Source organism: Kribbella sp. NPDC048837 (assembly GCF_055586945.1).
Map to the genome: position 1 here is coordinate 55,327 of NZ_JBVJHF010000010.1, position 111,984 is coordinate 167,310.

Genomic DNA, 111,984 nt, shown 5'->3' on the forward strand with positions numbered 1-111,984 from the left:
AAGTGATCGGCCTTGACACGTAGGTGTCAGCGCGGTTCCTTCGGCCAGTCCCTCCCGCATCGCCCCGATAGCTGCCCGCCGACGAACTAGGCAGCACTCGACAGGGTGTCGATCGTTGATGGCGAGTTCTGCGGTCTCCGACCGGCACCCTGTTGGCACGTGCGCGCCAAGCCAAGGGACGCGCCCAGAACGTAGCGGAGCGGAATGGCGGGCAGGCGTCCCGCCCTGTGGTGGCGGCGCGCTTTCGGGCCCTGGAGGGGCCTGTCTTGAAGACGTAGTCGGGCCGGTCTGGTGACGGTCATGAATGGTTGCCCAGTCGTCGCCGCACCACACGCCGCCGCAGGGTGGGCGAAGCCACCACCTCGTAACCAGCCTCGAGGAAGACCTGCACCAGCCCGACCGACGCCTCGTCCCAGATCACGGTCTTGCCCGGCGGCGGCTCGATCGGGTACCCCTCCAGGACGCGGGCGCCGACCTGCTCGCCGTACTCAACGGTGGCGGCGGCGAGCTCGTAGGTCAGCCCCGACTGACGCCGGCCCTTGCGCACGACGAAGCACGTGACTGACCAGACGCCCTCAAGCTCGGGGTCCATCCGCATCCACGCCTGCTTCCGGCTCCACAGCCTCGGGTAGTTCTCCCGCGGCTCGACCGCGACCCAGCCGGCCGCCTCGCCGTCGAGGTACCCGATCAGCCCCGACGTCGGTCCGGTGGTGGTACCGCAGGCGGTCTGCTCCAGCAGCGCGGCATCCCTCTGCTCCTGGGTCGTGTCCCGCCAGATCCAGCCGGGCACCTTCAGCGCTTGGCAACGGCACTTGTGGGCTCCGCCCGTGGCGAAGACCGCCTCGACGTCCTCTGTCGATGCTTGATTGGCCGGGAGCCACATGAAATCGGGCATGCAGCCATCATGCTCTTCGCTGGGCATGCCATCGTCGAAGACCGCGGTCCACCACCGGCACGCGAACGAACGGGCGGAGGGTCTGGGAGAGACGGTCGTCGTGCCAGCAGGTCCACGCCTTCACTATCTGCGGCAGATGACGGCGTTCGATCTACGCTTCCCGCGCAGGGAAGGCTTCCATCAGAGCGACCGCAAGCCAGTGGCCGCGGAGCCGAGCCATGTGGAGAGCAGAGCCCACCCCGCCGCCTACAGGCGATGCAAATGGATCTGCGCCTCGGGCGAGGAGATACGCCGTGACGTCGACGTGAAGCGCGCCGCCGGTCTGGGCGTGACCATCAATTTCTACGTCGACCGCGTGCTGGAGCAACGTCAGCCCGCCATCGATCTCTTCGACGTCGACACCGCCATCGAGCAGCTCCCGCAGCCGCGGCAGGTCCTCGTTCTCGACGGCAAGATGCGCAGGTGTCATCGCCCTTCCTCTGGTTGGCGCCGAAGTGGTATCTGCCTAACACACTTGGACGACGTTCGCCGCGGTACTCGCGGCCTGGTCGGACGCCTCCGTCCCGACCGCGGCCTGTGCGTGCGTTCGGGCCTCAGTCCGGAGGATGATCTGCATCGCCCAGCCATGCGGCACGGTTTGGCGGCAGGTTGTCTACCACGGTCGTGATCGCCAGATCGAGGTCGGTCGTATGGACAAGCTCGGGCGCCGGTTCATCAGTCACAGCCCACAATGCTTGGACAATGTACTCGTCCGGCCAGGCCGCGATGCAGGGTGAATCGAGGGTGAACGGGTAGTAGGAGCACCTGCTGAAGCACAGGCGGTTATGGCTGGTGAACGGAAACAGCGCGCGTAGCTCCGGACTAACGAACGCGGACTCGATGACCGGGCGTAGTGCGTCACCGACCCAACTGTCGTCTCCGCCCCATAGAGAGCGCAGGGCAGTCCATTCAGCCAGCAGGGCCTCCTCCAACGCCTCGTTCACGGCGAACAGTGTCGCAGAAGTCATGCAATCACGGCACGAACATCGGCATGGTCGTGCTTCACTCTCGGCGGCAGATCCGGACGTTTGCGGGCCGCATGGTGTTGTACTTGGACCACACAGTTGGCGGCGATGGGCAGTCGAGCGAGGTGCGTGTTGGTCGACGCGAAGAAGCGCGGGTATCCGCGGGTCATGCATGGCTGGTCGAATGCGCCATCGGAGGTGTCCGCAGAAGACTGGGTGAGCCAGCTCGATGCAGCTCAAACACTAGGCGTGACGGTGCTGTCCGTCGGATGGCTCATCGCTCGTGAACACCTCGACCCGGCAGATGGACCAAAGGGCCGCGGGGTCACTCGATCATCGCTTCATCGGGAGGTCGCGCGGCGCGAGGACGCTAGATGGCGGGACAGCCCTGCGCGCTGGGCCAAGAACGTCGTTCGGTGGGTCTGATCCATGCGCGACTCCTGCGAGCGCCTCAACGAATGGAGATCTCTTGCCCGTGCCGACCAACGACGCTGATGCCGCCCCTCCGTCTCTCACGGAGTCTGAGTCCAATTACGTCGCGTTGCTTCGTGCTCAGATGAAGCGGCACGGGTGGATCCCATCGACGGCGCCTGATGATTGGTATGCCGGCATGGATGTCGAGTCCGCGGATGGACGGTGTTTGGCTTGGGTGGATCTCAGCGCGGACAACTGCGTGATGCTGACGGTAGGGGCCTACTACAACGGTGTGGTGACGACGGTCGGCAGCCTCGACAGCCAGTTGTTCGACCTGCAACGCGACGACCCGCGACTCCCTCCATCCACCTTCGGCGGCACGATCTCAGAGCAAGCGGTACGCGTTGCCAACTGGTTCGACAAGCTGCTTGGCCGACCAATTCTCCGGCGCGACTGGTCCGCGACCGCACGAGAGTACGCGTTCGCAGATGACGGAACATTGCTCGTGATCTCGGGCTCACGTCTGGATCGATCTGGCCCACCGATTCGGGAGACCGTGGTCCGCACCATCGACAGCTAGGAAGCCGGGCGGACACCGGCACGACCGCACCTTCCTATTTGCGGAAGATCCGTGTGTTGGGGGCTGGGTGACGCTGGGCTCACTCGTAGCCCATGACGGCGGCGATCGGCTCGAGCTCAGCCAAGAGCCGCTCGAAGATCCCAAGCGGTCCCCGCGCCTCCAGGGGTACGTGAGGTGCGTACTCCAGCAGGTTTCGCAGCGAGAGCACGTCGGCTCGCGAGAACTCCACCACTGCGAGGTCCTTCGATGCAGCCGAGACATTCACGCCGTTCAGCGTGGCACCAACGTCGCGCTCGTTGGCAATCCTGGACGTGACTATTCGCGGCAATTGCGGTCAGTTTGGGGTACATATGAGGCGGCGCAATGCCTGGCGGCTCCGGGTCGTGCCGAGCCCATCCTGTGCGACAAGAGGGACGATGGATTCATGGCGGCCAGGGATTTGGTGTTCGCGGCGGGGGATCGAGTCCGGACTTCGGGGCGGTTCGTAGCCGGTCCGGACGGTGATTGGCTGGACCTGGCCCGCGTCATCACTCCGATCTCCAGACCGCCGGGCTGGAAGTCGGATCGGTCGATCCGGCTGATCTGGGCCGACGCCGAGACGGTACCTATCGATTGGGGAGCGAACCGACGCCCGGGCTATCTGTCGGTGGTCGGGACCTGGCGCGACGAGAGCATCGAGGTCGCGGAACAGTCGTCGGAGCTCCCTGCCCGGGAGCGGTTTGCGGTTTGGAGGGACCCACCGTGCCCGCCGCCACCCGGTGGCTGGCGACGCGACGCGCTGCCGTGGGACCCGGATTTCGGCGACCTGAGATCGTCCGAGGTGATCGTTCACCCGGTGGTCTTCCGTCCCTCCGCCGACCAGGAAGTCCTCGTCATCGCCGCCACCGACGTCGACGCGGCGACCCGGCAGTTGTCCAAGTACCTGCCAGATCAGCTCTGCGTGGTGCCCAGCCGGTTCACCCGCGCTCAACTCGACGAAGTCCGCGACGCCCTGCGGGCCCATGGGCGGGAGTGGCGTCTGGAATCGTCCGGCACCAGCTCGGACGCGCAAGCTCAACCATTCATCACGGCCCAGCTGTTCCGGGTCACCGCCGAGATGGCCGAATGGGCCGGCAGCCTGCCCGAGGGACTGCTCCGCCTTAGCCCGTCGATCAGCCCGGCCTGACCACCCTTTCCGGCACCCGGCACGAGATGCGCCCTAAGTGCATGAGCAGCACCCATCATCGGCAGTTCCGTGCTTCACGGACCGCAGCAGATGAGTGCATTGATCAAGTCTCGAGGCGGCGATCGAACCGCACGGGCGGCGTGGCGATGAGCACTCCTTGGATCACGTCCTCGAGGGTGTCACCGAGCCGTCCGTATTCATGGTCGAACCCGCCCCAGAAACCTCCGGCTTCATCGACCAACATAGTCATGTGCGAGTGGCCACCGACCGGCACCAGGCGCAAGCCAAGTTCACCGGAGTAGGCCAGGCACCAAGCAACATCCGACTCGGCTGCGGCTCTTGTGCCGCTGATCCACAGGCTCCTGTCGCCTGAGGCCGAGACCACAACGAGATCCGCGTACTCGGTGAGAACCTCCGCGACAGCGCGTAGGGCCGGGTGTCCGGCCTGTTCCAGCGCTCTCAGATCGCCGGAGACGTCCACCCGCCGCCCCGGGTGCCAGCCTGCGGCCGCCAGTCGATCGCTCGCGCCGGTCATTTCATCTCCGGAGCCACGATCGCGATCCTGCCACGGATCGTCTCCCAACGGTGGCCATCCGGGTCCTGTCCGCTCATCGGCCGAGCGGACTGCGGCTACTCAGTGCGACGTCTGGGACGAGCGCGAGAATCGTCGCGGACGGCTTGCACATCCTCAGGATGTCCGCACTCCGAGTGCGGTGAGGAGGGTCCAGACTGTGTCTTCGACGAAGACGTCGCGGCGGCCCAGGAGCTCCCTGATGCGCTCGACGGGTTCAACGGCCAAGCCAGATTCCAATGCCCAGTCGCGGAGCGCGGCAGCGGCAATTGTCGCCGTTGAGCTGTGGTCCCGGAGCATCGCGCACACACGGTTGAACTCAAGTTCGGACTGCCGTCAACAACTTCTTCTCGAGTGGTGTATCGGCACAAGTTGTGGCCCGTGCTACCGAGAGGCCGAGGCGCATGAAGAAGGCCGGTCTCCCGAGTGGGAAACCGGCCTCTGACCTGCGGTGGAGCTTAGGGGATTCGAACCCCTGACCTCTTCCATGCCATGGGCGGGGGTCGCTCTGCTGGCTCACGCGGGATGGCGCTCATTCCCCTACCTACCAGGCGTTCTAGCCTTCCTGGTTGTTGCGAGTTGGACCCGCTTCCAGACCGTTGTTACGTGTGGTTCACTCCCAAAATCCTCCCACTGCCGTACGCGGTCCGGTGGCCTGCCGACGCCTCTCCTCCCGATGCACGTTGTGGCTCGGGTCAGGGTCTGGATCGGTGGCCTCGCCGGACCTGATCATCAGTCTGGCAGCGATCGTAAGAGTCGCGGGCGAGTTATCCACAGGTCATCATCTAGTCCGATGTCCTGAGACATCACACAGGTCATCATCTAGACCCACTGCTCCAATCGAACATATGTTCTATAGTTCTCGCCATGGGGAGCAATCGACGGTACCCTCGCGAGAGGTCCGCCGGACTCAGCTATGCGGCACTGTTGGGTTCTGCGCAGCGGGCACGAGCGCGGACCATGGCCGGGTCTGATCTTGGAGTGGCGTCGAACCAACTCTGGCGACTGGGCTGCACGGGTGGTGTACGTGCCGGATCACCGGGTTGCTCGCTCAGTCGAGGCGTGGTTCGCAGCTGGCAATCTTCGACCGACCGGGGCGTGGCCGAGCGAATCTGTTCAGGCTGCAGCGGGGCGAGGCAGTGAGAATCACTAGCAGTCGTGCCAAACTCGATCATCTGGGCGGGATCGGTCGGCGTTCGGGAGGGGAAATGCTCGCTAGCTTGTTGCCTGGTCTGCGAGATGTTCGGACACCGTTGGCGGTTGGGTATCTGTGGTTTCTGGCAGCATGGCTTATCTTTGCTCAGGATCTTCCGTACAATACATCGTCTCCTGGTTCATTTGTCGCGGGATTGGCCAGCCTCCAGGGCCTGATCGGCGACGGTGCAATCATCGCAGCCCTTTCTTTCTCCGCATTTCTTATCGGATCCGTAGTTTCATTTAGCTTCGACTTCCGGCCACTTCGCAGACTGGAGGATGAGCTAGGCGACCGCAAAGATACGACGGAGATAGAGCTGAGCGAGTTCGTTGAGATTGAGCTTTCCAAGATTGAAAGCGCCCCGACCATTCGCCCTGAGGCACGATTCAAGACGTTAATAGAAACCGACGATCTGCGGGCACGACTCCTGGTTGCGAATCAGGAGATGTATGGCGAGTATGATCGACTGGAAGCCGAAGGCACCTTCAGGGTGAATATTGCGATACCGTTGGTCGCATTGGCCGGCGCATGTTTGGTTCGACCTTTCGATACTTTGATCGTGACCTTGGCGTTCGCCCTCAGCGTGGCCACCGTTGCAACCTTACTGTTCTATCAAGGACTCAAAAAGCATCGCCTCTCTAGCAATGTTCTCGCCCGGGCCGTGCTTGCTGGAGTTATTGAGCATCCGTTAATTGCGAGAGCACGAGTGGTTGAAACAGAAAAGCTTGAAGCCGAGCACAGGAAGAAGAGGGACGTCTCGCGCTCCGCGGAGCGTCGTGAAAACCTCCGTGAGATTATTGCCAACCTAACGGCCGCGCACAAGCTGAAACGTCAAGCCGAAGTTGCACTTACCCGTCAAGACCTCTCTCCGGAGGTTCTCCTAGAACGTCAGAAAGAGTCATCCCGCATGACATACGAAATCGAAAAACGGGAGCGGGAACTACTGCTGTTCTTTGACGAAGAATGACGCTTACGTGTCAAAGAGCACGGGCAGACCTTCCGCATCGCCCCGATAGCTGCCGACCTTAGGTTCGGTGCGGTGCGGGTCAAGGGTCGTAGATCCCGGAGGGACGCCGTAGGCGCCCTTGACGCGTGCCGTGGCGGACCGCCCCTTCCATGATTGCTAGCGGGGCGATGCGGGAACCCCACGCTCACACGGGGCCGCATGGGCAACCGCGGCAGATGGGTGGCCGGCCGTTTCGGCGAGTACGCAAACGACAGGGTGTCGATCGTTGATGGCGGGTTCTGCTGTCTTCGGCCCGGCACCCTGTTGGCACGTGCGCGCCATGCCAAGGGACGCGCCCAGAACGTAGCGAAGCGGAGTGGCGGGCAGGCGGCCCCGCCCTGTGGTGGCGGCGCGCTTTCGGGCCCTAGGGGGCCCGTCTTGAAGACGTAGAGAAACTTGAAGACGTAGAGAAACTTGTCAGACGTCGTCAAGCACGGTGTGCACCTGATCTGGCGTGATCACTGGCATGCTGGAAGGTCTTGAAGGAAGGAGGCGTATGCCCGGCATCTTCATCTCAGGTGGCATGGATCTGAGGGTCTCCAACATCCGGATTCCGCTGGATGGGTCCGACCCTCCCCCACTCACCTTCAAGGTCCGTTTGGACACCTGGCAACACTGGATGCTCGCGGCCTGCGATAACACCAAGCTCGCTTGCGCCGAGGAGAGCTCCCTGAGAACACTCTGCGCTCAAGAGCCACCGGCGCAGGACAGGGATGAGCGTAAAGGGCTTGCGCTTGAAGCCGAGTACCGCGCTGCGATGGTTGCCATTGGCGCTTGCGCGTTCGCCGTCGACGCCTTCTACGCCACGATTGTTGAGCGGTTTGGGAAGCACCCAGACGCGCAGGTCTGGAAGGTGAATCGAACATCCAGGCATGCTCAGATTGCTGCTACATTCCACTATCACCTGAAGATAAAGAACTCTGGCATGCCGGACGTAAGGCTGTTCATCAAGGAGCTATTCAAGTTCCGGGACATGGCTGTACATCCTCCCGTGGAATTCAAAGACCCCATCTACCGTGCCGACGTTGACGCAGGTGTTGAACCCCGATTCGTCACCTATTCAGCGGAGCACGCCAGGAAGGCTCTGGGTCTGACGGTCGAACTCATGACTGCCCTCGTGGACAAGGCAGAAGTAGTGGCGTCGGGCGACAACGTGCCGTGGGTCGATTTCGCGAAGGGACGCATTGACATTGTGCGTGCAACTGCGAGGAGCATTGACGGTGTCAAGTTCCCAGATCGCGATCAGTGACGGACGCTCACCGTACCTAGACGCTCAGCGTCCCGGGATCGGCAAACGGTAAGACAGCACATACCGCTCTGACGATACGACAATATCCGCCGTCTCGACCGGCTGATCGCGTTCATAGTAGGTGCGTTCGATAACGAGCACTGGCACTCCTACTGGCACTACCAGGGTCTCAGCCTCGTAGGGACGGGCCGCACGGCCCGTAACGTCCTCTCCGACATGGGTGATGTGCACTCCGATGCTGTCCATCCTGGGGATTACGCCTCTGATCGAGCCACCCTCTGGGTTCTCGATCGGTGTGCCACCCGTGAGCGCCAGAGGCTCGAAAGACGTGGAGAGCATGACCGGTTCGCCGTCAGCCAGGAACCGATAGCTAGTACGCATCACAGGATCGCCTTGCTCGATGTTGAGTCGATCAGCGATGGCCTTCGATGCAGTAGTTCGACGGCTCTGAAAATCCCACTCTGGGACCTGGCCGCCGGCCGATGCAGCAGCCGCGAAGGGTGACGAAGTTGGGCGCTCAGAGTAGAGACTCCCTAACACTCGACGCTTCGGAGGCTGTAGTGCGCGAACGAACGAACCACGCCCCTGCTGCTTGACGATCAGGCCTTCAGAACGCAGCACATCTAGTGCCTGCCGGACCACAATTCGAGAGACGCCGTAGTCGGCCATCAAACCTGGCTCGCTCGGCAGTTGGTCTCCAACCTGGAGAGTCATCCCCGCGACGGTCGCGCAGCACCCGTGCGTGTTCGTCACCTTCACCGCACCCTCCTTCGGACCAGTGCACTCCCCCGCAAGCATCGGGGCCGCGACGGGCAACTCCGCAACCAGACCTGCCGCCCCCCGCCGCAAACCCGACCCGTGCCCGCACGGTGTGGACCTGCGCTGCCACCAAACCCACCACGACGGCGAGAAGATCCTCGGCACCCCGTTCTGCCTGGACTGCTACGACCACGACCACCAAGTCGTCTGGAACGCCCTGTCGGGTCAGTTGTGGCGACGCACCATGGACCGCGCCAAAGACACCCTCCGCAGATGGGCCAGCAAGCACGGCGTCACGGTCAAGCTGTCCTACGGCAAGGTCGCCGAAATGCAGGCCAGAGGAGTCGCCCACTTCCACGCCCTGATGCGGCTCGACGGATGCGATCCCCTCGAGCCCCACCAGGTCGCCGTCCCGCACCTCACCGCGGACCTCGCCCTGCTGGCCGCAGCGATCCGCCGCGCCGTCGAGACCACCCGGTTCCGGTCCCTGCCCCACCCCGACCAGCCAGGCGGCTGGGAGATCTCCTGGGGCCAGCAACTCGACCTTCGCCCCGTCCGGCAAGCCGTCGATGGCGTGATCACCGAAACCGCCGTCGCCGGGTACCTGGCCAAGTACGCCACCAAGGCCGCCGAGGCGACCGGGCACTCATCAGCACGCCTCACCAACGCGACCGTCAACCGGTACGCCACCCGCCACACCCATGCCGGCCGATTGGTCGACGCCTGCTGGCGACTCGGACGCCCCGGCTCCGACCTCGACCCCGAAGAAGCCGCCAAGAACTCCGGACGCCTGTCCTACCGCCGCCTCCAGCGCTGGGCACACATGCTCGGCTTCGGCGGCCACTTCTCCACCAAGTCACGCCAGTACTCCACCACCCTCAAAGCGCTGCGAGAGGCGCGGGCGAACTGGCGACGCGAACGACACCGCACCGCCGAACACACCGCCGACACCGAAACCACCCTCATCGTCGGCAACTTCACCTACGCAGGCACCGGCTGGCGAACCATCGGCGACGCACTCCTCGCCACCACCGCCGCCGCCAAAGCCCGCGAGCATCGGCGGCTGCTGAAAGACGTGCTCGATGAGGTGCCAAGGGACGAGTGACACGTAACTGTCAACGAAAGGAGGTTCAGGTGACAGCACAGGAGGACGCGGGGTTGTCCGATTCGATGCGAGTGCTCGCCGATGCAATAGCTCGACTCGGGGTCAAGGCGACTGTCGGCGTCGATGAGTTGTTGACGGTCGATGACCTGGCTGTCGTTCTCAAGATTCCGGCACGAACGATCAAGGATCAGCTCGCTGCCGGTTTGTTGCCTCATCACCGTTTCGGGAAGCACTACCGATTCGATGCCGAGGACGTGAAAGAGATCCTGCACATGACGGCGAAGAAGCCGGTCAATCGACCGACGAGATCGCGGTCTGCACGAGTCGCATAGGAGACCGGCAATGGCGTTCGCAGAGAGGCGCGGCAAGTGGTGGCGAGGCCGCTACCGCAGACCCGATGACACCTACGGCTCGACCTCAGGCTTCAGCACCAAGCGGGCCGCACTGCAAGCTGCGGCCGACGAGGAGTCACGCATCCGCCACAACACTTGGATTGACCCGCGAGTGGCTGAGATGCGCTTCGAAGACTTCGCGAATCAATGGCACGCTGCCGTCACAGGCAGGCTCAGCGACAACACGAGGGTCAAGTACAGGCGATATCTCGACAGGCAGTTGATCCCCAAGTGGGGCGACTGGCCCATGATCGGAATCTTCAACAGCCACTTCGACATCGAGACGTGGGTGACCCAACTTCACGGCGACTACGAGGAGTCCTCAGTTGCCTCATACTTCGGCTGCTTCTCGACGATCATGAACGCTGCGGTCAAAGCCAAGGTGATCCCTGCCAATCCATGCTCGGGAATCCGGGTGACCGGTGGCGATTGGGAGTCGGAGAAGTACGTTGCGACTCCATTGCAGGTCCTTCGAGCGAGCATGCGGCTCTACGAGAATGAACTCGGATTGAGCGGGCTCCTACTCGGGTTGCTCGACGGCTATACAGGTGGGCGCTGGGGCGAGATAGCCGGTCAGACACTTACTGAGTACGACCAGGTCAGGCAGGCGATTGCGGTCTTCGAACCGCTCAAGGAGGTCGACGGCAGACTCTTCAAGAGCGGAGCCGATGTCACCGAGCACACAGATCTGCAGCTGTTCGGCAATGGGCGTCGCCCGCGGCGGACGAAGCGGAACGCTCGCACGAAGTCACCGGCCAGTGAACGTTGGGTTCAGCTTCCTCCGAGCGTTGCGGCGATCTACGAACTGTTCCTGGCGACCCGGCCTGCTGGGCAGTCGTTCGTGTTCACGTCACTTCAGGGCAGGCCCTGGTACCGCTCGAACTTCCGGCAGCGGTTCTGGCGTCCGGCCTGGGATGGCGTTGACGCTGACAAGCCTTCCTCGACGAGGCATGTGTCAGCCATCTTGTCGGGCTTCCGGTTCCACGAGGGGCGACACACTCACGCTACGTGGCTGACTGAGGACGGCATCTCGGAGGTTGCTCGCCGTGCTCGGCTCGGACACAAGATGATTGGCATGGGTCGCGTCTACGACCATGTGACGCCGGAGATGGAGCGCCAGATCCTGATGGCTCTGGAGGAGCGCTGGGTCGCTTCAGTGCTCGCATTGGAGGAGGACGAGCGTCAGAAGCTCCTCGCCTGGGTTCCCGTGATCAAGGACACCATCGAGAAGGCCCGGCAGGAGGCCGAGATGCTGGCGGCCAAGCTGGTGGGAGGCGAGCGGTTCTCCCAAATCTCTCCCACTGGTGCCACCAACGAAAACAGGTCAGGGGGCGAAAGTGCCTCCTGACCTGCGGTTACTGCTGGTGGAGCTTAGGGGATTCGAACCCCTGACCTCTTCCATGCCATGGAAGCGCGCTACCAACTGCGCCAAAGCCCCGCGGTGTCTTGCGACTCCGGAAGTTTAGCGGATGAGTGCCTTCGAAGAAAAATCGGGTGGGGGTGGTCTGTGGCACCCGCCGACGGGCGCCTGACAACCGCGTCGCGAGCACCGGCTTGCTACCCGTCGCCCTCGTCCAGTCGCCCCACACACCACAGCATTCCCGCCCATCACAGCACACCGAGTGGTGCTCCGAGGCAGCCGCCCAATGGCGTCCAACAGAACTGCCGCCGGCCTTCTCACCCATCTCACGTGTCACAGCCCGCCCGCCGAGCACAGCAGACTCCGACGGGGTCTGCGGTAGCCGCCGCGGGCGGCCTGCAGGACAGCCGTCGCCCAGCGATGTCCTTTGCGTCCCACCGCATCCCCTCACGCCAAACACAGCACGGCGCAGAGCAGTCCGCGGCAGCCGCCGGAGGCGGCCAATAGGACAGCCGCCGCGCAGCGGTGACCTCTGTGCGCCCCACCACAGTCTCTCGCGCGAGGCACCGGACGCCGGTAGGCGATTCGCGGCTGCCGCCGGAGGCGGCCTACAGGACTGCCGCCGCGCAGCGGTGTCCTTTGGCCCCGTTCCCCGTTCCTCACTCACTCCACGTCAGCGTTGGGGGTCGTCGCTCATTACTGGTTCGGGGAGGGAGCCGGCGTTCCATTCTTCGATGCGCCAGCGGTGGTTGCGGCTGGGGAGGAGGGAGACCCAGTTGCAGTTGGAGAGGCCGCCGAAGGCGGGCCAGTGGGCTTGGGGGATGCCGAGGAAGAGGCAGATGCCGACGCGGGCGGCGAGGCCGTGGGTGGCGATGACGATGGTGTCCTCGGGGTCGCCCTGGTCGGCGATCCGCTCCAGGGCGGCGGCGAAGCGGGCGGCGACTTCTTCGATGGTTTCGCCGGATTCGCCGCGGCGCTGGGGTTCGCCGGCGCGGATGCGGGCGGCGGCTTCGGGGTGGATGGCGGCGAGTTCGGCCATGGTCATGCCGGCCCAGTTGTCGACGTCGATCTCGCGGAGGGCTTCGTCGTACTCGATCTTGAGGTCGGTCAGGACGGACAGCTCACCGGCGGTCGCGGCGGCGCGCTGGAGGTCGCTGGCGAACAGGCGGGTCGGCGCGAGGGCGGCCAGGCGTGCGGCGGTGGCGCGTGCCTGGGCGATGCCGACCTCGTCGAGGGGGATGTCGGCCTGGCCCTGGATCTTGTCCTGCAGGTTCCACTCGGTCCGGCCGTGCCGCCAGACGATCAGCCGCCCTGCGGTCATTCGGCGGTGGCGCCGGGGACGGGCGAGGGCAGCGGGATCACCGGGCAGTCGCGCCACAGCCGCTCGAGGGAGTAGAAGCTGCGCTCCTCGTCGTGCTGGACGTGGATGACGATCTCGAGGTAGTCGAGCAGCACCCAGCGGCCTTCCCGGGCGCCTTCGCGGCGGACCGGCTTGGCGTCGAAGTCGACGCGGAGCTTCTCCTCGACGGCGTCGACGATCGCGCGGACCTGGCGGTCGTTGGAGGCGGACGCGACCAGGAACGCGTCGGTGATGGCGAGTTGCTCGGACACGTCGAAGGCGAGGACGTTCTCGGCCTTCTTGTCGTGGGCCGCTTCGGCGGCCGCGGTGAGCAGCTCGATGGCGCGTTCGCTGGCTGGCATGTGGTTCCTAACGGTTGGTGTAGAGCTCACGCTTGGCGATGTACTGGACGATCCCGTCGGGCACGAGGTACCAGGTCGGGTTGCCCTTGGCGACCCGGGCCCGGCACTCGGTCGACGAGATCGCCAGGGCCGGCACCTCGAGCAGCGTGATCCGGTCCATCGGCAACTGGTCCAGCGGCAGCTCGAGACTCTCGGTCCCGGGCCTGGTACATCCGACGAACTGAGCCAGTTTGAACATCTCGTCCACGTCCCGCCAAGTGAGTATCTGGGCGAGCGCGTCGGCACCGGTGATGAAGAACAGCTCGGCGTCGGGATACAGCTTGGACAGGTCGCGCAGGGTGTCGATCGTGTACGTCGGACCCGGCCGGTCGATGTCCACCCGGCTGACCGAGAACCGCGGGTTCGACGCGGTCGCGATCACGGTCATCAGGTACCGGTCCTCGGCCGCGGAGACCTTCTTGTCCGACTTCTGCCACGGCTGGCCGGTCGGGACGAAGATCACCTCGTCGAGGTCGAAGTACGACTGCACTTCGCTGGCGGCGACCAGGTGGCCATGATGGATCGGGTCGAACGTGCCACCCATCACGCCCAGGCGCCTGACCCGCTCGACGGAAGCCATATCAGCCAGTACTCAGCCGCTCAGCTGTGCGGCCGGCCCTTGCCCATGATGACGGTGACGAGCAGCAGCAGGACCAGGACGAACAGCGTGAACCCGCCGTACCACCACGGCGAGATGTGCGAAGCCTCGGAGCCGGCTTCCTGGACGGCCGCCACCTGCGGCACGAGGAGCGTGAACATGAAGCAGAGCCTATCTCGTGGCCACCGACACAACAGCGACCGGTGGCCCGGGCAGGGCTACCGGTCGCGGACAGGGTCGGTTCCTGAAGCGCAATGCGCGCTTCAGCAGGTCAGCTGTGGCGGATGTGACGGGTCAGCAGCCGGCGCCAGACAGACGGTACGGCGTGGGCACGCCGGGACTGCGCGGCGATCCGGTGCAGCTCGTCGATGTGGGCACGGGCAACTTCGGGGGTGATCATGATTCCTTCACTGGGTTGGAGCGGCGGGGCCGGGGCGGGCTGTCCCCGACACTTCAGATTATACGGTTTGCACTACGCTCTCACAAACGAATTAAAGGTCCACAAGATTCCCAGCCTTCGAATCTGTGGTGAACGGGAGGATTCATGGACGCGATCGATCGGCAGCTGATCGAGGCACTCCGGCTGAACGGCCGCTCCAGCTGGGCCGAACTGGGCCGGGTGGTCGGGCTGTCCGGACCGAGCGTCCAGGAGCGGGTCCGGCGGCTGGAGGAACGCGGCGTCCTGCTCGGGTACCGCGCGGTCGTCGCGCCGGCGCAGGTCGGGCTCGGCACCAGCGCGCTGATCGGGCTGTTCCAGCGCGACGACGTGGAGACCGACGACATCGTCGAGCAGGTCCGGGAGATCGACGCGGTCGAGGACTGCTGGTTCGTCGCCGGCGACCAGGAGCTCGTGGTCAAGGTCCGCGTCGCTGACGTCACCCAGCTCGAGGCAGTGGTCGGTTCCCTGCGCCGCGTGAACGGTGTCGTCAGGACCCGGACGACGGTTGTGCTGTCGACTCGCTGGGAAGGCCGGCCCGCTCCCCTGCCCGAGTAAGTACGAGTACGGCGGCCGCACCGAGGGCGAGCGCGGCCGCGGCCGGGTAGAGCAGATCGGGGACATGCTCGTAGGCCACGCCACCCAGCGCGGGCGCCAGGAACATGCCGCTGATCGACGCGGCGGCGTACAAACTGGAGTACCGGCCGACCATGCCCTCCGGAGCGGCATCGGCGACGTGAGCGGTCGCGGTCGGTTTGTAGAGCATCTCCCCCGCCGTGATCACCACAATCGCGACGGTCGCACCGGCGAGCGCCGGCCAGACGCCGAGGGCAGCCAGCCCCACCCCGACGAGGGCGAACCCGAGAGCGATCACCCGCAGCCCCGAGTGGTGGCGCAGCCGGACCGCTAGCGGCGCCTCGCAGCACACGATGACCACGGAGCTCACCCCGAGCAGTACGCCGTACGCGACCGCAGGCGAACCCGCATCCCGCAGCAGCAGCGGCATGGTGGCGAACACCTGCCGGTACACGGTGTCGACGACCACGATCGTCGCCAGCAGCACCAGCACCGACCGATCTCGGCGCAAGACCCGCCAGAGCCCAGTGGCCGAAGCCGACGAGGCACTCCGCGCTGCAGGCACCCAACGCCAGATGACCGCCGCCATGACGAGACTGGTGAGCGCGTCCAGCACGAAAACGAGCGAGAAGTTGTACGCCGCGAGCAGTCCGCCGAGCGGTGGTCCGATGGTGAAGCCGGCGTTGCTCGCTGTCCGCGACAGCGCGATCCCTTCCCGGCGGCGCTCGGCCGGGAGAGCCGTAGCGACGAGAGCGCTCAGGTTCGGGCGACCCGCTCCGCCGAACAGACCGGCCAGCGCGGCGACCACCGCCAGCACACCGCCCGGCACCACGGGCATCGCCAGGCAGCTCACGGCCCACAGCAACTGGCTCCCGAGCGCCGCCGTACGCAGACCGAAGCGGTCCCCGAAGTACCCGCCCCCGAGGTTGCCGCCGAGCAGACCGACGCCGTACGCCGCAGCCGCGAAGCCGGCCTCCTGGGCGGACATCCCGCGGTCCTCGACCAGGTAGAGCGTGAGGTAGATCCACGCCAGCGCCCCGGCCGAGCTGACCAGCTGGCCGGCCATCACCGCCTTGAGCCAGCCCGGTAGTTCCGCGATCCGGCGCCAGTACATGCGCTCCCCCAGGTAGAGTGAGTTCCTCAGAGGAACTTACCCAGCGCGTTAGCGTGGTGGCAACCGGATTGGGGGTCGACGTGCGGCGGAGCACCTTCGCGCCCGAGCCGGACTGTGCGATCGCGCAGTCCCTCGGCGTGATCGGCGACGGCTGGGAGCTGCTGATCGTGCGGGATCTGGCCCGCGGCCTGGATCGGTTCGACCAGCTCGCCGAGTCGCTGCACATCTCCCGCAAGGTGCTGACCGAGCGACTCACCGGCCTGCTCGACAGCGGGATCGTCGAGCGCTCGGCGTACCAGGACCGTCCGACCCGCTACGCCTACCGCCTCACCCCGCGCGGCCGCGCGCTGCTGCCGGTGCTGGTCGCGCTCCAGGACTGGGGCGACCGCTGGCTGCTGGGTGACGGCTCACTCACCGGTACGAACGACGCCGACGAGGCACCCACGCACCGCATCCAAGACCTCGTCGGACGCCCTGTCCCACAGATCACCCTGCCGTCGATCGCGGGTACGGCGCTGGACGTGGTCGACCCGGATTCCCGCGCGACCGTCCTGTTCGGGTACCCGGCGACCGGCCGGCCGACCCCGCTGCCGGACGGCTGGGGCGAGATCGCCGGCGCCAGCGGGTGCACCTTGGAGAACCGCCTCTTCGCCGCGCGGTCCGACGACTTCGCCGCCCGAGAGATCTCGATCCGCGGAGTCAGCACGCAACGCACCGACGAGCAGCAGGCGTTCGCCAAGGCCGAGGAGATCCCGCACACTCTGCTGTCCGACCTCGAGCTGGAGCTCACCGCGGCGCTGCGGCTGCCGACCTTCCGCGCAGGTGGGTACGAACGGCTCAAACGCGTCGTACTCGTGATCGGTGACGACCGCATCGTCAAAGCCGTGCGCTACCCCGTCACGGACATCGCGGACACGGTCGACTGGGCCCTCAAGACTGCTTGAAGAACGCCTTGAGCTCGTCGGCCACGCGACCGACCGCCTTGGCGCTACCACCCGGGTTGGTTCCGCCCGGGTCGCTGGACGAGCCATGGTCCAGGCCCTCGAACTCGACCCGCCGGCAATGCGGCAGAGCCTTCTCCAGCGTGTCCCGCCACGGCTTCAGCGCCGAAAGGCCCTTACTGGCACCCATGAGCAGCACCTCCGCCGAGACCTCGCGGAACGCGTCGAAGGTTCCGGCGAGCTCGGCGATCAACGCGCCCTCGTAGTGAATCGTCGGCGCGAGCGTCCGCATCGTGACAGTGCCAGGGCCGGCCTTCCGCTCGTCCTTGACCAGCATCTTCTCGGTCATCCGCGTCATCAGTCCGCGCGGGATCACCTTCAGGAACGCCGGCGCCAGTTGCAGCCCGTACATGCTGGTCACCATCGCGCCGGCAAGGTTGCCCTCGGCAACCTCGCGGTCGAAGCGCGCGAGCCACTCCCGATGCGGCGCCGGATTGTCGACAATCGCAGGTTCATACACTGCGATCTTCCGCAATCCCGGCAGAGTGCGCGCCGCCTCGAGCACGACCGCGCCGCCCGCGCTCACCCCGAACGCCAGCTCCGCGCCGGCCGCGGTCAGCACGGCCTCGAGATCCTCGACCTCGGTACGCACGGTGTGGTCCGGCCGGTGCGGACCGGACAGACCGCGACCGCGGCGATCCGGGAGGTAGACGGTGAAGTCGCCGGCCAGCGCCTCCGCGAGCAGCGTGTGGCTGCGCGCCGACTCCATGCTGCCGTGCAGGACGACGACCGCCGGGCCGCGCCCGGTCTTCCAGTAGCCGATGGTGGTGCCGTCGCGGGACTCGACCGCACCCTCGGTCAGTTCTGCTGTTCTCATGATCCGATAGTCACACATCCTCTAGTTGCATTGCAACTAGTATCTCTGACCTCGTATGCTGTCGGCGTGACCTTTCGACGCTCACCCCTCGCGCTCGCGATCCTCGGCCTGCTGGAGAACGGGCCGCTGCACCCGTACGGGATCCAGCGGCTGATCAAGCAGTGGGGCAAGGACCAGGTGGTCAACGTCGGCCAGCGAACCAGCCTGTACCGGATGATCGTGCGGCTCGAGGAGGCCGGGCTGATCACCGCCGGCGCCACCGAGCGGGACGAGCGGTACCCGGAGCGGACGGTGTACCACCTGACCGAGGACGGGCGGACGGTGTGCCGGGAGTGGCTGGCGGAGATCCTCACCACGCCGCGGAACGAGTTCCCCGAGTTCCCGGCGGCGCTGTCGTTCGTGATGCTGGTGACGCCGGCCACGGCCGCGGAACTGCTGGCCGAGCGGCGGGATCACCTGACCAAACGCGTCGCGGAGCTCGATGCCGAGCTGACGCTGGAGGTCGAGGGTGCGCCGATCCCGCGGTACGCGCTGCTCGAAACGGAGTACCAGCGGGCGGTCACGGTGGCCGAGGCGGAGTGGATCGATCGGATTGTCGACGATCTGACAACCGGAACGTTGACCTGGAAACCCGGCCCGGTATGACGCCCGAGGCCGGGCCGGCGGTTGAGGTGTGGTGGGCGCGGATCGGTCAGGCGCGGGACGAGTTCGTGGGCGATCTCGACGAGGTCGAGCGGGGGCGGCTGGCGGCGTACCGGCGGGACGAGGACCAGGCGCGGTTCCTGCTCGGCTGCACGATCGTCCGGCGGTTGCTGGCGGCACGGTTCTCGTTGCCTGCGGCAAAGGTGCGGCTGGATCGGACCTGCCCGGAGTGCGGGAAGCCACACGGCAAGGTCCGCGCGGACGGTGTCGAGCTGTCGGTGACGCATTCCGGTGAGCTGGTCGGTGTCGCGATCGGGGACCGTCCGGTCGGGCTCGACGTGGAGAAGGTCGACCCGAGCGTCGACGTCGATGGGGTCGCGAGGATCGCGCTGGCTTCCTCGGAACTGGCAGAGCTGGCGCGGTACGACGGGATCGAGAGGGTTCGCGCATTCACGACGTACTGGGTGCGCAAGGAGGCGGTCGTCAAGGCGACCGGCGACGGGCTGCGGACGGACCTGCGCACCATCGCAGTCCCCGACGGCATTCAGCTGCAGGCGCTGGCGGTAGGTCCCGAGCATCGGGCGGCGCTGGCGGTGGTGTCCGCTGAGCCGCCCGTCGTACGACCGTATGACGCGGGTCAGCTCCTGATCTGACCCTCGCCGGTGACGACGTACTTGGTCGACGTCATCTCGGGCAGGCCCATCGGACCGCGGGCGTGTAGCTTCTGCGTGGAGATGCCGATCTCGGCGCCGAAGCCGAACTCGCCGCCGTCGGTGAAGCGCGTGCTCGCGTTGACCACGACCGCGGCCGAGTCCACCGCCTGCACGAACCGCCGGGCGGCGGCCTGCGAGCGGGTGATGATCGCGTCGGTGTGGCCGGAGCTGTAGCGACGGATGTGCTGCACCGCCGCTTCCAGGGAGTCGACGACCGCGGCGGACAGGTCCAGCGAGTTGTACTCCGCGCCGAAGTCCTCCTCCGTCGCGGCGACAATATCATTGCCCGCAGCAACTACCGTCGGGTCGCCGTGCACGGTCACGCCGGCCTCGGCCAGTGCGGGCAGGGCGGCGGCCAGGAACTCTTCGGCCACCGACTCATGCACCAGCAGCGATTCGGCCGCGTTGCAGACACTCGGGCGCTGGGTCTTCGAGTTCAGGAGGATCGTCAGCGCGAGCTCGAGATCCGCGTCGGCATCGACGTACACGTGGCAGTTGCCGACGCCCGTCTCGATCACCGGCACCGACGACTCGCTGACCACGGTCTGGATCAGCCCCGCACCGCCGCGCGGGATCAGTACGTCGACCAGCCCGCGAGCCTGCATGAGCTCCTTCACAGCGGCCCGATCCGTCGGCACGCCCTGGATCACGTCGGCCGGCAGACCGGCCTCGGCAACGGCATCCCGCAGTACGGCGATGATCGCCTCGTTGGACGCGGCCGCAGACGACGAGCCGCGGAGCAGCACCGCGTTGCCGGACTTGAGGCAGATGCCGGCCGCGTCGGCGGTCACGTTCGGCCGGGCCTCGTAGATGATGCCGATCACGCCGAACGGGACGCGCACCTGGCGCAGTTCCAGACCGTTCGGCAGGGTGTACCCGCGAACCACCTCGCCGATTGGGTCGGTCAACCCGGCCAGTTGCTCCAGCCCGGCCGCCATCCCGTCCACCCGAGCCGGGTTCAGCGCCAGCCGATCCACCGTCGACTCCGGAGTACCGGCCTCCCGCGCCGCCGCGACGTCCTTCGCGTTCGCAGCGACGATCGTGTCGGTGTTCGCCCGCAACGCCGCCGCCATCGCATGCAGCGCCGCGTCCTTGGTCGCCCGCGAGGCGTCCGCCAACGCGTACGACGCCTCCCGCGCCCGCCTGGCCAGCTCGATGATCTCGCTCACGGCTTCATCGTAGAGCGCCCCGCCCTCCCCCGCCCCACCGTCTCAACCGCGTCACGTCTTGCGGCGGGCGCCCCGGGCCTTGATCACCGCGCGGATCGTCAACAGCGCCGCCGCCGCGACCAGTTGGGCACCCAGGATGATCTTGGTGGCGTCGACGGCCGGGGTCCAGGTCACCTTGCCGTCGCGAAGGACGTAGACCCCGACCGGCCGGGCCATCAGGCCGAGCCCACCGCCGGACCCGCTGCGCTCCGGTTCGCCGCTGTCCCGGCCGGTACCACCGCCTCCGCCGCCACTGATGCGCGCTACCGGCAGCACCGTCACCCCGTCCTTCTCGATCGGCTCGCCGAAGACCGTTCCGGCTTTGACGCCGTCGACCACTCCTTGCAGGATGTCCATGACATCCGCGTTATCTGTCAGTTTCGCCATGTCTTCCACTCCAACCGGGTCAGCCCATTACAGCCGAGCTTTGGGAACATCTCCCCGGCCGGCAAGGGTTCAAGGGCACGAACAGCCAGGACCTTCGGGGCTACAGCAGAACCAGGTCGTCCCGGTGGACGACCTCGCGTTCGTACGCCGCCCCGAGCTCCCGCGCCAGGTCGCGCGTCGAGCGGCCCAGCAGATGAGGGAGTTCGGTGGCGTCGTAGTTGACCAGGCCGCGGGCGACGACGACGCCGGCCGGGGACACCAGGTCGACGGGGTCACCGGCGGAGAAGGTGCCTTCGACGGCGGAGATTCCGGCCGGGAGGAGCGACGTACGGCGTTCTGTCACGGCCCGGACCGCGCCTTCGTCCAGCCGCAGGATGCCCTGGCCAGAAGTAGCGTGGGCGAGCCAGAGCAGCCGCGTCTTGCGACGGCGACCGGTGGGATGGAAGAGCGTCCCGACCGGCTGACCCTTCAGTGCCTCGCCGACCCGCGCGGCCGACGTCAGTACGACCGGGATCCCTGCCTCGGTGGCGATCGCGGCGGCCTCGACCTTCGTGTGCATGCCGCCGGTGCCCACCCCGGACGACCCGTTCCGGCCGATCCTCAGCGGCGCGAGATCGGCGGGACCGCGGACGTCGGCGACCATCGACGTACCGGGCTTGCGCGGATCCCCGTCGTACAGCCCGTCGACGTCCGACAGCAGCAGTAGCAGATCAGCGTGGACGAGGTGGCTCGTCAGCGCCGCCAGGCGGTCGTTGTCGCCGAAGCGGATCTCGGTGGTGGCGACCGTGTCGTTCTCGTTCACGATCGGTACGACGCCGAGCTCGAGCAACCGTGCGAACGTCCGGTAGGCATTGCGGTAGTGGCTCCGCCGCGTCACGTCGTCGACGGTCAGCAGCACCTGCCCGACCCGCAACCCGTGCGCAGCGAACGCATCGCTGTACCGAGCCATCAACAACCCTTGACCGACCGACGCCGCCGCCTGCTGCGTCGCCAGGTCGCGCGGTCGCGACCGCAGGCCCATCGGGGCCAGGCCGGCGGCGATCGCGCCGGAGGAGACGAGGACGACCTCGGTCCCCTCCACCCGCCGTGCCGCGATGGCGTCGACGAGCAGCCGGAGCCGTTCGAGATCGATCCGGCCGCGCTGGGTCAGCGACGACGAGCCGACCTTCACGACGATCCGCGTGGCCTTGACGACCTCCGCGCGTTGCTTCATGGGTCAACCGTTCTGGTCGAGTTCCTTCTGAGCGTCGAGCTCACGCGCCTCCTTGCGCGCCAGCTTCTCGGCCTTCTCCGCAGCTCGTTTCGCCTCGGCCGGGGACATGTCGACCTCGTCCTCGACCCACCCCTGCCCGTACTCCGACCGGTCGGTCACGAGCTCGCCGGAGCGGTGGGCGTGGTACTCGGTGTCCTTGTCCCGCCGCCGCTGCACCGCGGGACGGGGCTCCTCCAGCCGGTGGTCCTCACCGCGCCGGGCCAGGATCTCCGCCCCGGCCTGGACCTCGGGCGCGAAGTCGAACACGATCGCGTTCGGCCCGTCGCCGATGACGACCGCGTCGCCCTCGACCGCGCCGAGCTCGAGCAGTTCCTTCTCGACGCCGAGCCGGTTCAGCCGGTCGGCCAGGTAGCCGGTCGCCTCCGCGTTCGCGAAGTCGGTCTGCTTGACCCAGCGCTCGGGCTTGTCGCCCTGCACCAGCCAGCCGCCGTCGTCCGGCAGCTTCTTCACCTTGAACTCGGGCCCGCCCTGCACCTGCGGCCGGATCACGATCCGCGTGGTGTCGGGCTTGGACTCCTCGGCGCGACGCCGTACGACGATCTCGGCCATCGCGAACTTCAACGCTTCCAGGCCTTCGTGCGACGCGGTCGAGATCGGGAACACCCGCAGCCCGCGCTGCTCCAGCTCGGCCTGCACCATCTCGGCGATGTCACGCGCGTCGGGTACGTCGATCTTGTTCAGGGCAACGAGTCGCGGCCGGTCCTCGAGCCCACCGTGGGCCTCCAGCTCGGCCTCGATCGTGTCCAGGTCGCTGAGCGGATCCCGGCCTGGCTCGTACGTCGCGCAGTCGATGACGTGGACGAGCGCCGCGCACCGCTCCACGTGCCGCAGGAAGTCGTGCCCGAGCCCGCGTCCCTCGCTCGCACCCTCGATCAGGCCGGGTACGTCGGCCACCGTGAAGGTGGTCTCCCCCGCGACCACGACACCGAGGTTCGGGATCAGGGTGGTGAACGGGTAGTCGGCGATCTTCGGCCGGGCCCGGCTGATCGACGCGACCAGCGAGGACTTGCCCGCACTCGGGAACCCGACCAGCCCGACGTCCGCGACGACCTTGAGCTCGAGGACGAGCATGCGCTCCTCGCCGTCCTCACCGAGCAGCGCGAAACCGGGAGCCTTGCGGCTGCTGCTGGCCAGCGCCGCGTTGCCCAGACCGCCCTTGCCACCCTGTGCGGCGACGAACTCCGCGCCGGGGCCGACCAGGTCGGCCAGTACGACGCCGTCCGCCGTGCTGATCACCGTACCGTCGGGAACCGGCAGGACCACGTCGGCGCCGTTGCTGCCGGCCTGGTGGTCACCCTTGCCCTGGGCACCATTCGTCGCGGTGCGGTGGCTGGAGCGGTGGTAGTCGACGAGCGTGGTGGTGTCCGGGTCGACGCGCAGGATGACGCTGCCGCCGTCGCCGCCGTTCCCGCCGTCCGGACCGCCGAGGGGCTTGAACTTCTCCCGGTGCACCGAGGCACATCCGTGGCCGCCGCGGCCCGCGGTGACGTGCACCGTCACGCGGTCGACAAAGCTGGGGATCGCCATCGGTGTCTCAACTTCCTGTCTTCATCTCCCGCCCCGAGCGGGGCGAGGGTGCTGCCGTTCGTGAACCCCGCCCCGAGCGGAGCGAGGTGCTGCTCTTCGTGATCTCCCGCCCCGAGCGGAGCGAGGGGTGGTACTTCCTCCAACACAGCAGAAGGGCGGGTCCGCGGTATTCCGCGACCCGCCCTTTGCAGAGCTCGTGAAACGTCCGGGTGGCGGTGTTACTCCGCCGGGGCCGGGACGATGTTGACGACGCGACGACCGCGACGGGTGCCGAACTCCACCCGGCCCTCGGCCAGCGCGAACAGCGTGTCGTCGCCACCACGGCCGACCAGGTCGCCCGGGTGGAAGTGGGTGCCACGCTGGCGGACGATGATCTCGCCGGCGTTGACCAGCTGGCCGCCGAACCGCTTCACGCCGAGCCGCTGCGCGTTGGAGTCACGACCGTTGCGGGTCGAGGCAGCTCCCTTTTTGTGTGCCATTTCAGATCAGCTCACTTCTTCTTCGCGTCGATCGCGGTGACCTTGACCTGGGTGTAGTGCTGACGGTGCCCCTGGCGCTTGCGGTAACCGGTCTTGTTCTTGTACTTGAGGATGTTGATCTTCGGGCCCTTGGTGCGGCCGAGAACCTCAGCCGACACGGCCACCTTCGACAGCGCCGCGGCGTCGGTCGTCACGGTGTCGCCATCGACGACCAGGACGGCCGGCAGGGACACGGTGTCGCCCACCTTGTCCGTCAGGCTGTCGATCTCGATGACATCGCCGACGGCGACCTTCTGCTGGGTGCCGCCACTGCGCACGATCGCGTACACCGTGGATCTCACTCTCTGCTGGTTCGGAAAACTTACGGGGGCCTGCACAGACCTCTAGCGGCCCACACAAACATGGCACGCGGAACGCGCGCCGAAGCTCAAGTTTACGGGTCCCCTCACAGACGGGTCAAACCGGGTCGGACCGGGATGCTTCGCGCTGCTCGGGGACACGTTTCGTACCTGCTCAGTTGCCGGTGGAGACGAGCTCGGGGCTCTCGGTGGTCGCACCGGTCCCGTCGCCGTCGCCGGTGGCCTCGCTGCCGCCGTCCTGGGCTGCCTTGCCCCGGCCGCGGCTGCTCCGCCGGCGCCTGGTGCTGCCGGTCTTCGCCGCCCCGTTCTGGGCCGCCTCCGCGGGCTCGGTGCCGGTGACCTCCGTTGCGACGGTCGTCGTCGCCTCGGTCGTGTCGGCGGGCGCCGGGAAGCCGGTCGCCTCCGGGCTGACCGGCTGGTCGCCGGCCTCGGAGACCGGGTAGCCGGTCGGCGTCTCCGTCGTACCCGTGCCGGTCTCCGCAACCCCGTCCTTCTTCGACGAGGCGGCGGCGATCTGGGCCAGGCGCTGGGCGGCGTCACCGTTGGACTGCGTGGTCTCCGGCTCGGCGTGCTCCTCGTCGGAGCGGCCCTTGCCGCGGCCGCGGCGCCGGGACGACTTGCGCGGCTCGTCGGTCTGCGCGGCGGCCTTGTTCTGGTCCTGGCCGTTGCGGCTGTCGCGGCGGCGGGACTCCTTGGGCTCGTCGTGCAGGATCAGGCCGCGGCCACCGCAGTGGTCGCAGTTCTCGCTGAACGCCTCGAGCAGACCGGTGCCGATCCGCTTCCGGGTCATCTGGACCAGGCCGAGCGAGGTGACCTCGGCCACCTGGTGCTTGGTCCGGTCCCGGCCCAGGCACTCGACCAGCCGGCGCAGCACCAGGTCCCGGTTCGACTCCAGGACCATGTCGATGAAGTCGATCACGATGATGCCGCCGATGTCGCGGAGCCGGAGCTGCCGGACGATCTCCTCGGCCGCTTCCAGGTTGTTCTTGGTGACGGTCTCCTCGAGGTTGCCGCCGGAGCCGGTGAACTTGCCGGTGTTCACGTCGACGACGGTCATCGCCTCGGTCCGGTCGATGATCAGCGATCCACCAGAGGGCAGCCAGACCTTGCGGTCCAGCGCCTTCTTGATCTGCTCGTCGATCCGGAAGTTCGCGAAGACGTCGCCGTCGCTCGTCCACTTCTCGACCCGGTCGGCCAGGTGCGGCGCGACGTCGGCGACGTACTCGCGGACCTGGTCGTAGGCGTCGTCCCCGGAGATCACCAGCTTGGTGAAGTCCTCGGTGAACAGGTCGCGGACCACCCGGATCAGCAGATCCGGCTCACCGTGCAGCAGCTGCGGAGCCTGGCCGTTCTTCGACTTCTTGTCGATGTCGTTCCAGTACTTCTGCAGGCGGCTGACGTCGGCGGTCAGCTCCTCCTCCGACGCGCCCTCGGCCGCGGTCCGGACGATCACGCCCGCCTCGTCCGGGACGATGTCCTTGAGGATGCCCTTCAGCCGGTTCCGCTCGGTGTCGGGCAGCTTGCGGCTGATGCCGCCGTTGCCGCCGCGCGGGACGTAGACGACGTACCGGCCGGGCAGGCTGATCTGGTTGGTCAGCCGGGCGCCCTTGTGGCCGATCGGGTCCTTGGTCACCTGGACCAGCACCGCCTGACCGGACTTCAGCACCTGCTCGATCTTGCGCGGGCCGTTGGCCCCGCCGAGGGTGGCCCAGTCGACCTCACCGGCGTACAGGACGGCGTTGCGGCCCTTGCCGATATCGATGAACGCGGCCTCCATGCTCGGCAGCACGTTCTGCACGCGGCCGAGGTACACGTTGCCGATCAGCGAGACCTGCTCCTCCTGGGCGACGTAGTGCTCGACCAGGACATTGTCCTCGGAGACGGCGATCTGGGTCAGGTCGCCGCGGGCGCGGATCACCATGGTGCGCTCGACCGACTCGCGCCGGGCCAGGAACTCGGCCTCGGTGACGATCGGCGCGCGGCGGCGGCCGGCGGCCCGGCCCTCGCGGCGGCGCTGCTTCTTCGCCTCCAGCCGGGTCGAGCCCTCGACCGCGGTGATCTCGTTCGCGGTGTTCTTGCTGCGCGGCTCCCGGACCCGTACGACGGTCTCGTCCGGGTCGTCCGGGGACGCTGCGCTGTCCTCGCCCTTGCGGCGGCGACGGCGCCGGCGGCGCCGGGACGAGCTGCCCGTGGCGTCGCCGTCCTCGTCGGAGTCGGCCGCGTCGTCGTGCTCGTCGTCCTCGGACTGCGCCTCGTTCTCGTCCTGGTCGGCGTCGTCGGACTGCTCGTCGGCGGTGTCGTCGGCGTCGGTGTCACCGGACTTGCGGCGACGACGGCCACCGCGGCGGCGGCGCCGGCGACGAGTCCCCTCGCCGCCTTCCTCGCCGTCCTCGGACTGCGCGTCGGTCTGCTCGTCCGCGACCTCGTCCTCGTCGGTGGTCTCGTCGGCCTGCTGAGCGGTCGTCGCAGCGGCGTTGGCGCCGGCCCTGGTCCGGCTCGAGCGGCGGGTCGGCTCGGCGGCGGTCTCGTCACCATCGGCGTCGCGGGTGTCGGTCTCGCGCACCTCGACCTCGCGGACGTCGGCCTCGCGGGCCTCGGCGTCGCGGCCACGGCGGCTCCGGCGACGGCGGGTGGTCGGCTGCTCGTCGGCCGGCTCGGGCGCGGTCGTCGCCGCGGTCTCCGGGGTGGCCTCGACCGGGCTGGTCGCCGCGGCCTGCGCGGGAACCTGGGTCGGTACGTCGGTCGGCGCCTGGAAGAGCACGGCCGCGGCGGCCGGCGCCCGGCGGCGCGTACGGCGGGTGGACGACTCGTCAGCCTGGGTCGCCGGCTCGGTGGAGCTCGCCTCGGCGGGCGTGTCGGTGTCCGCGGTCGGGAAGATCGTGGCCGGCGCCTCGTCGGCGACGGCGGTCTTGGCGCCACGGCGCCGCGAGGAACGCTTCGCGGCCGGAGCAGTCTCGCCGGCGCCCGGGGCGGAGGCGGTCCCGGCGGACGAGCCGTCAGCCGTGCCGAACGCGGCGCCGGCGGTGGTCTCGGCGCCCGTGGAGGTGCCACGGATGGTCCCGGCGTCGGCGACCGGGCCGTCGGTGAGCGGGGAGTCCGCGGTCTGCAGGTCGGTCGCGGCGGTTTTCTTCGCGGTGCGCTTGCGGGTGGTCTTCTTCGCCACCGGCGCGCTCTCGACGACCGGGCCGCCGTCGGCGGGAGTGGTCTCGGTCAGCTCCGGGAACGTGTCCTGGGCGGCCGTCTTCTTGGCCGGGCGCTGCGTGGTCTTCTTCGCGGCCGTCTTGGCCGGCGCCTTGGCGGCGGCCTTCTTGACCGTGGTCTTCTTGGCGGCCGCCTTCTTCGCGGCGGCCTTCTTCACCGGGGCCGGGTCGGCGGTCTCGCCGTCGGACCGGGTGGGGACCTCCTCGGCGGCGGCGGTCTTCTTGACCGTCCGCTTGCGCGTCGTGGTGGTCTTCTTCGCGGCGGCCTTCTTCGCAGCGCCGCGGGCCGCCGGCTCGGCGGTGGCAGCCGTGTCGGCTGCTTCGGTGGTCGGCTCGTTGTCGAGCATGTGGTGCGGGTCTCCTCAAGCCTTCCGGCGCATCCTGCGACCCCTGTCACGGGTCCGGACGCAGCCACTTCGAAGGCGGTCACGGTTCGCCGCTCCGGCATCAGTGCCGGCCCGGCGGAAGCCTGCTGGATCCGCTCCGCCCGTGCTCAGGGCTCGGAGGGAGCGGCGGCGTCGCCCTCCGCTGAATGCGTCTGGTGAGGACCTGCCTGGCCGGTCGCGGTCGCCTGGGTGGCGTCGCGGTCACGAGCGAGCGGGTCGTCCACCGTGCCGGTCGCTGCGATGAGCGGGCCCTGGGCGAGCCTGGTCAAAAGAGCCGGGCCCGTCACCGGGAGCGCCGCTACCGCCAGCAAGCCGGCGAGAACGTCGTCGGGTCTCACGGCCGGGGTTCCGTGCCGTAACACCACTTGCAGTATCGCACACGTCTCAACCGACCCCGGTTCGTGCGCGACGGTGAGTCGCAGAACGGCGTCCCGACAATCGAACGATCGAAGTCCCCGTTTGGTCATGCGCTCGACCAGAATTTCCTCCCGGGCGAGGAACGCCTCCACCGCGCCGGTGGCCGCCTCCGGATCCACGCCGGGCAACGAGATGAGCCATTCGCTGGCCTCCAGCCGCTCGGCCAGCGCGCCGGGGCCTGCGACAACTACCTCGAGTACGTCGAGACCCGGCGGCAGCGCCTCGTCCAGGGCGGACCGGACCTGCTCGGAGTCCCGCTCATGTGTGAGCGAGATCTCCAGATACTCCGCTTCGGAGGCGGCTCCGGTCGGCGCGGCACCGGCGTACGAGATCTTCGGGTGCGGGCTGAAGCCGTGCGAGAAGGCCACCGGCAGCTCGGCGCGCCGTACGGCGCGCTCGAACGCCCGCTGGAAGTCGCGGTGTGAGGTGAATCGCAGCCGCCCGCGCTTGGCGAACCGGACCCGCAGTTTCTGGACCGCGGGGAGCTGCTGCGACGGCGGAGCTTGAACAGGTGCCACCCAGGCATTCTGTCAGGCCTGCCGCCCCGAGATGACTCCGTGCGCGGGAGTACGGCGCGACCGCCTCAACTGGAAAGCGATTTCCGGCTGAGGTGGTCAGGTCACGGCTGGACGGCGGACTTGCCGGTCAGGTAGAGGGCCCAGCCGAGGAGGCCGAAGGAGACGGTGGCGAGGATGGTGCGGATCAGGTTGTAGGTGCGCCACTTGGCCTCGTCGAAGGCGGCCCGGACGGCGGCGACGTCGATCGTGTTCGGATCGCCGGCCGCTTTGATCGCGTCGTTGAGCGGGACGTTGATCGCGATCGTCAGGATCATCGTGACCAGGTAGAGCACGAACGCGATCGCGATCCAGACCAGCGCCTTCTCCTTGAGGGACACCAAGCCGGCCAGCAGCGTGAAGAGCAGTGCGCCGACGAATCCGAGCCCGAGGAACAGCGGATTGACGATGGCCCGGTCGACGGCCTGGAACGCGCCGACGAAGGTCTTGTCGTCGGTCTTCGCCAGTCCGGGCATGACCGCGTTCGCGTAGCTCGCGTATACCCCTGCCACCAGTCCGGTCGTCATCGTCGCGGCCATCAGGGATGCCACCCGCAGTCCGTTCATCTCTCTCCTCCAGTACGGCGGGAACACCCCGCACTGGAAAGCTAGAGCAGCCGACCTGGCACGAACATGTCACCGAAACTCACACCCATGTCAGCGAAACTCAGCCCGCGGCGAAGTCCTCGAGGAGGTCGGCGACGAACGCGTGGGCATCGCTCACCGCGGCCGGATTGCGGGCCCGGTAGTACGGGATCGCGATCATCGTCAGCGACAGCGCCCAGCCACGGCCGCGCAGCCAGGTGTCCTCGTCGACGTCCAGCGCGTCGCGGAAGGCACCGCGCGAATCACCCTCGAACGTGTACCAGGCGGCCAGCAGATCGCCCGCCGGGTCGGCCGCGCGCGCGGTGGCGAAGTCGATGACCGCGGTCAGCTTGCCGTCGGCCACCAAGAGGTTGCCCGGCATGAGATCCCCGTGGATCCACTTCGCCGTACCGGCGTCCGCGGCCGCCAGCGACGCCTCCCAGGCCGCCAGCACGAGTCCGGTGTCGAACTCGTCCCGCAGTTCGTCGAGCGCCGTACGGAAGAGCTCGTCCCGCGGTGCGAGCGGCGTACCGCGGCTGAACGGGTCGTCCGGCGGTACGGGCGCGCCGGTCGTGTCGATCGCCTGCAGGGAGCGAACGAACCCGGCAAGGGCACGCGCGGCGGCCACCGGATCGGCGAGCTGATCGAGCTCGAAGGCCTCCCCCGCCAGCCACCGGTACACGCCCCAAGTGAAGGGATAGCCCGCGCCCGGCTCCCCGATCGCGAGCGGCTCGGGTACGGCGAGTGGGAGATCCGGGGCGAGTCGCGGCAGCCAGAGCGTGTCCTTCTCCACCTGGCCCTGCGCCCACGAGGTCCGCGGCAGACGAACTGCCAGGTCGGAGCCCACCTGGAACGTCACGTTGTCGGTGCCCGACGAGGCGACCACCCGAATCGGCAGCGCGGCCCACTGCGGGAACTGCTCGGCCAGCAGACGCGCCACCAAGGACGCGTCGATGTCTACCTCGTCATCGTGCAGCTTCGCGACCTGGGACACGGCACCGGAGCCTCACACCGACCCGGGTGACGGTCAACCGATTTCCCTTACAGCCGGGCGCATTGACCGGAACGAGGGTCGGCGACCTGGTTCGGGGCTTCGAGGTTGACCGGCGCCGGGGCGTTGCCTGAGCAACTCAAGGGTCCGCTGACCGTATTCCCAGCCAGTACGACGGCCGCCGACCTGGTCACGGACACCGGGCCCTTGACCGCGGTCCCGACCACGACGACGGACCGGGTGACGCCGTCGGCCGACACCGGTCCCCCGACCGTGCTCCGCAACAACTGGAGGTCGGCGGCTCGATCTGCCTGGACGGGTCCGACGACGCGGCTGTCGGTGGCGACGAGTGCCGCGCCGGCGCCCACCACGACCGGGCCGTTGATCGTGGCACCGACCAGGCAGGTGACGCCGGATCCCAAGTAGAGCGGGCCTTTCCGGACGCCCGTGACGGTGGTCGTGCACTTAGGGGCCGGACGCAACAACGTGACCGCGAACCGTTGCGGCGTACCGATGTTGCCGGACGCATCGATCGCGCGGTACTCGCCCTGGTGCCGGCCGTACCCCGGCGGTACGTCGTCCCACGGCACCACCCGCGGTACGCCGAGCTTGCCGTAGACGAGCTGGTCGATCTCGGTCCCCTCGGCGGTGAACCGGAACGGCGCGGACGCGTCGGTCGGCCAGCCGTAGTAGTTGTACCAACCGTCCCCGTCGACCCGGAACTCCGGTACGACGTACCCCGGGCTGTCGTCCGTCGCGGCCAGTCCCATCGTGAACGCGTCGTTGTATACGTACTCAGGACCGGTCGGCTTCGGGACGGCGAGGAGCGGCTTGGACATCGTCGACGTCACCACCGGCTCGAGCCCGTCGACCGTCCAGGTCAGCGTCTCGGCACCGGCGCGGGCCGTCAGCGTGTGCAAGCCGGTCAGCTTCAACGGCGCCAGGTCGAAGTCGCGATCGTTCCCGGGGTTCGCGGCCGGCTTCCCGTCGACCAGCCACTCGACGGCAGGCTGCGAGGTGTCGGACTGCGTCGTCTCGGCGTACACGACCTCGCTGGCGCTGACCGGATGCTCGGTCGACGTCGACCCGGTGAACCGGACCGGATCCGCGGACGGCTGCGCGGACAGCGTTGTGTTAACGGTCCACGAGCGCGAGGCGGTCGGGCGTACGGCGGGATCCCGGATGAACGTCGTATTGTCGACAATCGACGCGGTCAGCGTGTGCGGACCGGGTGCGAGGTCGACGGCCGAGAGGTCGACCGCACGGGCGTTCGCGGTCGGCAGCGGCGTACCGTCCACGGTCCAGGTGACGTCGAGCTCGTGGTCCACCGGGTGCAGCGTCTGCAGCCAGACGACCTGGTCGGCCGCGACCTGGCCGACCGGCGTGCTGCCCTGGAAGAGCGCGGCGCGGGCCGAGATCCGCTGCGTCATCCGCTCGCGCGAGACCTGGTCGAAGTAGTAGCCGAGCGCCTTCATCATCGAGTGCCGGCTCGGCCGCCAGACCCCGGACCCGGCGTACATCCCGCCCTCGTAGCGGCCGATCGTGCCGCCGGACTCGGACGGCTCACCGAGCCAGCGGAACCACTTCTGCCGCTGGTCCCGCATCTGCTGCTCGGTCAGCAAGGTGTGGTGGATGGAGGACGGTTCGGATCCCACGTACGGCGCTCCCCGGTCGCCGCGGGCGTAGTAGTCGTACTCGTCCTGCAGGCCGCCGAGTGAGTGGCCGAGCTCGTGCGGGGTGATCAGGGCGGACAGCGCGTTGCCGCCGGAGGCCGTGGCGTAGGCCCCGCCGGCGCCGCCGTACGTGTCGCTGTTGCCGATGGCAAGGATCTGGCGGTTGGCGGTGGTGGTGCCCGGGACGAGGTCGGCGTACTGGGCGGCGGCGGTCGAGCTGACGGTGAGCAGGCGCTGGACGCTGCCCGGGTTGCAGCCGCCCCAGAAGCCCATCTGCAACGGGGTGTCGACCTTGGGCGAGGTGAGGCCGGGATCGCAGTCGACCCCGCTCTGCGGGGAGGTGATCTCGACGGCGTACACGTTGACGTAGTTGCGGTACGACTTGAACGGCTCGATGCTCCACAGGATGTTCAGGTGCTTGTCGACCTGCTCGCGGAACTTCGGCAGCTCGGCCGCGGTGTAGCCGTCACCCATCACCACCAGGTTGAACCGGGACGCGGCCGGCCCGGTGACCTGGATCGGAACCACTCTCGGTGGAACCTCGGCCGGAGCAGCGGCTGCAGTAGTACACAGGCTCGCGCAGACCAGCGCCAGCACCCCCAGGACCGCCGTCAATCCCCTGGTACGCACGTTCCCTCCCAGTGTGGGCGACACTGCCGTCAGCAGCTTACGAAGGACCGCCGCCCGGTGTGAGGAGTTCCCGCGTGGCGACCTGCGAGCCATCCGGGCCGTCGTGCGGCATCATGAGGGGTCGGGGCACTGTGAGGAAAGGACATCGATGACGGAACCGGCGCAGTCGCGACGGCCAGAGCCGGACCCGGCGGTCGTAGAGGCCGGCGACGGTGACGGCAAGGGCATCTACTGGGTGCTGAAGAACGTGCTGGTCGGACCGCCGGTCAGGCGCATCTTCCGGCCCAACGTGGTCGGCGCCGAGAACATCCCCGAGCAGGGCCCGGCGATCATCGCCAGCAACCACCTCTCGTACGCCGACTGGATCTTCATGCCGCTCGTGCTGCGGCGGCGGGTCACCTTCGTGGCCAAGTCCGACTACTTCACCGGTGCCGGGATCAAGGGCCGGTTCCAGCGCGGGTTCTTCAAGGGCACCGGGCAGGTCCCGATCGACCGGTCCGGTGGGTCCGCGTCCGAGGGCGCCATGCGGGCCGGGATGAAGGTGCTGGAGCGCGGCGAGCTGTTCGGTATCTACCCCGAGGGCACCCGCTCCCACGACGGCCGCCTGTACAAGGGCCGTACGGGCGTCGCCCGGCTGGCGCTGGAGGCGAAGGTCCCGGTGATCCCGTGCGGCGTGATCGGCACCGACGTGGTCGCCCCGCCCGGCAAGGTGGTCGCCTCGTTCGCCTCCCCAACGGTCAAGTTCGGCGAGCCGCTGGACTTCTCCCGGTACGAGGGGATGGAGAGCGACCGGCTGATCCTGCGCGCGGTCACCGACGAGATCATGTACAAGATCATGGAGCTGTCCGGCCAGGAGTACATCGACATGTACGCCACCAAGGCCAAGGCGCTCGAGGGTCGCGCGGTCACCGGAGCGCCGAAGAAGGTCCGCAAGACGGACACCTGATCCGTGGGTTGAGACGGCAGGGGTCTACATTGGTAGATCGTGGACGGACCGATCGCTTATCAGGGTGAGCCAGGCGCCAATTCGGCGATGGCGTGCACCGAAATGTTCCCCGACCGCGAGCAGCTGCCCTGCACGACGTTCGAGGACGCGCTCGAGGCGGTCAGCAGCGGCCGGGCCGGGCTCGCGATGATCCCGGTCGACAACTCGATCGCCGGCCGGGTGGCCGACATCCACCACCTGCTGCCCGAGTCCGGGCTGCACATCGTCGGCGAGCACTTCCTGCCGATCCACTTCCAGTTGCTTGCCGTCCCGGGCGCCTCGATCGACACGATCCGGACCGTCCGCAGCCACGTGCACGCGCTCGGGCAATGCCGCAAGATCATCCGCGAACACGGCTGGTCCACAGTCGTCGCCGACGACACCGCCGGCGCCGCCCGCGAGGTCGCCGAGCTGGCCGACCCCACGGTCGCCGCGCTCTCGCCGCGGGCCGCCGCCGAGCTCTACGGTCTGCAGACCCTGGCGAGCGATGTCGAGGACGAGCACCACAACACCACCCGGTTCCTGGTGCTGTCGCGGGAGCCCGACGTACCTCCGGTCGGGTCCGGCCCGGTCATCACCAGCTTCGTCTACCGTGTCCGCAACGTCTCCGCCGCGCTCTACAAGGCCCTCGGCGGCTTCGCGACCAACGGCGTCAACATGACCAAGCTGGAGTCGTACCAACTCGGCGGCATGTTCTTCGCCACCCAGTTCTACGCCGACATCGAAGGCCACCCCGAGGAGCCGAACGTCGCGCTGGCCCTGGAAGAGCTCGCCTTCTTCTCGGTAGAGGTCCGCATCCTCGGCGTCTACCCCGCCAACCCCTTCCGAGCCGAGATCGCCGAACCGGCCGCAAACCGAGCCCTCCGACCGCACCACTGAGGCGGACTGGGTCCAACCCACGCGTGCTCCAGCGCGCTCCCAGGTTTGCTTGCGGTGCTGCCGCACCGCGGGTCGCGGGCTGTCGCCCGCGGTGCGCCGCTGTCGCCGCGATCGACTGCGGATGTCGGCGTGGTCCGCTGGGCGACTGTTCGTGGGGCCGACCGTGGGAATCCGTGGGGACGTCGGCTCCACAACCGACTCGCTTTCCGGAGCATTTCGGGCAGCTGGCGCACATTTGTTTCCGAAGACCGAGCTGATTAGCCGCTCTGGAAGGAAACCCCCAGGAGGGTCGCACCCCGCCGCGAGAGCCTCCGGGTGCGGCCGGGCATCCGGATAGCGCGGGGTCTCGACACTGTGTGTAGTCGCTGTCAGCCTTTGGTCAGCACTGTGTGCAGGATCGGTCGACGAGGGGGCACGACCATGGCTACGCACGAACCTCCGGCGGTGGGGAGCCGACGGGTCGAGCTGGTGCTCGGCGATATGTTCAGCGGCGGCGATGCTGTCGTCGTCGTCCCTTGCAGCACGTTCGGCAGCATTGCGCCGGGCATCCTCGGGCGTCTCGCATCCTTCCCGATCAGCACGCCGGACCACCTGAAACCGGGTGAAGTCGTGCCTGCCTGGGGACCTGGCGCGAAGGGGGTGACGAAGCCGCTCATTCTGCTGGCTGCCGTGGTCGCGGATGACAAGAGCACGAGGCCGGAGTGGGTCCGATCGGCGGCGGGCCGGGCGATGGTTCTCGCTGAGGATCTCGGGCGTACGATCGCGTTCCCGCTGCTCGGGACCGGCGCGGGAGCCCTGCCGCCGGCTGATTCCTTCCGCGCCATCGTCGACGCCGTCGGTCAGAGCACGAGTGCGGTTTCGGCGCGGATCTACGTCCTCGAGCAGTCGCTGTACGACGACCTCGTCCGGCTGGACCTGACAGCAGATCCCGCCGCCGGCCAGCCAGAGGCGAAGACCGCCTCCTCGTTCCCGGAAGCCAGCGCCCCGTCCTCCGCCGGCCCCATCTCCGCGGACGCCGGCCCCTCCTCCTTCGGCATCCCCTCCGCCGAATCCTTCGGCACCCCCACCGCCTCGTTCACCCAGACCGCACCCACATCCTCCGCGGACACCGCACCCTCCTCGTCCGCCCAGACCGCGCCCACCTCGTCCGCGGACACCGACCCCTCCTCATCAGCGGCCGCCAGTCCCTCGTCGTCCGAGTCCGTCCCTCCATCTGCCGTCGGCGAGCCGGTCCAGCCGGCCGTGCGGACGAGGCCTCGGCGGGAGGAGTTCGTGCCGACGCACACCGACGGGCCGGCGGTGGTCGACGAGTTGGGCAGGGAGGGGTTCGCGCGGGTGCTCGCCCGCCGGATCCGCGACGCCCGGCTGGAGGAGACGCACAACAACGCCAACGCACCGGACCCACGGGCCAGGCGTGGCGGCGCCTTCATCATCCATCTGCACGCACCGTGGGGCGCCGGCAAGACGTCCGTCCTCAACTTCCTGGCCGCCGAGCTGCGCAAGGACGATCCGGCCGCGCAGGCGACCCGTTCCGTCGTCGTCGACTTCAATGCTTGGCGGCACCAACGGATCGAGCCGCCGTGGTGGTGGCTGATGACCGCGCTGTACTCCGGCGCCGTCCGCGAGCTCGCGACCTTCGACCGGAAGCGCGCGGTGATGCTGCGGATCCGCGAGTGGATCTGGCGATCCAAAGGCGGCTGGCCCGGCTACCTCGCGCTGATGGCCGTCGCCGGCCTCGTCGTCCTCGCCTGGCGCACGGGCTGGTTCGGTACGACGAACGGCCGCCCCTTCACCCCCGACACGTTCCGCGGATTCATCGTCACCGCCGCGGCGATCATCACGCCCGCGCTGACCGTCTGGGGCTTGGTGCACGCGATGGGCCGATGGGTGTTCAGTACGTCGGCCCGCGGCGCTCGGAGGTTCATCGCGAACACGAACGACCCGATGCGCCTGGTCCAGGAGCACCTCGCCGACCTGACCCGGTGGATCCATCACGACATCGTGGTCATGATCGACGACCTGGACCGGTGCAAAGGCCCTTATGTGGTGGAGCTTCTGGAGGGAATCCAGACGCTCTTCCGCGACATCCCGGTCACCTACGTGATCGCCGCCGACCGGGACTGGCTGGCCGACAGCTATGCCGACGAGTACGCGAGCTTCGTCAGTGTGTCCGGCGAACCGGGCCGGCCGGTCGGCTACCTGTTCCTGGAGAAGACCTTCCAGATCTCGACCGGACTACCGCTGGCGACCAACCGGATCGATGCGTTCTGGGAGCGCATTCTCCGTTCGCCCACCGTGCCGGGCGAACACGACATCGAGCAGGCGCGGCTGGCGGCTGCCGACGCTCTGGGTGGTCTGCCGCCCGACGCCGTACGGCGAGAGGTCGTCGACAACCCCGGGAACACGGCGGCCGAGATCCAGGCCCGGCGTGAGGTGGTCGCGGTGGAGATGGTCAGCGAACGCGCCCAGCAGGCCAACACCCACACGCTGCAGCCGTTCCGCGCCTTGCTCGGCAACGACCCCAACCCGCGCACGATGAAGCGGCTCGTCAACGCCTACGGCATCGCCCGCGGCATCGAGACCCTGCAGGGCGTGAACCTCGAGGAGAACCACCTCCGCGAACAGGAGACCGCCCTCTGGACGATCCTCAGCCTCCGCTGGCCCAAGCTCAGCGACTACCTCGCCCGCTACCCCGACCGCGTCGCCGAGATCGGCGCCGAGCAACCCGCGGGCGACATCCCACCCGGCCTGCAACCACTCTTCACCAACCCCGAGGTCCTGTCCGTCATCCAGGGCGACGCCCTCGGCATCCAAGCCCGACTGACGACCGAGACCCTGCGTCGCGTCACCCTCCCCTGACCTGTCGACGGGAACCTCCGAGGTCGGACGCGCGGAGTCTTGAGGTTTCAAGCAAATCTTCCACGGGGGTTGGGGGTTGGGGTGGAGTTCACTGCCGATGCGCGAAGGGTTGTGTGCGGGCGGTGAGGAGAGCAAGGTGAACAGTGAGCAGCGACTTGGGGGCCGGCTGTTCGGCAGGGGGAGGCGGCTCGTGCCGTCTTCGATCGAAGGGCGGGCTGGGGGAAGACCTCTTCGGTCCGGGACCGGGTGCGGTTCCGACCTGCTCGTGCGCCCCCGCCGGAAGGGGGAGAGATGCCGAGGAAGGCCAACGGGCGCGCGGACAAGCATCGCGACGACGACCACCGGATGCCGGGTGAGGCCCCGGCCGCGGAGCCGGTCGCGAACGGACAGCCCGCGGCGAACGGCATGCCGATGGCCGGGATGACCGGTGCACCGGCCTCGGGCGGCGCCGACATGAGTGGCGGCGGCCAGCCCAGTGGAGCGGGGATGACCGGCGGCGGCCAGCCGGCCGGCGACGGCATGAGTGGCGGCGGCCAGCCCGGTGGGGCGGGGATGAGTGGCGGCGGTCAGGCCGGTGGTGCCGGTATGAGCGGCGCGGACGGGCGCACGGAGTCCCCGAACCGGCGGCAGTGCGGTGTGATGGATGTGCACCGGCGGCTGCTGACGACCTCACCCGAGTACGCCGCCAACCGGGCGGCGCTCGAGACCGCGACGATCGACTACGTTTCCGGCGACCAGCGTTTCGCCGGGATCGCCCGCATCCCGTGCGTCGTCCACGTGGTCTGGAACACCGCGGCGCAGAACATCTCGCAGGCCCAGATCGACAGCCAGATCGACGTCCTGAACCGCGACTTCCGGGCCACGAACCCCGACACGAGCATCGTGCCGGGGGTCTTCACCGGCCTGATCGCGGACGCCCGGGTCGAGTTCTTCCTGGCCACCGAGGACCCGAACGGGAACCCGACCACCGGTGTCACCCGGACCCAGACGTCGACCGCCTCGTTCGGCACCGACGACAAGGTGAAGAAGACGTCGACCGGCGGCATCGACCCCTGGCCGACGAGTGACTACCTGAACATCTGGGTCTGCCAGCTCGGCGGCGGCCTGCTCGGGTACGCGCAGTTCCCGGGCGGCCCGGCGAACACCGACGGCGTGGTCATCCTGCACAGCGGGTTCGGCACGAACGGTACGGCAGCCGCTCCGTTCGACCTCGGGCGGACGACGACCCACGAGGTCGGCCACTACCTGAACCTGTTCCACCAATGGGGCGACGACGGCACGGGCTGCAGCGGCAGCGACGAGTGCGCCGACACCCCGAACCAGGCCGGCCCGAACTTCGGCGTACCGACGTTCCCGCACGTGACGTGCAGCAACGGGCCGAACGGCGACCTGTTCTACGACTACATGGACTACACCGACGACCGCGGCATGGTGATGTTCACGCACGACCAGGTGGCCCGGATGGAGGCCTGTCTGGACACCGTCCGCAAGAACCTGCCGATCTTCGGGGCTGCCGCCGGCAGTACGCCGGAACCGGCCGGCTCGGTGGTGGCGTGGGGCGCGAACCGGCTGGACGCGTTCGTCCTCGGCACCGACCTGGCGATGTATCACAAGTGGTGGAACGGCTCGAACTGGGGACCGTCCGTCGCGGGCTACGAGTACATGGGTGGTATCTGCATGAGTGCTCCTGAAGTCGCGTCCTGGGCACCGAACCGGCTGGACGCGTTCGTCCTCGGCACCGATCACGCGCTGTACCACAAGTGGTGGAACGGCTCGAGTTGGGGACCGTCCGTCACCGGGTACGAGTACCTCGGCGGGATCTGCATGAGCCCGCCGCGGCTGGCCACCTGGGGCCCGGACCGGCTGGACGCGTTCGTGCTCGGCACCGACCGCGCGCTGTACCACAAGTGGTGGAACGGCTCGAACTGGGGACCGTCGGTCACCGGCTACGAGTACATGGGCGGCATCTGCATGAGCCCGCCCGAAGTCGTTGCCTGGGGCAAAGACAGACTCGATGTCTTCGTCCTCGGCACGGACAACGCGGTCTACCACAAGTGGTGGGACGGGGCGAACTGGGGACCGTCGGTCACCGGCTACGAGTACCTCGGTGGCGTCTGCGCTTCGCCACCGCGGGTCGTCGCCTGGGGCCAGAACCGGCTCGACATGTTCGTCATCGGCACCGACTCCGCGCTGTACCACAAGTGGTGGGACGGCTCGGCCTGGTCCGGCTGGGAGTACATGGGCGGCGTGTGTACGACGGCGCCGACGGTGGTCTCGTGGGGCCAGAACCGGCTCGACGTGTTCGTGCTCGGCACGGACTCGGCGCTGTACCACAAGTGGTGGGACGGCTCGAACTGGGGACCGTCGGTCACCGGCTACGAGTACATGGGCGGTGTCTGCACCGACGAGCCGCGCGTGGTCTCGTGGGACACCAACCGGCTCGACGTGTTCGTCACCGGCACCGACAAGCAGCTGTACCACAAGTGGTGGGACGGCTCGAACTGGGGACCGTCGGTCACCGGGTACGAGGCGCTCGGCGGCATCATCAGCGACTTCAAGGTCACCATCCCGGAGTCGATGCCTGCCGCAGCCGCCATGCAGGGGGTGACCAGCTGAGCGGTTCACCGGTCGGGCGCTGGACGCACTCGTTCGAGGAGGACCACGACGAGGTCAGCGTCTACCGCCGCGACGACTTCGCCTTCCCGCCGGCCCGTGGCCGGCGGGGGGTGGAGTTCCGCCCGGACGGCACTCTGGTCGAGTACGCGATCGGCCGGGGTGACGCACCTGAGGCCCGTCCGGCCGGCCGCTGGGACACCGGCGGCCGGCTGGATCGTGGTACGAGCGGGACCGGCCAGATCGTCAAGGCCGAGCCCGACCTCCTGGAAATCAGCTGGCAGAACTAGAAGGCGCCCGCACCCATGACCACAGCACCTGTGCGCTACCTCGTCGTACCGACCGTCGATGCCGCCGAGGGCGCGCACTCGGCGCGGTTCGGCGACAAGACCCTCCTCTGGGTCCCGGCCGACCAACGCCTCGGCCGGGCCTCCCGGACCGCACCCGGCCTGCTGCTCGTCACGCAGGTGGGCCGGAGTTTCCAGGACGACTACCCCGCTGTCGTGCCGCTGCTCGACCACGGCCGGCACCTGGTCATCTCGTCCGCCGACCGGCCCCGCCGCCGCTCGAACAACTGCTGGCGGGTCGAAGCACTGCACGCGGGTACGACGGTTGTCGACCGGCCGGTCGTCTCCGCGGCCCGGGCCGACCCGGTCGTCGCGGACCTGGTCGCCCAGGTGTCGGCCACGTCGTACCAGTCGGACCTGACCTGGCTGGCGAGTCTGCCGACGCGGCACTCGCTCAGCACCGGCTTCACCCAGGCGATGGACTTCGCCGCCGACCGGATGGTTGCCCTCGGCTACACCACGACCCGGATGCCGATCACCGTCGGCGCGGGCCAGTCGGCGAACCTGATCGGCGACCGGGCCGGCGTCGGATCCACCCGTGGGCTGGTGATCGTCACGGCGCACCTGGACTCGATCAACATCGCGGGCGGTCCGGCCGCGTCGGCACCCGGTGCGGACGACAACGGCAGCGGCTCGGCCGGGGTGCTCGAGCTCGGGCGGCTGTTGTCGACGCGGTCGTGGCAGCACGACGTACGGCTGATCCTGTTCGGTGGCGAGGAGGAGGGGTTGTTCGGCAGCAAGCAGTACGTCGCCGCGCTGCCGCCCGCCGAGCGGGCCCGGGTCCGGGCCGTGCTGAACATGGACATGATCGCGACCAAGAACACCGCGCTCCCGACCGTGCTGCTCGAGGCCGCTCCGGTGTCGGCGGGTCAGCAGGCGGCCCTGGCGACGGCAGCCGCGACGTACACCGGGCTGAAGGTGGAGACGTCGCTCAACCCGTTCGCCAGTGACCATGTGCCGTTCATCAACGCCGGGATCCCGGCCGTGCTGACGATCGAGGGCGCGGACTCCGCGAACGGTCACATCCACTCGGCGAACGACACGCTGAACTTCATCGACTGGTCGCTGGCCGCCGAGATCCTCCGGATGAACATCGCCGCCCTGGCCGGCTGGCTCGAACCGGCAGCCGCCGCGCGTCCCCGCCCGGCCGGCTCGGTGGTCGCCTGGGGCCCGAACCGGCTCGACGTCTTCGCGGTCGGCATGGACTCGGCTCTGCACCACAAGGCGTTCGACGGCACGTGGCACGACTTCGAGTCCTTGGGAGGCGTTGTCCTAAGCTGACCTGCGTGTGGAGCCCGAACGCGCGTGACCTTGGCGGCCTTCCGACTCGGTACGGCGCACTGACGCGCCAGCGGGCGTTGTTCCGTTCGGAGTCGTTGGACGTCCTGGCCGAGGCGGCACGGGCCGCGTTCGACGCGATCGATGCGGGCCTGGTGGTCGACCTGCGCTCCGACGGCGAGCTCAGGCGACCACATCCGCTCGACGGACATCCGGCGTACCGGCGGATCCCCTGGATCGACGCGGCCGCGGAGGCGACGCGGGATCGGGCCGCCGAGCCGCGGCTCGTCGACGTCTACTGCAACAGCCTGAGTCGCAACGCGGCCCAGATCGGCAAGATCTTCCAGGCGATCGCGGACGCGCCGGCGGATCGGCCGGTGGTCGTGCACTGCCACGCCGGGAAGGATCGCACCGGGCAGCTCGTCGCCCTGCTGCTCGAGCTGGTCGGGGTCCCGCGGAATGTGATCGCGGATGACTACGCGGTGAGTGAAGTGCGGCTGGGCCGGCAGGACGGGCCCGAGTACACGCGGACCAGGCCGGAGACGATCCTCGGGTCGCTCGACCACGTCGACCGCCGGCTTGGCGGCATCCGCGCGTACCTGGCAGGCCTCGGGCTGACCGAGCTCCAGGTCCACCGGCTAGCGACGCGGCTCGTGCCGGTGGACGTGCGCGCGGTGGTGTTCGACTTCGACGGCCTGCTGATGGACACCGAGACGACGATGGTGGAGAGCTGGCGGGCCGAGTGGGCGCATCACGGGCTCGAGCTGGATCTCGCGGACTTCTGGCCCGGGCACGGCGGTGACATCACCGAGGAGCGTTACCAAGTGCTCGCGGCCGCCGTCGGCTCCGGCTTCGACCGCGCCGCGAGTCAGGCCCGCCGGACCGCTCACCGCGACGCGATGCACCAAGAGCTGCACTTCCGGCCGGGGATCGAGGACTGGGTACGGACCGCACGCGAGCTCGGTCTCCAGGTCGCGATCGCGAGCAGCTCGCCGCGCCCGTGGGTGCGCGGTCATCTGGAGCGAGTCGAAGCGCTGGATCTGTTCGACCATGTCGTCACGGGTGACGAGGTCGCGACGCACAAGCCCGATCCGGCGATCTACGAGTTGGCCTTGCGGCGTCTCGGCGTACGCGGCGACGAGGCGATCGCGGTCGAGGACACCGCACACGGGGTCGCGGCGGCCCAGGCGGCCGGGATGTTCGCGGTCGCGGTCCCCAACCCCTTCGTCGCACCGTCAGCCGTCGCCGCCGCCAACCTCGTTCTGAGCAGCGCTGACAACCTCTTGCTCACCGAGCTGCTTCTCTCAGCCGCGTCGAAAGGCTCGACCCCGTAACCGAGTGACCGGCTGCGGTGACTGGTCAGCGCCCTCAGACGACGGAGAGTGGGAGGAGTTTCTTGCCGGTGGGGCCGATCTGGATCTCGGTGCCCATCTGGGGGCAGACGCCACAGTCGAAGCACGGGGTCCAGCGGCAGTCCTCGACCTCGATGGCGCCGTCCTCCTCGAGCGAGTCCTGCCAGTCCTCCCACAGCCAGTCGCGGTCCAGACCGGAGTCCAGGTGGTCCCAGGGCAGGACTTCGGCGTACTCGCGCTCCCGCGTCGTGTACCAGGCGAGGTCGACGGGCTCGTCGGCCAGCGCCTTCTCCGTGCACTCGATCCACCGGTCGTACGAGAAGTGCTCGCTCCACCCGTCGAACCGGCCGCCGTCGCGCCAGACCGCCTCGATCACCCGGCCGACCCGGCGGTCACCGCGGGACAGCAGACCTTCGATGATGCCCGGCTTGCCGTCGTGGTACCGGAAGCCGATCGCCTTGGCGTAGTTCTTGTCGGACCGGATCGCGGCGGCCAGCTTCGACAGCCGCGCGTCGGTCTCCTCGGCGCCGAGCTGTGAGGCCCACTGGAACGGCGTGTGCGGCTTCGGCACGAATCCGCCGATCGACACCGTGCACCGGATGTCGCGCCGGCCGGACGCCTCCCGCCCGGTCGCGATCACCTTCTTGGCCAGGTCCGCGATCGCCAGCACGTCCTCGTCGGTCTCGGTCGGCAGACCGCACATGAAGTACAGCTTCACCTGCCGCCAGCCGTGGCTGTACGCCGCCGCGACGGTGCGGATCAGGTCCTCCTCGGTGACCATCTTGTTGATCACCTTGCGCATCCGGTCCGACCCGCCCTCGGGGGCGAACGTCAGGCCGCTGCGCCGGCCGTTGCGGGAGAACTCGTTGGCCAGCGTGATGTTGAACGCGTCGACCCTTGTCGAAGGCAACGACAGCGAGACGTTGCTGCCCTCGTACCGGTCCCCCAGCCCCTTGGCCACGTCGGCGATCTCGCTGTGGTCGGCCGAGGACAGACTGAGCAGTCCGACCTCCTCGAATCCGGACTGCTTCAGCCCGTTCTCGACCATGTCCCCGATGGTGGTGATGCTGCGCTCACGCACCGGCCGGGTGATCATGCCGGCCTGGCAGAACCGGCAGCCGCGGGTACAACCGCGGAAGATCTCCACCGAGAACCGCTCGTGCACGGTCTCGGCCAGCGGGACCAGCGGCTTCTTCGGGTACGGCCAGGCGTCCAGGTCCATCACGGTGTGCTTGGCCGTCCGCCACGGCACGCCGGTCCGGTTCGGGGCGACCCGCTGGATCCGGCCGTCGGACAGGTACTCGACGGTGAAGAACTTCGGGATGTAGACACCGCCGGAGGCCGCGAGGCGCATCAGCACCTCGTCGCGCCCGCCCGGGCTGCCCTCGTCCTTCCACTCCCGGATGACCTCGGAGATCGCCAGCACGATCTCCTCGCCGTCACCGAGGACGGCGGCGTCGATGAAGTCGGCGATCGGCTCCGGGTTGAACGCGGCGTGCCCGCCGGCCAGCACGATCGGGTCCTCGTCGGTGCGATCGACGGCGTACAGCGGGATGCCGGCCAGGTCGAGCGCGGTCAGCATGTTCGTGTAGCCGAGCTCGGTGGAGAACGAGAGCCCGAACACGTCAAACGCGCGCACCGGCCGGTGGCTGTCCAGCGTGAACTGCGGGATCTGGTGGTCCCGCATCACCTTCTCCATGTCCGGCCAGACGGAGTACGTCCGCTCGGCCAGGATGTGGTCACGCTCGTTCAGCACTTCGTAGAGGATCTGGACGCCCTGGTTCGGCAGGCCGACCTCGTAGGCGTCCGGGTACATCAGCGCCCAGCGCACGCTGACCGCGTCCCAGTCCTTGCTGACCGAGTTCAGCTCACCTCCGACGTACTGGATCGGCTTCTGCACGGTCGGCAGCAGCGCCTCCAGGCGCGGGAACAGCGATTCAACAGTCATCGGGAACTTCCGGTCGGCGTCAGAGCGCCTACCAGCCTAACGCCGAGGGCCCCGTACGCCGGAATCGCGCACCACTCAGGCCGCGACGACGCCCCGGCCGGCCACGAACGACTCCCACTCGGCAGCCTGCTCTGGAGTGAACAGCTTCTTCGGGAGCGCGAAGAAGCCCCCACCGGGCAGATAGACGTTCCAGGCGGTCGCGGTCTGACGGATCGCCTTCACGGCGTCCCAGGTGAACTGGAGGTTGGTGATCGCCGTCGTGATCGTGACGCCTTCGCCGGTCAGGGTGTACGTGTACAGGCGGCCGTACCGCCTGGCCCTCGCATGCCGCAACGCACCGAGAAGCTCGGGGCCGAACAGGTAGATCACCCCCAGGACCAGCAGGGTGACGTCGAACGACTCCAGCGCCCCCCACAGCACGAAAAGCACACCGGCTGCTCGCATCAGCCAGCCGGCCCAGCGCATCTGCGCGCGTCCGTTCCGCATCCGTCCGGCGAGCGTGACCTCGACCGGAATCGTGATGTTCATCCCCGCCCCTCCCCGCCGGCCCGATGACTGGCCGGGGCAGCCTACAGCGGGTCAGGGTGCGCGATCAGCTCAAGTGGGTGAGCAGTAGCGGGTTGATGATGCCGGGGTGTGAGTAGGTGACGAGGTGGGCGGCGTTCTCGATGATCTCGAGGTGGGCGCCGGGGATCTGGCCGGCCAGGGGTACGACGGTCTCCGGGGGGACGGAGGTGTCCCCGTCGGTGGTGATCAGGAGGACCGGCGCCGTGATGCCGGACAGGCCGGGGAGGAGATTGGTGGCGCCGAGCGCCTCGCAGCAGGCGGCGTAGCCCTCGTCGGGGGTGTCGAGGAGCATCTGCCGCAGCGGCGCGGTGTCGGTGAACTCCGGCAGGAACCAGCGGCCCAGCGTCGCCTCGGTGATCGACTGGGTTCCCTCGGCGCGCACCTGGGCCGCGCGATCGGTCCACACCTGCGCGTTCTCGGCCAGGTTGGCCGGCGGGCAGATCAACGCGAACCGGTGGAAGCGGTCGGCCGCGTTCTGCGCGAGCCACAGACCGACCGCGCCGCCCAGGGAGATTCCGACGTACGACGCCTGCTCGACCTCGAGCGTGTCGAGCAACTCGACGACGTCACCGCCGAGGTCGCCGATCGTGTAGGGCCCGAGCGGTACGTCGGACTTGCCGTGCCCGCGGTGATCGAAAGCCACCACCCGGTACCGCGTCGCGAGGACGTCGACCTGCGGCGCCCACATCGCCTGCGTGGCCCCCAGGGACGACCCGAGCAGCACAACCGGCGCGTCGTCCGGACCTGTCGCCTCGTAATTGAGTCGCATGTCCCCACCATACGGAACCGATTCCTTTCGGCGTGCCGGCCGGTCGATACGCACGAACGAGTGCAAACACTTCATCGAAAGGCCGCCATGACCGACTTCAGCGTGTTCCTGCCCACCGGATTCACCGGCGATCTCGCCGGCCTCGAACCGGGCGATGCGTTCCGCCGCATCACCGCGGTGGCACAGACCGCCGACGAACTGGGATTCCACGCGGTGTACGTCCCCGACCACGTGCATCCGATTCCACCGTCACAGGCACCGGTGTTCGAAGCCTGGACGATGGTCACCGCCCTCGCGGCCGCGACCGACCGGATCCGGATCGGCCCGTTGGTGACGTCGAACAGCTACCGCAACCCCGCGCTCCAGGCGAAGATCGCGTCCACGATCGATGTCGTCAGCAACGGCCGGCTGATCTTCGGCATCGGCGCCGGCTGGTACGAGCCGGACTACGCCGGGTACGGGTACGAGTTCGGGACGGCCGGCGACCGGCTGCGGCGGCTGGACGAGGCGGTGCAACTGATCCGCCGGTTCTGGACCGAGGAGTCGGTCGACTTCGAGGGCCGGTACTACCGGGCCTCCGGCGGCCTCAACCAGCCGAAAGGACTCCAGCAACCGCACATCCCGGTCCTGGTCGCGGGAGGCGGCGAGCAGAAGACGTTGCGGACCGTAGCGCGGTGGGCCGACGCGTCGAACATCATGGACTCCCCGGAGGTCCTGCGACGCAAGTACGACGTACTCCGCAAGCACTGCGCCGACGCCGGCCGCCCGTACGACGACATCCGGCGAACGGTCACCACGTCGTACATCCTGGGCACGTCGGACTCCGAAGCCCGGTCCCGGGTCCCGGCCGGCGCCGAGTTCGCGTTCCCCGGCGACCTCGCCTCCTACGGACTGATCGGGACCGAGTCGACGATCCGGCAGCGGATCGCGGCGTACGCGGCCGCCGGAACCCAGGAACTCGTCGTGGGTTTCGAGAACGGTCTGGACCCGAACGAACTGCGCCGCTTCGCCGAGCTTTTCCTGTGAGGCGCGCGCTAGCGGTAGAGCGGCAGGGCGCCGGTCAGCGAGTCGACTGCTGACCGTGGACCGTAGAGGGCCAGGCCGAGGTACTCGATGTCCTCGGGCTTGGTCCCGCTCAGCGTGGTCGACATCTGCTCGTAGGTGCGGGCGCGCTGGGCGGTCTGGTGCATGTCGTGCACGGTGACGTCGTCCCGGGCGGCCGCCCGCGTGCGGAGGTCGTGCAACTGCTCGGCGGATGCTCGCAGTACGGGAATCGGGTGGGCGCACATGCCGGTGTGGGGCGCACCCGAGGCGTCCGCGGTGTCCGGGCCGACCACGTCGTCGTGGTGGTGGCCGAGTCCGACGCCGAGCAGGGCGGCGGTGTTCAGGGCGACGCCGACGGGCGCCTCGGTCGCGATCACCACGACCATCTTGTTCGTCAGCACGACAGCCAAGCTAGCCACCTGCACGGCTCTGGACGGTCTGATCCGAACTTCGTTCGGCGGATCTGCGAAACTGCCCGCTATGGACGAACTTGATACGGCGCTGCTGCGGATGCTGCAGAACGACGCCCGCCGGACGAACCGGGACATGGCGGCCGAGCTCGGGATCGCGCCGTCCACCTGCCTGGAGCGGATCCGCGGCCTGCGCGACCGCGGCGTGATCAGCGGGTACCACGCGCAGGTGGACCTGACCGCAATCGACCGGTCCACCCAGGCGATCATCTCGATCAAGCTCCGCCCGCAGGCGATGGCCGTCGCGACCGCGTTCCAGGACTACGTGATGCAACTCCCGCAGACCCTGGACATGTTCATGGTCTCCGGCGGCTCCGACTTCCTCGCCCACGTCGCGGTCAAGGACACCCAGGCCCTCCGCGACCTCGTGCTGGCCCTGGCCAAGCGCCAGGAGATCGCCGACATCCGCAGCTCAGTCGTCTTCGAGCACCACCGCCGGACGACGATCACGCCGTTGCCCGAGCGCTGACAGCTTCTCCGGGTTGGCGGCGACCCGGACCGCCGCGACCTGTTCGCCGTCGAACTCCAGTGTCAGCACATGGCGCCGGTCGCCGATCACGATGTCCAGCGCCGGGCCGGTCACCAACTGGACGGGCCGGACGCTCAGGTTCGGCCGGGCGTAGATGTAGGCGAAGAACTGGGCCACCCGCTCCCGGCCGACGACCGGCCTGCGGGCCGTTCGGCGGGCACCGTCACCGTCGGTCCAAGAGATCACGGAGTCCTTCAGCATCGTCTGCAAACGATCCAGGTCGCCATCGCGGGCGGCCGCGACGAAGTCCAGCAGGAGTCGGCGCTGCTCTTCGGTGGAGGGCTCGAACCGCGGTTCGTCGTGGTCGAGGGCCTGCACCGCGCGGCGGTGCAGTTGCCGGCAGTCCTCCGCCGTACGGTCGAGGATCTCGGCGACCTCGTCGTACGGGAGGGTGAAGGCCGTCCGCAGTACGTAGACCGCACGCTGCGGTGGGGTCAGTCGCTCCATCAGGTGCAGGACGGCCAGCGACAGGTCGGAGGTGTCGACCGCGCCGAACGGGTCGGACGGCACCGGCTCGGGCAGCCATTCGCCGGTGTAGCTCTCCCGCCGCGCTTGCCGCTTCCGCAGAGCGTCGACAGCCAGCCGCGTCACCACCCTGGTCAGGTAGCGACGCGGCTCGGCCACATCAGTCCGGTCCGTGGCGGACCACCGGACGCACGCGTCCTGCAGCACGTCCTCGCTGTCGTGCCAGCTTCCGAGCAGGCGGTAGGCGAGGCCCGCGAGCATGCCGCGCGCGGACTGGAACTCCTGCAGCGTGCTGGTCAAGCGGTCAGGACCGGCTGCTTCCGGGTCGCGACGTTCAGACGGGTCCACAGGTTGATGGTGCCAATCGCGAGGAGCACGTCCGCCGCACCCTCCTCGCCGAAGTGCTCGACCACCGCGTCCCACACGTCGTCGGGTACGCCGGTCCGCTCGAGCAGCGTGACCGCGTCGGTCAGAGCCAGCGCAGCCCGCTCGCGCTCGTCGTAGAAGGACGATTCGCGCCACGCCGCCAGGCCGAACAGGCGCTGGCTGCTGTCCCCCTCCTTGAGCGCGTCCGTCGTGTGCATGTCCAGGCAGAACGCGCACGCGTTGAGCATCGAGGCCCTGATCTTGATCAGGTGCAGCAGAGTGTGGTCGAGCTTGCCCTGCACATAGTTCTCCACGCCGTACACAGCCCGGAAGCCGGCCGGTACGACCTTGCTGAAGTCGATCCGTTGTTCCATACCGACACGACGGGTCCGCGCGACGCCGGCGTGACAGCGGCCGGTGTGGCGCCGGTCACGCGCCGATTTTGAGCACCTGTTGGGCTTTCGCGACGGCGGTCTCGGTGGCGACGTCCAGCTCGGTGCCCTGGCCGGCCAGGACGCCGACGGAGACGATGACGTCGTTGACGCCGGTGACAGCGGCGGTGTACTCGAGGCCGCGCTTCGGGCCGCTGGTGCCGGTCAGGCGGAACGCGAACGGGCCGGTGCCGTACTGGGGTGCGGCGATCTTCTCGACCTTCATCGACGTACTGCTCTCGCCGTCGGTCTTGAGCGAGACCTTCGCGCACGAGTCGACCGCGTCCGCGTAGGTGTCGCGCAGGTCGGCGACCTCCTTCGCGGTGCCCATCGAGTCGAGGCCGAAGTCGAAGTACGGGCCTTCCTGGCTGCCGGAGAAGGACCGGCTCACGCTGGCCTTCGACCCGGGCGCCTTGGTGGCGTTCAGATACTTGACCAGGGTCTTGCAGCGGCTGCTCGGTGAGGAGAACGGCTTGGAGTTGTCGTCCGGGTCGTCCTTCTCCTGTGAGAAGCCGTTCGGGAGATCGCTCAGCGCGAGCAGGGCCTTGGTCAGCTCGGCCGCGGTCCGGGTGACCGGTTCACCGGGCGTCTCGCTGGGCGACGACGAGGTCACGGTCGGTGCCGGCGTACTCGCGGCGGGAGTCGAGGCGGCCTTCTTGTCGTCCCCACCGCAGGCGGTGAGCGACAGGCCGAGAGCGGCGGTCAGGACGAGCGGGAACGACACGAACCTGGTCATGGGCCTTCCAGAACCTTCGAGGGCCGGGCGGGCCCACCGGTGGTCGAGCAGGCAGCAGAGTACCTGACGAGTAAGGCCGGATCGGGGAGGCAGGTCAGAACTGGTGGGAGCGGAGGTGGATGTTCTGCAGCAGGCCGACGGCGAGCAGGCCGGCGAACATCGACGAGCCGCCGTAGGAGACGAACGGCAGCGGCAGGCCGGTGACCGGCATGATCCCGAGCGTCATCCCGATGTTCTCGAACGCCTGGAAGGCGAACCAGCAGACGATCCCGGTCGCCACCAGCCGGCCGAACGCGTCCCGGGCGTTGACCGCGATCCGCAGTCCCCGGAACAGGATCACCGCGAACAGCACGATGATCGCCCCGGCGCCGATCAGGCCGAGCTCCTCCCCCGCCACCGTGAAGACGAAGTCGGTGTGCTGCTCCGGCACGAACGCGTTCTGGGTCTGGCTGCCGTGGAAGAGGCCCTGGCCGAAGACCCCGCCGTTGCCGATCGCGATCCGGGCCTGGTTCACGTTGTACCCGATGCCCTGCGGGTCCGACGACGGGTTCGCGAACGCGATGAACCGGGCCAGCTGGTACTCCTTCAGCACCTGCAGCTTGATCGCGACCGCGGCCACCACCACGCCGGCCGTGAGCAGGCCGAGCATCCACCGCTTCGGGACGCCGGACACCGCGATGATCCCGAACACGATCGAGCCCAGCACCATCACCGTGCCCAGGTCGGGCTGCAGCATGACCAGGACGACCGGTACGGCGGCGACCGCGATGGCCTGCGCGACGTCGATGGTCCGGGCGTCCTCGTTGCGGTCGGTCTCGCTCTTCTCTGCGATCAGCAACGCCATCCCGACGATCACCGCGAGCTTGGCGAACTCGCTCGGCTGGATCGACATCCACGGCAGCTGGATCCACGACCGCGACCCGTTGATCACCGCACCGACCCCGGGCACCAGGACCAGGATCAGCCCGACGATCGAGGCGGCGTACAGGACCGGGGCGAGGATCCGGACGCGGCGGTGGTCGGTGACCGCGGCGCCGATCGCGAGCACCAGGCCGATGGCGAAGTTGAGCGCGTGCCGGACCAGGAAGGCGTACTGGTTCCCGTCGGTCAGTGACGTCCGGGCGTGGGTCGCCGACCAGATCAGCATCGCGCCGATGAACGACAGCGCGACGACGCCGAGCACGAGGACCCAGTCCACGTGCCACACGGTCGAGCGGCGGTCCATCCGCGGCCGGGTCCGGATCGGGTTCAGCAACGCCATCGGCGAGCCCTCACTGCTTCGGCTTGTTCTGCTCGGCCGGCGGCACGGGCTTGATGTTGTACAGCGTCTCGTAGATCTTGCGGACCGCGTCACCACCGGCACCCGAACCGGTGCCGGCCTGGCTGATCATCATCACCACGGCATAGCGATCCGTGTACGACGCCAGCCACGAGGTGGTCTGCTTGCCGTAGACCTCGGCCGTACCGGTCTTGGCCCGGACCGGCACCTGGTCGACCGGGAACCCGTTGAACTTCCAGGCCGCCGTACCGGTCTTGACCGTCTCCTGGAGGGCGCGGTCGATGTAGCGCAGCGTGTTCTTGGAGACCGGGAGCTTCGCGTTCACGGTGGGCTTGATCTCGTGCGCCTTGCCGTTCGCGCCGATCCACGACTGCACCACGCGGGGCGCGAAGAGTGTGCCGCCGTTCGACAGGGCCGAGTAGACCGTTGCCAATTGCAACGGTGTGACGGTGGTGTCGCCCTGGCCGATGGCGAAGTTCACCGCGTCACCGGCGCGGTACTTGTAGCCGTCGACGCAGAACTCGCGGGAGAACTGCTTCAGGAACGCCGACGTCCCGGCCGGCGGGCTGCTCGCCAGCTTGCAGTAGTAGTCCTTCTGCGCGTCGTAGTAGGTCTTCTTCCACTTGCGGTCCGCGATCCGGCCGCTCACCTCACCGGGCAGGTCGATCCCGGTCGGCTTGCCGAGGCCGAACTTCTGCGCCATCTCGACCAGCGGGTCGCGGGTGGTCACGTCGCTGGAGTTGCCGCCCTCCTTGAGCCAGAGGGCGTAGGCGATCCGGTAGAAGAACGTGTCACAGGACAGCGCGAGCGCCTGGTCGAACCCGATCATCCCGTACGACGCGGACTCGTAGTTCTTGAACCGGCGGTTGCCGACCTCGAAGTACGACGAGCAGTCGAGCCGGGTCTTCGGGCTGTACCCGGCGCCGAGCGCGGCCGCCGTGGTGATCGGCTTGAACGTCGATCCCGGCGCGAGCTGCCCCTGCAGGGCGCGGGAGACCAGCGGTGTGCCGGACTTCGACGAGTACAACGCGTCGAGCTCGCGCTGGGTGATGCCGCCGACCCAGACGCCCGGGTCGTAGGTCGGGTAGCTGGCCATCGCGACGACCCGGCCGGTCTTGGTGTCCATCACGACCGCGGCACCGGAGTCGGCGACGTACTTCTTCTTGGTGATCGGGTCGTACTGCTTGCGGGCGGTCATGATCGCGTTCTTCAGCTGGGCCTCGACCGAGGCCTGGATCCGCGCGTCGATCGTGGTCACCAGGGTGGCGCCAGGGACCGGCGCGGTCTGCTTCTTGATGCCGGTCGTGTACCCGACGGCGTCGACGATCACGTCCTTCACCCCGGGCGTGCCGCGCAACAGCTTGTCGTACGTCCGCTCGACGCCGGCCCGGCCGACCAGGTCCGACCGGTGCGGGACCGAGTCCTGCCCGGCCTTGTCCAGGTCCTCGAGCTCCTCGGTCGTGATCGGCGAGAGGTAACCGAGGATGTGGGCCGCGTTCACGTGGTACGGCGCCGGGTACGCGCGCAGGGCCTGCGACTCGGCGGCGATCCCGGGGAAGTCCTCGCGGCGTTCCATCACCTCGATCGCGACCTGCTCAGTGACATCCTTCGCCACCGGGATCGGCTGGTACGGCGTGCCGTTCCAGCAGGCGGGTGGTTTGGACGCGCCGGGCTCGCCGCAGAGCATCGTGCGCGCCTTCAGGTCCTTCGGCTTCTGCCCGAGCACCTTCGCGAGGCGGGTGATCACGACGTTCTGCTGGCTGTCCGGCAGCTTCGCGAGGACGGACCGGTCGACGGTGATGACGAGCGACACCCTGTTGCCGACGAGCGTCCGGCCCTGGGAGTCCACGATCGTGCCTCGCGGCGCCGGCACCAGCACCTGCCGGGTGTGGTTCTGCGTCGCGGCCTGGGTGTAGTCGGCGTTGGACATCACCTGCATGTACCAGAGCCGGCCGAACAACGTGCAGAGCAAGGAGAACACCAGCACGCCGATCACGAGCAACCGCAGTCGCGCCTTGAGAGGTGCCTCGAATCCGTCGAAGCTCATGGCGCGACCCGCCGGCGTTCGCGGGCGGGGACGACGCGGCCCATGATCCACATGACGAGTGGGATCACCACGATCGCGCCGACCACGTCGTACCCGGCGGCGATGCCGAGGCGGACACCGAACTCACCCCAGTCGACCGACGGGTCGTGCAGCAGCGAGCCGGTGGCGCAGTACAGGAACAGCGAGATCGCCGTACCGAGGACGACGGTGACTGCGACACCTAGTGGGCCGACGGGGCCGGTCGTCTCGCGGCGGATCAGGCCGGCGACATAGCCGGCGATCGCGAGCGACAGAGCCCAGCGGCCGGCCGTGTGGTCGGCGGGCGGCACGATGTCGAGCAGCAGTCCGCCGGCGAATCCGGCGATCGCACCCCACTCGGCGCCACGGGACAGCGCCAGCGCGATCACCACGATCAGGACCAGGTCGCAGGTCACTCCGGCGACCGCGATGTTGGTCAGCACCGACGTCTGGATGGTCACGGCCAGCAGCAGGAAGAGGGTTGCCAACCCGATGCGGATAGCGATCACGTCAGTTCCCCTTCCTTTCCTCAGGTGTGAGCTTGGTGCGCGGTGCCCGGGCCGGCGGTCCGGTGACCACGCCGACGGTGTCGATCCGGGTGGGATCGACGAACGGCTTGATCGTCGCGGTGGACCCGAGGGCGCCTTCGTTCGGCGTCACGGAGGTGACGACGCCGATCGGGACACCCGGCACGTACGGCGCGTTGCCGCTGGAGCCCCACGTGACGATCCGGTCGCCGACCTTGGGCCGGGCCTTCAGATCGACGAGCTTGTAGTCGAGGGTGCCCGCCACGTCGCCGCGGCCGGACACGAAGCCGAGCGCCATGGTGGAGTTCAACCGGCCGCCGACGGTCGAGTTGCGGTCGCCGATCAGCAGCACGGTCGCGGTCCCCTGGGTGGTCCGCACCACCCGGCCGACCAGACCGGTCCCGTTCAGCACGGTCATGTCGACGTGCACGCCGTCCGCCGTGCCGGCGTCGATGGTGACCGTGTGGTTGAAGCTCTGGGCGCTGCCGATCCCGATCACCCGGGCCGGCGTCATCGTGAACGCGGGCGCGATCTTGAGCAGGTTGTCCAGCTCCGTGGCCCGGTTGCGGGCGTAGTCGGAGGTGTTCAGCTCCCGGGTGAGTTCTTCGTTGTCGCTCTTCAGTTTGTCGTTCTCTGCTTTCAACCTATCCATCTCGGCGAACCGGTCGCGGAGGTTGTCCACAGGCTGCCGGGCCGAGCTCGCGGTCGACTCGAGCGGGCCGAAGACACCGGCCGCGGCTTCCCGCAACGGCTCCACCGGCGAGCCGGTCGAACGCCGGGCGTCCAGCACGATCAGCGTGAGACTGGCGAGGATCACCAGCACCAGAACGGTCCGGCGCCGCCGGATCTCGCGGGGCATGCCGGCCGAGCGCAGCGGCGTACCGGCCGAACGGATCGCGCTTCGTGCCGGGGTACCGAGGTCTTTGAGCATCGGTGGAACCTCAGCGGCGGTTGTCGGTGACCAGGATGCGGTTCAGGGTCTCGATGTTGTCGACACACTTGCCGGCACCGAGAACGACGGCGTCCAGCGGGTTCTCCGCGACGTGGATCGGAATCCCGGTCTCGTGCCGCAGCCGCTCGTCCATGCCCTTGAGCAGCGCGCCGCCGCCGGTCAGCACGATGCCGCGGTCGACGATGTCGCCGGCCAGCTCCGGCGGGGTCTTGTCCAGGGTGGCCTTGACCGCGTCGACGATCGCGGTGATCGGCTCCTCGATCGCCTGCCGGATGTTCGACGACGACACCTTCACGGTGCGCGGCAGGCCGGAGACCATGTCCCGGCCGCGGATCTCGGAGTCCGGCCCGTCGGTGGTCGGGAAGGCCGAGCCGATGGTCATCTTGATCTGCTCGGAGGTGGCCTCGCCGAGGAGCAGCGAGTACTCCTTCTTGCAGTAGTTCACGACCGCCTTGTCGATGGCGTCGCCGGCCACCCGGATCGACTGGCTGGTGACGATGCCGCCGAACGAGATGACCGCGACCTCCGTCGTCCCGCCGCCGATGTCGACGACCATGTTGCCGGTGGCGTCGCGGACCTCGAGGTTCGAGCCGAGCGCCGCGGCCATCGGCTCCTCGATGATGTAGACCTTGCGGGCGCCGGCCATGTACCCGGCGTCGCGGACCGCGCGCTGCTCGACCGCGGTGATCCCGGACGGCACGCAGACCACGATCCGCGGCTTGGCGAAGTACCGCCGCCGGTGCACCCGCTGGATGAAGTAGCGCAGCATCTGCTCGGCGGCGTCGAAGTCGGCGATCACGCCGTCCTTCAGCGGGCGGATCGCGGTGATGTTGCCCGGCGTCCGGCCGATCATCTTCTTCGCCTCGTGCCCGAACGCGACCGCTTCGCGCGGTTCGTCGGTCCGGGTCGCCACAACCGACGGCTCGTTCAGCACGACGCCGCGGCCGCGGACGTAGACGAGGGTGTTCGCTGTTCCGAGATCGACCGCCATGTCGCGGCCGAGCATGCTGTTCGCCACCGCGGCACCTCCCACTCGGTCCCCGATCAGGCTAAGCGCCGCCCGCGCCCAGCCGCTGGACCGACACGACCCGTCCGCCCGGCACGTATCGTATCCGCTTCCTCACCAGCAGTCCGCAGCGGCCTCCGGACCCCTTGGAATCAAGGCAGGTCGGGGAACCAGATCTTGATCTCGCGGGCGGCGGACTCCTCCGAGTCGGAGCCGTGCACGAGGTTCTCACGGTTGGACAGCGAGAGGTCGCCGCGGATCGTGCCGGGGGCGGCCTTGCGGCCGTCGGTGGCGCCGTTCAGGGCGCGGATGACCTCGATCGCCTCGTCACCCTCGAGCACCATCGCGACCAGCGGCCCGCTGGTGACGAAGTCCCGCAGCGGCGGGTAGAACGCCTTGTCGACGTGCTCGGCGTAGTGCTGGTCGGCCAGCTCGCCGTCGATCGTGCGCAGGTCCATCGCGACGATCCGGAGTCCCTTGGCCTCGAACCGGCCGAGCACCTCGCCGACCAGGCCGCGGCGGACCGTGTCGGGCTTCAGCAGGACCAGGGTGCGCTGCGACATCTGACAACTCTCTCTCGAAGTAGGTCGGGGCCGTGAGCCTAACCGCTCTGGGCTTGCTGTGCCTTCTTGGCTTCTTCGATGCGGCGGCCGAGCACAATGGCGGCCACCCAGAAGCCCGCGAACGCCAGCCCGAGCACGAACATCACGGGGACGACGAAGCCGAGCCCGACCGCGCCGACCTGGACCACCGACCCCAGGACGTAACCGACCTGGTGGCCGAGCAGACCGGTGGCGACGATCGCCAGCAGCGCCAGGCCCACGCAGACCGGCACCGCGACCGCGGGCCGGATGTCGGCGACGGAGATCATCACCGGGGTGACCAGGGCGAGCACGAGCGCCTCGAAACCCAGGACGATCGACGCGAGCGATCTCATTCGTCGGCCGTCTTCTGCTTGCGGACCAGCAGGGTGCGGGCCTCGCCGGCGGTGATGACCGATCCGGTGATCAGTACGCCGCCGGTCCCGAGGGCGACCGCGTTCTCCTCGGCCAGCCGGATCGCGTCGTCGATCGCGTCGATCAGGTGCGGACGGACCAGGACCCGGTCCTCGCCGAACACCTCGATCGCCAGCTCACCGAGCTCCTCGGCCGGCATCGAGCGTTCGACGAAGCTGTTCCGGGTGCACACGACCGTCTCCATGATCGGCTCGTACGCCTCCAGGAGGCCGTACACGTCCTTGTCCTTCATGCAGCCGAGGACGCCGATCAGCGGCTGGAACGTGAACGCCTCGGAGACCGTGGCCGCGGTCGCCTCGGCGCCGTGCGGGTTGTGCGCGGCGTCGACGATGATCGTCGGGCTGTGCCGCACGACCTCCATCCGGCCCGGGCTGGTGACCTGCTCGAAGCCGGTCTGGAGCAGCTCGGTGGTGACCCGGCCCTCGGACTGCGGGCCGGCGCCGAGGAGCGCCTCGACGGCCGCGATAGCGGTGGCGGCGTTGTGCGCCTGGTACTCGCCGTGCAGCGGGACGAAGATGTCGTCGTACTCGCCACCGAGGCCCTTGACCGAGATCACCTGACCGCCGACCGCGAGCGAGCGGGCGGTGACGCCGAACTCGATCCCCTCCCGCGCGACCTGGGAGCCGACCTCCGCGGCCTTGGCCAGCAGGACCTCGAAGACCTCCAGGCTCTGCTGCGACATGACCGTCGTACCGCCCGGCTTGATGATGCCGGACTTGTCCCGGGCGATGGTGACCGGATCCGCGCCGAGGATGTGCGCGTGGTCGACCGCGACCGGGGTGATCACCGAGACGGTCCCGTCGGCGACGTTGGTGGAGTCCCAGGTGCCGCCGAGACCGACCTCGATCACGGCGACGTCGACCGGGGCGTCGGCAAATACCGCGAACGCCATCCCGGTCATCACCTCGAAGAACGACAGCGGGTGTTCCTGCTCGGCGTCGACGACGTCGAGGTACGGCGCGATCTCGGCGTACGCGTCGACGAAGCGCTGCTCGCTGATCGGCTCGCCGTCCAGGGTGATCCGCTCCCGGACCGACTCCAGGTGCGGGCTGGTGAACCGGCCGGTCCGCAGCCCGGCCTCGCGCAGCAGGGTGTCGATCATCCGCGCCGTGGAGGTCTTGCCGTTGGTCCCGGTCAGATGCACCACGGGGTAGGCCTTCTGCGGGTCGCCGAGCAGCTCGACGAGCCGCCGGACCCGGTCCAGCGTGGGCTCGATCTTGTGCTCCGGCCAACGCTGCTGGAGCTGTGCCGACACATCGGCGTAGGAAAGGTCGCTCATGAGAAGGCCCAGTCTAGGAGGGGCTGTGGATAAACCGGTCGGAGCACCCCTTGACAACCACTACGATTGTGCGCATGAGCCTGACGTCCCGTGTTCCAGACAAGCCCAGCCTCGAAGGTCTCGAGGAGAAGTGGGCTGCCGTATGGAAGGAGCAGCAGACCTACGCCTTCGACCGCACCGCGGAGCGCGCCGATGTGTACTCCATCGACACGCCTCCCCCGACGGTCTCCGGGTCGCTGCACGTCGGCCACATCTTCAGCTACACCCACACCGATCTGGTCGCCCGCTTCCAGCGGATGCGCGGCAAGAAGGTCTTCTACCCGATCGGCTGGGACGACAACGGCCTGCCGACCGAGCGCCGGGTCCAGAACTACTACGGCGTCAAGTGCGACCCGACGCTGCCCTTCGACCCGGACTTCACCCCGCCAGAGAAGCCGGATCCGAAGCGCCAGCTCCCGATCTCCCGACAGAACTTCGTCGACCTGTGCGGTGAGCTGACCCACATCGACGAGCAGGCGTTCGAGGCGATGTGGCGGCAGGTCGGCCTGAGCGTCGACTGGTCGTACCTCTACACCACGATCTCGGAGGACTCCCGCCGTACGTCGCAGCGCGCGTTCCTGCGCAACTTCGCCCGCGGCGAGGCGTATCTGGCCGAGGCGCCGACGATGTGGGACGTCACGTTCCAGACCGCGGTCGCCCAGGCCGAGCTGGAGGCCCGCAACTACCCGGGCTTCTTCCACCGGATCGCGTTCCACGCGCCGCACGGGCCGGTCTACATCGAGACCACCCGGCCGGAGCTGATCCCGGCCTGTGTCGCACTCATCGCCCACCCTGACGACGAGCGGTACCAGGGTCTGTTCGGCAAGACGGTCAAGTCGCCGCTCTTCGGCGTCGAGCTGCCGGTTCTCGCGCACGAGGCGGCCGAGCCGGACAAGGGTGCCGGTATCGCGATGTGCTGCACCTTCGGTGACCTCACCGACGTCCAGTGGTGGCGTGAGCTGCAGCTGCCGGTCCGGACGGTCATCGGCCGCGACGGACGGCTGCTGCGCGAGACCCCGGAGTGGCTGGAAGGTTCGGAGCTGTACGGCGAGCTCGCCGGCAAGACCGTGTTCAGCGCACGCGAGCTGATCGTCGAGAAGCTGCGCGAGAGCGGTGACCTGGACGGCGAGCCGACGCCGACGACCCGGATGACGAACTTCTACGAGAAGGGTGACAAGCCGCTCGAGATCGTCTCCACCCGGCAGTGGTACATCACCAACGGCGGCCGGGACGCCGGGCTCAAGCAGGAGTTCATCGAGCGCGGCAACGAGCTGGCCTGGGTCCCCGAGCACATGCGCCACCGCTACCTGAACTGGGTCGAGGGCCTGAACGGCGACTGGCTGATCTCCCGCCAGCGCTTCTTCGGCGTCCCGTTCCCGGTCTGGTATCCGATCGACGCCGAGGGCGAGCCGGACTACGACCACCCGCTGATGCCGAGCGAGGCCGAGCTCCCGATCGACCCGACCTCCCAGGCCCCGCGGGGGTACGACGAGTCCCAGCGCGGCAAGCCGGGCGGGTTCGAGGCCGATCCCGATGTGATGGACACCTGGGCGACGTCGTCGCTGACCCCGCACATCGTCTGCGGCTGGGAGCGGGACGAGGACCTGTTCCGCCGCACGTTCCCGATGGACCTGAACACGCACGCCCACGAGATCATCCGGACCTGGCTGTTCTCCCGCGTCGTCCGGGCCCACTTCGAGAACGGGACGCTGCCGTGGGCGCGCTCGATGATCTCGGGCTTCGTCGTCGACCCGGACCGCAAGAAGATGTCCAAGTCCAAGGACAACGCGATCGTCCCGTCCGAGATCCTGGACAAGTTCGGCTCGGACGCGGTCCGCTGGCGGGCCGCGATGACCCGGCCGGGGCTGGACTCGCCGTTCGACGAGTCGCAGATGAAGGTCGGCCGCCGGCTGGCGATCAAGGTCCTGAACGCGTCGAAGTTCGTGCTCGGGTTCGGCGCGACCACGGTGGACGCCTCCGCGGTCACCGAGCCGGTCGACCTGGCGATGCTGCAGCGGCTGCGGTCGGTCGTCACCGACGCGACGGCGGCCTTCGAGCGGTACGACTACACCGGTGCGCTCGAGGTCAGCGAGCGGTTCTTCTGGACCTTCTGCGACGACTACGTCGAGCTGGTGAAGGAGCGCGCGTACGGCGGTCAGGGTGAGGCGGCCGCGGCTTCGGCGAAGGCCGCGCTGGCGGTTGCGTTGTCGGTCCAGCTGCGGCTGCTCGCGCCGTACCTGCCGTTCGCGACCGAAGAGGTGTGGTCGTGGTGGCAGGAGGGTTCGATCCACCTGTCGTCGTGGCCGACGCCGGACGTCGATCTCGTGGTTGCCGACCAGGATCCCGAGGTGCTGGACGCGGTCTCCGAGGTGCTCGCGGGCATCCGCGGCGCCAAGTCGGAGGCCCAGGTCTCGATGAAGACCGAGGTCAGCAAGGTCGAGGTCACCGGTCCCGCGGCGCGGCTCACGCTCGCCGAGCGGGCCGAGCCGGACCTGCGCGCGGCCGGCCGGATCACCGGCGAGATCGTCTGGCACGCGGACGACAGCGACACGGTCAAGGTCGTCGCGACGCTCTGATCGCACGACCGGGTGCCCGTCTCCTTCCGGGGAGGCGGGCACTCGTGCATTCCGGCCACGCGAGATGCTGGACTCCGGGACCGCCCCCGAGAGAGCCGGGTCCCACCGCCCGTGTACCGAAACGACTACGCTGCGGAACCGATTTGTCTCGATGTGGAACCATCGGGTCCGAACCCCGCGACCGCACCCGTCCGAGGAGCTAATCCATGAGCGACCCCACCACTCCGGGCCCGAAGCCGGCGGCGGACACCGCCGCGGCCGGGCACAACGCGTCGGCGACGGAGACGACGACCGAGATCGCCGCCGTGGGGGCGTCCGAGAACACCGTGGTCGAGAACACCGTGGCCGAGAACACCGTGGCCGAGAAAGCAGCGGACGAGAAGCCGGTGGACGGCAAGGCAGTGGACGGCAAGGCAGTGGACGGGAAGGCGGCCGCCGCGCCCGCCGCCGGGAAGAGCGAGCCTGCCGCGGCGAAGAAGAAGTTCTGGCAGCGCGGCCGCGGCGCTGCGGCCGGGACGCAGGCCGCGAAGCCGACGGACGGCCCGAGGAAGCCGTGGTGGCGACGGATCCGGCTGCGCGGGCCGTGGCTGACGGTCACCGCGGCGCTCGTGGTGCTGATCGTGCTGGCCGCGCTCGGTTACGTGTGGGGCCTCGGCCCGCTCAACCGCCTGAACACCGCTCGCGGGATCACCCCGCCGGCGAAGCTCGCGGGGCTCGACCGGATCACCGACCAGGAGATCCGCGGCCAGTTGCAGCTGGACCAGACCCGCGAGGCGCTGAGCCGGATCAACGACGGCAAGCAGGCCACGGTCGAGGCGTACGGGACGATCGACGGCAACCGGATGTTCGTCGTGATCGCGCTGCGCGGGAAGGTCGACATCGACAAGACCGTCGCGGACTCCGGCGCGACCCCGGACAAGGTCAAGAAGATCGGCAGCTCCACGTGCGTCGAGTCCACCGGCAACCTCCCGACCCAGTGCTACCGCGGCTCGAACACGCTGACCGTGATCGCCCAGTCCGCCAACGAGGGCGTCGCCGTGGACCAGGTCGCCCCGGTCGCCGAGGAAGCCTTCGACGCGATGAAGTGAGTCAGGCCAGCAGGCCGGCGATCGCGATCATCACCGGGATGGACAGCAGCGTGCTGAGCAGCACCACGCTCCGCGCGAGAGTCCGGCTGCTGCGGTAGTGAACGGCGTACACGTAGACGTTCTGCGCGGTCGGCAGCGCGGCCAGCAGCGTCGGCGCCAGCAGGGCCGCGCCGTGGAGGTCGAGCAGCCAGCGCCCCACGGCGTACGCGGCCACCGGCTGCACCAGGGTCTTCAGAAGCACAGCCAGTACGACGTCCCGCTGCAAGGTGATCGAGTCCTTCGTGCCCGCACTGAGGCTGAGCCCGTACGCAACCAGAGCGACCGGCACCGCCGCAGCCGCGACGAGCTCGATCGGCCGCATCACCAACACCGGAACCTGCACGCCGAGCAGCGAGACCACCAGTCCGAGCAGCGACGCCACGGTCAGCGGATTGCGGAACGGCCGCGCCAGCACAGTCCGCAATGACACCCGCCGACCGGACCCCTGCTGATCACCGTCAAGCACAGCAAACGCGATCGGAGCCATCACGAGCAACTGGAACAACAGGATCGGCGCGACCAGCGCACCATCCCCCAGCACGTACGCCGCCACCGGTACGCCGAGATTGCCCGCGTTCACGTACGACGACGCGAGAACGCCGATCGTCGCCTCGGATCTCGTCCGCCGCCAGACCGCGGCGGCCAGCAGGAAGACCAGCTGGACCACGAACAGACTGGCCACGTTGGTGACCAGGACCACCGAGAAGATCGAATGCAGGTCCGCCCGCGCGACGGTCGTGAACAGCAACGCCGGTGTCGCCACGAAGAACGCCAGCCGGGACAGCACCTGCTCGTCCTGGGACCGCAGTACGCCGCGCAAGCCGACGAGATACCCGAGCACGGCCACCGCGACCAGCGCGACGAACGCACCGACGACGGCGGACACCTCAGGCGCTCAGCGGATTAGACACGCCTGGATCGTATAGGAAACGTCAGCGTGGAGACTGCGCCGGTTTCATCCGTCGGACGGTCAGCACGGACCGTTGCCGCTCCGGCAAGTGCTGATGATGCCGGCCATGGTGGCGCGGAAATGCTCCCGGTCCGCCGGACCGAGGCCCGCGATGAGCTTGTTCAGAGTCTCGCCGACCTCGGCGTGGAAGGCGGTCGCGGCCCGGCGGCCGGCCGCGGTCAGCGTCACCTGCACGGCCCGCCGATCGCCCGGGACCGGTGAACGCTCGGCCAGCCCACGCTTCTCGGCCCGGTCCATCAACCCGGTGAGCGCGGCCTTCTCGACGCCGAAACACTGCGCGAGCTCGGCCATGCCCTTCGGGCCGCCGAGCAGAACGCAGAGCAGCTTGGCCTGGACCGGCGTCAGGTCGTGCCGTTCGGAGATGCGGGCGTACAGACCCTGCACCACCGTCGTGAGCTGCAGCAGCCCCGACGCGGCATCCAGCTGATCCGGCTCCACCCTCATCTCCATCACAGCTCCACGGTACATGGCATGTATAGTTAAGGTCGCGTACAGTACGCGGCATTAACCTTCGAAGGAGGACCGATGTCATTCACCGAAGCGGAGCTCGAGTACCTGCGATCACAGCCCCTGGGCCGGCTCGCGACGGTCGCGAGCGACGGCCAGCCCGACGCCGTACCGGTCGGCTTCGAGTACGACGGGACCTACCTGTACGTCGGCGGCATCGACCCGGTCCGGACCCGGAAGTACCGCAACGTCAAGGACGGGAACACCAAGGTCGCCTTCGTCATCGACGACCTCGCGTCCGTCCGCCCGTGGATCCCCCGCTACCTGCGGGTCTACGGCGAAGCGGACCTGGTCGAGCGCGAGGGCCAGTTCGGCCCGGCCCACTACCTGCGCATCACGCCGACCGTGTCCTGGAGCTTCAACCTCGAGGGACGTCCCTTCACCCACGACGAGAAGGTCACCACCACCCGCACGGTGCACGCACCCGAGGCGGTGAGCAGCCGATGAGCTTCGACACTCACGCCGGTACGCGCGGCGCCCGGCAACCCGGTGGGCGCTTGATGAAGTGGATGAACCGCCGGATCGCCGGCCGGATCCGCCGCCAGGGACAGGGCGCCAAGTTCATGGGCTTCAACGCACTGGTCCTGACGACCGTCGGCCGCAAGAGCGGTCTCGAGCGGACGACGCCGGTCGGCTGGTTCCCGGGAGCCGACGGGAGCTGGCTGATCGTGGCCTCCGCGGCCGGAGCACCGGGAAACCCCGCCTGGTACTACAACCTCGCCGCTCACCCGGACAAGGTCCGCATCGACGTCGACGGCCGTACGGTCGACGTCCGCGCGGAGCAGCTGCATGGACCGGAGCGCACCGAGGCCTGGGAGCAGATCACCACGGCCGCCCCGCGCTTCGCGGAGTACCAGGTGAAGACCGACCGCGAGCTGCCGATCATCCGGCTCACACCGCGGCCCTGAACCGTAACCTGTCAGATACTGACAGGCCAGAAACTAGAACGGAAAGATTCCACCATCGACGAACAGGATGGTGGGCATGACTACTTCCGCTCGAGTGTTCCGGACCGCGCTGGCCGCGGCCGCGGTATTGGGTGTCGTGACGGCCGGCGTCGTACCGGCCGCCGGTGCGAGTCCGACGGGTGACGCCGGCCCGGCTGCCACCGTCGTCCCGGCCGGACAGGGGTTGCCGATCGGGGACGCGGATCTGCTGGAGACCCGGAGCAGCCAGGCGCTGGCCCGCGGGGTCACGCTGACCCGGATCGTGCGCGGGACCGACCCGGCGCCGGCCGACCAGATCAACACGACGCCGCGCGGCCCGTGGGTCGTGAGCGTGCTGACGATCGACCCGAGGAAGGCGAACGGTCACCTGAGGACGACGTACGGAACGGATCTCGCGCAGGTGGAGAAGACCTCGGACCTGGTCCGGACGGCCGGCGCGCTCGCCGGGGTGAACGCGTCGTTCTTCACCTTCACCGCGAACCCGCAGTACCCGGGTGACCCGGTCGGCCTCGGCATCTCCGACGGCAAGCTGCTGAGCGAGCCGCTCACCGACCCGACCGAGGCCAATCTGCTGATCGATGCCAAGAGCAACAAAATGGTGATGGGCCACCTGAGTTGGTCCGGTACGGTCCGGAACCGCCACACCGGCGCCGGGCTCCCGCTCGAGTTCGTCAACCACCCGCCGGTGATCCCGGCCGCGTGCGCCACCCTGCCCGACCAGACCAGCTGCACGACGCCGGGCGACGTCGTCCTGTTCACGCCCGAGTTCGCCGCCGCGACCCCGGCCGGCGCCGGAGTCGAGGTGGTGCTGGATCGCCGCGGCTGCGTCGTCCGGACGTCGACGACGCGCGGGACGACGTTGACCGCGAGCCAGACCTCGCTGCAGGCGACCGGACAGGACACCGTCGCACTCCTCGCCGGGGCGAAGGGCTGCGTCCGCACAGACCTGAAGGTGTCGAACGAGAAGGGCGAAAAGGTCCCGCTGCGCAGCGGCCTGTACGGCGTGACCGGTCGCTACCGGCTGACGGCGAACGGCGAGATCGTCGTACCGAGCGGCATCGGCAGTTTCTTCGACCGCAACCCGCGCACCATCGCCGGCACGACCCGGGACGGCAAGATCGTGCTCGCCGCGATCGACGGCCGGCAGACGACCAGCGTCGGGACGACGATGGACGAGACGGCCGCGGTCGCGAAGGCGCTCGGGCTGCGCGACGCGATCAACCTGGACGGCGGCGGCTCCACCGCGATGGCATTGCAGGACGGCACTTTGGTCAACCACCCGAGCGGCGCGGGCGGCGCCGAACGAGCCGTCGGTGACGCGATCGTCTTCGTCCCCGGCCGCTAGGCCCGTATTTTGAAAGGGTGCGACTACGGCTGGCGCTGTGGACGACCCTCCTGATCGGAGCGGCCGGGTGCGGTGGTGGGCAGGCGAAAGAGCCGGCCTCCACCGCCCCGGCCGCCATCACCGTGACCAGTACGGCGTTCCGCGACGGCGGACCGATCCCCCGGAAGTACACCTGTGACGGCGACGGCGTCTCACCACCGCTCGCCTGGCAGGGCGTGCCGCCGAACACCGGTGCCCTGGCCCTCGTCGTGGACGATCCCGACGCACCCAAGGGCACCTTCACCCATTGGGTTCTGCTCGACCTCGAGCCGACCACGACGTCGCTCGCGGAAGGCCACGCCGGCACCACGCAGGCGAAGAACTCGGCCGGCAAGGCCGTGTACTTCGGTCCGTGCCCACCCAGCGGCACACACCACTACCGCTTCACGGTCTATGCCCTGTCCGAGGCGACCGCCCTCCCCAACGGCGCCGATCTCGACGAGGCCCTGAAGGCCATCGACGCCAAGACCATTGCCCGCGGCCGCCTGACCGGACTGTATGCCCGTCAGTAGCCGTAGCCGCCGCCGGTCGAGGTGGACGGAGCCCGGGTCGGCGCGGCGGCTGTGGTGGCCGCAGCGTGCCAGGTGAAGGCGATGCCGTTGAACGAGTCCTGCGCGTTGTTGCCCTTGTCCTGGCCGGCCGCGGTGTCCAGCTTGAAGGTGTACAGGGGCTTGCCCTGGAAGGTGAGCTGCTCGGCTCCGGTATCGGTTCGCTTGATCACGCCGAGTCCAGGCACCGACTTGGCCGCATCGGCAGAACCCGCGGCCGGAATCCAGAAGGTCAAGCAGTTCGCGGTGCACTGGATCATGCCGCCGGCTTCCTGATCAGTGAAGTACAGCGTCTTGCCGGCCGGGTCGACCAGGGCCTGACCGACACCGTCGACGTTCTGCACGGAGACGGCTCCGCTCGCGGCCGCCGGTGGATTGCCGGCCGCCGCCCCCGCGTTGCTATCGGAATTGCTCGCGCCGCAGGCGGCCAGGGTGGCCAACGCTGCCGTTGCTCCGAGCAACATTATGGAAACTCTGTGGTTCATCTGATGTTTCTCCTCTCAGGGACAGATACGCGGAAAGGCCCCGGGAGGTTCAGTTGAACCTTTGACCGCTTCCGTGCGTACTTCTCCGGTGTGGACGACGACACAGCGATCCGCGCGCTGTACGACCGGTACCGGCGGCCGCTGTTCGGCTATGTCCTGCGGTCGGTCGGTGGCGACCACCAGTACGCCGAGGACATCGTGCAGGAGACGATGGCGCGGGCGTGGGCCCACTCGGCCGAGCTGGACCCGGACCGGGCCGGCGGCTGGCTGTTCACGGTCGCGCGCAACCTGGTCATCTCCGGGCAGCGCAAGCGCGTGGCCAGGGTGACCGAGGTACCGATAGAGAACCGCGAGTTCGCCGCCGCCGGCGACGACATCGACCGGGTGCTGCAGGCCTGGCAGGTGGCCGAGGTTCTGCACGGCCTCAGCCACGACCACCTGCAGGTGATCATCGAACTGTTCTACCGGCGGCGCACCGTCGCCGAAGCGGCCACCGTCCTGGGGATCCCGCCCGGGACGGTGAAGTCGAGAAGTTACTACGCATTGCACGCGTTGCGCGCTGCCTTGGAGGAACGAGGAGTGACCGGCTCATGACGTGCCCGGAGACGATCAGGATCGGCGCTTTCGTGCTCGGTGCGCTCGATGCGACGGAACGGCGTACGGCCGAACAGCACCTGCAGACCTGCGCCACCTGCCGCGAGACCCTCCTCCAGTTCGCCCCGCTCCCCGGCCTGCTCCACTCCGTCCCCCTCGAAGACCTCGACGCATTGCCCGTCGAGTCGTGGATCCCGGCTGCCGAACCGCCGATCCCCGTCGCCGAAATCCACGAGTCGGCGCCACGTGGCCGCCGTTGGCGGCGCCTGCTGGTCGGAGCGGTGGGCGTGGTGATGCTGGGGATCGTCGGCGTTGTCGGATGGCAGAGCCAAGCGGGACCGACGTCCGAGACGGCCACCTGGACGGCGACGAACGGTGTGGACGGGATCGACACCACGGCACGGCTGACCAGTCAGGGGTGGGGCACCGACATCCAGCTCCGGCTGTCCGATCTGAAGCCCGGCGAACACTGCATGCTGGTCGTGCACGGCCGGGACGGGACGGTCGAGACGGCCGGCTGGTGGGCGACTCCGACCAGCTACCAGGCCGACGTGCCTGCCAGTACGTCGATTCCGCTGCAGGACATCGACCGGCTCGAGGTGGTCACGGCCGGGAACACCGTGCTGAGCACGGTGTCCCCGGCGACGCGGTGATTCACCAACTGTTGTTGGAGATTCCGGTCCCCAGATAGATCTGGTCGTACGTGTTCCCGTCGTTGTCGTCGGTGTAAGCCACGGCAACCTCGGCGAACGGCGACACCGCCACGGTCATCTGCTCCTGACGCCCGTCCGGGAGGGAGCTGAGCTGCTGAGCCGACAGTCGTCCGGTGTCGGTGCCGTCAGTGCCGAAGCCGCGGACCCAGACGTCGAGGGTGGCGGCCTGGACCGTCCAGCCGACCATCGTCTGCGCCTGATCGTCGATGCCGATCGACGGCAGCTTCGCGCCGGTCGCCACCTGGACATCGGCGTACCGGGCGGTGCCGGTCGACGTGAAGTTGCGTGTCCAGGCGCCCGCCGTACCGGTGTGGTCGGACTCCCATGAGACAGCGAAGTCACCGTTGAAGTTGGCCGCGACCGACGGGTGGGTCTGCTGGCCGCTGGTGTTCGAGTTCGCGACCCGGCGGGACAGCGTCGCCGCACCGTTGGTCCGGCCCAGCCGGATCAACCCCACCTCGTACGACGAGTTCGCGTCACCGTCGTCCTCCCAGACGACGACCGCGTCACCCGAGGCCGAGACGGCGACGTCCGGGTTGTGGTGCTGACCGGTCGTCGTGGACGCGGTGACTTCCCAGGCCCGAGTCGTCGGGCCGGTGTACCCGGCGGCCTTGACCGTCGGCTGGGTCCCCGTCTGGATGTCCTCCCACACCACCGTGAACGCGACCGCGGCACCACTCGGCGCGCCATCCGGGTCGACGGCGACCCGCGGGTTGATCTGCTGCCCGTCGGCACTGGTGTTGGCATTGCCGGTCGCCGTCACCGTGCCGGCGGTGTTCACCACGCGATACGGGATGTTGTAGTAGCCGTTGCCGTCCGGGTCGTCCTGCCACACGACGACGGCGTTGCCCTTGTCGTCCAGGCCGACGTCCGGGTGCAGGTGGCGCCAGTTCGTCACTCCGCTGCTGCCACCGGCGGAGAGTTTCTTCTCGTACACCGCCGTACCGTTGTGGAACAGGCGCAGGTAGATCTCGCTGTGCACGTTGTCGGTCGCGTTGTCGGTGTCCCGGTCGTCCTCCCACACCACGGCCACATAGCCGTTGCGGTTGGTCGCGACCGACGGAGCGTCCTGGTCGCCGGTGGAGACGCTGTTCGCGGTGACCCAGGTCGGTGCGGCGATGTGGGCTTCGGCTGTGGTGGCGTTGAAGGTCAGAGCGGTCGCTGCGAGCGCGGTGATGGCCAGTGTCTTCTTCATGGCTGCCTCACACCGCCTGCAGGCCGGGCTGGCCCTCTTGGACGACGAACGACTTCATCGTGGTCGCTGCGGCACCGTGCTCGGACACCTTCGCCACCGCCCTGAAGTCGGCCCGCAATTGCGTCGGACTGATCGTCGTACGGACGTAGCCGCGGCGGTTGTTGTAGAACTTCAGCCACGGGTTGGTTCCGACATCGGGGATCGTGGTCGCGCCGTCCCCGTCGCCGCTGGACGTCACCGAACTCGTCACGAGCTCGGTGCCGATCGTGGCCGAACTCGCGTTGTTGTAGTCGGCCTTCAGGTCACTGGCCCACGCGCGATGCACGTCACCCGTGAGTACGACGGGATTGCGGACGGCCCGATCGACCCAGCCCTGCTGGATCCGGGCGCGGGACGCGCGGTAGCCGTCCCACGAGTCCATGCTGGCGCCGGTCGCGTTGAACCGCCGCGCGAAGAACACCTGCTGGCCGATGATGTCCCAGGTGCCGAGGTGCTGACCCAGACCGTCCAGCAGCCAGGTCTCCTGCGGGTTGCCGGGCAAACTGCGCGACGCCAGGTCCGCGTCCGAGCAGATCTGCCATCCGTCACCACACGCCTGGTCGTTGCGGTACTGCCGGGTGTCGAGCAAGTGGAACGTTGCCAGACTCCCCCATCGCAACCGCCGGTACAGCTGGATGCTGTTGCCACTGTTCACCTGTGCGGGCCGCAGCGGCATGTTCTCGTAGTACGCCTGGTACGCCGCCGACCGGCGAGCGGTCCACTGCGCGGCGGTCAGCGCCGGGGTGTTGTTCTCGCGCACCGTCCCCGCGTAGTTGTTCTCCACCTCATGGTCATCCGGTACGACGATCCACGGCGCGGCGGCGTGGGCGGCCTGGAGATCCGGGTCCGTCTTGTACTGCGCGTACCGCTGCCGGTAGTTCGCGAGTGACACGATCTCGGCGGTGCCCGCGTGCAGACGCGGCCGGCCGGTCGTCGGGCCGTACTCGTAGATGTAGTCACCCAGGTGCAGGATGACGCCCGGGTTCTCCTCGGCCATCCGGCGGTAGACGGTGAAATAGCCCTCTTCGTAGTGCGAGCACGAGGTGAAGGCCATCACCAGGTCACGGCCCGCCGCACCGACCGCGGGCGTGGTCCGGGTGCGGCCGACCGGTGAGAGATGACCCTGCGCGCGGAAGCGGTAGTAGTAGTCGGAGTCCGGGCTGAGGCCGCCCGCGACGACGTGCACCGAGTGGGCGGCGGCGTACTTCGCGGCGACCGAGCCGGAGGCGACGAGGGTGCTGAAGGTGTCGGAGGTCGACACCTGCCAGTCGACGGTGACATCGGCGTTCGCCATCCCGCCCTGGCCGTCGGCGTTCAGCGGTGACGGGGCCAGCCGGGTCCACAGCACGACGCTGCTCGCGTCGGGCTCACCCGAGGCGACCCCGAGCTGGAACGGGTACGGGACTGCCGCGGTGGCCGCGATCACGGCCGAGCGGACCGGGAGAGCGCTCACGCCGGCCGCGGCAAGTCCGCCGAAAACAAGGGTTCTGCGACTGATTGGGCTCATGGGCCTCACCTTCACGGGTACTCAGGGCGGCTGGCCCCCGGACCGGTCGAACTGTCGGTGATATTCCGGGGACCATGAGTGGTGTGCGGTGTTTCATGCCCATGGTGGCGCAAATCGTGTAACTTTCCTACAGATCAGCTCACCATCAGGATGAGCAATACCAGGGCAGGAATGCCTTCGAGCAGCGCATTCAGCCACAGCCTCCGCTCCGACACGACCAGCACCACCGCCATGAACGTGTGCTGGGCCGCGGTGAACGTGACCAGCGCATCGCCGGCCGAGCCGTGACCGTTCCGCGCGAGGACGACGCCCGTCACCAGGGCGACGGCCGTGGTCAGGTTGTAGAAGCCCATGTTCACCGTCCACAGCCGGACCGCTTGGAAGTCCCCGGGTTTGGTCAGGAACATCGGGTACATCCTCGGATGGCGGTAGAGGAACGACTCCATCACCCACACCACCGCGAGCATCACCGCGATCGCGATGGCCAGTACCTGCGCCGCGGTACTCATCGGCGCAGCTCCACACCGTGCCGGCCCGAGATCTCACCCAGCGCGGCGAAGTCGGTGGGGTCGGCGGTCGCGAGGTCGGCGAAGAAGGCGCCCATCCGGCCGGTCTGGCTGACGGCGAGGAACTTCGCGGACGGCGTCAGTACCGAGAATGTGTTGAGCGTGCCGGCCGGGATGCTGATCGACGAGCCCGGGCCGAGGTCGTAGCCCTGGTCGCCGGCCTGGACCAGGATCCGGCCCTGGAGGACGTAGAACGCCTTGCTCCACGACTCGGTATGCGGCGGTCCGGCCTGGCCGCGGGGCGCGTCGATCTCGAAGAGCTCGTATTGGTCCGCAGTGTGTTCGGCGCCGACCTTGACCGTCACGGTCGCGTCCGGTGCGGCGTACTCCGCGCCCGTGCCGGCCGTGCTGAGGTGCACTGATTCCGTCATGATGATCTCCCCCTGTCGGTGGTTGTGATGCGACGGTAGGAACCGGCCGCCGGCGCCGGAATCCCGTCGCGCTGGGCTCCTGCGGGCGATGGAATCCCCACATTTCCGGGATAGGCGGCCTCGGTACGGCGGCGCATACTGAGCCCATGTGGGAGGGCCGGGCGCGGGCCGCGCGCCGGGACATCGCGGCACTGGCGACGTCGGGACTGGGCGTCGTGGACCTGCACGCCGCCGCGATCGAGGTGGTCGAGCAGGTGATCGGCAGTGAGCTGACCTGCTGGGCCGGGATGGACCCGGGCACGCTGGTGATCAGCTCGATGACGAGCGGCCGCGACCGCATCCCGCCCGAGTACGAGCCGCGGCTGGCCGAGACGGAGTACGCCGGAACCGACCCGAACTCGTTCGCCGAGCTCGCCCGGCATGCGCGCCTGGTGGCACGGCTGTCCGACCTGCCGTACCGCGAGGTCGTCGGGCACCGGCGGCTGAACGAGGTCTGGCGGCCGCTCGGGATCGAGCATGAGGTCCGGGCGACGTTCACGGTCGACGGGGACTGCTGGGGCGCGGCAGGGTTCGTCCGCAGCGGGCCGGACTACAGCGATCGCGAGCTGGAGTTCCTGGGGTCGGTGGCGCCGGTGATCGGCGCGGCCACGCGCGTCGCCGTACGCACGGATGCGCACGGGTACCGTGGCGGGGTCGGCCCGTCGATCGTCGTCACCGGTCCGACCGGCGAGCCGCGCGCGATCACCGCGGCCGCCCAGACCTGGCAGGACGAGTTGAACGAGATCGCTCCCGGGCGGTTCGGCGTACTCCTGCGAGCGGTCGTGACCGGGACCCGGGCCGCCGCGGCCGGGACGTTCCAGGCCCGGGTGCAGACGGCGTCAGGTGGCTGGGTGGTCCTGCAGGGCAGCCGGCTGATCGGCGATCAGGAGGAGGTCGTGGTCACGATCGAGCCGGCTTCGGGTCATCACCTGGTCGGCATGCTGCTGGCGGCGTACGGGCTGACCACGCGGGAGCGGGAGATCTGCCTCGAGGTGATCTCCGGTCACACCACCACGGAGATCGCCGACCGGTTGTCGATCTCACCGCACACGATCCAGGACCATTTGAAGGCGGCGTTCGCCAAGGTCGGCGTACGTAGCCGCGGCGAACTCGTCGCAACGCTCCGGCCCGACGACCTCACGAACTGACGGCCAGTTGCTTGCGGTAGGTCCCTGGCGGGATACCGAAGTCGCGCTTGAACGCCTTGGCGAACGCGAACTCTGACGTGTAGCCGATCTCCTTCGCCACTGTCGCGAGTGGTCGGTCGTGGTCGCGGAGCAGCCGGGCCGCGGTGGTCATCCGCCAGCGGGACAGGTACGTGAGCGGCGGTTCGCCCACCGCCTCGGTGAATCTCCGGGCGAACGCCGCGCGCGACAGACCCACATCGGCTGCGAGGTCGGCGACCGTCCAGGACGCACCAGGCCGATCGTGGATCAGCTCCAGCGACCGCGCGACGGCGGGATCGGTCAACGCTCGGGACCATCCGCTCTCGGTCGGGCAGTTCCGATCCTCCAACCACGCCCGCAGGATCAGCACGAGCAGCGCATCGACCAGCGGCGGTACGACGGCCGCGGCGCCGGGCCGATTGGCGTCGAGCTCCTCACCGAGGATGCCGATCGCTGAGTGCAGCGTGCGATGCCGACCCGGATCAGCGGGCACGTGGACGACGTCGGGCAGCCTGCTCAGCACGGGATGCGGCCGCTCACGATCGAGTCGATAGGTGCCGCAGAGCAGCAATGCGCGCGCCCCGTCACCTTGCACGGGCTTCTCGATCGCCGGGTCGAAGTCGACCAGCGGCGAATCGGGATGGTCGGCCAGCGCGTGCTCGAGGCCGCGCGGCATCAGCACCACGTCGCCCGGGCCTATCGCGATCGGCGTCCCGCCCGGCGGCAGCAGCCACGCCGTCCCCTGCAGGACCAAATGGAACGTCGCGCCGAACGAGTGGGCGAACCGCAGCCCCCACGGCCCGCGGACGTCGGTCCGGCCGGACGTGGCGGGGCCGGTCCGCAGCGCGGAGACGACATCGGCGAGAACATCCATGCTGGTCATGATACGCCAGGCTCGAAAGACGATGAGACATAAATCAGCGCGCTATAGACATAGAAGCGCTCGCCCAGCCTGCCTACTGTTGGTGATGTCAACCTCAACGACAAGGAGTACGGATGAGCATCGTCGTCACCGCCGCCACCGGCCACCTGGGCCAACTCGTCATCGACGAACTGCTGCAGCGGGTGCCGGCCGACCAGGTCGTCGCGGTCGCCCGGAACGCCGAGAAGGCGGCCGGTCTCGCGGAGCGTGGCGTCGAGATCCGGATCGCCGACTACAACGACCCCGCCGCGCTGGCCACGGCGTTCGGGGCCGGTGACACGGTTCTGCTGATCTCCGGCCTCGAGGCGAACCGCCGGGCCCAGCACCAGTCCGTGATCGACGCGGCCAAGGCGGCCGGTGTCGCCCGGATCGCCTACACCAGCGTGCTCGGCGGACCTGAGGCCGACTTCGACCTGGCCGCCGACCACATCGCCACCGAGCAGGCGATCCTCGAATCGGGTCTGCCGTACACGTTCCTGCGCAACGGCTGGTACCACGAGGTCTACACCGAGCAGATCGCCGTACAGCTGGAGCACGGGGTCATCGGCAGCGCGGGCGATGGCCGGATCGCTTCGGCTTCCCGGCGTGACTACGCCGCCGCGGCGGCCGTCGTACTCACCGGTGCGGGGCACGAGAAGACGGCGTACGAACTGAACGGCGACGTCGCGTGGACGCTGACCGAGTACGCTGCCGAGGTGTCCAGGCAGTCCGGCAAGGACGTTGCCTACAACAACGTTCCGGTCGAGACGCACATCGAGGTCCTGACCGGCGCGGGACTGCCCGAGCCGCTCGCGCAACTGTTCGCCGGCGTCGACAAGGCGATCGAACGCGGCCTGCTGGCCGGCCGCGGCTCCGACCTGAGCCGCCTGATCGGCCGCCCGACCACTCCCCTCACCGACGCCATCGCGACGGCGCTGCAGAGGTGAGAGCCAGGCCCGCCCACGACACTTCCGTCGGGGCGGGCCTGGTAGGTCTCTTACTCGGTAGTGCTGTCGCCGAGGATCAGTGACTTCGCCAGCGCCGGGTCGAAGGTGCCGGCGTCGACGTCGCTCTTCCAGCCGCAGCGGCCGTCGGAGTCACCGGGGACCTTGACCCACAGCAGCATCTCCGCGCCGCCGCCGGTCCGCGACGTCACGCCCAGCTGACGGTCCGGCGGGTTGCACCACTGGTCGCCGCCGAGGGATCCCTTGCCGTTGCGACTGGTGTCGATCACGAACGGCTTGGGCGTCGCGAGGTGCCCGTTGAGCGCGTTCGCGTACTGGACCGACAGGTCGGTGGCGTAGTAGTTCGACACATTCACCGCGAGACCGTGGGCGTTCTGCACTCCGATCGAGTTGAGTGACGAGGCCAGCGTGGGCAGCGTGATGGACTCACCCCAGCCCTTGTTCGTGGCATCGGCGTACGTCCAGGTGTTCGGCGCGAGGTCCTTGAACGCCTGGAGCGCGAAGCTCAGCATCCGGATCCGCGCGTTCTTCTCGTCGGTGTCGGTGATGCACTGGATGTCGCCGACCGAGTCCGGCTCGAGAATCACCAGTGCGGGCCTGGTGCCGATGGCCGCGGCGAAGGTCTCGATCCAGGCCTTGTAAGCGTCCTCACCCTCCAGACCGCCACTGGAGTGACCACCACACGCATCGCGGCCCGGGATGTTGTACGGCACCAGGGTCGGCAGTTTGTCCGCGGCATCCGCGGCCGCCACGAACTGCGACACCGCGTCGCCGATGTCACCGCTCCAGCTGCCGAACCAGCGCGCCATCGGCTTGGTCGCAATGCTGTCGATGATCGACTGGCGGCTCGGGTGGTTCTGGTTCTCGGGCTTGTCCGCCCAGATCCTGGCGTTGTTCTTCGGATCGACGTAGAACCCGCTGGTCATCGACAGCGGGTTGCCGGCGACGCTGCCGTAGTTGTCGATCAGCGAGACGTTGTCGAACCAGACCGTGTAGCCGCTGCCGGCCAGGCCGCCGAGCTGGAAGGTGAGCTCAGCCGCGGTCGTTTCCAGCGAGCCGGTGAACGGGAGCACGAACCGCTTGCTCGTGGTGCCGACCGTGAACAGCTTGTCGAGCGTGGCCGGGTACGGCGCGGAGTTGACCTGGATGGTCGTGCGCAGTTCGCGGGTCGCGGAGGCGCGGGCGTCGAAGGTCAGCGTGTAGCGGTGGCCCTGGTGGATCGGGAACGCGGGCACCTTCTGGCCGAGCATGGCGTCCCACTTGAGCGCGGTGCCGCCGGGGACGACGGCCTTGAGCTGGCCGGCATCGACGCTGATCGGGGTGTTGGACAGGCTCCACCAATTCGTCGTGCCGGTGGTGAAGGTCCCGTTCTGGATGAGCTCGGTAGCGGCATCGGCGGCCGGCGCCATGACGGGCACGACCACGCCGAACGTGAGCGCGGCCGCGACCAGGCCGCGAGTGATCCATCGCATCGGTGCTGCTCCTGTCTGGGCGAGGGGGCGGTGTCCGGGAGCGCTTTCAGTTTTAGACCAACTTGATCAGGAATCGTGCCGATGCCGCCGCTTCAGGTCAAGACTCTGCGCACTGGAAGCGATCCCGGTCTCTGCTCTCTCAGCGGAAGGAGAGCTTCCGATCGCCGGGCTGCCAGTCGAACGTGATCACGTCCGCGATGCGAGTGCCCGGCCGGAGCTCGCCGCCGGCCTGGTCGATGATCCGGCCGGGGTTGGTCGTCGCCATCGTGAGCGCGTCGGACAGCGAGAACGACCGGGCCGCCCAAGCGACCCCGTCCGCGAGTGGTGCGGCCGCTCCGGCGAGGTACGGCGTACCTCGCACGAGGAGCCGTCCGTCGTCGGTGAGCTCCACGTCGCCGCCGACGGTCGACGAGTACTCGCCCGGTGGGAGGCCGCCGATCGCGACCGAGTCCGAGACCAGGAACGAGTGGTCGATGCCTTTGGCCCGGACCATCGCGACGAACGTGTCCGCGGGCAGATGGTGGCCGTCGGCAATGAAACCGGCCTGCAGGCGGGCGTCGGCCAGTTGGGTCCAGAGATAGTTCGGGTGGCGCGGCAGCTGGGCATGCGCTCCGTTGCCGAGATGCGTGCTCAGGCTCGCGCCGGCGTCCACCGCGGCGTGGATCTGGTCAGCGTTTGCGTGGGTATGCCCGATCGCCACCCGGACGCCGGACGCGACCACCGCGGCGATGAACTCCGCGCTTCCCGGCCAGTGCGGCGAGATCGTGACCAGCCCGACGAGCCCGCCCGATTCCTGCTGGCACAGCTCGAGCTCGGCCAGATCAGGCGGCCGCACCTCGGCCGCGTCGTGGCACCCGCGCGGACCGTCCTGGTCCGAGATGTGCGGCCCTTCGAGGTGCACGAACGGAACCGCCGCCGCCACCTCCGCATCCCGCCGGCGCGCCTCGGCTATCACCCGCACCGCCCGCCGCATCCGCTCTGCATCCGCGGTGATCACCGTCGGCACGAACCGCGTCACCCCCACCCCGCGCAGCGCCTCCCGCAACCCCACAACGCTCTCGACCGACACATCCTCCCCGTTCACATCAAACCCCGCGAACCCATTAACCTGCAGATCCACCAGCCCAGGGCTCACCCAGGGCACCTCCCGCCCCAGAGGTCCGCTCCCGCCTGGCCCGGCGGTGGCCGGCTCCCGTCCCGCCGATCCGCCCTCGCCCGGCCCGTGTGCGGTGGGGGTGCGGGTGATGGTGGTGATGCGGCCTGCAGTGTGGTCGAGGTGGAGGATGTCACCCGACCACGGGTCGCGGCCCGTCAGTCTGCCTACAGCCACCGGACCCGCTCCCGGAAGCGGCCGATGGACGCCGCGTTGGCCTCGTCCCCACCCGGCGCGTTGCCACTGCGCCACACCCGCGGTACGACGTCCCGCGCGAGCACACCCCGATCCCGCGCCGTCAGCGCCGCATCGATGAGCGCGGCGTTGATCCCATACGCATTCACCAGGATCAGCACATCTTCAGCGTTGAGTCCGGCGTTCTCGATCACGATCCGCCCGTACCCGGCCGCCTCGATCGACTCACTCTCCTCCGCCTCGATCCGGCCCAGCAGCTCCGTGATCGCGGCCAGGTAGTCACTCATCCCCCGCCGCCTCCCGATCCAAGAACAGCCGTGCACGCGGATGCGTCCGCAACACACTCGCCGGCACCATCGGATCCACAGGATCATGCAAAGTCCGCCGTACGGCGTCCCGCTTCGCCACTCCGGACACCATGCAGAAGATCTCTCGCGCCGACAGCAGACAGGGGACCGTCAGCGTCCACGCCTGCGTCGGTACGTCGTCAAGTCGGGGGAACAACCCTTCGTCGACCTGCTGCTGCCGACTGACCTCGTCGAGCGCGACCACCTGCACGAGGTCGCGCGTACTGAAGTCCGCCGGCGGATCGTTGAACGCGAGATGCCCGTTGACCCCGATCCCGGCGAGCACCACATCGATCGGCCGTTCCGCAACCAGCTCCGCATAGCGAGCCGCCTCGGCCGCCGGATCGGAGCCACCGGCCGGATCGAGTACGGTCAACGGCGCCGGCGCCCTGAAGTGCCGTCCCAACCACCGCCCGAAACGCTGCTCGGCGTCCGCCGCGAGACCGACGTACTCGTCCATGTGGAACGCCTGGACCTTCGACCAATCGATGCCCTCGGCAACGGATAGCGTGTCCAGGGTGTGCGTCTGACTCGGCGCGGCGGCGAGCACCAACCGGGCCGAGCCCTGTGCTTCGATGGTCCGGCGCAGGGACTCCGCCGCGGCGGCTGCTGCCGCGGCGCCCAGGGTGACCGGATCCGGGAAGACCTCGACCGCGAGGTTGTCGACGATCATCCGACCAACCGCGTGTGCTGCTCGCCCAGGCCATCGGCCCAGACCCGAAGGACGTCGCCCGCGCGGAGGTACCGCGGCGGTTTCTGGCCGGCGCCGACGCCGGCCGGCGTCCCGGTGCTGATCACGTCGCCCGGGTACAGCGTCATGAACTGGGAGATGTAGTGGACCAGATGCGTGACCGAGAAGATCATCTGCGCCGTCGAACTGTCTTGCAGCACATCGCCGTTCACATCGAGGCCGAGCTTGATCGCCTGGGGATCGGGAACCTCGTCGGCGGTCAGCACCCACGGACCCAGCGGACAGAACGTCGGCGCGTTCTTGCCCTTGTCCCATTGCCCACCACGCTCGAGCTGGAAGTGCCGCTCCGACACATCGTTGACCAGCACGTAGCCGGCCACATGGTCCAGAGCCTCCGCCTCGCTCTCGAGGTAGGCCGCCGTCCGCCCGATCACCACGCCGAGCTCTACCTCCCAGTCGGTCTTCTCGCTGCGCCGCGGAATGACGACATCGTCGCGCGCTCCAACCACCGTATCCGGCGCCTTCATGAACAGGATCGGCTCGGCCGGCGACTCCTGGCCACCCTCGGCAGCGTGGTCGGCATAGTTCAGCCCGACACACACGATCTTCCCGGGACTGAGCGGCGCCGCCAGCCGCACCTGCTCGAACGGCGTCGCCGTCTCCACCTCCGCGCCGGCAGCACGCTCCCGGAGGCGGACCGGGTCGAACGCCTCGGCCTCGCCCGCCAGCGTCGCCACCCGGCCGTCTTCGGTCAGTACGGCGTCGCGCAGCCCGGCGTCGGTGTGGACACGTAGCAATCTCACTGCTTCCTCCAAGAGGCTTCTCTGGCCCAGTTTCAAGTAAGCGATACCCAATGCACGAGACCCTTGCACCGGCACGAGCTGCACCGCGTCGTAGACACGCAGCGATTGCTGGCCGACGAGCGGATCGTGCTCGGCGTACACACCCCACCGCGCACACTGCACCGCATTGGCCGCTACGGCGTCCGCCGTACCGTCGACGCGCAACCACACCTCGGTCGCGGACCGGCCCCGCCGGGGTTGGTGAACAACGTCCCGAGCTTGTGCGCCGGATCACCTCGACCGAGGCGCACTGGAACGCCTTGACCCCGGGGTCGGCGCCACAACTCCCCCACACACAATCGTCGGTACGACGACACGAGCTGCCGCGCCGCTTGGGGCGGCGCTGGTTGGGGCGGCGCCGGTTGGGGCGGCCTTGGTTGGTGCTGCGACCGCGGTGGCTGGTGTGGGGCCAGGGCGAGGGCGCTGGCGGCTGTCAGGCTTCGCAGGAATCTTCTGGGTCTCAGCTCACCGACCGTAGGTGGCTGCCTGCTCCGGTTGCGTCCGCCACGAGAAGGAGGCCGGGACTCCGCTATCCAGCGGATCCCGGCCTCCCTCTGCGAACAGTGTCAGGCGGTCTTCTCGCGCCGCTCGCGCTTGCGCTCCATCTGGTCGCGCGGGATCAGCGTGGGGTTCACGTTCTCCAGCACGACCTCGCCGGTGACGACGACCTTCGCGACGTCCTCACGGCTCGGCACCTCGTACATCACGTTGAGGAGAACCTCTTCCATGATGGCCCGCAGACCACGGGCGCCGGTGCCGCGCAGCAGCGCCTGGTCCGCGATCGCCTCGACCGCGTCGTCGCTGAACTCCAGCTCGACGTTGTCGATCTCGAACAGCCGCCGGTACTGCTTGACCAGCGCGTTCTTCGGCTCCGACAGGATCTTGATCAGCGCCTCGCGGTCCAGCGGGGACACCGTCGTGATGACCGGGAGCCGGCCGATGAACTCCGGGATCAGGCCGAACTTGAGCAGGTCCTCCGGCATAACGTCGGCGTACCCACCGAGCTCCTTCGGCTTCTCCGGCTCGCGCGAGGCGTTGAAGCCGAGGGTCTTCTTGCCGACCCGCTGCTCCACCATGTGGTCCAGGCCGGCGAACGCGCCGCCGACGATGAACAGCACGTTGGTGGTGTCGATCTGGATGAACTCCTGGTGCGGGTGCTTGCGGCCACCCTGCGGCGGCACGGAGGCCGTCGTACCCTCCAGGATCTTCAGCAGGGCCTGCTGCACGCCCTCGCCGGAGACATCGCGGGTGATCGACGGGTTCTCGCTCTTGCGGGCGATCTTGTCGACCTCGTCGATGTAGATGATCCCGGTCTCGGCCTTCTTGACGTCGTAGTCGGCCGCCTGGATCAGCTTGAGCAGGATGTTCTCGACGTCCTCACCGACGTACCCCGCCTCGGTCAGCGCGGTGGCGTCGGCGATAGCGAACGGGACGTTCAGCATCCGGGCCAGCGTCTGGGCGAGGTAGGTCTTGCCGCAGCCGGTCGGGCCGATCAGCAGGATGTTGGACTTGGCCAGCTCGACGGCCTCGTCCTTGGCGTGCCGGCCGGCGCTGGAGCTGCCCTGACCGTCACGGACCCGCTTGTAGTGGTTGTACACCGCCACCGCGAGAGCCTTCTTGGCCACGTCCTGTCCGACGACGTACGCGTTGAGGAAGTCGTAGATCTCCCGCGGCTTCGGCAGCTCGGTGAGTCCGACCTCGGAGCCCTCGTTCAGCTCCTCCTCGATGATCTCGTTACAGAGATCGATGCATTCGTCGCAGATGTAGACGCCGGGACCGGCGATGAGCTTCTTGACCTGCTTCTGGCTCTTACCGCAGAACGAGCACTTCAGCAGGTCGCCGCCGTCACCTATGCGTGCCACCGGGACAGATCCCTTCTATGCGCAGTCGAACCGTGGGCCAAGGGGGGCGTGGGCCGCTCGGGCGGGGCCGCCATGTCACTGCCACGGCTACCTCGATCCTGAATTCGACGGTACCCCGTCCGGGGCCGAAACACCGCGCTCCCCGCCGGGTTGTGACTACGCCGGTGGCGAACGCGCCAGGCCCTTGACAGCCCCCCGCTGACCCATATCGTCACCCCGCCGGAGCGGGGCAGCAGACGCGGGCACCGGCCGGAACCGGCGCCCGGAAGCCTGCTCAGACGCCGGCCGGGACCGGGGCCTTGAGGGTTTGCAGGACGTCGTCGATCAGGCCGTACTCGATGGCCTGGTCGGCGGTCAGGAACTTGTCCCGCTCGATGTCACGCGAAACCTCTTCCAGCGACTTGCCACTGGCCTCGGAGATCATCTTCTCCAGCAGAGCGCGCAGGCGGAGGATCTCGTTCGCCTGGATCTCGATGTCACTGGACTGCCCGTAGGTGCCCTCGGTGGCCGGCTGGTGGATGATGATCCGGCTGTTCGGCAGGGCGAGCCGCTTGCCCGGCGTACCAGCGGCGAGCAGCACGGCGGCGGCCGACGCGGCCTGGCCGAGGCACACCGTCTGGACGTCCGGCTTGATGTAGCGGACGGTGTCGTAGATCGCGGTCAGCGCGGTGAACGAGCCGCCCGGGGAGTTGATGTAGATGCTGATGTCGCGGTCGGAGTCCATCGACTGCAGGCACAGCAGCTGCGCCATCACCGCGTTCGCGATCTCGTCGGTGATCGGCGTACCGAGGAAGATGATGCGGTCCTCGAACAGCTTGGTGTAGGGGTCGATCCGGCGCATGCCGTACGACGTGCGCTCCTCCCACTGCGGGATGAAGTAGTTCATGGGTGCGTCCTTTGACTGACGGAGTGGGAGATCAGGAGTTCGGGCTGCCGGAGGTGAGCTGCGCGGCGCTGGCGACGACGTGGTCGATGAAGCCGTACTCCTTGGCCGCGTCGGCGGTGAACCAGCGGTCCCGGTCGGCGTCGTTCTCGACCTGCTCGAGCGGCTGGCCGGTGTGCTCGGCGATCAGCTTGAACAGCTGCGCCTTGATGTGCAGCGACTGCTCGGCCTGGATCTTGATGTCCGACGCCGTACCACCCATGCCACCGGACGGCTGGTGCATCATGATCCGCGCGTGCGGGAGCGCGAACCGCTTGTCCTTCGCACCCGCGCAGAGCAGGAACTGGCCCATCGAGGCGGCCAGGCCCATCCCGACGGTGGCGACGTCGTTGGAGATCCACTGCATGGTGTCGTAGATCGCCATGCCGGAGTCCACCGAACCACCCGGCGAGTTGATGTACAGCCAGATGTCCTTGTTGGGGTCCTCGGCGTTGAGGAGCAGCATCTGCGCGCAGATCGCGTTCGCGTTGTCGTCGCGAACCTCGGACCCCAGGAAGATGATCCGGTTCTGCAGCAGGCGCTGGTAGATGTGGTCGTCGAGTCCGCCGGAACCGTTGCCGCCCGCGGCGGTGGGGCTGGCTGCAAATGTCTCGTTCACGAAGCCGACATTACTGGGCGGGGGCGACAGACCTAAGGCTGGGCCACAGGTGTTCGCTCACGGCGCATCGCACACCGCGATCCGTCTGCTCTGAGCGAATTCTGCTGGTGTGATTCGGAGTGGAGGGAATTCCTCGAAGGCTTCCCGGTCAGGTACTTCGGGATCAGGCCACGGCTCACGATCGGCCCGAAGCGCGCGAACGGCCCGGAACCGCAGTGGTTCCGGGCCGTTCGTCGGACAACTCAGGCCTTGGCGGGCTCCTCGGCCGGCGTCTCCTCGGCGGCGGTCTCCGCCTCGGCGTCGGCGTACGTACCGTCCGGCTGCAGGGTCTTCAGCTCGACCACGTTGCCGGAGGCGTCGGTGACCTTGGCGTTCTCGACCAGGTGCGCCAGCGCCTTGCCGCGGACGACCTCGGACACCAGGCTCGGGACCAGGTTGTTCTCGACCGCGTGCTGGGCGAACTGGTCCGGGCTGACGCCGGAGCGCTGCGCGTGCCGCACGATGTGCTCGGTCAGCTCCTGGTCGTTCACGCTCAGCTCCTGCTGCTCGGCCACCAGGTCGAGCACGAACTGCGCCTTGATCGCGTCCTCGGAGCGCTTCTTCAGGTCCTCGTCGAACTCGTCCTGGGTCTGCTCCTCACCTTCCAGGAACTGCTCGAACGTCATCCCGGAGTACCCCAGCTGCTGCTCCAGGTTCTCCTTGCGGGCGGCCAGCTCGTCGGTCAGCAGACCCTCCGGCACCGGCACGTCGACCAGCGTGAGGATCTTCTCCAGGACGGCGTCACGCGCCTCGCCGGCCTGCTCGAGCCGCTTGCCGCGCTCCAGCCGGCCACGGACGTCGGCCTTCAGCTCGTCGGCGGTGTCGAACTCCGACGCGGTCTGCGCGAACTCGTCGTCGAACTCCGGCAGCTCCTGCTCCTTCACCGCGGTCACGGTCACCTCGACGTCGACGTCCTCGCCCTTGAGCGCGCCGCCGACCAGCTGGGTGACGAAGGTCTTGGTCTCACCGGCGTTCAGCCCGGTGACGGCCTCGTCCAGGCCGTCCAGGAGCTGGCCGCTGCCGACCTGGTACGACAGGCCGGTGGCCTGCGCCTCCTCGACCTTCTCGCCGTCCTTGCTGGCGGACAGGTCGATCGTGATGAAGTCCTTGTCCTGCACCGCGCGCTCGACCGGGTTCAGCGAGCCGAAGCGCTGCTGCAGCGCCTCGATCTGCTCGGTCACCTCGTCGTCGCTCACCGCGATGTCCTCGACCTCGGCCTCCAGGCCCTCCAGGTCGGGCAGCGTGATCTCCGGGCGCACCTCGACCTCGGCGGAGAACTGCAGGCTCTCCTTGTCGTTGAACTCGGTCACGTCGACCTCGGGCCGGCCGATCGCCTTGACCTGGTTGTCACTGACCGCCTGCGAGTACAGCTTCGGGAGGGCGTCGTTGATCGCCTCCTCGAGCACCGGCCCGCGGCCGACCCGCTGGTCGATGACCTGCGGGGGCACCTTGCCCTTGCGGAACCCCGGAACGGTGATCTGCGAGGCGATGCTCTGGTACGCCGCGTCGAGGCTCGGCTTGAGTTCCTCGAACGGCACCTCGACGATGAGCTTGACCTTGGTCGGGCTCAAGGACTCGACGGTGCTCTTCACGGTGGCGGTTCTCCTTGATTCGATGACATTCACAGCACGGTGACAGCCCGCACTGCACCGGTGCTGCAGGGGGTTTGTCGGGGCGACAGGACTCGAACCTGCGGTCTCCTGCTCCCAAAGCAGGCGCGCTAGCCACTACGCTACGCCCCGCAGTGACCGCACGAGTCTAGTCGACCCGAACCAGTGCTCGCGCCACCACCCCGGTCCCCCTACCGTTTTGAGTCCACCCCGGGGGATGTGGAATCATGTCCGAGCACCGCGGGTGTAGCTCAATGGTAGAGCCCCAGTCTTCCAAACTGGCTACGCGAGTTCGATTCTCGTCACCCGCTCCAACGAGAGAACGCCTCTGCCCCTCGGGATCCCGAGGCTGGGGGGTTCTTTCACGTCTGGACCAGATCAGGTCGCGTGCGACCAGGTGGTCTGCGCCGGCACCCAGCCGCCGATCGTCATCGTCCTGCCTGGTCTCGCGAGCGACAACCTCAGCCGAGCCGCGATCTCCCGAGCCCGCTCATCGGTGTTTGCTGATAGTTGTCGACGAACTCTCCGAGGCAATCCGCGCCGGCTAGTCGCCGATAAAGGTGAGGCGTCGATGGTGCGGGCGCCCTGGCGCAACCTCAAGCATCGCGGCCAGCGGAAGCAGGTCGGCGACCGCATCACGAGTTGGCCCACTCTCGGTCCGCCGTGCCAGGAGCTTCAGCTCAGCTGCCACCATGGCCGCCTGAAGTGGGTTGAAGCAGGTGTCGTCGTATGGATCGATACCCGACAGCATCGGATACATGGTTGGCTCCATGGCTGCCAACGCGCACAGTCCCGCCAGGTCTGCAGAGCCATCCAAAGTGGCGACTACCTCGCCTGTGAACTCTTGGACCCGAACGCTGATCCCCATGAGCAGATCCTGCCCCGTGCGGAGGGCGCCCCAGGGTCGAGGTCTGCCAGCTCGGCAGGCCGCTCTGCCGAACTTGGCCCGCACGGATCAAATGGCCCGGACTGCGGGCCGCTTCCCCGTCCACGCGATCCCACCTGCAAGGACTGACGTGCCTCGCGTCTTAGGCCCGCCCCCTGGCCGCTCGATCGTACGGTCACCACGGTCCGCATCCAGAGCGCCAGAGGCGTCCCTACGAGATCGGCAAGCCGACCCTTTGACGTGCGCCGCACTGGCCTGGGTTTGGCAGCCATCAGGCGTACCGGAGGTAAGCCTGGGTGACTACATGCCCCCGTGGAACTCTTCCCAGCCCGACGGGATGGACCTGCCAGATCGGTTGGACCGGGAGATGCCCGACCGGTCAGATCGAGCGGACCGAGTCCCCTGTCTCTTGCTGCCGTTCGATTGCTTGTAGGCCAGCCGGTCGAGGCGCAGCTCACCGAGGTAAGCGCCCGAAGGATTGAATACGCGCTCGTCTACGAAGCGGCCGACGTACCGGCCATCCCGGTCCCAAAGGTGGTCGCAGTCGCGGCGGAAGGGCTTGCCACCGATGCTGTAAAGAATCTCCATTCGACCAACGTAGAAGCGTGGTCCAGCCACCCTGGTGGTGCGATCTCCACGCGCCCTAAGTGGTGCTCGTTGGCGGTCACTCACGGGGTCTGGCGGATGCCGGTCTCAAGCCTGAGGCTTCTGTTCACACGGGCGATCCGGCCGCCTTCCAAACTGGCTACGCGAGTTCGATTCTCGTCACCCGCTCCAACAAGAGAAGGCCCCCAGCAGCATGGCTGGGGGGCCTTCTCATGTCAGACGAGCCAGTCGGTGGCGGGTAGGAGCTCGCGGAGGGTCGACGTCCGGTGCGGTCCTAGGACGACCTCGGCGTCGACGTTCGCCGGGTCGATCTGGTGGATGAACTCTCGGCAGCGGCCGCACGGGGGCACTACGCGCACCTCGTCCTCGCCCTGCCAGACGGCGACGATCTTTGCGATCTTGTACTCGCGGGCGGTCACCATGGCCGCGATGGCGGCGTGCTCGGCACAGAACCCCGTACCGGAGGCGGTGTCGATGCAGACACCGACGTACACGCTGCCTGTCTGTGACGAGGGCCGATGCCACGTCGCTCGGCGGCAGAAGGCCTCCAGTGCCACGGAGTCGGTGGCTAGCGGCTGTCTCGGTTGCGTCAGTCGGGGGATACCTCGGTGGTTGCGTAGCGGAAGCGGCGTATTTCCTGGGGCCAGCCGCAGGCGAGCGCGATCTTGCCCGCCCAGAGGCGGGCGGCCTCCTCGTCGGGTACGTCGACGACGGCGAAGCCGCCGAGGTGCTCCTTGGTCTCGACGTACGGACCGTCGGTGAACAGCGGGGTCCCGCTCGACGCATCGACACTGACCACGGGGGCGGCGTCGTCCAGCCCGCCGGTGAAGATCAGTACCCCGGCAGCCGTCATCTCCGCCCGCACCGCGCCGGCGGCCTTGGCGGCCTTGCCCAGATCCTCGTCCGTGAGGTCGGGCACCCAGTCGTCGTTGAATGCGATGAGGTACTCGGGCATGTCTCCTCCTCCACACGGTGGCCCCAACGACCACTCTCCACCTACTCCACGAACAGCGGCACCCCGATCCGACACCACAATCTTCCGGAATCCGCGTGTCCCCAGTTGAATGCGGGGATGGGGATCGCGGCTTACCCGGTTGATCAGGGGCGATGGGGGGACCTGATCGAGGTGTTCGGGCCCAGTGGGGGGACGCGGGGGTGCTGGTGCATGGCTCGGCGGCTGCCCAGCGCGCAGGTCGCAGTGAACGGGAGCGCGGAGAATCGGGCTGCTCTGGAGGGGCTCGTCCAGGCGGGGATGCCGGTGGGGCTGATCGGATATGCGGACGAGCGGCCGGCTGCGTGGTGTGCCGTGGCGCCGCGGCCGGAGTACTACGCGATCGTCCACTCGCGGGTGTTGCCGATCGACGAGCCGGATGACGAGTCGATCTGGGCGATCAACTGTCTGTTCGTGAAGAGCGGTTTCCGTGGGCGCGGCATGACGCTGCCGATGATCGAGGCGGCAGTCGACTACGCCCGCGGCTCGGGCGCGCGGCTGATCGAGGCGTACCCGATCAAGGCCATCCCCGGCGACCCCGGCCGCGGCGTGCTGAGCACATTCCTAGCCGCCGGATTCACGCCGTACGCCGAGGACCGCACCCGAGCCAAACGCAACGTCGTCGTCCGCCGAAGCCTCACCACGGTCTAGGCCACGCCGGCCGCGCGCAAGCGAGCGAGGACCTCGTCGGAGGTGAAGTCGTAGCCGGCTGCGCGGGCGCCGGACCAGTTGAGGCCGATCAGGTACCCGTTGGTGCCGAGATTGGGTAGCCAGCGGTCGCGCCAGGCCTCGAGGGCGAGCTCCTCAGCGTCAAAGTCGGCGTACGCGGGGATCGACTTGATGATTCGGCGTACGCGGGCCGCAGTGGACCAGAAGGGCTGTGAGCGCTGGCCGCTCGGGGTGATGGGAGCGGGGTAGCCGCCGGCGTCGCGGATGGTCCAGAGGCGGCCGGTGCGGGTCACGTCCTCAAAGAACGCGGCTGCCTGCGAAGCGCTCTGGCTCATGCCCTCGTTTCCTCGACGGCTCGGCGTACGGCGGAGTCGGCCGTCGGGTCTTGTCGGTTGAAGACGATGGAGAAGTGTTTGGAGTTCCAGCCCGTTGGCATGGGTGGTCCTGTTAGTTGACGCGGAGGAAGGCTATGGCGTCGATGGTGGCGGGGGCTGTGGTGGTGGAGATGATTTTGACGGGGCCGGTGCGGAGAGGGGTGATGGGGAGGTAGGTGACGACTCGGGAGGTTGTGGTGGCGGCGAGGTTGACGGTGCCGATCTTGATGTTGGCGTGGTAGATGTCCACGCGGCCCTGGCCGGGGCCGTGGATGGCTACCAGGGCTATGCGGGCGGCGGCCTCGGTGGGCTTGGTGAGGTAGGCGCCGTTCGCCTTCAGGATCGTGGTGGTGCCTTGGAAGGCCAGAGTGCTCGTGGAGCGGGTGACGCTGCCGGCTGAGGTGAGGGCGCGGTCGTCCTGGGGTGCTACCGAGCAGATCTGCGGAGCCCACGCGGACAGGTTCCCGAGGTAGTCGCGGGAGCGGACCATGAAGCACTCGTCCCAGCCGAGGCGCGGTGCGTAGGTGATCGACGTCATCTTGGTGTTCTGCCAGGTCGCCGGATACATCCACTTGCCCAGCGCGACACCCGGCGCGGCGACCTTGTAGACCACGTCGTACGACGCCACGTCGGTGTCGTCCTTGTACGCCCACCGCAGCACCGTCGGATTGCCGAGCTCCACCCGGTCCCCGATCCGCCAGGTCACCAGGGACGGCGCCGTGCCGTCGACCTCACTGCAGTACGACGCACTCCACGCGCTCACGTTGCCCGCATAGTCACGCGCTCGCACCTGCCAGCACGTGTCCGTCCCGATCGCCGCGCTGTAACTCGCACCAGTCGTCTTGAGCCCCTGCCACGACGGCACCTGGTTCCACGCGCCGTACGGCGAAGTCCGGTTGGGCCGCTGCTGGATGCGCAGGTCGTACGAGTTCACGCCCGTCGCCGGAGAGTTCGGGTCCTGTGGGTCGGTGAACGCCCACTCGAACGACAGGCTCGTGTTGTCCCGGATCCGGGCACCGGCCGACGCACTGGTCAGCACCGGCGCCACGGTGTCGGGACGCTGTTGCGGGTCCGCCGTGAGCCAGCTCAGGCTGATCACCCGCGGATTGCTGTCGTCGTCGGCGTACACGATCTTGGCAGCGCCGGAACCGTCAGCGCGGAAGCTGGCCGACGCCGTGCGGATCGGCCCGTAGCGGCGCTGGCCGAGAGACTGGTCGTTGAGGTCGGTCACCAGCAGATCGGAGCCGGACGCCTGCACGGTGAAACCGTTGCCCAATTGGGCATCCGCCGCCACAGTCAGGTTCCGCGGAGCCTCCGGCCCCTTCACGTCGACCACCTGGTTGCAGCCGCTCAGCATCGCCCAGCGACCGTTGACGTCATCCGGACCGACCGTGCACGCCGTCGCGACCAGGACGGTCTTCATCACGCCTGTGGTCAGGTCCTTGCCATCCAGATGACCCGGCTCGGTGACCTTCCAGACCGTGCTGTCGGCCATGGCGAACGGCGGCGCGTAGTCCGCCAGCTTGGTCTTGCTCGCGACGTCGTACACCTCCGCCGTGGGAGCGTTCGGTGCACGGTGGGACACCAGCTTGCCGCCCTTGCCCAGCACGACCTCATCGGTCGCGGGGAACGTCAGCCCGCCGACCTTCGCCGTACCGCCGGAGAAGGTGAGCAGCGAAGGCCCCTCCACCTGCAGCGGTTTGGTGTCGCTGGTCCCACCGGAGGCGGTCCAGGTGGTGCCGTTGTTGCTCGTCTCGTAGACGGTGTGGTCCCCCGGGTCCGCGACGACCACCCGCGCCCCGGACATCCCCACGTCGGCCGCGGAGTGACCGGGGACCAGCGTCCCCTCCCCCAGGTGCGCAGGCGGATCGGCAGCCATCACCTGACTCGCCGCGAGCGGAATCAGTACGACGGCACACGCGACAGCGGCGACCTTGACCCGAAATCCCAGCACAACAACCCCCCACTACGCCTAGTACACCGGCCGCACCCTAGCCAGTAACCACTGGTAACGGAAGCCAGGCCGGAAAACCATGTGACACGCCCAGACCCGGAGAGGATCCTGAAGGGCTGACCAAACGGAAAGGAACGGATGCAGGCGGGGATCACGGTTACGGCGGCTGAACTGCCGGAAGTGCTGCTGCACGTCGCAGTGGTACGCCCGGTCTTCCTCTGGGGAGCACCGGGGATCGGGAAGAGCAGTCTGGTACGGGCGTTCGCGGATTCGCTCGGTCTGGAGTGTGTGACCCTGCTGGGGACCCAGCTCGCCCCGGAGGACCTGATCGGCGTACCCCAGATCGTGGACGGGCGCAGCCGGTTCGCGCCGCCGGTGGCTATCGCGCGGGACGAGCCGTACTGCCTGTTCCTGGACGAGCTCAACGCATCGTCGGCCGAGGTGCAGAAGGCCTTCTACTCACTCATCCTGGACCGCCGGATCGGCGAGTACGAGCTGCCCGAAGGCTCTGTCGTCATCGGAGCCGGTAACCGGGCGACCGACAACGCACTGGCCCGCCCGATGGCCAGTGCACTCGTCAACCGCCTCGTGCACGTCCACCTGCGCGCCTCCGCGAGCGACTGGCTGCGCTGGGCCGGTACGGCGGGGATCCATCCGTGGGTGCTCGAGTACCTGCGCAACCGCCCGGACCACCTCTGGACCGCGCCGCCGAAGACCGAGGAGCCGTTCTCGACCCCGCGGAGCTGGCACATGCTTTCCGACGCGCTGCACTCGTACGGCGACGACGTGTCCGACGAGACGCTGCGAGTGCTTGCCTTCGGCACCTTGTCTCCCGCGCACGCCTCCGCTTTCCGCGCGTACGTGAAGACGGTCCGGAACGCTTTCGGGCTGGACGCAGTACTGAAGGGCGAGACCGGCTGGCCGTCCGCTCCGGAGGACCGCGACCTGCTGTACTTCCTGGCCGAGACGTTCCGGGCCCGCCTGGTGAAGGAGCTGGCCGCGGACAAGGCCTCGGCGAGCCCGGCGGCGCGGCAGCTCGCGCACCGCGGCAAGGCGCTGCTGGTCGAGCTGGCCGAGATCTCGCTCGAAGTGGCCCAGCTGGTGATCGCCGCCGACGACGACGGCCGCCCGGTGCTGCCGACCTGGTTCCTGGTCGAGGTGAGCCGCGACCTCCCCCGCCTGGTCGCCGCCCGTGCCTAAGCGCAACAAGGCCCGCAAGGACCCAGCGCTGGAGGCGATCCAGCTCGGCTGGAAGACGGTCGCCAATCACCCGCTGTTCGCACCGATGGCAACCTGGCGCACGACCGTTCGCCGGGACGACGCCTGCCCGCCGGACGCGTGGGCCACGATCGACTCCAACGGCGTGATCCTCACCCACCCGACCCGTCGGGCCACGCCGAGGAGTGGACGTGGGTTTTCGCGCACCTCCTCATCCACCTCGGCCTAGGCCACGCCGATCCGCACCTGCAGCCACCTGACCGGGCCGCCGGCGCCGCGTGCGACGTAGCGGTCAACCGCTACCTTCACTCGCTCAAGCTCGGCACACCGGTCGTGCAGCTGCCGCCGACCTTCCCCACCACCAACGAGGAAGCGCTCGCCCGCCTGTGGCGCCGCCAAGGCATTCCGCCCGAGTACGACGCTCTCGGCGTCGCAGGGGCTCACTCCGACGTCCTGATCGAGCGGTGGAACGGACTGGGCGATCCACCTCGCTGGGGTGAGCTGTTCGCCGCCGGACTGTCCGCCGCTGCCGCTGCCGCGGTAGACGTCGCCGGTGGCGCGCGGTCGTCGCTGGCCGACCCACGCCGCGGCCGGCACGAGTGGGACCTCGCGTTGGGCTGGTTCGTCTCGTCCTACCCGCTGCTCGGCGCCATCGCGTCCAGCATGACGATCGTGGCCGAGGCAGAGCTCGCCCGCGGCTGGGACATCCAGGTCGCCGCAGTCAACGCGGCCGCCGGCGAGATCTACGTCAACCCACTGGTCGTGATGACGCAGAACGAGTGGCGGTTCGTGATGGCCCACGAGATGCTGCACGCCGCTCTGCGCCACGGCGAGCGCGTCGGCGGCCGCGACCCGTACCTGTGGAACGTCGCGGCCGACCTGGTCATCAACGGCTGGCTGCTGGAGATGGGCGTCGGCGCCATGCCCGACGGTGCACTGCACGATCCGGTCCTCAAAGGCATGTCCGTCGAGACGGTGTACGACCGCATCACCACGGACCTCCGCCGCTACCGCAAGCTGGCGACGCTGCGGGGCGTCGGTCTGGGTGACGTGCTCGGACATCCGCTGCCACATGCCGGTGAAGCGGCGCGTGCGGCCGGTTTGGACGACATCTACCGACGTGCATTGAGCACTGGGCTCGCCTACCACGACCCTGGCCGCGGCACTCTGCCTGCCGGTCTCGTCGAGGAGATCCGGGCGCTGGACCACCCACCGCTCGACTGGGACGCACAACTGGCCCGCTGGTTCGAAGAGCACGTGCCGGCCGTCTCGAAGGTCCGCACGTACGCCCGTGCGTCCCGACGCCAGTCCGGTACGCCGGACATCCCGCGGCCGGGCTGGATCCGGCCGGTCGAGGTGGACCGGCTGCCGACGTACGGCGTGGTCCTGGACACCTCGGGATCGATGGACCGACAGCTTCTGGGCAAGGCACTCGGCGCGATCGCGTCGTACTCGCGGGCTCGCGACGTACCGGCCGCACGGGTCGTGTACTGCGACGCGGTGGCGTACGACGCCGGCTATATGCCGGTCGACGACATCGCAGGACGCGTGCAGGTGCGCGGTCGGGGTGGGACGGTGCTGCAGCCCGGTGTGGACCTGCTGGAGCGTGCGGACGACTTCCCGGTGGACGGACCGATCCTGCTCATCACCGACGGGCACTGCGACGTCGTCCGGGTACGGCGGGAGCACGCATGGCTGATCCCCGCCGGTGCGTCACTGCCCTTCACCGCAAGGGGTCCTGTGTTTCGCGTGCAGTGAACACGCTCCGCCGCAGGCGAACAGCCGTAGTCGCGTGACTCTCTTGAGTGACACGTTGCTCGTCATGGCGTGGGTTGTGCGAGGCGAGTTCCGCAAGCTCTGGATCGGGCAGCTGGTGTCGGGGTCCGGCAGTGCGATCACTACCGTCGCTCTCCCATTGGTTGCCGTCGTCACCTTGCACGCCTCGGCAGCACAGATGGGCGCCCTGTCTGCGCTGACCATCGCGCCACATCTCGTGTTCGGCCTCGTCGCAGGCGTTTGGGTGGACAGGTGGTCACTGAGACGGCTGCTGATCTGGACGGACCTTGGACGGCTCGTGTTGCTCGGTTCGGTGCCGGCGGTCGCGGCTCTGGACTCCCTGCGGATCGAGCAGCTCTACCTGGTCGCCGTACTGACCGGAGTACTGACGCTGTTGTCGGACACCGCGTCCCAGACGTTGATGCCGTCGCTCGTGCCGCGGGAGGAGCTGATGCGGGCGAACAGTGCGTCCCTGCTGAACTTCAGCCTGGCGTCGACGGCCGGTCCGTCCGTGGCCGGGTTCCTGGTGCAGGTGCTGAGTGCGCCGTTCGCGATCATTGTCGACGCGGCGTCGTACGTGGTGTCCGCGGTGACGTCGTACCTGATCCGGGCGCCGGTCAGGGCGCCGGCGCCGGATCGGTCCGAGGTTCGGCTGTCGGCTGGGTTGCGGGTGCTGTTCGGCCACCGGATTCTGATGCCGCTCGTCCTGTCGGCGACCGTCGCCGCGATGGCCGGGGCGATCCAGGGGCCGTTGATCGTGCTCTACCTGGTCCGTGAGCTGCATCGGTCGCCGTCGTTCGTCGGCGTGCAACTGACGGCGTTCGGTGTCGCCGCGGCGCTCGGGACCTTCGTCGCCACCAGCTGGTGCCGGCTGGTCGGCATCGGCCGCGCCTATCTGTCCGGTGCCTTTCTCGCCTCGCTCACCGGCGTGGCGCTGTCCACCGGCAGCACACTGATGATTCTGCTCGGTCAGGTCTTCGCCGGCGTCGGCATGTCGCTGTTCGGCGTCCCGCAGCGCACTCTGCGTCAGTCCGCCGCCCCGCCCCACCTCCTCGGCCAGGTCGGCGCCACCTGGCGCACGCTGGTCATCGGCGGCCAGGCCTTCGGCGCCGCCGCTTCCGGCCTCCTCGCCACCGCTCTCGGCATCCGACCCACCCTGCTCCTGGCCACGGCGGGCATGCTCGCGGGCGTCCTGATCGCCCTCTGCTCACCCCTCCGCACGCTCCGGACGCTTCCCTCCGAACAGCAGAGCCGGCGATCGATGACCCAGCACTGATTACGAAACGCGATAGCTGTGACCGGGGTCACCGCGTGGCACCGGGCCCGCTTATTGCGAGCAGTGGTTATTCATCGGCGGGGAATGGAATTCGGGCGACAAGCGCTTACCTACTGAGCGATACTGGAAAGTGCGCCTGTTTCAGGTCGCCGAACCCCCCTTTGAACCGAGCATGATGGGAAGTGCGCCCGTCCAGATGCCCTCCGAGCACCCTGCCCAAGCGCCGTCGATCGCTGCCCCTACCACCCGAGCCCCCGAACGCAGCCGCAACCTCTGGCGGCTCCGTCCCTATCTCCGGCCACACCGCTGGCGCCTGGCGGTCATGTTCACGACCGCGATGCTGGGCGTCGGCGTCAGCCTCACCGTTCCGCTGGTCACCAGGTCCATCATCGACGGGCCGGTCACCCGTCACGAGCTGAACCTGCTGGTCCCGCTGGCCCTGCTGGCCCTCGGCCTGAGCATCGCCGAGGTCCTGCTGGTCTGGGCCCGCCGATGGGCCCAGTCCCGGGCCGTCAGCGACCTCGAGGCCGCGCTCCGGCACGACCTGTACGTCCGGCTCCAGTCACTGCCGATGGAGTTCCACACCCGCTGGCAGAGTGGTCAGCTGCTGTCCCGGGTCACCACCGACCTGTCCACGATCCGCCGCTTCATGGGCTTCGGTCTGCTCTTCCTGGTGATGAACATCCTGCAACTGGTCGTCGTCACCATCCTGCTGCTCCAGCTCTACTGGCCACTGGGAGTGGTCGTCCTGCTCGCCGCAGTGCCGATCATCTTGGTGTCACTGAAGTTCGAGCGCAAGTACCTGCTGATCTCCCGCAAGGTCCAGGACCAGCAGGGCGACCTCGCCACCCGGATCGAGGAGTCCGCACTGGGCTTCCGGGTGATCAAGGCGTTCGGCCGGCGTGGACACGTCCAGCGGCAGTTCGACGACGAGGCGATCACGCTCTACCACACCGAGGTGCAGAAGGTCCGGCTCGCGTCGCGGTTCTGGAGCTTCCTCGGAGTGATTCCCAACCTGACCCTGGTGATCGTGCTGCTGCTCGGCGCGCTCGCGGTGGGCCGGGAGGCGATCACGCTCGGCACGCTGGTCGCGTTCATCACGCTGATGCTGTCGCTGATCTGGCCGGTCACGTCGCTCGGCGGGATCCTCGCGATGGCCCAGGAGGCGATGACGGCGGCGGACCGGATCAGCGAGATCCTGGACACCTACTCGGTGATCCAGTCCGGCCCGGAGGAGCTGGTGAACTCCCGTGGTCACCTGCGCTTCGAGCACGTCGGGTTCCGGTTCTCGCCCGACTCCCCGGAGATCCTGCACGACATCAACCTCGATCTCACCCCGGGGACGACGCTGGCCCTGGTCGGCGCGACCGGATCCGGCAAGACCACCCTCACCGCTCTGGTTCCCCGCCTGTACGACGTGACCGCCGGCCGGATCACGATCGACGGGCACGACATCCGGGACCTGAGCCTGACCTCGTTGCGGACCGCGGTAGCGTCCGCGTTCGACGACCCGACGCTGTTCTCGATGAGCGTCCGGGAGAACCTCACCCTCGGCCGCCCCGACGCCACCGACGCGGAGGTCCAGCAGGCCCTCCAGGTGGCTCAGGCCGAGTTCGCCAACGATCTGCCCTGGGGGCTGGAGACCCGGGTCGGTGAGCAGGGCATGTCGCTGTCGGGTGGCCAACGGCAACGACTCGCACTAGCCCGGGCCGTGCTCGCCAAGCCGGCCATCCTCGTGCTCGACGACACGCTCTCCGCGCTCGACGTGCACACCGAGGCCCTGGTCGAGGAGGCACTGCGCAACGTGCTCTCCGAGACCACCGGCATCGTGGTCGCGCACCGGGCGTCGACCGTGATGCTGGCCGACAAGGTGGCTCTGCTCCAGGACGGCACGGTCACCCACGTCGGAACCCATCACGAGTTGCTCGAGGAAGTTCCGGCGTACCGGCAACTGCTCGCGGCGGAGGAAGAGGAGGTGCACGCATGACGACGACCCAGCAGACACCTCCTGACCAGGACACGCGGGAGCAGGAGCAGGAGACTCCGGAGCAGTCGTGGCGGGGAATGTTCGAGGAGGACCCCGACCGCGAGGTGTCGAGGGCAACGACCGTCCGGCTGAAGGAGGACTCCCGCAAGCTGCTCGGCGAGCTGCTGCGGCCGTACTCCAAGCTGATCTGGATCCTGGTCGTGATCGTCGTGGTCGAGAACGGCGCCCGGCTCGCGGTGCCGTACCTGGTCCACCTCGGCATCGACAACGGCATCCCGCCGATCCTGGCCGGTCAGGGCTCGCGGGAGCTCATCACGGTCGTGATCGTGGTTCTGGCGATGGCGTTGCTGCAGGCGTGGACCCGGCAGCTGTTCCTGATGCGGTCCGGCAAGCTCGGCCAGACCATCCTGCTCGGCCTGCGGCGGCGGGTGTTCGACCACTTCCAGCGGCTCAGCCCGTCGTTCCACGACAAGTTCACCTCGGGCCGCGTGATCTCCCGGCTGACGTCGGACGTCAGCGTCATCGACGAGATGCTCGCGAACGGGTTCGACGGACTGGTCACGGCACTGCTGACGCTGATCGGTACGGCGATCCTGCTGCTCACGCTCGACGTGAAGCTCGGTCTGCTCGCGTTGCTGTCGTTCCCGGCGCTGGTCCTGCTGACGGCGTGGTTCCGGAAGCGGTCCGCGATCGTGTACCGGCAGACCCGCGAGGCCGTCGTACTCGTCATCGTGCACTTCGTCGAGTCGATGACCGGGATCCGCGCGGTGCAGGCGTTCCGCCGGGAGCCGCGCAACGAGGAGATCTTCCACGGGGTCAACGACCGGTACCGGAAGGCGAACCTGGAGTCGTTCCGGCTGAACGCGATCTTCATGCCGTCGATCAAGGGCGTCGGCAACGTGACGATCGTCGCGATCCTCGCGTACGGCGGTTACCAGGCCTACCACGGTCACGTGACGGTCGGCGTCCTCACCGCGTTCCTGCTGTACCTGCGGCAGTTCTTCGAGCCGCTGCAGGACATCACGCAGTTCTACAACACCTTCCTGTCCGCGAGTGCGGCGCTGGAGAAGCTGTCCGGTGTTCTGAACGAGACGCCGGACGTGCCGGAGCCGATCGAGCCGGCCAAGCCGGGCCGGGCTCGGGGTCACCTGGAGCTGCGGAGGGTCGAGTTCCAGTACGTCGATGGCGTGAAGGTGCTGCCCGGCCTGCAACTGGACGTGCCGGCCGGTCAGACGCTGGCGCTCGTCGGTACGACGGGAGCCGGTAAGACCACGATCGCCAAACTGGTGGCGCGGTTCTACGACCCGACCGGTGGACACGTGCTGCTGGACGGGGTCGACCTTCGGGACCTCACCGAGGACGACCTGCGCGAGCGGGTGGTCATGGTGACGCAGGAGAACTTCCTGTTCACCGGGTCCGTGGCCGACAACATCCGGTTCGGCAAGCCGGACGCGACCATGGACGAGGTGGTCGAGGCGGCCAAGGTGATCGGCGCGCACGACTTCATCATGGCGCTGCCGAACGGGTACGAGACCGCGGTGGAGAAGCGCGGAAGCCGGCTGTCCGCCGGCCAGCGGCAGCTGGTCGCGTTCGCCCGGGCGTTCCTCGCGGATCCCGCCGTACTCATCCTCGACGAGGCGACGTCGAGCCTGGACATCCCCAGCGAGCGGCTGATCCAGCGCGCACTGCGGACCATCCTGGCCGACCGTACGGCGATCGTCATCGCCCACCGCCTGTCCACGGTCGAAACCGCCGACCGGGTCATCGTCCTCGAACACGGCCGCATCATCGAGGACGGTGCCCCCGACACCCTCGTCACCACCAACGGCCACTACGCCGGCCTCCACCAAGCCTGGGAAGACTCCTTGGCCTGACCGCGTCACGAAACTGCTCCCGGTTGCGCCGACCGGGAGCAGTTTTCTTTTCTTGCAGAAGTAATACCTATTAGCGTCTAGCGGGTTCAGGCTCCTGCCGAGTACGGTCCTGGGACCTTCCGTCCGGTGAGGAGAGTTGGATGAGTCTGCCTGTCAGTCGTCGTACGTTGAATCTCGGGCTTGCGGCGGGTGCTGCCGCGGCTGCCATTCCGGCGGGTGCCAACGCTGCACCACCGATCGGCGCTCCGCCGCGTGGGCGTGGTGGCAAGCACCGGCAGGCCGCGGCGCCGTTCTTCAGTGAGACGACGTTGTGGGACAACACTGTCGACCCACTGGCGAGCTACTTCGTCTACGGCTTCATCGCGCTGCCCAACGACACACTCATCGCCTGCACCGAAGGCCGGCACGAGGTGTGCGACGCCGGACCGCATGACCTGCTCATCCGTCGCAGTCTGGACGGCGGACAGACCTGGACGCCCACCCAGGCAGTAGAAACCTCAGTGGACGGTCAGAGCTGGGCCAACCCCACCTTCGTCGCCGACAACACCACCGGCGAGGTCTTCCTGTTCTACAACCTCTGCGCGCGCCTCCCGGAGAACACCAGCTGCTCCTCGGACACAGGCATCCTGCACTACCGCTCCAGCACCGACAGCGGCGTCACCTGGAGCGAACGGCACAGTCTGGACGGTCTGTTCGACAGCTTCCCGTTCAACTGGGAGATGCACGGCCCTGGCCCCGGCCACGGCATCCAGCTCCACTCCGGCCGCCTCCTGCTCACCGTGTCACACCGCACGATCATCACCGGCGTACCCGCGGCCAACCGCAACTACGGCGCCTCCACCGTCTACAGCGAAGACCACGGCCACACCTGGAAGATCGGCGGCGAGGTACCGATGGGCACCGGCCTGCCCACAGTCGGCGAGGCCCGGCTGCTGCAGCGGGAAGACGGTTCGGTGATCATGAACAGCCGCCCGGGCTCCGGCAACGACTGGCCGCGTGACTTCGCCATCAGCAACGACGACGGGCTGACCTGGTCCCGTGCGGTGATGGAGTTCAGCGCAGGACTGTTCAACGGCTGCGACATGGGCTTCCACCGCTACACCGGCGGACCGGGCAGCCATGACGTCAACCGCGTCCTGTTCAGCCGACCGGACTCCCCCATGCGCTGGAACATGACCGTCTCGCTGAGCTATGACGAGGGCAAGTCGTTCCGCTACAGCCGCTCGATCAGCCAGCTCCGCGGGTACTACTCCGACCTCGCCCGCCTAACCGACGGCACCATCGTGCTGCTCTACGGCTGCGACGGAGACGTTGACGGCAGTCCGCGTCGCGTGGCGGTCGCTCGCTTCAATCTGGAATGGCTGACCCAGGGACGCGACAGTCTGGCAACCGGGCCGGCGCTCACGACAGCGACGTACCCCATGAACTATCCGAGACTGCCTGTGGCCGGTGCGGGTGCGTACGTCGAGCAGGCGATCCACGTGGAGCGCGACGACACCTATGAGCTGTGGCTGCGCTACTACCGCTCGTCCGACGGCGGACTGGTCACGGTGACGGTCGACGGCCAGGCTCCGCGGACCAGTGCGATCGACCTGACCGCTTTCCGCGGCGACGGGTACGACGTCGTACTGCTGGACCGTCGCCGTCTCCAACCGGGCCGGCACACCGTCCGCTTCACTCTCGCCGGCGCCGGCAGGGGCGGCGGTACGGCGGTCGCACTCGAGCAACTGACTCTCGTGACGTCGGCAGCCACCGCTGACATCCGGGAGGAGGTCACCGTCGACAACGGCGGACTCGGCTTCGAGACAGTCGGCACGTGGGCGAGCGGCCGGAGCATCCTCGGGTACTACGGCTTCAACTACCTCACCCACGCCAAGGGCACCGGCGCGAACCTGGCCCGCTTCCGCCCGGCCATCCCCGGCACCGGCCGCTACGAGGTGCTCGCCTCCTACACCGCCGACCCCAACCGCGCTTCCAACGCGAAGTACGTCGTACACCACGCCGCCGGTACGACGACTGTCACGGTCAACCAGCGTGTTCGCGGCGTACCCGATCCCCGCACCGGCGAATGGGTCTCACTCGGCACCTTCACCTTCAACGCCGGCATCGACTCGTACGTCGAACTCAGCGACAACGCCGACGGCTACGTCATCGCCGACGCGGTCCGCTTCCGCCGGCTGCCCTAACCGTCGAGGCCTCCGGCACCGACGTCCAACCATTGCCCTCAGCAACTGGTGGGCTCGGTCGACCTGCTCGGCGGGCTCACCGTCACGGTCGGCCTCGGCGCTGGTGTGTACGCGATCGTCCGCCCGCCCGAGGCCGGTTGGTTGGCCGGTTCGACGCTGCCGGCCGGCGCGGCGGCAGTCGTACTGGCTAAAGTGGGACCGATGAAGATCCAGGACGTCAGTACACGGCCGGGCCTGGTCAGGGCCCTGATCGTTGTGTGGCTGCTGGCCGGGGTCTTCGCGATGCACGGTCTGACCGGCAACCACGACGCCGTGATGACCCAGACTCACGCAGCGCATCCCACAGCGGCTATCGCGCCGACCACACACCAGGCGGCACAGCAGCACTCGCTGCAGTCGGTTCATCAGATGCCTGCGGCGAACGTGCCGGCGATCGCCGCGGTGCGCGCGCCGATGTCAGTCGACGCGATGCCCTCGACTGGCAACACGGCCTACACAGCACACGACGGACACCGCCACGCGATGGGCGATGTGTGTCTGGCGATGCTCGCGGCCTTGGCCCTGGCGATCCTCGGAGCCCTTGCTGCGCGGGGCCTCCGCGCCACACACCCGGTCCTCCGGGTCAGCCCAGCGCGCGCGGCGATCGCTGCAGGGCCGTCGCCGCGATGGCTGCAACCCACCTTGTCGAAACTCTGCGTTCTCCGAACCTAGGCCGACCTCTGCCCGTTCCCGGGCGAACCGTGACCTTGACGCGCCCCTCGGCGGCGCCTCGTAGAACATCACAGCTTCAAGCGACAAGGACTCTTACTCATGCGACACCACACCTGGAAAGCTGCCGCCTCGGCAGCCGCGATCCTGCTGGCAACAGTGACACTGGCCGGCTGCGGCGACGACTCGAACAGTGGCTCCATGCCCGGCATGGGCCATGGCACCACATCGACGGCCGCCCCCGGCAGCGCGGCAGCGGCCGCGGGCGAGTTCAACGATGCCGACGTCACCTTCGCGACCCAGATGATCCCGCACCACCAACAGGCGCTGCAGATGGCGAGCATGGCCGGCTACCAGGCGACCACGCCCGCAGTCAAGCAGCTCGCCACCGCGATCCAGGCCGCGCAGGACCCCGAGATCAAGCTCATGTCCGGCTGGCTCACCACGTGGGGCAAGCCCATTCCCTCCCCGCAGCACGGTGGCCACGGCATGGGCGAGATGCCCGGAATGATGACCGAGGACGACCTGCACGATCTCGGCATGACCGAGGGTTCCATGTTCGACCGGATGTGGACCCTGATGATGATCAAGCATCATCAGGGCGCGGTCACCATGGCCAAGACCGAACAGACCACCGGCAAGGACCCAGCCGCGATCGCGCTGGCCAAGAGGATCGAGACCGGCCAGAACCGCGAGATCGCCGCTATGAAACGCCTGCTCGGTCAGCTCCCCGTCAGCTGACGAGACCCTCGTCGGCAGCAGGCACCTTGCGCCGTGGGCGAAACCCTGCCTCAGCTCTGGCGCCTGCTGCCGGCCACGCCGACAACCCACCGCCGCTCTGATCAACGCCACCCTCTATGGGGTATATCGTTCCCCGTTCAACTGCAGGGCCAGCCTCAGCCGCGCGGACAGCGGATTCACATCACTCGAGCACGCCCACTCGTAGAAGCCGAACAAAACGCTCAGCTGATGGTTGATCGTGCGACTCGCGAACGAACACACTTCCAGCCGCTCCATACGCTCCCACGGCGTGAACTCGCGGTGCGGGAACCGAAACCAGCATCACAGATCGAACGCGTCGACGGACTGCGATCCGACGCCGCAAGCTCCCGCAAGTATCCGGACGCCGCCCCATGCTCAAGCTCGGGAACAGCACCCGCGACCGCAACCCGACTCGACCTCCACCACGCGACCCGGCTCCGTTACTGGCACGCCACGCCGTCTCCCGATACACCCCGTTGCACCAACTGGTGCTCGGAAGAGTTCAACCAGCTGTTCTGTCGGAGCACCTCGGTAGCGTGGCGGGCATGCTGACCACGCTGGCGGTGGAGAACTACCGGTCGTTGCGCCGAGTCGTGATGCCGCTGCGCGGGCTGAACGTCGTGACCGGAGCGAACGGGACGGGCAAGTCCAGCCTGTACAGGGCGCTCCGCCTGCTCGCCGATGCCTCCCGCAACGGGGCGGTCGCCGCTCTCGCGCGCGAAGGCGGTCTCCAGTCGACGCTCTGGGCAGGGCCTGAACACGTCCGCAAGGACCGACCGGTCCAAGGCACCGTGCGGACCGGGCCGGTGAGTCTGCGGATGGGCTTCGCCTCGGAGGACTACGGCTATGCGGTCGACTTCGGTCTGCCGATCCCGACGCTGGGTGTGCGCGGCGGGCCCTCGGCGTTCAACCTCGACCCCGAGATCAAGCGGGAGTCGCTCTGGGCCGGGCCGTTCCTGCGACCTGCCGCTCTGCTGATGGAGCGAGGTGGCGGCGGCGCGCGCATCCGGGACAGCGATGGTCAATGGCAGGACGGCGGACATGTGCTGCAGCCGTTCGACAGCATGCTCAGTGAGTTCGCCGATCCACAGCGTGCGCCGGAGCTGCTCGCGCTGCGCGAGCGGATGCGGGCGTGGCGGTTCTATGACCACCTCCGGACCGACGCTGATGCCCCGGCCCGGCAGGCTCAGATCGGCACTCGGACACCCATCCTCGATCCGGAGGGCGCCGCACTCGCCGCAGCCCTGCAGACGATCCGCGAGATCGGCTCCAAGGGTGCGCTCGACGAGGCGATCGAGCTCGCGTTCCCCGGCAGCCGCATCGAGATCCTCGACAACGCCGGCCGCTTCGAGATCGCCTTCCGCCAACACGGCCTGCTGCGACCGTTGTCCGGCGCCGAGCTGTCAGACGGCACACTCAGGTACCTGCTGTGGGTAGCCGCGTTGCTGACCCCCCGCCCACCAGAACTCCTCGTCCTCAACGAGCCCGAAACCAGCCTGCACCCCGACCTCCTGCCCGCATTGGCAAACCTCGTCGTCACCGCCTCCAAAGACACCCAGGTCATCGTCGTCACCCACTCCCGCCCCTTCGTAGCCTCCCTAGCAGCCCTAGCCGACGACCTCCACACCCTCGAACTGATCAAGGACCACGGCGCCACCACCATCGCCGACCAAGGCCCCCTCGACGAACCACCCTGGAAATGGGCCTCCCGCTAGATCCGCTCTCCGTCTGTCGGGGCGCCTCCGCACACGTCAGAATGCGCGCATGGCTTTGTTCGAACTGACCGCGGCAGGCGCCCTGGCGAAAGTGCCACCGACCACCTTCGCCGCCGAGGCGGTCCTCGAGCGAGCCGACCTGCAGCGCGCTCTGCGCAGCCACATCGGCGTCCTCGACGAGAACCTCCTGGTCGTCGCCGAGGAGTTCGGCGATTTCGCGGACGTACGGCGTCGCATCGACCTGCTGTGTGTCGACCGCGATGGCCAGCTCGTCGTCATCGAGCTGAAACGCACCGAAGACGGCGGGCACATGGAGCTCCAAGCGCTCCGCTACGCCGCCATGGTCTCGACGATGACCTTCGATCAGCTGGCGGTGACGTACGAGCGATATCTGCAACAGACCGCCCCCCGAGCAGGCCGACGACGCTCGGCAGATGCTGGCCGAGTTCCTGGAGGACGTCGGCGGCGACGATGCGGTCCTTGAACGCCGCGTTCGCATCCTGCTGGTGTCCGGTGGTTTCGATCCGCAGATCACCACAACGGTGTTGTGGCTGAACGACCTCTACGGTCTCGACATCACCTGTGTGCGGCTCATGCCGTACCGCGTCGAGGGCCGGTTGCTGCTCGATGTCCAGCAGGTCATACCGCTACCGGAAGCGGCTGAGCTGATGGTCCGGCTCCGCGAACGCGAATCCGCGGCACGCGCGGCGAGCGTCAGCGGACGCGACCTGACCCGGTACGTGATCAAGACTCCTGCCGGCACGTCCGATCCACTCCCCAAGCGGAGAGCAGTCCTCGCCGTCGTACACGCGATCCACCAAGCCGGCGTCCGCGCGTCGGCCATCGCCGGAGCCGTTCCGGGTCCAAGATTCCTGTCGGTCGACGGAGACCTCAGCGAGTCCGACCTCGTCGCCGCCTTTGTCGCGACTCACCCCGGAGCTAGGGGCAACGAGCGACGCTGGTTCTTCGACGAACCGATCCATGACGGGTACAAGACATGGGTGCTCTCCAAGATGTGGGGCACCAACACCGTGCCCACAATCGAGGCACTCCTGGCACTGGCCCCATCAGCAGGCATCACCTACGACCCGGCAACCTAACCGGGCCTCGATCCAGCAGTCCGCGGAAGAGTCACCGGCCGATCGTTCCACGGGCCGGTCGACCAGTCTGCGGGTCCACGACTCGGCGGGTCCACGACTCGGCGGGGTCCACGGGGTAGTCACCCGCGGGCGACGAAGGAGTCCGCGACGCGTGCGGCAGCACGCACAACCAAGGGCGGGTGGGAGCGGGCGGCGCAGCACGTGACGGAGGACTGCGCTTAGCGGCGCGGGGGCGGACCGCGGGATCTACGACTTGACGGACTCGAAGCGGACCAGGATGACGGAGCCGGTGGCGGAGAGGAGGAAGCCGGCGATTGCGGCGGGCCACCAGCCGGGGCGGACGGCGTCATCGAGGACGAAGACGCCGACGGCGGCGGGGGTGATGGTTTGGAGGGCGATCATCGGGGTGGTTGCCAGTGTCACCGAGCCGCGTTGCAGGGCCAGCGAGTAGAGGAGGAACGCGAGGGCGCCGCTGATCGGGAGCGTGTACGTCGTGGGGCTGCGGAGGAGCTCGCCGATCGAGCCGTCCTGGAGCAATCGCGCCGAGATCGCGACCCCGGCGTACCCGAGGCCGGCGAGGAGGCCGAGGACGGCTGTGGAGACGCCGTGCTGGGAGCGGCTCGCGAGGGCACCGAGGACGGCGATCGCAACGAGGCCGACGATGATGCCGATGGTCAGGCCGTGGTGCTGGGCGCTGTCCCCGGCGTTGCCGGCCGACACCGCGAGCAGGCCGAGGCCGACGCAGACCGCGATCACCGCCGACCATTCGAGCGCGCTGAGCCGGTCAGACATCAGCCGGGTGGCGAGCAGTGCGGTCACGACCAGGCTGGCCGCGATGCCGGCCTGGGCGAGGTACAGCGGAAGGAGGCGCAAGGCAACGAAGTGCAGTGCGAAACCGGCCAGGTTCAGCACCAGGGCACCGAGGAACGCGGGCTGCTTGAGCAGCGCGACCACGAACCCGCCGAGCCGTCGCGGGTCCAGCTCGGACTCGGTCGGGACCTCGCGTGAACCGACCGCCTGCAGGATCGAGGCGACACCGAAGAGCACCGCGGCACCGAGTGCCGCGCCGAGACCGAGGACCACTCAGCCGGCCTTGCGCCGAGGTGCCACGAAGGTGAGGTACAGGCTGAGGACCGCGTAGTACAGCAGGTACGACAGCGAGACCGCGACGACGATCGAGCTCGGGTCGGGCATCTGCGCCAGGAGTACGGCGTACGCCGCGAGCCAGACCGCGGTCGTGATCAGGTTCAGCGACCGGAACACCTTGGTCCGGGACGGGTAGATGTACTTCACCGGGATGAAGACGAGCACCGAGCAGACCACCAGGATCACGCCCGTCGTGACCGGGCTGAGGCCGAGGACGACCACGTAGAACGCGACCACGTTCCAGTAGCTCGGAAACCCGAGGAAGAAGTGGTCGTCGGTCTTCGCGTCGACCCGGCAGAACTGGTAGCTGGAGGCAAGCAACGGCAGCGCCGCGAGCACCGCGCCCCAGGCGCCGTTGGGCAGGTAGTCACCGGTCCAGAGCAGCACGATCGGGGCGAACGCGTAGGTGAGGTAGTCGACGATGTTGTCGAGCATCGCGCCGTCGAACCACGGGATCGTCTCCTTCACCCGCAGCCGGCGGGCGAGCATCCCGTCGGTCCCGTCGATCACCAGGGCCGCCAGGCCGAGCCAGAGGGCCCGGACGGCGTCGCCGTCGATGGCGGCGATGACGATCAGCAGCGCGAGCACCGTTCCGCTCGCGGTATAGGCATGCAGTGCCAGTCCGGCCAGACGCAACCGCGTCGACCCGACGAACGGTTCCTGCACCGCGTCGTGTGTGGTCAGGACGACTCCCAGAACTCTGTCGACGCAGCGCGCCGGGCCGGAACCATTCGACCCGGCCGTCGCCAGCGTCTCACAGGCCCGGGCCCGACCCGGTGACCGGTCGTCGTCCCACGCCGGATCTGTGCGCGGACTTAACAGGCCCGCGCACGCCGGTGGATCGGCTACTTGATCGGGTCGAGCACGAACAGCGGGATCTTCCGGGTGGTCTTGGTCTGGTACTCGGCGTACGGCGGGTAGGCGGCGACCGACCGGGTCCACCACTCGTCGTACTCCGCGCCCTCGATCTCGCGGGCGACGTACTCCTTGGTGACCTCACCGTCCTGGAGGGTGAGCTTCGGGTCGGCCTTGAGGTTGTAGTACCAGACGGGGTTCTTCGGGGCGCCACCGAGCGACGCGACAGCGGCGTACACACCGTTGTGCTCGACGCGCATCAACGGGACCTTCCGGATCTTGCCGGACTTGGCGCCGCGCATGGTCAGCAGCACCACCTTGAGGCCCATGATGTCGACCGCCTCGGTGGTCCCGGCCTCGGTGACCTTGTCCACCTGGTTCCGGACCCAGTCGGTCGGGCTCGGCGCGTACTCGTCGTTGTTCGATGTCATATCAGCAATGGTAATGGTGACGCGTCATCAACAACAGTCAGCGCATGTCGCGGTCCTCGTCCGCCGGCTCCGAAGGGCGCCTGAGCATCGCTTCGACAGGGCCTGTCTCGGCGAGCTCGGTGATAACAGCCAGGCGGCGGTCCCATTGGGCTGCCACGTCGGCCATCCACGCCGCGGTGGCGGTCAGCGCCGTAGGGCGCAGCTCGAAGCGTACTTCGCGCCCCTCACGACGACTCTCGACCAAGCCGGCATCACGCAGTACGGCGAGATGCTGCACGACGGCCTGCCGGGTCACCGGGAGGTCGCTCGCCAGCGACGTCGCCGTCCGCCCACCACCGGTCGCCAGCAACTCCACCACGACCCGCCGGGTCGGATCCCCCAGCGCCTCGAGCACCACGTCGACAGTCGTCACAGCGTAGGCGCCAACTCCGTCAGGGCCGCGAGCCCACCGTCCCACCCCTGCGCGGATTCCTCGGCCCGCTTCGCCTGCTCCTCCGGCGACACGTCCAACCGCTCGAACCCGGACTCCACCACCCGCAACCGCGTGCCCTCGCCCTCCGGAGTCAGCGTGAACTCCACGAGATTCGAGTTCCCCGGCACAGGCTCGACATCCGGGTCGACGGCGTACCGATAGGCGAACCGCCGCCCCGGCTCGACCTTCTCCACGAAGCCGCGATACTCGCCGTGCTCATCCCAGCGCATCACCAGCCGCCCACCCGGCCGCAGGTCGAGCTCCACCCCACCGAACGCATACCAGCGGGCGAACGCCTCGGGCTGCGTCACTGCGGCCCAGACCACCTCCGGCCGCGCGTCGACATACACCTCACGCTCCACGCTCTCCATACCCACCACCCTGGCACGCCGGAGCGCGATGTGCAAGTCGCCACTTGCACATTAGGGAACGCAGGATTGGAGCTGGGTCGCGGTCGCGATGGTGGCCTCGATCCAGCGGCGGCGGAGGAAGTGGGCCTTGAGCAAACGGTGGACGCCGTCGAGGACGACCAGACGGCCGCGGTAGGCGACCAGGTTGATCGGGTGGTCGAGGTCGGCGTCCATCACCCGCTGGTAGTGGGCGCGGAAGTTCATCGGCGTCTCGGCGACCTGGTTCGGGGTGACCTTGAAGCGTTCGCCGTCCAGCTGCCACAGCGGCAGGTCGAAGAGCCAGACCAGGTCCGCGATCTCGACCGGTTCGACCTTGAGGTCGAGCGCCCACAGCTTCTGCAGCTGCCACCGGTCCGGCGGGAACACGTCCCGGATCTCGTCCGGCATCATCGCGACCAGTTCCTCGAACGACACCTCCGGATACCCCTCGGCAGCCGCGAGAGAGTCCCCCAGTCCATCGATCGTCGTCACGAGCGAGGAGACTACGCCACCGGCAGGGCGACGACGACCACGTTGCCGAGGTACATCTGACCAGTCCTCACAGGTGACCCGCCGTACTGCAGGTAGGCGCCGGCGGAGATGACGCACACGCCGCAGAGCGCGACCGCCCCACCCACCGCGGTGGGGCCGGGTGGCCACGAGGTTGGCTCACGTCGGATGCTGTGCCGGGCGCGAGGTCGGAGCGCGGCGACCGCTCGGACGGAGTCGAGCGGGTCGCCGGCTCGGGTCACCTGGTGTGTCGTCCACGGCGTCGGAGGGATGCGGTGGCGCCACCGGTCAGCATCATTCCGCCGAAGGTCATCAGAATCGCCCCCGACCGGTTGGGCTCTTGGCCGGACCGATCGTTCCCGGCTGCGGTGGTTGCCGCATCGGCGAGACCGGCGTCCACCACGGTCGGTACGCCGGCCGGCGACGTCCGCCGAGTAGCTGTCGGAGTCGTCACAGGAACCGTGGACGACGTGGTCGGCGGCTTGGTAGGCGGCGACGTCGGAGGTGTCGTCGGCGAGGTGGTGGGCGGCGTCGTGGGAGGTGTCGTGGGCGGGGTGGTCGGCGGCGACGTGGGCGGGGTCGTCGGCGGCGTCGTAGGCGGAGTGGTCGGCGGCGTCGTGGGCGGGGTCGTCGGCGGCGTGGTCGGCGGTGTCGTCGGCGGGGTCGTCGGCGGGGTGGTGGGAGGCGTGGTCGGCGGGGTCGTCGGCGGGGTGGTGGGAGGCGTGGTGGGCGGGGTCGTCGGCGGCGTGGTCGGCGGGGTCGTCGGCGGGGTGGTGGGAGGCGTGGTGGGCGGGGTCGTCGGCGGCGTGGTCGGCGGGGTCGTCGGCGGGGTGGTCGGCGGTGTCGTCGGTGGAGTCGTGGGTGGGGCGTCGCAGCCTTCTACCCAGAAGACCTTGTGTTTGACGTCGGCGCCCTGGGAGTACGGCGCGTGGACGGTGATCTTCACGTGGTAGCCCTGCTGTGGTTGCGGCTGACCGGTGAACGCCAGCGTGTACGTCACCTTGGCGTCCAGGTCGTTGCCGCCGCCGGCGGGGTCCGCGCCGATGAACGGGTTCAGGTCACCCGAGACGACCTGCAGCCCGCCGTCCGCGGTCGGTGGCTGGTCCTCGAAGATCACCTGCGCGTTGTACGGGCCCTGGTCGTAGTTGTAGAACTCGACCGTGAACGTGCACCCCTGATGCGGGTTGTTGTCGGGCGGACCGCTGCCGATGTCCACGCCCTCGATCTTGATGGTGCCGTTGTTCCCCGCTGGGGCCGCCATCGCGGCGCCCGCCGTACCGGTGTCGGCAACGGGCCGCAGGACCAGCGCCGCCGCTCCGATCAGGACCATCAACGCTCCGGCCGCGACGACCGCACCCGCGACCCGCGGACGCAACCCTGTGACGCCCATACCCGTCCCCCTGTCTGACAATGTGTGTCATCACCTGGGCGGACGTCTCATCTGCAGTATGGGCCTTTCGTTGCCTCAGTCAACAACCTCGGCTCGTCGGGAGCGCTGACAACGTGAGACTAACCGTGGGCCATGCGGTGGATCACGACGATGGCGGAGTCGTCGCCGGGGCCGCCGGCCAAGGCGACGAGTTCGGCGGCGCCGCCCTCGAAGCCGTGTGCGACCAGGCGTTCGGCGTGCCCGACGAGCCGGTCGGTGCCACGGCCGATGTCGCGGCGCGGCGTCTCGACCATGCCGTCGCTGTAGAGGAAGAGCGCGTCGCCGAGCTTGAGCTGCCCGTGGTTCACCTCGAACTCCGGTGCCTCCACCAGCCCGAGCAACGGCCCGTCGGTGTCCCGCGTCTGCCACCGCCCCGACCAGGCGTCGAAGTGGATCGCCGGCGGATGCCCGGCCGTGCGTACGTCGAACTCCCCGGTCTGCAGGTCGATCGCGAGATGGACGACCGTCGCGAAGTCGTCGTCCCAGTCCTGCCGGCGCAGATAGCGGTTCGCCGACGGCAGGAAGTCCTCGGCCGGTACGACGCCGAGCAGTCCGCCGAACGCACCCGACAACAGCAGCGCCCGGGTCCCGGCGTCGATTCCCTTGCCCGAGACATCGACCAGGGCGACTTCGAGTACGTCGTCGCGCGTCGTCGACACCACGAAGTCACCGGAGAACGTCGAACCCCCGGCGGACTGGATCGCCACCTCGGCCCGCCACCCGGCCGGCAGCGTCGGCAACTCACCTTGCGCGGTGAGCGTGTCGCGCAACTCCATCAGCATCGACTCGCCGCGGGTCCCCGGCACCCCGAGCCGGCTGCGCACCTTCGCGCTGGTGATGACGATCCACCCGACCAGACCGAGCACCAGGATGAACCCGGCCTTCGGTGACGTCGAAGGCCGGGACGCGATCACGAAAGCACCGACCGTCAGGGTGACCAGCGTCTGTACGAGCAACTGGCGGAAGTGCAGCAGCATCCCGCCCAGCAGCAGCGGGACCACCAGCAACGACGCCGGGACCTCCTGAGGCCAGGCCAGACTGCTGACGGCGACCAGCACCGACATCGCCAGCAGGGCTGCGAACGTCAGCTGATGCGATCGGCGGGCGCGCCGCACCACGGCGACGGTCCGGCGGCCGACCCGTCGTCGTACTCCAGCGAGACTGCCGCTCCAGTTCATGGTGTGAAGAAGATAACGGCACTCCTCGGTCCGTGCATCCAGCCGTAACACAACTGATGACTCTCAGCTCTTGCGAGTGAGTCCGGTCCGTTGGCACTTCGGGCACCAGAACAAGTTGCGCCCGGCCAGGATCTCGGTCCGGATCACCGAGTGGCAGACGTGACACCGCTGCCCTTGCCGCCGGTACACGTACACCTCGCCACCATGATCGTCGCGGCGCGGGTCACGCCCCATCGCCTCAGGGGTGTGGTCGTCGGCGACGGTGTCGATCCGGCCGGTCTCGACGCCGTACTTCATCAGCTCGAGCAGGTCGTCCCACATGCCTTGCCATTCGCGCTT

Annotated in this window: 115 protein-coding genes and 3 tRNA genes (1 of these 118 only partly in view); 44 read left to right on the plus strand and 74 right to left on the minus strand. The window is 68.4% G+C overall.

All coding sequences use genetic code 11. The features are described from left to right. Positions 1–298 precede the first annotated feature (298 nt). From ACZ6O0_RS37400 to ACZ6O0_RS37410, 3 genes are all read right to left on the minus strand, one after another. Positions 299–895: a hypothetical protein gene (locus ACZ6O0_RS37400; RefSeq protein WP_465769801.1), complete on the minus strand. Its 597-nt coding sequence runs from the start codon at positions 893–895 to the stop codon at positions 299–301. Positions 896–1,046: 151 nt separating this feature from the next. Then, complete coding sequence (locus tag ACZ6O0_RS37405) at positions 1,047–1,364, minus strand: hypothetical protein (RefSeq protein WP_465769802.1); 318 nt, start codon at positions 1,362–1,364, stop codon at positions 1,047–1,049. 124 nt (positions 1,365–1,488) lie between these two features. Next, positions 1,489–1,878, minus strand: coding sequence for a DUF6193 family natural product biosynthesis protein (locus ACZ6O0_RS37410; RefSeq protein ID WP_465769803.1), 390 nt, complete (start codon positions 1,876–1,878; stop codon positions 1,489–1,491). A 631-nt stretch (positions 1,879–2,509) separates the two neighbouring features. Here ACZ6O0_RS37410 and ACZ6O0_RS37415 point away from each other — a divergent pair. Continuing rightward, on the plus strand, positions 2,510–2,893 hold the full coding sequence (locus tag ACZ6O0_RS37415) for a hypothetical protein (RefSeq protein WP_465769804.1): 384 nt from the start codon (positions 2,510–2,512) through the stop codon (positions 2,891–2,893). 79 nt (positions 2,894–2,972) lie between these two features. Here ACZ6O0_RS37415 and ACZ6O0_RS37420 read toward each other — a convergent pair whose 3' ends face one another. Then, positions 2,973–3,158 (minus strand): hypothetical protein, encoded by a 186-nt coding sequence (locus ACZ6O0_RS37420; protein WP_465769805.1) that lies wholly within the window; start codon positions 3,156–3,158, stop codon positions 2,973–2,975. A 159-nt stretch (positions 3,159–3,317) separates the two neighbouring features. Between ACZ6O0_RS37420 and ACZ6O0_RS37425 the strand changes: the two genes are divergently transcribed. Then, positions 3,318–4,058, plus strand: a complete 741-nt coding sequence (locus ACZ6O0_RS37425; RefSeq protein ID WP_465769806.1) for a hypothetical protein — start codon at positions 3,318–3,320, stop codon at positions 4,056–4,058. Between the two features lie 103 nt (positions 4,059–4,161). Here the strand turns inward: ACZ6O0_RS37425 and ACZ6O0_RS37430 are convergent, their stop codons facing one another. Continuing rightward, positions 4,162–4,593 (minus strand): SUKH-3 domain-containing protein, encoded by a 432-nt coding sequence (locus ACZ6O0_RS37430; RefSeq protein WP_465769807.1) that lies wholly within the window; start codon positions 4,591–4,593, stop codon positions 4,162–4,164. Positions 4,594–5,837: 1,244 nt separating this feature from the next. On the opposite strand from ACZ6O0_RS37430, the gene ACZ6O0_RS37435 reads away from it, so the two are divergent. Further along, a complete protein-coding gene (locus tag ACZ6O0_RS37435) occupies positions 5,838–6,791 on the plus strand; it encodes a hypothetical protein (RefSeq protein ID WP_465769808.1) in 954 nt (317 codons plus the stop codon). Between the two features lie 535 nt (positions 6,792–7,326). Continuing rightward, a complete protein-coding gene (locus tag ACZ6O0_RS37440) occupies positions 7,327–8,079 on the plus strand; it encodes a hypothetical protein (protein ID WP_465769809.1) in 753 nt (250 codons plus the stop codon). A 24-nt stretch (positions 8,080–8,103) separates the two neighbouring features. On the opposite strand, the gene ACZ6O0_RS37445 is transcribed toward ACZ6O0_RS37440, so the two are convergent. Continuing rightward, on the minus strand, positions 8,104–8,838 hold the full coding sequence (locus ACZ6O0_RS37445) for a GntR family transcriptional regulator (RefSeq protein ID WP_465769810.1): 735 nt from the start codon (positions 8,836–8,838) through the stop codon (positions 8,104–8,106). Here ACZ6O0_RS37445 and ACZ6O0_RS37450 point away from each other — a divergent pair. From ACZ6O0_RS37450 to ACZ6O0_RS37460, 3 genes are read left to right on the plus strand one after another with little or no spacing between them, the layout of a single operon-like run. Then, positions 8,822–9,943 carry a replication initiator gene (locus ACZ6O0_RS37450; RefSeq protein WP_465769811.1) on the plus strand — a complete coding sequence of 374 codons (1,122 nt, stop codon included), beginning with the start codon at positions 8,822–8,824 and terminating at the stop codon, positions 9,941–9,943. The two genes, ACZ6O0_RS37445 and ACZ6O0_RS37450, sit on opposite strands and share 17 nt — an antisense overlap. Before the next feature lie 29 nt (positions 9,944–9,972). Further along, complete coding sequence (locus ACZ6O0_RS37455; protein WP_465769812.1) at positions 9,973–10,275, plus strand: helix-turn-helix domain-containing protein; 303 nt, start codon at positions 9,973–9,975, stop codon at positions 10,273–10,275. Positions 10,276–10,285: 10 nt separating this feature from the next. Next, positions 10,286–11,683 carry a tyrosine-type recombinase/integrase gene (locus ACZ6O0_RS37460; protein ID WP_465769813.1) on the plus strand — a complete coding sequence of 466 codons (1,398 nt, stop codon included), beginning with the start codon at positions 10,286–10,288 and terminating at the stop codon, positions 11,681–11,683. Positions 11,684–11,697: 14 nt separating this feature from the next. On the opposite strand, the gene ACZ6O0_RS37465 is transcribed toward ACZ6O0_RS37460, so the two are convergent. From ACZ6O0_RS37465 to ACZ6O0_RS37490, 6 genes are all read right to left on the minus strand, one after another. Beyond that, positions 11,698–11,773: transfer RNA gene (locus ACZ6O0_RS37465), tRNA-Ala, on the minus strand. 595 nt (positions 11,774–12,368) lie between these two features. Next, complete coding sequence (locus ACZ6O0_RS37470; protein WP_465769814.1) at positions 12,369–13,016, minus strand: histidine phosphatase family protein; 648 nt, start codon at positions 13,014–13,016, stop codon at positions 12,369–12,371. Then, on the minus strand, positions 13,013–13,396 hold the full coding sequence (rsfS, locus tag ACZ6O0_RS37475; protein WP_465769815.1) for a ribosome silencing factor: 384 nt from the start codon (positions 13,394–13,396) through the stop codon (positions 13,013–13,015). Before rsfS ends, ACZ6O0_RS37470 begins: the two co-directional genes overlap by 4 nt. Positions 13,397–13,403: 7 nt before the next feature. Continuing rightward, complete coding sequence (nadD, locus tag ACZ6O0_RS37480; protein WP_465769816.1) at positions 13,404–14,015, minus strand: nicotinate-nucleotide adenylyltransferase; 612 nt, start codon at positions 14,013–14,015, stop codon at positions 13,404–13,406. Positions 14,016–14,035: 20 nt separating this feature from the next. Then, positions 14,036–14,194, minus strand: a complete 159-nt coding sequence (locus ACZ6O0_RS37485; protein WP_465769817.1) for a hypothetical protein — start codon at positions 14,192–14,194, stop codon at positions 14,036–14,038. Positions 14,195–14,304: 110 nt separating this feature from the next. Then, positions 14,305–14,433, minus strand: a complete 129-nt coding sequence (locus tag ACZ6O0_RS37490) for a hypothetical protein (protein WP_465769818.1) — start codon at positions 14,431–14,433, stop codon at positions 14,305–14,307. A gap of 144 nt (positions 14,434–14,577) precedes the next feature. Between ACZ6O0_RS37490 and ACZ6O0_RS37495 the strand changes: the two genes are divergently transcribed. After that, complete coding sequence (locus ACZ6O0_RS37495) at positions 14,578–15,027, plus strand: Lrp/AsnC family transcriptional regulator (RefSeq protein ID WP_465769819.1); 450 nt, start codon at positions 14,578–14,580, stop codon at positions 15,025–15,027. Here ACZ6O0_RS37495 and ACZ6O0_RS37500 read toward each other — a convergent pair. Next, positions 14,960–16,159, minus strand: coding sequence for an MFS transporter (locus tag ACZ6O0_RS37500; protein WP_465769820.1), 1,200 nt, complete (start codon positions 16,157–16,159; stop codon positions 14,960–14,962). The two genes, ACZ6O0_RS37495 and ACZ6O0_RS37500, sit on opposite strands and share 68 nt — an antisense overlap. A gap of 80 nt (positions 16,160–16,239) precedes the next feature. On the opposite strand from ACZ6O0_RS37500, the gene ACZ6O0_RS37505 reads away from it, so the two are divergent. Next, complete coding sequence (locus ACZ6O0_RS37505; protein ID WP_465769821.1) at positions 16,240–17,103, plus strand: winged helix-turn-helix transcriptional regulator; 864 nt, start codon at positions 16,240–16,242, stop codon at positions 17,101–17,103. On the opposite strand, the gene ACZ6O0_RS37510 is transcribed toward ACZ6O0_RS37505, so the two are convergent. Continuing rightward, entirely contained in the window at positions 17,090–17,977 is an 888-nt protein-coding gene (locus ACZ6O0_RS37510) for an alpha/beta hydrolase (RefSeq protein WP_465769822.1), read from the minus strand. The genes ACZ6O0_RS37505 and ACZ6O0_RS37510 overlap by 14 nt on opposite strands. Before the next feature lie 66 nt (positions 17,978–18,043). Between ACZ6O0_RS37510 and ACZ6O0_RS37515 the strand changes: the two genes are divergently transcribed. After that, on the plus strand, positions 18,044–18,622 hold the full coding sequence (locus ACZ6O0_RS37515) for a PadR family transcriptional regulator (protein ID WP_465769823.1): 579 nt from the start codon (positions 18,044–18,046) through the stop codon (positions 18,620–18,622). Then, positions 18,619–19,272, plus strand: coding sequence for a 4'-phosphopantetheinyl transferase family protein (locus tag ACZ6O0_RS37520; RefSeq protein ID WP_465769824.1), 654 nt, complete (start codon positions 18,619–18,621; stop codon positions 19,270–19,272). The genes ACZ6O0_RS37515 and ACZ6O0_RS37520 overlap by 4 nt, the downstream gene beginning before the upstream one ends. Here the strand turns inward: ACZ6O0_RS37520 and ACZ6O0_RS37525 are convergent. From ACZ6O0_RS37525 to ACZ6O0_RS37575, 11 genes are all read right to left on the minus strand, one after another. After that, on the minus strand, positions 19,257–20,501 hold the full coding sequence (locus ACZ6O0_RS37525) for a glutamate-5-semialdehyde dehydrogenase (protein ID WP_465769825.1): 1,245 nt from the start codon (positions 20,499–20,501) through the stop codon (positions 19,257–19,259). The genes ACZ6O0_RS37520 and ACZ6O0_RS37525 overlap by 16 nt on opposite strands. A 51-nt stretch (positions 20,502–20,552) precedes the next feature. Beyond that, positions 20,553–20,927: a spore germination protein GerW family protein gene (locus ACZ6O0_RS37530; RefSeq protein WP_465769826.1), complete on the minus strand. Its 375-nt coding sequence runs from the start codon at positions 20,925–20,927 to the stop codon at positions 20,553–20,555. A gap of 100 nt (positions 20,928–21,027) precedes the next feature. Next, positions 21,028–22,140 (minus strand): glutamate 5-kinase, encoded by a 1,113-nt coding sequence (gene proB, locus ACZ6O0_RS37535; protein ID WP_465769827.1) that lies wholly within the window; start codon positions 22,138–22,140, stop codon positions 21,028–21,030. Between the two features lie 3 nt (positions 22,141–22,143). Next, positions 22,144–23,727 (minus strand): GTPase ObgE, encoded by a 1,584-nt coding sequence (obgE, locus tag ACZ6O0_RS37540; protein WP_465769828.1) that lies wholly within the window; start codon positions 23,725–23,727, stop codon positions 22,144–22,146. Positions 23,728–23,945: 218 nt separating this feature from the next. Beyond that, a complete protein-coding gene (rpmA, locus tag ACZ6O0_RS37545; protein ID WP_363689159.1) occupies positions 23,946–24,206 on the minus strand; it encodes a 50S ribosomal protein L27 in 261 nt (86 codons plus the stop codon). A gap of 11 nt (positions 24,207–24,217) precedes the next feature. After that, a complete protein-coding gene (rplU, locus tag ACZ6O0_RS37550; protein WP_465770096.1) occupies positions 24,218–24,535 on the minus strand; it encodes a 50S ribosomal protein L21 in 318 nt (105 codons plus the stop codon). 184 nt (positions 24,536–24,719) lie between these two features. After that, positions 24,720–28,112 carry an Rne/Rng family ribonuclease gene (locus ACZ6O0_RS37555; RefSeq protein ID WP_465769829.1) on the minus strand — a complete coding sequence of 1,131 codons (3,393 nt, stop codon included), beginning with the start codon at positions 28,110–28,112 and terminating at the stop codon, positions 24,720–24,722. A gap of 146 nt (positions 28,113–28,258) precedes the next feature. Then, complete coding sequence (locus ACZ6O0_RS37560; RefSeq protein WP_465769830.1) at positions 28,259–29,086, minus strand: TIGR03936 family radical SAM-associated protein; 828 nt, start codon at positions 29,084–29,086, stop codon at positions 28,259–28,261. Between the two features lie 101 nt (positions 29,087–29,187). Further along, positions 29,188–29,688 carry an anthrone oxygenase family protein gene (locus ACZ6O0_RS37565; RefSeq protein ID WP_465769831.1) on the minus strand — a complete coding sequence of 167 codons (501 nt, stop codon included), beginning with the start codon at positions 29,686–29,688 and terminating at the stop codon, positions 29,188–29,190. A 100-nt stretch (positions 29,689–29,788) separates the two neighbouring features. Next, the gene (locus tag ACZ6O0_RS37570) at positions 29,789–30,700 is read right to left on the minus strand and encodes an aminoglycoside phosphotransferase family protein (RefSeq protein WP_465769832.1); all 912 of its coding nucleotides are present in this window, start codon (positions 30,698–30,700) and stop codon (positions 29,789–29,791) included. A gap of 47 nt (positions 30,701–30,747) precedes the next feature. Continuing rightward, positions 30,748–32,898 carry a M64 family metallopeptidase gene (locus ACZ6O0_RS37575; RefSeq protein WP_465769833.1) on the minus strand — a complete coding sequence of 717 codons (2,151 nt, stop codon included), beginning with the start codon at positions 32,896–32,898 and terminating at the stop codon, positions 30,748–30,750. A 250-nt stretch (positions 32,899–33,148) separates the two neighbouring features. Here ACZ6O0_RS37575 and ACZ6O0_RS37580 point away from each other — a divergent pair, with 250 nt between their 5' ends. From ACZ6O0_RS37580 to ACZ6O0_RS37610, 7 genes are all read left to right on the plus strand, one after another. Then, positions 33,149–33,946 (plus strand): lysophospholipid acyltransferase family protein, encoded by a 798-nt coding sequence (locus ACZ6O0_RS37580; protein WP_465769834.1) that lies wholly within the window; start codon positions 33,149–33,151, stop codon positions 33,944–33,946. A 39-nt stretch (positions 33,947–33,985) separates the two neighbouring features. Continuing rightward, positions 33,986–34,864 (plus strand): prephenate dehydratase, encoded by an 879-nt coding sequence (locus tag ACZ6O0_RS37585; RefSeq protein ID WP_465769835.1) that lies wholly within the window; start codon positions 33,986–33,988, stop codon positions 34,862–34,864. A gap of 420 nt (positions 34,865–35,284) precedes the next feature. Further along, positions 35,285–37,723, plus strand: coding sequence for a P-loop NTPase fold protein (locus ACZ6O0_RS37590; RefSeq protein ID WP_465769836.1), 2,439 nt, complete (start codon positions 35,285–35,287; stop codon positions 37,721–37,723). 291 nt (positions 37,724–38,014) lie between these two features. Continuing rightward, positions 38,015–40,339 (plus strand): DUF8189 domain-containing protein, encoded by a 2,325-nt coding sequence (locus tag ACZ6O0_RS37595; protein ID WP_465769837.1) that lies wholly within the window; start codon positions 38,015–38,017, stop codon positions 40,337–40,339. 110 nt (positions 40,340–40,449) lie between these two features. Next, positions 40,450–40,626, plus strand: a complete 177-nt coding sequence (locus tag ACZ6O0_RS37600; protein ID WP_465769838.1) for a hypothetical protein — start codon at positions 40,450–40,452, stop codon at positions 40,624–40,626. Positions 40,627–40,641: 15 nt separating this feature from the next. Next, positions 40,642–41,964: a M28 family metallopeptidase gene (locus tag ACZ6O0_RS37605; RefSeq protein ID WP_465769839.1), complete on the plus strand. Its 1,323-nt coding sequence runs from the start codon at positions 40,642–40,644 to the stop codon at positions 41,962–41,964. A 5-nt stretch (positions 41,965–41,969) separates the two neighbouring features. After that, positions 41,970–43,295, plus strand: a complete 1,326-nt coding sequence (locus ACZ6O0_RS37610; RefSeq protein ID WP_465769840.1) for an HAD-IA family hydrolase — start codon at positions 41,970–41,972, stop codon at positions 43,293–43,295. A gap of 34 nt (positions 43,296–43,329) precedes the next feature. On the opposite strand, the gene ACZ6O0_RS37615 is transcribed toward ACZ6O0_RS37610, so the two are convergent. The 3 genes from ACZ6O0_RS37615 to ACZ6O0_RS37625 all read right to left on the minus strand — a co-directional run bounded on the left by ACZ6O0_RS37615 (position 43,330) and on the right by ACZ6O0_RS37625 (position 46,597). After that, complete coding sequence (locus ACZ6O0_RS37615) at positions 43,330–45,261, minus strand: TIGR03960 family B12-binding radical SAM protein (protein ID WP_465769841.1); 1,932 nt, start codon at positions 45,259–45,261, stop codon at positions 43,330–43,332. Positions 45,262–45,336: 75 nt separating this feature from the next. Next, complete coding sequence (locus ACZ6O0_RS37620) at positions 45,337–45,789, minus strand: YcxB family protein (RefSeq protein ID WP_465769842.1); 453 nt, start codon at positions 45,787–45,789, stop codon at positions 45,337–45,339. 64 nt (positions 45,790–45,853) lie between these two features. After that, the gene (locus ACZ6O0_RS37625; protein ID WP_465769843.1) at positions 45,854–46,597 is read right to left on the minus strand and encodes an alpha/beta fold hydrolase; all 744 of its coding nucleotides are present in this window, start codon (positions 46,595–46,597) and stop codon (positions 45,854–45,856) included. 87 nt (positions 46,598–46,684) lie between these two features. Between ACZ6O0_RS37625 and ACZ6O0_RS37630 the strand changes: the two genes are divergently transcribed. Then, complete coding sequence (locus ACZ6O0_RS37630; protein WP_465769844.1) at positions 46,685–47,623, plus strand: LLM class F420-dependent oxidoreductase; 939 nt, start codon at positions 46,685–46,687, stop codon at positions 47,621–47,623. Between the two features lie 8 nt (positions 47,624–47,631). Here the strand turns inward: ACZ6O0_RS37630 and ACZ6O0_RS37635 are convergent, their stop codons facing one another. Beyond that, positions 47,632–48,042, minus strand: a complete 411-nt coding sequence (locus ACZ6O0_RS37635; RefSeq protein ID WP_465769845.1) for a DUF2000 domain-containing protein — start codon at positions 48,040–48,042, stop codon at positions 47,632–47,634. 79 nt (positions 48,043–48,121) lie between these two features. Between ACZ6O0_RS37635 and ACZ6O0_RS37640 the strand changes: the two genes are divergently transcribed. Continuing rightward, complete coding sequence (locus ACZ6O0_RS37640; protein WP_465769846.1) at positions 48,122–48,580, plus strand: Lrp/AsnC family transcriptional regulator; 459 nt, start codon at positions 48,122–48,124, stop codon at positions 48,578–48,580. Here ACZ6O0_RS37640 and ACZ6O0_RS37645 read toward each other — a convergent pair. From ACZ6O0_RS37645 to ACZ6O0_RS37695, 11 genes are all read right to left on the minus strand, one after another. Next, on the minus strand, positions 48,524–49,405 hold the full coding sequence (locus tag ACZ6O0_RS37645; RefSeq protein ID WP_465769847.1) for a sigma-70 family RNA polymerase sigma factor: 882 nt from the start codon (positions 49,403–49,405) through the stop codon (positions 48,524–48,526). The two genes, ACZ6O0_RS37640 and ACZ6O0_RS37645, sit on opposite strands and share 57 nt — an antisense overlap. After that, positions 49,402–49,845, minus strand: coding sequence for a carboxymuconolactone decarboxylase family protein (locus ACZ6O0_RS37650; RefSeq protein ID WP_465769848.1), 444 nt, complete (start codon positions 49,843–49,845; stop codon positions 49,402–49,404). The genes ACZ6O0_RS37645 and ACZ6O0_RS37650 overlap by 4 nt, the downstream gene beginning before the upstream one ends. A gap of 55 nt (positions 49,846–49,900) precedes the next feature. After that, positions 49,901–50,638 carry a hypothetical protein gene (locus tag ACZ6O0_RS37655; RefSeq protein ID WP_465769849.1) on the minus strand — a complete coding sequence of 246 codons (738 nt, stop codon included), beginning with the start codon at positions 50,636–50,638 and terminating at the stop codon, positions 49,901–49,903. Positions 50,639–50,732: 94 nt separating this feature from the next. Continuing rightward, the gene (gene rodA, locus ACZ6O0_RS37660) at positions 50,733–51,899 is read right to left on the minus strand and encodes a rod shape-determining protein RodA (protein ID WP_465769850.1); all 1,167 of its coding nucleotides are present in this window, start codon (positions 51,897–51,899) and stop codon (positions 50,733–50,735) included. A gap of 10 nt (positions 51,900–51,909) precedes the next feature. Continuing rightward, entirely contained in the window at positions 51,910–53,964 is a 2,055-nt protein-coding gene (gene mrdA, locus ACZ6O0_RS37665) for a penicillin-binding protein 2 (protein ID WP_465769851.1), read from the minus strand. Beyond that, the gene (gene mreD / locus ACZ6O0_RS37670; protein ID WP_465769852.1) at positions 53,961–54,491 is read right to left on the minus strand and encodes a rod shape-determining protein MreD; all 531 of its coding nucleotides are present in this window, start codon (positions 54,489–54,491) and stop codon (positions 53,961–53,963) included. The genes mrdA and mreD overlap by 4 nt, the downstream gene beginning before the upstream one ends. A 1-nt stretch (position 54,492) precedes the next feature. Continuing rightward, complete coding sequence (mreC, locus tag ACZ6O0_RS37675; protein WP_465769853.1) at positions 54,493–55,440, minus strand: rod shape-determining protein MreC; 948 nt, start codon at positions 55,438–55,440, stop codon at positions 54,493–54,495. 10 nt (positions 55,441–55,450) lie between these two features. Further along, complete coding sequence (mreB, locus tag ACZ6O0_RS37680; protein WP_272948902.1) at positions 55,451–56,479, minus strand: rod shape-determining protein; 1,029 nt, start codon at positions 56,477–56,479, stop codon at positions 55,451–55,453. A gap of 140 nt (positions 56,480–56,619) precedes the next feature. Then, positions 56,620–57,030, minus strand: coding sequence for a nucleoside-diphosphate kinase (ndk, locus tag ACZ6O0_RS37685; protein WP_465769854.1), 411 nt, complete (start codon positions 57,028–57,030; stop codon positions 56,620–56,622). Between the two features lie 38 nt (positions 57,031–57,068). Next, positions 57,069–57,404, minus strand: a complete 336-nt coding sequence (locus ACZ6O0_RS37690; RefSeq protein WP_465769855.1) for a DUF4233 domain-containing protein — start codon at positions 57,402–57,404, stop codon at positions 57,069–57,071. Then, complete coding sequence (locus ACZ6O0_RS37695) at positions 57,401–58,762, minus strand: bifunctional folylpolyglutamate synthase/dihydrofolate synthase (RefSeq protein ID WP_465769856.1); 1,362 nt, start codon at positions 58,760–58,762, stop codon at positions 57,401–57,403. Before ACZ6O0_RS37695 ends, ACZ6O0_RS37690 begins: the two co-directional genes overlap by 4 nt. A gap of 74 nt (positions 58,763–58,836) precedes the next feature. On the opposite strand from ACZ6O0_RS37695, the gene valS reads away from it, so the two are divergent. Further along, positions 58,837–61,377, plus strand: coding sequence for a valine--tRNA ligase (gene valS, locus ACZ6O0_RS37700; RefSeq protein ID WP_465769857.1), 2,541 nt, complete (start codon positions 58,837–58,839; stop codon positions 61,375–61,377). A gap of 206 nt (positions 61,378–61,583) precedes the next feature. After that, a complete protein-coding gene (locus ACZ6O0_RS37705) occupies positions 61,584–62,465 on the plus strand; it encodes a hypothetical protein (RefSeq protein ID WP_465769858.1) in 882 nt (293 codons plus the stop codon). A gap of 1 nt (position 62,466) precedes the next feature. On the opposite strand, the gene ACZ6O0_RS37710 is transcribed toward ACZ6O0_RS37705, so the two are convergent. Next, complete coding sequence (locus ACZ6O0_RS37710; protein WP_465769859.1) at positions 62,467–63,390, minus strand: AEC family transporter; 924 nt, start codon at positions 63,388–63,390, stop codon at positions 62,467–62,469. Positions 63,391–63,474: 84 nt separating this feature from the next. Then, positions 63,475–63,924, minus strand: coding sequence for a MarR family winged helix-turn-helix transcriptional regulator (locus ACZ6O0_RS37715; RefSeq protein WP_465769860.1), 450 nt, complete (start codon positions 63,922–63,924; stop codon positions 63,475–63,477). Between the two features lie 75 nt (positions 63,925–63,999). Between ACZ6O0_RS37715 and ACZ6O0_RS37720 the strand changes: the two genes are divergently transcribed. From ACZ6O0_RS37720 to ACZ6O0_RS37735, 4 genes are all read left to right on the plus strand, one after another. Beyond that, positions 64,000–64,428: a PPOX class F420-dependent oxidoreductase gene (locus tag ACZ6O0_RS37720; protein WP_465769861.1), complete on the plus strand. Its 429-nt coding sequence runs from the start codon at positions 64,000–64,002 to the stop codon at positions 64,426–64,428. Continuing rightward, entirely contained in the window at positions 64,425–64,889 is a 465-nt protein-coding gene (locus ACZ6O0_RS37725; RefSeq protein ID WP_465769862.1) for a nitroreductase/quinone reductase family protein, read from the plus strand. The genes ACZ6O0_RS37720 and ACZ6O0_RS37725 overlap by 4 nt, the downstream gene beginning before the upstream one ends. Before the next feature lie 76 nt (positions 64,890–64,965). Further along, on the plus strand, positions 64,966–66,273 hold the full coding sequence (locus ACZ6O0_RS37730) for a phosphodiester glycosidase family protein (protein WP_465769863.1): 1,308 nt from the start codon (positions 64,966–64,968) through the stop codon (positions 66,271–66,273). Between the two features lie 17 nt (positions 66,274–66,290). Next, the gene (locus ACZ6O0_RS37735) at positions 66,291–66,824 is read left to right on the plus strand and encodes a YbhB/YbcL family Raf kinase inhibitor-like protein (protein WP_465769864.1); all 534 of its coding nucleotides are present in this window, start codon (positions 66,291–66,293) and stop codon (positions 66,822–66,824) included. Here the strand turns inward: ACZ6O0_RS37735 and ACZ6O0_RS37740 are convergent. Beyond that, positions 66,818–67,345: a COG4315 family predicted lipoprotein gene (locus ACZ6O0_RS37740; RefSeq protein WP_465769865.1), complete on the minus strand. Its 528-nt coding sequence runs from the start codon at positions 67,343–67,345 to the stop codon at positions 66,818–66,820. The two genes, ACZ6O0_RS37735 and ACZ6O0_RS37740, sit on opposite strands and share 7 nt — an antisense overlap. Positions 67,346–67,435: 90 nt before the next feature. Between ACZ6O0_RS37740 and ACZ6O0_RS37745 the strand changes: the two genes are divergently transcribed. After that, positions 67,436–67,939 (plus strand): sigma-70 family RNA polymerase sigma factor, encoded by a 504-nt coding sequence (locus ACZ6O0_RS37745; RefSeq protein ID WP_465769866.1) that lies wholly within the window; start codon positions 67,436–67,438, stop codon positions 67,937–67,939. Beyond that, positions 67,936–68,592 carry a zf-HC2 domain-containing protein gene (locus ACZ6O0_RS37750; protein ID WP_465769867.1) on the plus strand — a complete coding sequence of 219 codons (657 nt, stop codon included), beginning with the start codon at positions 67,936–67,938 and terminating at the stop codon, positions 68,590–68,592. Before ACZ6O0_RS37745 ends, ACZ6O0_RS37750 begins: the two co-directional genes overlap by 4 nt. Position 68,593: 1 nt before the next feature. Here ACZ6O0_RS37750 and ACZ6O0_RS37755 read toward each other — a convergent pair whose 3' ends face one another. The 4 genes from ACZ6O0_RS37755 to ACZ6O0_RS37770 form a co-directional block, all read right to left on the minus strand. Continuing rightward, positions 68,594–69,847: a hypothetical protein gene (locus ACZ6O0_RS37755; RefSeq protein ID WP_465769868.1), complete on the minus strand. Its 1,254-nt coding sequence runs from the start codon at positions 69,845–69,847 to the stop codon at positions 68,594–68,596. A 7-nt stretch (positions 69,848–69,854) separates the two neighbouring features. Beyond that, the gene (locus ACZ6O0_RS37760; RefSeq protein ID WP_465769869.1) at positions 69,855–71,393 is read right to left on the minus strand and encodes an alkaline phosphatase D family protein; all 1,539 of its coding nucleotides are present in this window, start codon (positions 71,391–71,393) and stop codon (positions 69,855–69,857) included. 134 nt (positions 71,394–71,527) lie between these two features. After that, positions 71,528–71,902, minus strand: coding sequence for a DUF1304 family protein (locus ACZ6O0_RS37765; RefSeq protein WP_465769870.1), 375 nt, complete (start codon positions 71,900–71,902; stop codon positions 71,528–71,530). Continuing rightward, a complete protein-coding gene (locus ACZ6O0_RS37770; RefSeq protein ID WP_465769871.1) occupies positions 71,899–72,330 on the minus strand; it encodes a cupin domain-containing protein in 432 nt (143 codons plus the stop codon). Before ACZ6O0_RS37770 ends, ACZ6O0_RS37765 begins: the two co-directional genes overlap by 4 nt. A 146-nt stretch (positions 72,331–72,476) precedes the next feature. Here ACZ6O0_RS37770 and ACZ6O0_RS37775 point away from each other — a divergent pair, with 146 nt between their 5' ends. Next, a complete protein-coding gene (locus tag ACZ6O0_RS37775; protein WP_465769872.1) occupies positions 72,477–73,517 on the plus strand; it encodes a helix-turn-helix transcriptional regulator in 1,041 nt (346 codons plus the stop codon). Here the strand turns inward: ACZ6O0_RS37775 and ACZ6O0_RS37780 are convergent. Beyond that, complete coding sequence (locus ACZ6O0_RS37780; protein WP_465769873.1) at positions 73,507–74,409, minus strand: AraC family transcriptional regulator; 903 nt, start codon at positions 74,407–74,409, stop codon at positions 73,507–73,509. The genes ACZ6O0_RS37775 and ACZ6O0_RS37780 overlap by 11 nt on opposite strands. Before the next feature lie 122 nt (positions 74,410–74,531). On the opposite strand from ACZ6O0_RS37780, the gene ACZ6O0_RS37785 reads away from it, so the two are divergent. Next, on the plus strand, positions 74,532–75,383 hold the full coding sequence (locus ACZ6O0_RS37785) for an SDR family oxidoreductase (RefSeq protein ID WP_465769874.1): 852 nt from the start codon (positions 74,532–74,534) through the stop codon (positions 75,381–75,383). 50 nt (positions 75,384–75,433) lie between these two features. Here ACZ6O0_RS37785 and ACZ6O0_RS37790 read toward each other — a convergent pair whose 3' ends face one another. The 10 genes from ACZ6O0_RS37790 to ACZ6O0_RS37835 form a co-directional block, all read right to left on the minus strand. After that, positions 75,434–76,873 (minus strand): glycoside hydrolase family 6 protein, encoded by a 1,440-nt coding sequence (locus ACZ6O0_RS37790; RefSeq protein ID WP_465769875.1) that lies wholly within the window; start codon positions 76,871–76,873, stop codon positions 75,434–75,436. 139 nt (positions 76,874–77,012) lie between these two features. After that, on the minus strand, positions 77,013–78,008 hold the full coding sequence (locus ACZ6O0_RS37795) for an N-acetylglucosamine-6-phosphate deacetylase (RefSeq protein ID WP_465769876.1): 996 nt from the start codon (positions 78,006–78,008) through the stop codon (positions 77,013–77,015). 185 nt (positions 78,009–78,193) lie between these two features. Continuing rightward, positions 78,194–78,508 carry an SIS domain-containing protein gene (locus ACZ6O0_RS37800; RefSeq protein WP_465769877.1) on the minus strand — a complete coding sequence of 105 codons (315 nt, stop codon included), beginning with the start codon at positions 78,506–78,508 and terminating at the stop codon, positions 78,194–78,196. Continuing rightward, a complete protein-coding gene (locus ACZ6O0_RS37805; protein WP_465769878.1) occupies positions 78,501–79,241 on the minus strand; it encodes a 6-phosphogluconolactonase in 741 nt (246 codons plus the stop codon). The genes ACZ6O0_RS37800 and ACZ6O0_RS37805 overlap by 8 nt, the downstream gene beginning before the upstream one ends. Continuing rightward, positions 79,238–80,062, minus strand: coding sequence for a fumarylacetoacetate hydrolase family protein (locus tag ACZ6O0_RS37810; RefSeq protein ID WP_465769879.1), 825 nt, complete (start codon positions 80,060–80,062; stop codon positions 79,238–79,240). The genes ACZ6O0_RS37805 and ACZ6O0_RS37810 overlap by 4 nt, the downstream gene beginning before the upstream one ends. Positions 80,063–80,667: 605 nt before the next feature. Next, positions 80,668–81,963: an ATP-dependent Clp protease ATP-binding subunit ClpX gene (gene clpX / locus ACZ6O0_RS37815; protein ID WP_465769880.1), complete on the minus strand. Its 1,296-nt coding sequence runs from the start codon at positions 81,961–81,963 to the stop codon at positions 80,668–80,670. A gap of 274 nt (positions 81,964–82,237) precedes the next feature. Beyond that, complete coding sequence (locus tag ACZ6O0_RS37820; protein ID WP_465769881.1) at positions 82,238–82,849, minus strand: ATP-dependent Clp protease proteolytic subunit; 612 nt, start codon at positions 82,847–82,849, stop codon at positions 82,238–82,240. Positions 82,850–82,880: 31 nt separating this feature from the next. Next, positions 82,881–83,504, minus strand: coding sequence for a ClpP family protease (locus ACZ6O0_RS37825; protein ID WP_465769882.1), 624 nt, complete (start codon positions 83,502–83,504; stop codon positions 82,881–82,883). A gap of 242 nt (positions 83,505–83,746) precedes the next feature. Then, positions 83,747–85,135 (minus strand): trigger factor, encoded by a 1,389-nt coding sequence (tig, locus tag ACZ6O0_RS37830; protein WP_465769883.1) that lies wholly within the window; start codon positions 85,133–85,135, stop codon positions 83,747–83,749. A gap of 77 nt (positions 85,136–85,212) precedes the next feature. Then, positions 85,213–85,285 (minus strand) — tRNA-Pro (locus ACZ6O0_RS37835). Between the two features lie 108 nt (positions 85,286–85,393). Here ACZ6O0_RS37835 and ACZ6O0_RS37840 point away from each other — a divergent pair. Next, a tRNA-Gly gene (locus tag ACZ6O0_RS37840) sits at positions 85,394–85,467 on the plus strand. A gap of 230 nt (positions 85,468–85,697) precedes the next feature. Here ACZ6O0_RS37840 and ACZ6O0_RS37845 read toward each other — a convergent pair. The 4 genes from ACZ6O0_RS37845 to ACZ6O0_RS37860 form a co-directional block, all read right to left on the minus strand. Next, a complete protein-coding gene (locus ACZ6O0_RS37845) occupies positions 85,698–85,913 on the minus strand; it encodes a hypothetical protein (RefSeq protein WP_465769884.1) in 216 nt (71 codons plus the stop codon). Positions 85,914–86,339: 426 nt separating this feature from the next. Continuing rightward, positions 86,340–86,627, minus strand: coding sequence for a hypothetical protein (locus ACZ6O0_RS37850; RefSeq protein ID WP_465769885.1), 288 nt, complete (start codon positions 86,625–86,627; stop codon positions 86,340–86,342). Positions 86,628–86,860: 233 nt separating this feature from the next. After that, positions 86,861–87,139 (minus strand): cytidine deaminase family protein, encoded by a 279-nt coding sequence (locus ACZ6O0_RS37855; protein ID WP_465769886.1) that lies wholly within the window; start codon positions 87,137–87,139, stop codon positions 86,861–86,863. Positions 87,140–87,234: 95 nt separating this feature from the next. Beyond that, on the minus strand, positions 87,235–87,600 hold the full coding sequence (locus ACZ6O0_RS37860) for a YciI family protein (RefSeq protein WP_465769887.1): 366 nt from the start codon (positions 87,598–87,600) through the stop codon (positions 87,235–87,237). 210 nt (positions 87,601–87,810) lie between these two features. Here ACZ6O0_RS37860 and ACZ6O0_RS37865 point away from each other — a divergent pair, with 210 nt between their 5' ends. Beyond that, entirely contained in the window at positions 87,811–88,287 is a 477-nt protein-coding gene (locus ACZ6O0_RS37865) for a GNAT family N-acetyltransferase (RefSeq protein WP_465769888.1), read from the plus strand. Here the strand turns inward: ACZ6O0_RS37865 and ACZ6O0_RS37870 are convergent. Both ACZ6O0_RS37870 and ACZ6O0_RS37875 read right to left on the minus strand, forming a co-directional pair. Beyond that, positions 88,284–88,640 carry a DUF2750 domain-containing protein gene (locus tag ACZ6O0_RS37870; protein ID WP_465769889.1) on the minus strand — a complete coding sequence of 119 codons (357 nt, stop codon included), beginning with the start codon at positions 88,638–88,640 and terminating at the stop codon, positions 88,284–88,286. The two genes, ACZ6O0_RS37865 and ACZ6O0_RS37870, sit on opposite strands and share 4 nt — an antisense overlap. 112 nt (positions 88,641–88,752) lie before the next feature. Continuing rightward, positions 88,753–90,633: a hypothetical protein gene (locus tag ACZ6O0_RS37875; protein ID WP_465769890.1), complete on the minus strand. Its 1,881-nt coding sequence runs from the start codon at positions 90,631–90,633 to the stop codon at positions 88,753–88,755. A gap of 138 nt (positions 90,634–90,771) precedes the next feature. Here ACZ6O0_RS37875 and ACZ6O0_RS37880 point away from each other — a divergent pair, with 138 nt between their 5' ends. From ACZ6O0_RS37880 to ACZ6O0_RS37935, 12 genes are all read left to right on the plus strand, one after another. Then, positions 90,772–91,833: an ATP-binding protein gene (locus ACZ6O0_RS37880; RefSeq protein ID WP_465769891.1), complete on the plus strand. Its 1,062-nt coding sequence runs from the start codon at positions 90,772–90,774 to the stop codon at positions 91,831–91,833. Beyond that, the gene (locus ACZ6O0_RS37885; RefSeq protein WP_465769892.1) at positions 91,826–92,080 is read left to right on the plus strand and encodes a hypothetical protein; all 255 of its coding nucleotides are present in this window, start codon (positions 91,826–91,828) and stop codon (positions 92,078–92,080) included. The genes ACZ6O0_RS37880 and ACZ6O0_RS37885 overlap by 8 nt, the downstream gene beginning before the upstream one ends. A 104-nt stretch (positions 92,081–92,184) precedes the next feature. Then, positions 92,185–93,609, plus strand: a complete 1,425-nt coding sequence (locus ACZ6O0_RS37890; protein ID WP_465769893.1) for a vWA domain-containing protein — start codon at positions 92,185–92,187, stop codon at positions 93,607–93,609. A 64-nt stretch (positions 93,610–93,673) separates the two neighbouring features. Continuing rightward, positions 93,674–94,903 carry an MFS transporter gene (locus ACZ6O0_RS37895; protein ID WP_465769894.1) on the plus strand — a complete coding sequence of 410 codons (1,230 nt, stop codon included), beginning with the start codon at positions 93,674–93,676 and terminating at the stop codon, positions 94,901–94,903. A 322-nt stretch (positions 94,904–95,225) separates the two neighbouring features. Continuing rightward, entirely contained in the window at positions 95,226–96,890 is a 1,665-nt protein-coding gene (locus tag ACZ6O0_RS37900; RefSeq protein ID WP_465769895.1) for an ABC transporter ATP-binding protein, read from the plus strand. Then, complete coding sequence (locus tag ACZ6O0_RS37905; RefSeq protein WP_465769896.1) at positions 96,887–98,764, plus strand: ABC transporter ATP-binding protein; 1,878 nt, start codon at positions 96,887–96,889, stop codon at positions 98,762–98,764. The genes ACZ6O0_RS37900 and ACZ6O0_RS37905 overlap by 4 nt, the downstream gene beginning before the upstream one ends. 140 nt (positions 98,765–98,904) lie before the next feature. Next, entirely contained in the window at positions 98,905–100,950 is a 2,046-nt protein-coding gene (locus ACZ6O0_RS37910) for a golvesin C-terminal-like domain-containing protein (protein ID WP_465769897.1), read from the plus strand. A 105-nt stretch (positions 100,951–101,055) separates the two neighbouring features. Further along, entirely contained in the window at positions 101,056–101,661 is a 606-nt protein-coding gene (locus ACZ6O0_RS37915) for a hypothetical protein (protein WP_465769898.1), read from the plus strand. Between the two features lie 198 nt (positions 101,662–101,859). Further along, the gene (locus tag ACZ6O0_RS37920) at positions 101,860–102,399 is read left to right on the plus strand and encodes a DUF305 domain-containing protein (protein WP_465769899.1); all 540 of its coding nucleotides are present in this window, start codon (positions 101,860–101,862) and stop codon (positions 102,397–102,399) included. Between the two features lie 566 nt (positions 102,400–102,965). After that, positions 102,966–104,135 carry an AAA family ATPase gene (locus ACZ6O0_RS37925; RefSeq protein WP_465769900.1) on the plus strand — a complete coding sequence of 390 codons (1,170 nt, stop codon included), beginning with the start codon at positions 102,966–102,968 and terminating at the stop codon, positions 104,133–104,135. 49 nt (positions 104,136–104,184) lie between these two features. Beyond that, complete coding sequence (locus ACZ6O0_RS37930; RefSeq protein ID WP_465769901.1) at positions 104,185–104,619, plus strand: hypothetical protein; 435 nt, start codon at positions 104,185–104,187, stop codon at positions 104,617–104,619. Beyond that, a complete protein-coding gene (locus ACZ6O0_RS37935; RefSeq protein ID WP_465769902.1) occupies positions 104,570–105,235 on the plus strand; it encodes a hypothetical protein in 666 nt (221 codons plus the stop codon). Before ACZ6O0_RS37930 ends, ACZ6O0_RS37935 begins: the two co-directional genes overlap by 50 nt. 246 nt (positions 105,236–105,481) lie before the next feature. Here ACZ6O0_RS37935 and ACZ6O0_RS37940 read toward each other — a convergent pair whose 3' ends face one another. The 10 genes from ACZ6O0_RS37940 to ACZ6O0_RS37985 form a co-directional block, all read right to left on the minus strand. Continuing rightward, positions 105,482–106,318 carry a DMT family protein gene (locus tag ACZ6O0_RS37940; protein WP_465769903.1) on the minus strand — a complete coding sequence of 279 codons (837 nt, stop codon included), beginning with the start codon at positions 106,316–106,318 and terminating at the stop codon, positions 105,482–105,484. Further along, complete coding sequence (locus ACZ6O0_RS37945; RefSeq protein ID WP_465769904.1) at positions 106,319–107,047, minus strand: CDP-alcohol phosphatidyltransferase family protein; 729 nt, start codon at positions 107,045–107,047, stop codon at positions 106,319–106,321. Between the two features lie 179 nt (positions 107,048–107,226). Beyond that, on the minus strand, positions 107,227–107,667 hold the full coding sequence (locus tag ACZ6O0_RS37950) for a nitroreductase family deazaflavin-dependent oxidoreductase (protein WP_465769905.1): 441 nt from the start codon (positions 107,665–107,667) through the stop codon (positions 107,227–107,229). A gap of 37 nt (positions 107,668–107,704) precedes the next feature. Then, the gene (locus ACZ6O0_RS37955; RefSeq protein WP_465769906.1) at positions 107,705–108,079 is read right to left on the minus strand and encodes an ArsR/SmtB family transcription factor; all 375 of its coding nucleotides are present in this window, start codon (positions 108,077–108,079) and stop codon (positions 107,705–107,707) included. Further along, positions 108,076–108,510, minus strand: a complete 435-nt coding sequence (locus ACZ6O0_RS37960) for an SRPBCC domain-containing protein (protein WP_465769907.1) — start codon at positions 108,508–108,510, stop codon at positions 108,076–108,078. Before ACZ6O0_RS37960 ends, ACZ6O0_RS37955 begins: the two co-directional genes overlap by 4 nt. A gap of 51 nt (positions 108,511–108,561) precedes the next feature. Next, on the minus strand, positions 108,562–109,020 hold the full coding sequence (locus ACZ6O0_RS37965) for a hypothetical protein (protein WP_465769908.1): 459 nt from the start codon (positions 109,018–109,020) through the stop codon (positions 108,562–108,564). A gap of 11 nt (positions 109,021–109,031) precedes the next feature. Beyond that, entirely contained in the window at positions 109,032–109,280 is a 249-nt protein-coding gene (locus tag ACZ6O0_RS37970; RefSeq protein ID WP_465769909.1) for a hypothetical protein, read from the minus strand. After that, positions 109,277–110,428, minus strand: a complete 1,152-nt coding sequence (locus ACZ6O0_RS37975; RefSeq protein ID WP_465769910.1) for a hypothetical protein — start codon at positions 110,426–110,428, stop codon at positions 109,277–109,279. The genes ACZ6O0_RS37970 and ACZ6O0_RS37975 overlap by 4 nt, the downstream gene beginning before the upstream one ends. A 119-nt stretch (positions 110,429–110,547) precedes the next feature. Further along, positions 110,548–111,645: a PP2C family protein-serine/threonine phosphatase gene (locus ACZ6O0_RS37980; RefSeq protein WP_465769911.1), complete on the minus strand. Its 1,098-nt coding sequence runs from the start codon at positions 111,643–111,645 to the stop codon at positions 110,548–110,550. Between the two features lie 63 nt (positions 111,646–111,708). Further along, positions 111,709–111,984, minus strand: the final stretch of a protein-coding gene (locus ACZ6O0_RS37985; RefSeq protein WP_465769912.1) for an Fpg/Nei family DNA glycosylase. The gene runs 552 nt beyond the window's last position; the window shows 276 of its 828 coding nt (coding positions 553–828); the start codon falls outside the window, past its right edge — the gene reads right to left on this strand; the stop codon is at positions 111,709–111,711.

Coding starts and splice junctions, on each gene's coding strand:
- ACZ6O0_RS37400 (WP_465769801.1), bottom strand. CDS start 895: ATGCCCGATTTCATGTGGCTCCCGGCCAATCAAGCATCGACAGAGGAC.
- ACZ6O0_RS37405 (WP_465769802.1), bottom strand. CDS start 1,364: ATGACACCTGCGCATCTTGCCGTCGAGAACGAGGACCTGCCGCGGCTG.
- ACZ6O0_RS37415 (WP_465769804.1), top strand. CDS start 2,510: ATGGATGTCGAGTCCGCGGATGGACGGTGTTTGGCTTGGGTGGATCTC.
- ACZ6O0_RS37425 (WP_465769806.1), top strand. CDS start 3,318: ATGGCGGCCAGGGATTTGGTGTTCGCGGCGGGGGATCGAGTCCGGACT.
- ACZ6O0_RS37430 (WP_465769807.1), bottom strand. CDS start 4,593: ATGACCGGCGCGAGCGATCGACTGGCGGCCGCAGGCTGGCACCCGGGG.
- ACZ6O0_RS37435 (WP_465769808.1), top strand. CDS start 5,838: ATGCTCGCTAGCTTGTTGCCTGGTCTGCGAGATGTTCGGACACCGTTG.
- ACZ6O0_RS37440 (WP_465769809.1), top strand. CDS start 7,327: ATGCCCGGCATCTTCATCTCAGGTGGCATGGATCTGAGGGTCTCCAAC.
- ACZ6O0_RS37460 (WP_465769813.1), top strand. CDS start 10,286: ATGGCGTTCGCAGAGAGGCGCGGCAAGTGGTGGCGAGGCCGCTACCGC.
- ACZ6O0_RS37470 (WP_465769814.1), bottom strand. CDS start 13,016: ATGACCGCAGGGCGGCTGATCGTCTGGCGGCACGGCCGGACCGAGTGG.
- rsfS (WP_465769815.1), bottom strand. CDS start 13,396: ATGCCAGCCAGCGAACGCGCCATCGAGCTGCTCACCGCGGCCGCCGAA.
- nadD (WP_465769816.1), bottom strand. CDS start 14,015: ATGGCTTCCGTCGAGCGGGTCAGGCGCCTGGGCGTGATGGGTGGCACG.
- ACZ6O0_RS37485 (WP_465769817.1), bottom strand. CDS start 14,194: ATGTTCACGCTCCTCGTGCCGCAGGTGGCGGCCGTCCAGGAAGCCGGC.
- ACZ6O0_RS37490 (WP_465769818.1), bottom strand. CDS start 14,433: ATGATCACCCCCGAAGTTGCCCGTGCCCACATCGACGAGCTGCACCGG.
- ACZ6O0_RS37495 (WP_465769819.1), top strand. CDS start 14,578: ATGGACGCGATCGATCGGCAGCTGATCGAGGCACTCCGGCTGAACGGC.
- ACZ6O0_RS37500 (WP_465769820.1), bottom strand. CDS start 16,159: ATGTACTGGCGCCGGATCGCGGAACTACCGGGCTGGCTCAAGGCGGTG.
- ACZ6O0_RS37510 (WP_465769822.1), bottom strand. CDS start 17,977: ATGAGAACAGCAGAACTGACCGAGGGTGCGGTCGAGTCCCGCGACGGC.
- ACZ6O0_RS37520 (WP_465769824.1), top strand. CDS start 18,619: ATGACGCCCGAGGCCGGGCCGGCGGTTGAGGTGTGGTGGGCGCGGATC.
- ACZ6O0_RS37530 (WP_465769826.1), bottom strand. CDS start 20,927: ATGGCGAAACTGACAGATAACGCGGATGTCATGGACATCCTGCAAGGA.
- proB (WP_465769827.1), bottom strand. CDS start 22,140: ATGAAGCAACGCGCGGAGGTCGTCAAGGCCACGCGGATCGTCGTGAAG.
- obgE (WP_465769828.1), bottom strand. CDS start 23,727: ATGGCGATCCCCAGCTTTGTCGACCGCGTGACGGTGCACGTCACCGCG.
- rpmA (WP_363689159.1), bottom strand. CDS start 24,206: ATGGCACACAAAAAGGGAGCTGCCTCGACCCGCAACGGTCGTGACTCC.
- ACZ6O0_RS37555 (WP_465769829.1), bottom strand. CDS start 28,112: ATGCTCGACAACGAGCCGACCACCGAAGCAGCCGACACGGCTGCCACC.
- ACZ6O0_RS37565 (WP_465769831.1), bottom strand. CDS start 29,688: ATGAACGGACTGCGGGTGGCATCCCTGATGGCCGCGACGATGACGACC.
- ACZ6O0_RS37580 (WP_465769834.1), top strand. CDS start 33,149: ATGACGGAACCGGCGCAGTCGCGACGGCCAGAGCCGGACCCGGCGGTC.
- ACZ6O0_RS37590 (WP_465769836.1), top strand. CDS start 35,285: ATGGCTACGCACGAACCTCCGGCGGTGGGGAGCCGACGGGTCGAGCTG.
- ACZ6O0_RS37595 (WP_465769837.1), top strand. CDS start 38,015: ATGCCGAGGAAGGCCAACGGGCGCGCGGACAAGCATCGCGACGACGAC.
- ACZ6O0_RS37605 (WP_465769839.1), top strand. CDS start 40,642: ATGACCACAGCACCTGTGCGCTACCTCGTCGTACCGACCGTCGATGCC.
- ACZ6O0_RS37615 (WP_465769841.1), bottom strand. CDS start 45,261: ATGACTGTTGAATCGCTGTTCCCGCGCCTGGAGGCGCTGCTGCCGACC.
- ACZ6O0_RS37620 (WP_465769842.1), bottom strand. CDS start 45,789: ATGAACATCACGATTCCGGTCGAGGTCACGCTCGCCGGACGGATGCGG.
- ACZ6O0_RS37625 (WP_465769843.1), bottom strand. CDS start 46,597: ATGCGACTCAATTACGAGGCGACAGGTCCGGACGACGCGCCGGTTGTG.
- ACZ6O0_RS37630 (WP_465769844.1), top strand. CDS start 46,685: ATGACCGACTTCAGCGTGTTCCTGCCCACCGGATTCACCGGCGATCTC.
- ACZ6O0_RS37640 (WP_465769846.1), top strand. CDS start 48,122: ATGGACGAACTTGATACGGCGCTGCTGCGGATGCTGCAGAACGACGCC.
- ACZ6O0_RS37650 (WP_465769848.1), bottom strand. CDS start 49,845: ATGGAACAACGGATCGACTTCAGCAAGGTCGTACCGGCCGGCTTCCGG.
- ACZ6O0_RS37655 (WP_465769849.1), bottom strand. CDS start 50,638: ATGACCAGGTTCGTGTCGTTCCCGCTCGTCCTGACCGCCGCTCTCGGC.
- rodA (WP_465769850.1), bottom strand. CDS start 51,899: ATGGCGTTGCTGAACCCGATCCGGACCCGGCCGCGGATGGACCGCCGC.
- mrdA (WP_465769851.1), bottom strand. CDS start 53,964: ATGAGCTTCGACGGATTCGAGGCACCTCTCAAGGCGCGACTGCGGTTG.
- mreC (WP_465769853.1), bottom strand. CDS start 55,440: ATGCTCAAAGACCTCGGTACCCCGGCACGAAGCGCGATCCGTTCGGCC.
- ndk (WP_465769854.1), bottom strand. CDS start 57,030: ATGTCGCAGCGCACCCTGGTCCTGCTGAAGCCCGACACGGTCCGCCGC.
- ACZ6O0_RS37690 (WP_465769855.1), bottom strand. CDS start 57,404: ATGAGATCGCTCGCGTCGATCGTCCTGGGTTTCGAGGCGCTCGTGCTC.
- ACZ6O0_RS37695 (WP_465769856.1), bottom strand. CDS start 58,762: ATGAGCGACCTTTCCTACGCCGATGTGTCGGCACAGCTCCAGCAGCGT.
- valS (WP_465769857.1), top strand. CDS start 58,837: ATGAGCCTGACGTCCCGTGTTCCAGACAAGCCCAGCCTCGAAGGTCTC.
- ACZ6O0_RS37705 (WP_465769858.1), top strand. CDS start 61,584: ATGAGCGACCCCACCACTCCGGGCCCGAAGCCGGCGGCGGACACCGCC.
- ACZ6O0_RS37715 (WP_465769860.1), bottom strand. CDS start 63,924: ATGGAGATGAGGGTGGAGCCGGATCAGCTGGATGCCGCGTCGGGGCTG.
- ACZ6O0_RS37720 (WP_465769861.1), top strand. CDS start 64,000: ATGTCATTCACCGAAGCGGAGCTCGAGTACCTGCGATCACAGCCCCTG.
- ACZ6O0_RS37725 (WP_465769862.1), top strand. CDS start 64,425: ATGAGCTTCGACACTCACGCCGGTACGCGCGGCGCCCGGCAACCCGGT.
- ACZ6O0_RS37730 (WP_465769863.1), top strand. CDS start 64,966: ATGACTACTTCCGCTCGAGTGTTCCGGACCGCGCTGGCCGCGGCCGCG.
- ACZ6O0_RS37740 (WP_465769865.1), bottom strand. CDS start 67,345: ATGAACCACAGAGTTTCCATAATGTTGCTCGGAGCAACGGCAGCGTTG.
- ACZ6O0_RS37750 (WP_465769867.1), top strand. CDS start 67,936: ATGACGTGCCCGGAGACGATCAGGATCGGCGCTTTCGTGCTCGGTGCG.
- ACZ6O0_RS37755 (WP_465769868.1), bottom strand. CDS start 69,847: ATGAAGAAGACACTGGCCATCACCGCGCTCGCAGCGACCGCTCTGACC.
- ACZ6O0_RS37760 (WP_465769869.1), bottom strand. CDS start 71,393: ATGAGCCCAATCAGTCGCAGAACCCTTGTTTTCGGCGGACTTGCCGCG.
- ACZ6O0_RS37765 (WP_465769870.1), bottom strand. CDS start 71,902: ATGAGTACCGCGGCGCAGGTACTGGCCATCGCGATCGCGGTGATGCTC.
- ACZ6O0_RS37770 (WP_465769871.1), bottom strand. CDS start 72,330: ATGACGGAATCAGTGCACCTCAGCACGGCCGGCACGGGCGCGGAGTAC.
- ACZ6O0_RS37775 (WP_465769872.1), top strand. CDS start 72,477: ATGTGGGAGGGCCGGGCGCGGGCCGCGCGCCGGGACATCGCGGCACTG.
- ACZ6O0_RS37780 (WP_465769873.1), bottom strand. CDS start 74,409: ATGGATGTTCTCGCCGATGTCGTCTCCGCGCTGCGGACCGGCCCCGCC.
- ACZ6O0_RS37785 (WP_465769874.1), top strand. CDS start 74,532: ATGAGCATCGTCGTCACCGCCGCCACCGGCCACCTGGGCCAACTCGTC.
- ACZ6O0_RS37790 (WP_465769875.1), bottom strand. CDS start 76,873: ATGCGATGGATCACTCGCGGCCTGGTCGCGGCCGCGCTCACGTTCGGC.
- ACZ6O0_RS37800 (WP_465769877.1), bottom strand. CDS start 78,508: ATGAGTGACTACCTGGCCGCGATCACGGAGCTGCTGGGCCGGATCGAG.
- ACZ6O0_RS37805 (WP_465769878.1), bottom strand. CDS start 79,241: ATGATCGTCGACAACCTCGCGGTCGAGGTCTTCCCGGATCCGGTCACC.
- ACZ6O0_RS37820 (WP_465769881.1), bottom strand. CDS start 82,849: ATGAACTACTTCATCCCGCAGTGGGAGGAGCGCACGTCGTACGGCATG.
- ACZ6O0_RS37845 (WP_465769884.1), bottom strand. CDS start 85,913: ATGTATCCGATGCTGTCGGGTATCGATCCATACGACGACACCTGCTTC.
- ACZ6O0_RS37850 (WP_465769885.1), bottom strand. CDS start 86,627: ATGGAGATTCTTTACAGCATCGGTGGCAAGCCCTTCCGCCGCGACTGC.
- ACZ6O0_RS37860 (WP_465769887.1), bottom strand. CDS start 87,600: ATGCCCGAGTACCTCATCGCATTCAACGACGACTGGGTGCCCGACCTC.
- ACZ6O0_RS37865 (WP_465769888.1), top strand. CDS start 87,811: ATGGCTCGGCGGCTGCCCAGCGCGCAGGTCGCAGTGAACGGGAGCGCG.
- ACZ6O0_RS37870 (WP_465769889.1), bottom strand. CDS start 88,640: ATGAGCCAGAGCGCTTCGCAGGCAGCCGCGTTCTTTGAGGACGTGACC.
- ACZ6O0_RS37880 (WP_465769891.1), top strand. CDS start 90,772: ATGCAGGCGGGGATCACGGTTACGGCGGCTGAACTGCCGGAAGTGCTG.
- ACZ6O0_RS37895 (WP_465769894.1), top strand. CDS start 93,674: ATGGCGTGGGTTGTGCGAGGCGAGTTCCGCAAGCTCTGGATCGGGCAG.
- ACZ6O0_RS37900 (WP_465769895.1), top strand. CDS start 95,226: ATGTTCACGACCGCGATGCTGGGCGTCGGCGTCAGCCTCACCGTTCCG.
- ACZ6O0_RS37905 (WP_465769896.1), top strand. CDS start 96,887: ATGACGACGACCCAGCAGACACCTCCTGACCAGGACACGCGGGAGCAG.
- ACZ6O0_RS37910 (WP_465769897.1), top strand. CDS start 98,905: ATGAGTCTGCCTGTCAGTCGTCGTACGTTGAATCTCGGGCTTGCGGCG.
- ACZ6O0_RS37920 (WP_465769899.1), top strand. CDS start 101,860: ATGCCCGGCATGGGCCATGGCACCACATCGACGGCCGCCCCCGGCAGC.
- ACZ6O0_RS37925 (WP_465769900.1), top strand. CDS start 102,966: ATGCTGACCACGCTGGCGGTGGAGAACTACCGGTCGTTGCGCCGAGTC.
- ACZ6O0_RS37930 (WP_465769901.1), top strand. CDS start 104,185: ATGGCTTTGTTCGAACTGACCGCGGCAGGCGCCCTGGCGAAAGTGCCA.
- ACZ6O0_RS37935 (WP_465769902.1), top strand. CDS start 104,570: ATGCTGGCCGAGTTCCTGGAGGACGTCGGCGGCGACGATGCGGTCCTT.
- ACZ6O0_RS37950 (WP_465769905.1), bottom strand. CDS start 107,667: ATGACATCGAACAACGACGAGTACGCGCCGAGCCCGACCGACTGGGTC.
- ACZ6O0_RS37960 (WP_465769907.1), bottom strand. CDS start 108,510: ATGGAGAGCGTGGAGCGTGAGGTGTATGTCGACGCGCGGCCGGAGGTG.
- ACZ6O0_RS37975 (WP_465769910.1), bottom strand. CDS start 110,428: ATGGGCGTCACAGGGTTGCGTCCGCGGGTCGCGGGTGCGGTCGTCGCG.
- ACZ6O0_RS37980 (WP_465769911.1), bottom strand. CDS start 111,645: ATGAACTGGAGCGGCAGTCTCGCTGGAGTACGACGACGGGTCGGCCGC.